Below are 115,343 nucleotides of genomic sequence, written 5' to 3' on the forward strand. Positions count from 1 at the left end.
TGATGAATTTGAAATCAACTGTCAGGAAAATATTTTTGTGGCTTAACTAACTGTCCAGAAAAGTGTGGCAGGATCAACCAGTCAAAGTAAAAGGGTAGACCTTGATATATGGTTCATCCGCAATGAAGTTCTAAAGAAGGATGTAGCCACTAAGCTTGATGTGACTCCTCAGAGGTTATCTCAAATACTGAATGGTAAATACACAAGACACTCAGTTTATAAAAAACTGTGCAATCTGGAACTGGATGATGAAGGTTTAAAACTGCCTGTTGATTTAATTCCCCTGCCAGCCAAAGCCCAAAAGACCGGGCCTAAAGCTAAGGACGGGGAAGTTTAATGCCTTATTCAAGTGCAATCCAAACGATGCCGCCCGATGCAAGTATTGAAATCGTACTAATCATCCTTTGCTGTCTTTTCGTTGCAGCTTTGATTGTTGGCGGTATTCTGTATTTTAAACATAAAAGAGAAGAATACGCTGTTAGCCTTCTCTCCACCAGTTTTTCCCGCAAACGCAAACGTTCTCCTCTTATCGAAAACGTATCCGTAGTCATGTCTGAAAAGATGAAGGATGAACTCCTGCGTGTTTCAGGCGGCCAGCAGTCCAAATACATTCGCGCTTCCGTGCGTCTGGCTCTCCCTGTGCTGAAAACTCACCCCAGCTTAATAGATATTCTGGAGAAGGAATAAGCGCAATGCTGAGTTTAACTTGTCTATTGCAATATTATCAACATGATAAACATATTTATTTGCCGAGTTTTATTTCTGGCCGGGAGTCGGGATTCATTCCGCTTTCCGGCGAGGAATAAAGCAAAACATAGCGGAGGTTTCCATGCTCATGAAAAGTTTATCGGGAGGTCGGTTATGCGCCGGATAGCTGTTTGTTTGTCAAAGGGGGGAGTCGGTAAAACAACAACCGCTGTGAATCTGGCTCATGGACTGGCGCGGCGGGGTAAATCCGTGGTGCTTGTGGATCTGGACACGCAGGGGCAGGTGAGTCGCTATTTCGGGCTTACCCCTGAATTTTGTCTGGCTGATGTGGTTCGCAATGTTCAGCTTAAAGATTGTTTGATACAGGCTCGGGAAAATTTGCAGGTTATAGCCGGGGGTGCGGATCTGGCTATTTTGAAGGAATGGATTTCAAACCGTTCCATGAAACGTGAGATGGCTCTTACAGAATTGCTTGAACCTCTTGAATCTATGAATTTTGATTATGTGATTTTTGATACATCGCCGGGTTGGGATGTGCTGAACGTAAACGTGTTCTTTTATGTAGATGAACTGCTGTGTCCTGTTTCGCTTATGGCCATGAGTCTGGATGGAGTTGCGGAGTTTGTTCAGAATCTTGAGCAGGTCCAGAAATACCGTCCGGATTTAATGATTGATTACATCGTCCCTACTTTTTTGGATCGTAGAGAGAAGCAGTGCGAAGAAGTGCATGATCTGCTTAAAAAGCACTTCGGAGATAAAGTGACCATGCCGATTCCTAAGAACGTCAGGGTGTCTGAATGTTTTGGTCACGCTAAGACTATTTATGAGTATGCTCCAAAATGTATAGGAGCCGGTATGTACGAAGAGCTGGCCTGTACGGTGGATGAATATGTCAGACGATAGAGAAAAGACTCCTGATCTTTTGGATACTGTTCTGGGCGGTCGAGGTGGCGGTACGCCGTCAGAGCGTCAAGACGACAAGGCGGTCAGTCGTCAGGACGTTAAACAGCTTGGACGTCGTGACGTCAAGACGTCAAAAGCTAAACCTTACAAATTGACTGTCTATGTAGATGAAGCAGTGAATGAAGATTTGGAGCTGATGCAGGTTAAGCTTAAGCGAACATTCGGAGTGGTGACTAAGTCCAAGTTAGTGGAAGGGGCTTTAAGGATTTGTCTGAAGGACATTGCGGCAAGTGGACTGGAAGCTCTTATAAGGGAGGATCATGACAAATAATCTTAACAGTAGGCGTAAGCGGCAGGCCATCACAAACAGACAGCTTCATGTTGTGCTGTCCATGGTTGGAACGGGGCTGGAGTTGATGGATGAGTCCTTTTGTAAATCCGCGCGCGGCCGTTCCTCTCTTGAGAAGATACATAAATGGTGTTTCGAGGCGCGGGACAGGCTTGATACTATTTCCAGTACCAGAGCGAACAAGGCTGTCAGCATGTCGTTCAGGCAGGTCAGGGATACTGTGGAAGTGATGTTTCCGGATGGTGAGTTCGGAGCTGAAGATTGGATGCACTACTGGCTGGCGGTTCATATGCTGGTTTGTGATGCGCTGATTACGAAGCTCCAGAAGGGCGGGAAAAAGCCGTGGCACTATTTGGAAATGTCGACTCTGTCTTTGATTAAGGATCTGGCCGGAGATAAAGAGCATGAATTGTATGAGTGTGGTGATGTTGCGGACACTGAGCCGTTGCTCGGAACCGTGGTCGGAATGGCATTAACCGATATCGTATGGAGTGAGTGATGAAAGGAAGTTATAATAAAAAGGCAATGGTTGATGATGTTGTGCTTGGTCCTTTGGCTGAATTTGAAAAGGAATATCCTCCCCTTATTCCCAGAGTTGAGGTTTCAGTGATCACTGCCGGACTCATCAAGCCCAAAACCATTGAGCATGATGAAGCCAAAAGGCAGGGGCCGCGAAAATTTTTGATGATTAACGGCAAGCGTTGTTATCCTGTCCGCTATTTTCTTGAATATCTTGAAAGAAAGGGCGTTCAAGTCGGTGAGATCAAGGCGTTTGGATGCTGAGTGTCTGTGTTGTCTTAAGTTGCATGGCTCTTTCTCTGAGTCCGTTGTTGCATAGATGGAGATAGCGGCGTGTGGTATTTATGTCATTGTGTCCCATTATGGTCATAAGCGAATAAATATCCATGCCGCGCTCCAGCAGGGAGGTTGCAAATTTATGGCGAAGGCCGTGAAAAGTTATTCTGAATCTTCGATCCGAGATTCCTTTATTAATGTTTGTCTTATCGCATATGTCAGTGAACATTCTGGTAATATGCCTCAAGTCGCGTTTGGCTTTGCCTCTGCCGGGGAAAACAAGGTCAACGCCGAATTCTTGAATGCGCTCTTGCAGAATCTGTTGAGCTGTGGGGTAGAGGATGCCAGCGTAGCTTTGGCGGGTTTTACCTTTGCTATCGAGAATAGTGACAGTCCAGCTTTCCTGATTAACTGTATATCCGCAGAGGCTGGCTATTTCGTTGCGCCGATATCCTTGATCCAACGTGCAGAGGATTACATCATGAAAATCAGGATGCTTTATTTTTGCATAGTTCAGAATCATATTTACTTCGGTGTCTGTGAGAACTCTCTGAATCTGGTTGTTCACTTTGGGCGGCTTGATTCCGCGCTGGTAGCGTTTGGACATACTGGCCGGATTGTATCCTTCGAAGATCATAATGTCGGGATTGTTATCAAAGAGCGGTGTGTTGGCCGCATAGTTGAACATGGATCTGATGAGAGTGAGGCATTGCATGACAGTGGCAGGGGCGAGAGGTTCATGATTAATAGGAGAACGTGGATTAGTCAGCAGAGTTTCTTTCAGCAGTTCGATATCTGCCTTAGTGATGTTAACAAGTTTTCTTCCCGAGTATTGCGGCAGAAGGTGCTTTCTCAGTCTATACTGATCAGCCTTCCAGGAACCGGGCTTATTTGTTTTGGCCCATTCGATATATCTATGAGCGATCTCATCAAACATAACTTCTGCCGGAGCGTTGGCTTGCGTTTCAGCTATTTTCTTTCTGGAACTGTCAGTGCGCATTTCCTCCAGAGTCTTCGGTCCTTCACCGATTTCGTTATTCTGCTTAATTTTCGCAAGGAGATCGGCAACGGAAGTTGTAGTCCATCCTTCAGAGGTCCAGCCGACGGCTTCCTCAATTTGTTTTCCTCCTTTATTTTTTCTGTATCTGATGACATAATATCTGTCAGGACGGCGACCCCACTTGCGAGTGGAATGCTCTCTGTATCTGATGCCGAGATAGCCTGTATTTACCCATTTCATAACTGCTCCTTGTTGTCCCTTGTCTGTCCCTCAATTTGCAATTCTATCGGGTACTACAGTAGGAGCGTTGTTTCAACAATATCTTTATATTTTAATGAGTTCGGGCGTGTATGGCATGTAGCAAGGTGGGGTTCTTTGGGATTTAGGATCCAGCGGTTAATCCGTGAGAGTTCGAGTCTCTCCTTTCGCACCAACCAGAATAAAAACAGCCCCTTAGATAGATGTCTAGTACATCACTCTTCGGGGCTTTTTTTGTGGGTTTCCGCCTTTATTTGCTGCTTTGCGTAGTAGATGGGGCTATTATTTACTGTTTAAGCTGGTCGTGATAAGCGGTATACACTTAGCTAATATTTTCAGGAGATACCACAATGCGATACGTCCTAACCGCCATTCTATTTTCATTTTTCAGTCTTTGTCTTGTTTCGCCCGTCTTGGCTGTGGAAGGTAATACTAAAAAATCGCAAGCTTTGCTCGAGTGCATACCGGCTTGTCCGGATTACAGCAAAAATATCAGTTGGGCATCAAAACCCGTGAATCCACAAAAATCAGTGGACGTTTTTTATGTGTATCCCACTATTTACCCCAAGACCTCCCCGAAAAATATGGATATTTTTGATAAAACATTGCGCTCAGATGTGCAGGGGTTACTCAAAGCACAGGCTGGTGTTTTTTCTGGTTCTGCTAATTTATTCGCTCCCTACTATCGTCAGGTGACTTTTGCCTGTCTTGATCCAAAGCAGGACATGATGCTTAATTCGTATTTCCGGATTGGAGCTGACGATGTGCATCGGGCTTTTGATTACTATCTAAATTTTCTGAATAATGGACGTCCCTTTATTCTGGCTGCACACAGTCAAGGTTCTGTGGTTATGCTCGACTTGATTCGAAGCAGGTTTAAAGATCCTAAACTGCAGAATGCGCTCGTTGCAGCTTATCTCATCGGTTATTCTGTTACGGATGAGGATTTGAAAAACTACCCGTGGATTAAGCCCGCTCAGAAGGCGGATGACACCGGCGTGGTCATCTCCTGGAATACCCAGGCCCCCGGCGCCACAGGTTCTCCGGTGCTGCGTCCCGGAGCTATTTGCATCAATCCATTGACTTGGACCACTGACGAAACTCCGGCTGATAAGAGCCTCAACTTGGGGGCCGTGTTCTTCGATGATTTCAAAGGTACAATTATACGGGAAGTTCCACATTACACTGGAGCACGTGTTGACAAGAAAATTGGCGCTTTGATCACCACTCCGCCGGAAAAAGTTGAGATTGGACATTTTCCCAAAGGCGTGTTGCATAAGTTTGATTATGCTTTCTGGTATCGAAATATTGAGAAAAATGTTCAGGATCGCATTAAGTCTTATTTCAAGAAGCAATAGTAGCTAATGTTGTCTAGGCGATGTTCTGAGATAGTAAATTAAAAATGGACCAGCCTTATTAAGGTTGGTCCATAATTTTTATCAAGTCATATTTTTTTTTATAGAAAGCGTTTGTAAGAGGTGTTGAGAACTTCTCCTAAACGCTTAGCCATATCAACGCTGATATTTCGTACGCCTCTTTCCATTTCAGAAATGCTGTTTCTATGAATTCCGACAGCTGTTGCAAGTTCAGCTTGAGTCATGTTTTCGCGGGTTCTGGCTCCGCGTAGAAGCTGAGCAGGAGTAGGTTCAGGAAAGGTTTCATCGAAAGGCAACAATTCATCGCTATCCTCATTTACTTCCGGTATTTCATATTGTGCAAGCCGCATGAATTGCTTGAGAGCGTCAGCTATATCTTCCGTATCTTTTCCCGGTTTTTTTGTTTTCGGTTTTATCATGGCTTAGTCATCCTTTATCTATAGGTTAAGATTTGTAAGTTATCTGATGTGGCTGATGGCTCGATAGCTTTAGTCTACCTGCCGTTGCGAAGGGGGAGCGTAATATTTTAGATAGTAAAAGAAGACATAATCAAATCTATATAAGATAAAAAAGTTTACGTGTCGGAAGCTTATTTATCAGCACAAATGTTATTAGATTGAAGTGTGATCGAATCAAAAATACTTGGATATTAATCGCTTTTGACAGGAAAAAAAGAAAGAGGATTCGCTTCAGCAAAACCAATGACTTAGCTGGACACCGGGGTGCAGATGGACAGAATTCTCCATCTCATGAAGCTTCTAGAAGTAATATAATGTCAAGCTGTATGGATTGCAACGGTTCTGTTGAATTTCTGCCTGATATGGAATAAACTAGTTACTGCTTAAGTAATGTTTCAGATGAGGCCGGCCTTTTTTACGTTTCATAAAATGATTTGTGGATTTCAACTTTTCTGTATATCCGTTACAAACAGATTTGATGATATATTTTTAAATTCACGCCAAATGAGGATATAATGCTCGATTTTGAACGCAAAAGTGTAGTTATGGTCACTTGTCCTAAAGGTTTCTCGCCTTATCTCGCGGAAGAAATTACGAAGATGGGTTTTAAGGTAAGAAACGAATTTTATGCCGGGGTTGAAACCAAGGCATCTCTTAATGAGTGTATGCGGCTCAACCTGTGGACTCGTTGCGGTCATAGAGTGTTGTACCAGCTTAAGAAATTTAAGGCTGCCACTCCTGATCAGATGTACGAAGAAGTTAAAGAAATGGAATGGGAAAGAATTCTTTCTCCGGACGATTATCTCACGATTACTTCATCAGTCATTACTGAAACTATTACAGATACACGGTTTGCCAACGTCAGAGTTAAAGACGCCATTGTTGACAAGGTGCGTGAAAAACTGGGCAGAAGACCTTCTTCCGGTCCCGAAATGACAGGAATTATCGTTTTTCTCCATTGGAGAGGCGACGACTGTACTATTTATCTTGATACTTCCGGCGTGCCTCTTTCCAAAAGAGGTTATAGGAAGCTTCCTCATAAAGCTCCTTTACAAGAAACACTGGCTGCAACTCTGGTTAAAGCTACAGGGTGGACCGGACGCGGAAACTTTATTTCACCTATGTGTGGTAGTGGTACTCTTGCAATTGAGGCCGCTCTTATTGCTCTTTCCGGTGCTCCAGGACTTATCCGCGACACATACGCTTTCATGAGACTGCCTGGTTACAATGAGGCGTATTGGGATAATTTGTGTATGGAGGCTGAAGATAGAGAACGTACTTCATTTGATGGAAAAATTATTGCAACTGATCTTGATCCTGAAGCTGTCGAGGCTGCTCGTAAAAATGCCCGTGCAGCAGGGGTTGAACATCACATAGAATTTGACGTTTGTGATTTCCGGGATACGGTCATACCGGAAGGTAAGGGCATTATTATTTTTAATCCGGAATACGGCGAAAGGATGGGTGCTTCTACTCTGCTTGAGAAGATTTATACAGCTATAGGCGATTTTTTGAAAAATAAATGTCAGGGCTATAAAGGCTATGTTTTTACTGGAAATTCAGATTTAGCCAAATGTATAGGCCTTAGAACTTCCCGCAGACTTCTTTTTTATAATGCTAAAATTGAATGTAGATTGCTCGAATATGAAGTTTTTGCCGGTAGCGGTAAACGAAAATATTAATTTGATTTTGTTTTCCAGTATGCTACTTAGATATTTACTTGTTGAACGGATATCTAAGTAGCATACAATATAATTGTTAAGGAGTTTGGTTATGCCTCGGATTCTCGTCGTTGATGATGATCCCATATCTCGTCAAATTCTTCGTGCAATGCTGGAGAAAGAAGGTCATGTTGTTTCGGAAGCAGAAGATGGCGTAAAAGCTCTTAATAATTACGATAAAAGCTCTATTGATCTTGTTATAACTGATATTTTTATGCCTGAAAAAGAAGGTGTGCAAACTGTAAGGGAACTTATCAAAGAAAACCCTGATGTTAAGATTATTGCAGTTTCAGGCGGAAGTTCTTCAGCAAATTATGATTCTTTGGATTGGATTAAGATGTTTGGTGTGAAGTATACCTTCACCAAACCGTTTGATTCAAAAGCAATTATATCGGCGATAGATGAATTGCTCACTGAATAATAATTCTGCACTAAATCTTATTAAAGCATTCAGTTGCATATTATTTAAACCTGCCGTATTTCTTCCTGACAAATCTTAGAAGAGTAGTATCTAAATGTCTGAACAAGAAAAAATACGGGTAAAATTGGAATTCGATGATGTTGGGTTATCGAGTACACTTTTTGGTGCTCAGAATTCAAATCTTGATGCAATTTCAAAACTTTCGGGCGTGCAGATTAATAGCAGGGGCAATTCGTTACATCTGATTGCGGACAGCCATGAGCTTATTGATCCAGTCGCGAAGTCTTTCAGTCAACTTTATTCAGTCCTTAAGTCCGGAAAGAAAGTTTTTCCGGAAGACGTGGAAGCTGCGTATAAAATTATATGCCGTAATCCCGCCGCGGACCTTGTAAAAATTTTCAGAGACGAACTGTTTTCAGTTTCTTCTAAAAAAACAATTTCTCCTCGCACACTTACTCAACGTGCTTATTTTTCTGCTATTCGCGAAAATGATATGGTTTTTTCCATTGGTCCGGCCGGTACTGGAAAGACATATCTTGCTGTTGCAATGGCTGTTTATGCCTATACTCGTAAAGAAGTTAAAAAGATTATTCTGACTAGGCCGGCTGTTGAAGCTGGAGAAAAGCTTGGCTTTCTGCCCGGTGATCTGGTGGATAAGGTCAATCCTTATATGCGTCCGCTTTATGATGCTCTTTATGATATGCTGGATTATGCAAAAGTTCAGGATATGATTGAAGAAAATATCATTGAAATAGCTCCTTTAGCCTTTATGCGCGGTAGAACGCTGAGTAACGCATTCGTTATTCTTGATGAAGCGCAGAACACCACTCCTGAACAGATGAAAATGTTTATTACCCGTCTTGGATTCGGTTCCAAGGCCGTTATTACCGGTGATATTACTCAAGTTGATTTGCCGGGAAATATTTCATCGGGTTTGGTTGTTGCCCGCAATATTCTCAAAAATGTTGAAGGGATCAGTTTTGTGAAATTTGAAGACACGGATGTTGTCAGGCATCCTCTTGTTTCAAAAATAGTAAAAGCCTATGATTCTTATGAATGCAGTGGCGGCAAAATATGACCTTATCATTGCTATATGAGTGTAGACCTGATTCTAATTTTCCGTTGAGCAAAAGAGAAGTGGCACATATGGCTGAACTTCTGCTTAACACCTTAAAGATAGACGGTTTCGACTTTGATTTAAAAATAACTGATGATTCGGCTATTGCCGTGATCAATCATGATTTTTTAGGTTGCGTCGGGCCTACCAATGTTTTGAGTTTTCCTTTTTCTGAAACGCCAGATATTACTAAAAATAAATATTTGGGTGAAATTGTTCTGTCTGTTGATACATTAGCTCGTGAGACAAGGCTTTACGGCCAAGTCCCCGAAGATCACCTTGTCAGACTTCTGGCTCATGCTTTGCTGCATTTGGCTGGATATGATCACGGGCAGGAGATGTATTCGCTTACAGATGTTGCCGTTGAGACAGTTGCTCCTATTTTCCGACAGCGAATAGTGGGTTGGCACTGATAGCGCGCCAGCCCGTTTGTATTAGTGAACTGAATTTTGATTCGGCTAATACTGTTTTTCGTTTATTTTTGTCTATTTAATGCTATCCGCTTAAATTTCACTATAAATTATGGTTTACAATAGCTGCTCTTATGAGCAATAATTTTTAGTTATTGTTTTTAGAGCTTATTCACATACTATTTGGAGTTTAAAAATGATCAGACATCTGCTTAAAATAAATGATGTTCCACGTTCAGAACTCGGCCAGCTCGTACTCAGGGCAAAAGAGCTTAAAGATAATAAAATCAGAAACAAAAGCCTTGAAGGTAAAACTGTTATTCTGATTTTTGAAAAAGCTTCTACAAGAACCAGAGTCTCCTTCGATGTTGCGATTGAGCAGCTCGGCGGTCATTCAATTTTTATGACTCCCGCTGAATCTCAGCTCGGAAGAAGTGAACCTCTTGAAGACACAGCACGCGTATTGTCCCGCTATGCGGATGCTCTTGTTGTGAGAACTTTTGAGCAGCAGAAGGTTCGTACTCTTTCAGAATATTCAACTATCCCGGTTATTAATGCTCTTACTGATAGATATCATCCCTGTCAGGTTTTGAGTGATATGTTGACTATTTACGAAAGAACTCCTGATCTTGAAAATGTCCATGTCGCATGGGTTGGCGATGGTAATAATATGGCGCATTCATGGATTAATGCAGCAATATATTTCCCTATTTATCTCACATTGTCGTTTCCTGAAGGGTATGAGCCGAATTCTGACGTTCTTGCCCGCGCTCTTGCTATGGGTGCGAAAATCAATATGAGCTATGATCCTATTGAAGCTGTTGAGGGTGCTAATTATGTTAACACCGATGTTTTTGCCTCAATGGGGCAGGAAGAGGAACAGGAAGAGCGTATGAAAGCTTTCCTTCCTTATCAGGTTAACGAAGAACTCCTTGCTCACGCAGCTCCTGATTGTAAAGTTATGCATTGTCTGCCTGCACACAGGGAAGAGGAAGTTACAGCCGATGTTCTTGATGGTCCTAGATCTATTATTTTTGATCAGGCTGAAAACAGATTGCATATGCAGAAAGCTATTTTGGAATGGGCAGTAAATGGAATTGAAGTTGACCTTGAAGCAGTTGAGAAAATTCTCGGACCTGTTCAAGTTCTTCCGAATGTTCATGCAATAGAATAAGAATTGGAAGGAATTAATAATGAGTAAAGTTGAAAAAGTTGTTTTGGCTTATTCCGGGGGTCTTGATACCTCAATTATATTGAAATGGATCAAGCAAGAATATGATTGTGAAGTTATAACTCTCACCGCTGATCTTGGTCAGGGAGAAGAGCTTGACGGAATCGAAGAGAAAGCGCTTTCAACTGGTGCCACCAAAGCATTTGTTGAAGATCTGCGTGAAGAATTTGCGCGTGATTTTATTTTCCCTTGTTTTCGTGCCGGAGCAATTTATGAAGGACGTTACCTTTTAGGTACAGCCATTGCCCGACCTTTGATTGCTAAAAGAATGGTTGAAATTGCTGAAAGCGAAGGCGCTCAGGCGGTTTCACATGGTGCTACTGGTAAAGGGAATGACCAGGTTCGGTTTGAACTTGGTGCAATGGGTATGAATCCCAGACTTAAAACAATTGCACCTTGGCGTGAATGGGATCTTAAATCCCGTACTGACCTTATTAAGTTTGCTGAGAAAAACGGAATAAATATTCCTGTTACTCGCCGCAAACCTTGGTCAATGGACGCTAACCTTCTTCATGTAAGTTTTGAAGGTTCCGAACTTGAAGATCCTTGGAATGCTCCATCTCCCGAATCATATAGATATTGTACCCCTATTGAACAGACTCCTGATGAACCAGAAATCATCACTATTGATTTCGAACGTGGGGATCCTGTCGCTATTAATGGTGTCAGTCATTCTCCTGCCGCTCTCGTTGAAAAACTCAATGAACTCGGTGGAAAGCATGGTATCGGAAGAGTTGATATGGTTGAAAACAGGTTTGTAGGAATGAAGTCTCGCGGTGTTTATGAAACTCCGGGTGGAACAATCATTCATATTGCTCATCGTGATCTTGAAGGTCTTTGTATGGACCGCGAAGTTATGCATCTTCGTGACAGCCTTATTCCTAAATATGCCGAAATGGTATACAACGGATACTGGTATGCGCCTGAACGTATAGCTCTTCAGGCTATGATTGATAAGACACAGGAAAAGATTACCGGAACAGTCAGAGTAAAACTCTACAAAGGTAATGTTATTCCGGAAGGACGTAAGTCTCCTTATTCTCTCTATCGTTCTGATCTCGCAACATTTGAAGAAGATGATGTATATGATCAGAAAGATGCTGAAGGCTTCATTAAGCTTATCGGTTTAAGATTGAAGGGTAAAACTGCTGAATCTGGAAGCAACTGGCTGAAAGACGGCGAAACCTGCGATAAATAGTTAAATAATATTGCTCAGGTGGATTCTTTCTGCCTGAGTTTTTTAATCCTGCCAGTGTCGAGTCATTTCAATTTTTTGGATTGATGTTTGATCCATGGCAGGATTTTTCTTTAGAGATTTTTAGTTATTAGTAAACATTGAGATTACGAGGTATTAATTATGGCTGAAGCAAAATTATGGGGCGGTAGATTTGCTCAAAAAACAGCTGCGTCAGTAGAAGACTACACACAGTCTGTCAGCTTTGATAAAACTCTTTATCGCGAAGACATCGAAGGTTCCAAAGCACATGCGTTGATGCTCGCAGAGCAGGGCGTATTGACCGCTCAGGAAGCCCAGACCTTAGTCAAAGGTTTGGATACCGTCCTCGAAGAAATTGAATCAGGCCAGTTTGAATGGAAAAAGGAGATGGAAGATCTCCATATGAATATTGAAAGCAGGCTGACTGAAATAGTCGGAGCTGTCGGTGGAAAACTTCATACAGGCCGCAGCCGCAATGATCAGGTTGCCCTTGATTTTCGTTTGTATGTTGTACGCAGCCTTGAAAAGTGGAAAACAGCACTTGAAAAGCTGATTTTTGTATTCACTGAAAAAGCTGAAGCTAATCGTGATGTTCTCCTTCCGGGATACACTCATCTACAACCAGCTCAACCTGTAAGTCTTGCTCATCATATGCTTGCTTATGCGTGGATGTTCAAAAGAGACCACAGCCGCGTATGTGACTGTATAAAAAGAGCGAATGTTTGTCCGCTCGGAGCTGCTGCTCTTGCTGGGACAACCTATCCTTTAAAACCGGCCTCTTCAGCTGAAAAGCTTGGTATGGATGATACGTTCCGCAACAGTCTGGATGCAGTTTCTGATCGTGATTTTGTATTAGAAGCTATTTTTACCGGCAGTCTTGTTATGACTCACCTTAGCAGAATATGTGAAGAGCTTATTATCTGGGCGAATCCATGTTTCGGTTTTATAAAATTGCCGGATGCTTTTTCGACCGGTTCATCCATAATGCCGCAAAAAAAGAATCCCGATGTCTGCGAGCTTATGCGCGGTAAAACAGGAAGAGTTTTCGGTGACTTAATGTCATTGCTTACTACCGTTAAAGGGCTTCCTCTTGCGTATAATAGGGACATGCAGGAAGACAAAGAACCTTTTTTTGATGCACATAAAACCGTTTATGCTTCTGTTTCCATAATGGGAGACATGATGGAAGCAATGGGCTTTAACGCTGAAAACATGGAAAAAGCGCTTAAAAAAGGTTTTTTAAATGCGACGGAGCTTGCAGATTATCTTGTAGGTAAGGGCATTCCTTTCCGTGAAGCTCATCACATCACTGGAGCGGCTGTCGCTTATGCTGAAAAAGCAGCTAAGGGTCTTGAAGATATGACGCTTGTTGAATTGAAGTCTTTTTCTGATAAAATAGAGGAAGATGTATTTGAAGTGCTTTCGTATGAAGCCGCAGTCAGGCGTAGGGTTTCACCCGGCGGAACAGGACCCGAATCTGTTAAATCTCAGATTTCGGAATTAAAGAGCTGGCTGAAATAAAAATTGTTTTATTTTTTTCGAATAGTTATAAAAAAGCTCTATTCAAATTGAATGGAGCTTTTTTATAACTTATCTGCATCAATTTTCTGGGCTGACTTAAAGTCTATAATATCTGTTTGTGCGATATGGTTAATGAGCCACTGTTCTAAAAAATCTATAATCTCGTTGCTGAGTTCAGCTTTTTTAAGCATGTGATCTATTTTAAATTGTTCTATTTTTTCAGTAAATTCTCTATGTTGCTCAAGATGCTTAGGAAAGCTGTCTAAATTGTATTTTTTTAGCAGGTTTTCTTCCGTTTCAAAGTGATATAGGCTGTATAAAAACAGCTCGTCTATGATGGTGTCTATTTCATCTTTGTCTAATAACGTTACGTGTTCACGGATTTTTTTTAGCAATTTAAAGAAGTTCTGATGTTGGCCGTCTACAATTCCAACGCCAGTGCATAAAGAGTTTTCATTTATATATTTGGAATCCATAAAAAGCTCCTTATCTGTGTGTGTTGAAAACAAATAATGATTACTGTTTTATATAAAAAACATGTTTATAAACTGACTGCAAGTGTATTATAAAAGAGGTGGCATGGAAGTAGAGGGAATGTTTGTTACTAGAATGGCGGAAGTGTATAGGAGTCGAACCTACCGACGAGGGTTAGCCCGTCCACTGGATTTGAAGTCCAGGCGCCACACCGGTGACGAAACACTTCCGTTCGTGAAGAAAATCAGCTACCAATTTTATAAGGTAAGGGCAAGCATTAATAATCTTTCCTATTCCCCTTGCCTTTTTTAGAATTAGTCTTATTAATACTGATTGAAACTAAACTAAGAACTGATTTTAGTCCGAATGCCGACAGTCTGCGTCTTGCAGGCAATAAGCCGGACAAATATGAAGGAGATGAATTTTGAACAGTTTTGCCAAGAATCTCTTGGTCTGGGTAACCATCATGTTGGTGATGATTGTTTTGTTCAATCTTTTTAACCAGCCTGTAGCTCCTCAGCTCAAGGTATCCTATACTGATTTTCTTATGAAAGTTGATCAGGGAGAAGTCATACAGGTCAAGATTCAGGGACATAAAATCAGTGGAGTAATGGTCGGAGACAAGCGCTTTGTTACCTACAGCCCAGATGATCCAAGTCTTGTTCCGAGTCTGATTAAAAATAAAATTGAAGTGGTCGCGGAGCCTGAAGAAGATGCTCCTTGGTATATGACCCTGTTTATTTCTTGGTTCCCTATGTTGTTATTGGTCGGTGTATGGATTTTCTTCATGCGTCAGATGCAAGGTGGAGGCGGCGGCGGAGGTCGTGGCGGAGCCATGTCTTTCGGGCGTTCCAAAGCTCGCATGCTTAATGAAGAAAGTGCTAAAGTAACATTTCAAGATGTTGCCGGCGTAGATGAAGCTAAAGAGGAACTCTCTGAAATAGTACAATTTTTAAGTGAACCTAAAAAGTTTACCCGTTTGGGTGGGCGTATTCCGAAAGGCGTGCTTCTCGTCGGTTCTCCGGGAACAGGTAAAACATTACTTGCCCGTGCTGTCGCCGGTGAAGCTGGTGTTCCTTTCTTTTCCATTTCCGGTTCAGATTTTGTTGAAATGTTTGTCGGTGTCGGTGCATCCCGTGTTCGTGATCTTTTTGCTCAGGGTAAAAAGAATGCACCTTGCTTGATTTTTATTGATGAAATCGATGCAGTCGGACGTCAGCGTGGAGCTGGTCTCGGCGGTGGACATGACGAACGCGAGCAGACTCTTAATCAGTTGCTCGTTGAGATGGATGGTTTTGAGTCTAACGAAGGCGTTATTCTTATTGCCGCTACCAACAGACCTGACGTTTTGGACCCCGCATTACTTAGACCCGGGCGTTTCGACAGACAGGTTGTTGTTCCGACTCCTGACGTAAGGGGCAGAGCTCATATTCTTAAGGTCCACACTCGCAAGACTCCTCTTGCAGAAGAAGTTGATCTTGATGTTATTGCTCGCGGAACACCCGGCTTTTCCGGTGCTGATCTTGAAAATCTTGTGAATGAAGCTGCATTGTACGCTGCTAAAAATAATCAAGATTACGTTAATATGATTGATTTTGAAGAAGCTAAAGACAAAGTCCTTATGGGCAGAGAACGCCGTAGTCTTATCCTTAACGATAAGGAAAAAGAAACTACTGCTTATCATGAAGCCGGACATGCTCTTGTGGCTAAACTTCTTGAAAATACTGATCCTGTGCATAAAGTTACGATTATTCCTCGAGGAAGAGCGCTTGGTGTAACACAGCAGCTTCCTGTTGATGATCGTCATAACTATTCTAAAAAATACCTTGAAGATACTCTGGTTATGCTGCTTGGCGGCCGTGTAGCAGAGGAGTTGATTCTTGATCAAATGACAACCGGTGCCAGCAACGATATTGAGCGCGCAACTAAGATGGCCCGCAGTATGGTTTGTCAATGGGGTATGAGTGAGAAGCTCGGACCTATGACCTTCGGTGAGACTAATGATCAGGTTTTCTTAGGCAAGGAATTCGGTCACGGCAAAGACTTCAGTGAAGACACATCGCGTCTTATAGATTCAGAAGTCAGAAGAATTATTGATACCGCTCAAGAGACTGCTAGGACTTTGCTGAGCGAGAAGAAAGAGTTTCTTCATAAGCTGGCTGAAGCATTGCTTGAGCGTGAAACTATCTCCGGTGATGAGATTGATATTCTTATGGACGGCGGCGTATTACCTCCGCTTGAAAAAATTAATTCTACCGTAAAGCCTTCAACCGGTGCAAAGGCATATGCCTCCACAGCAAAAACAGGATATACTCCTGTTCAAGAAACCGTTGAAGAAAAAGTTGAAGATGACACTGTAACTGATTCAAAAAATGATTCTGAAGAAGAAAAGAAAGATTTTTCTTTTGATGGATCAATTGACAGCGAAGAATCCGAAAATAAATCTGAAGAAGCGAAACCTTCTGAAGATAAAAAAGGCTCTGAGTAGTCGGAAGAGTGAAATGAATCGGACCTATACATGGACCATTAAAGGGGGCAGGGTTTTAGGCCCTGCCCCTTTTTTTATTGCCGGAATTGTGAATGTTACTCCTGATTCTTTTTATGACGGAGGCACAAACTACGATCCTCAGAAAGCTATTGCCAACGGAAGAATGTTAGCTGCGCAGGGGGCTGATATTTTAGATGTGGGTGGAGAAAGCACCAGACCCTTTGCAGAACCTGTTTCTGTGGAAGCAGAACTTCGCAGGGTTGTTCCTGTGATTGAGGAACTTGCCAAAGATCATGTTGTTTCAATTGATACGGTGAAGCATGAAGTTGCTTTGGCAGCAATCGAAGCTGGAGCTTCAATTGTAAACGATGTTTCAGCCTTTAGTTCAGATCCGGCTTTGCTTGAAATTGTAGCGGACAAGAAGCCCGGTTATGTGTTAATGCATAGTCAAGGTTCTCCTGAAAAGATGCAATTATCTCCACAATATGATGATGTGATTGAAGATGTTTTATCTTTTTTTAAAAAAAGTCTTGAAAAACTCTTAAAGGCTGGATTACCCGAAAAAAACATAGTAATTGATCCTGGCATAGGGTTTGGTAAAACTCTTGAGCATAATATTGCTATATTAAAGAATATTGACGTGTTGATGGATTTAGGTTTTCCGGTTTACATGGGACTTTCAAATAAGTCCTTATGGGGCAAGTTATTGGGGCTTGAAACGCACGAACGTCAAAATGCAACACAGGCAGCCACGGCCATTCTCGCTGCTCGCGGAGTGCCGATTCATCGGGTTCATGATGTTGCGTTGACTTTTCAAACCTTGAAGGTTGTTAAGGCGATTACTGAGGGTAGTTAATGTTTGAATTTTTAGGATTTCAGATTTCATGGAAGGAATTGCTGGATATCGGCCTCGTCGCGGTGGTCTATTTCTATGTGATTCTTTTGGTGCGCGGAACGCGTGCTGCTGCAATCATCTGGGGTTTATTTTTTATATTACTTGTTTATTACACTTCCGATGTTTTCGGTCTTTATACCCTCAACTGGCTTCTTACCAATTTTCTTAGTTCAATTTTTCTTATTATTATTATTTTATTCCAGCGGGATATCCGTAAAGGTCTAGCTCAGATGGGGGCCGGACGTTTTTGGCGTAAAAATGATTTTAAAATTGCAGTCATTGATGAAATCTGTTCAGCCATGGATTCTATGGCCCGACGTAAAATTGGTGCGCTTGTTGTTATTCAAAAGAATGTTCCTCTGGGGGATATTATTGAAAAAGGTGTCGAAGTAGATTCTAAAATAACTAAACAGCTTCTTATAAATATTTTTTGGCCTGACACTCCACTGCATGACGGGGCGGTTGTTATTAACTCAAACAGGATTGTTGCAGCTTCTTGCATTTTGCCTCTTGCACAGGTTCCTACTCAGCAGAGTTCAATAGGCACACGGCATAGAGCTGCTTTAGGGATCAGTGAAGAAACAGATGTTGTTGCAATCGTGGTTTCGGAGGAAAGAGGCTCTATCTCTGTTGCAATAGGCGGCAAGCTTACTACAAGTTTGGATATAGTCAGACTTAAACGTGTACTCAAAAATACTTTGAGTTAGTATTATGGTAAATGAGCGCTGGAAAATAGCCGTATTGGCATTGATGATGTCCATTTTGACATGGTATCTGGTAACAGGACGTGATCTTGTCGAAACTTGGGTTGAATTTCCTTTGGAAATTGTCAATCCTCCACAGGGTATGATTATACGTAGTGGTATGATTTCTAAAGTCTCGGCGCGAGTTAGGGGACCAAAGGGCTTAATTCGTAATCTTGATACTAAAAAAATGGCATATTCCCTTGATACCGGACAGCTGGTATTAGGCGCGAATCCAATTGCTATTGTTGCTGATAAGCTGGGACTCGGCAGTGCTTTGGAAGTCATAGAAATGAATCCTTCTACTATCAATCTTGATGTTGATATGTATGTGAAAAAGAAAGTTTCGGTAATTCCCACATGGAAGGGAAAACTGGATCGTGATTACACGTTGACAGAAAAATCATCTAATCCTTCAGAAGTCACTTTACGTGGACCGGCATCTATTCTTAAAAAGGTTGCTCAGGTTCGCACTCAGACTATAATGCTTGATACTGATTCTCCTCAGAATTGGAGGGGCGATATTCCTTTGAATCTTCCTGAGGAAGTTGAATCCAACCCTGGAATAGTTTCAGTTGCTTTGGATTTTAAAGTAAGAAGTGCAAAAATGTGGGTCAAAGTTCCACTGTACATACTTGGGCCTGAAGAAGTTGAATTCACTGCCAGCCAGAACTTTGTCAGGCTGTATGTGCAAGGGCCGAAGCCGTTCTTTAGAAAGAGCGGTTTTAGAAATGAAATTACCGCTTCGATAGATATTAATGGAACAATTCCAAATGGTAAAAACATCGTGCCTTATGATGTAAGCGTCCCTTCAGGGTGCATAGTAAGTAAGAAAAATCCTGAAGAAATAACTGTAACAATATCGAGACAGACACCAACTGATCATTAGCGTATGATTTTGTCTTTCTTGGGAGATCTTGGATGAGTAAACGTTTATTCGGAACTGACGGCCTGCGTGGTCAGGTTAATATTTTCCCGATGACACCTGATATTGCATTGAAACTAGGGCTTGCGTGCGGCCATTTTTTTAGAAATGGTAAGCAGCGTCACAAAGTTATTATCGGTAAAGATACAAGGCTTTCAGGGTATGTTTTTGAATCAGCTCTGACAGCAGGTCTTTGCGCCATGGGAATGGATGTTTTTCAGGTAGGGCCGATGCCTACTCCAGCCATATCTTTTCTGACACGTAACATGCGTGCGGATCTCGGAATTGTCATATCTGCTTCCCATAATCCATTTATGGATAATGGAATCAAGCTGTTTGATAAAAACGGTTTTAAATTACCTGACGAGCTTGAAGATCAAATTTCAGAAATGGTGCTTTCTGACAATCCTAACTGGGATTATCCTCAGTCTGAAAAGGTAGGCAGAGCTTTTAAGATTGAAGACGCCAGAGGCCGCTACATTGTTTACTTGAAATATAGTTTTCCGCAGGAAATGACTCTTAAAGGTATTAAACTTGTTCTTGATTGTGCCAATGGAGCTACTTATAGTCTTGGCAATATGTTTGAAGAACTTGGAGCTGAAGTCGTTACCATTGGTGATAAACCTAATGGTCTTAATATCAATGATAAATGTGGCTCATTATATCCCGAAGTAGTAGGACAAAGGGTTGTTGAAGAGAATGCAGATATCGGACTGGCCATTGATGGAGACGGTGATCGTCTGATCGTTGTCGATGAAAAAGGGCAGGTTCTTGACGGTGATCAGTTGATGGCAATGTGCGCTGCGGATCTTATGGAACGCGGAAAACTTGCTAAAAACATGCTTGTTGCAACCGTTATGAGTAATATGGCTCTTGAAAATTTCATGAAGGATCATGGCGGAACCCTTCTTAGAACTCCTGTCGGTGATCGTTACGTTATGGAAGCGATGCGGCGTGAAGGAGCAATTCTCGGAGGCGAACAGTCAGGTCATCTTATTTTTAGAGAATACAGTACCACCGGTGATGGATTGCTTGCGGCCCTTCAGTTATTACGTATACTCTGCGAAAAGAACAGGCCGCTATCTGAACTTTCCGGGTTGTTGAAATTGTACCCTCAAGCTTTGAAAAATGTGCATGTTAATCGTAAGGTCCCTTTTGAAGAGGTTCCTGCTGTGCAAGAAGCTCTGAAAAAAGTTGAAAAAGAACTCGGTGATAGAGGGCGTGTCCTCTTGCGTTATTCTGGAACAGAATCTGTAGCCAGAGTTATGGTTGAAGCAGAAGACAGTTCTAAGGTTGAACTTTATACTTCTGAACTTGCAGAAGTTTTAGAAAAGCATTTACGTTAAATTATTTGTTTGGTGTAAAAATATTACACTGAATATATTCAAGGAGTCCGATCAATGGTCATCAAAAAAGTTATTATTCCGGTTGCTGGTTGGGGCACAAGATCATTGCCTGCCACTAAAAATATTCCTAAGGAAATGCTCCCGATTTTCAGGAAGCCAGTTATACAGCATGTTGTTGAAGAAGCTATGACCAGCGGACTCACTGATGTTGTATTTATTACCAACCAGAATAAAAAAATCATCGAAGATCATTTTGATTATAACTTGAGCCTTGAAAACGTGCTTAAGCGGGCGGGTAAAACTGAGATTTTAGCTGAGTGCCGAAAAGTTGCTGAAATGGTTAATATTATTTCTGTTCGTCAGAAACAACAGCTTGGACTTGGACATGCCGTTCTTTGCGCTAAAGAAGTCTGCAAGAATGATCCGTTTGCCGTAATGGTTGGTGATGACCTTATGTTCGGTATGGAACCGGGTATTAAGCAGCTTATTGATGCCGCAAGAACTGAAAATATGGCTGTTGTCGGGGTTATCGAAGTCCCTGAAAATAAAGTCGATCGCTATGGTATTATTCAGGGTGAAGAATTTGCTCCTGGAATGTACAGAGTCCGCAGTCTTGTTGAAAAGCCTCCTGTCGGTCAAGCTCCGTCCCGATTGGCAATAGTTGGACGTTATGTCTTGCTGCCTGAGATTTTTGATCATCTTGAAAATCTTGAACCGGGTGTAGGCGGAGAAATTCAGCTTACCGATGCTTTGCAGTGCCTTGCTCAGGATAATAAGCTTTTGGCCGTGAAATTACGCGGGCAAAGATTTGACGCCGGCGACTGGGTTGATTATCTTACTGCGAATATTTATTTTGCTCTTCAGGACGAAGAGTTGCGTGATGATTTAGTAAAGAGATTGCGGGAGCTTTTGTCTTGTTCGTAAAAAAAACATCAGTTTTAATATTTGTCCTTGCCGTAAGCCTGCTTTGGTGCAGCGCGGCAAGGGCTTTTTTTCCGTCCGACACGGCTATAGATGAGGCATTGTATAAAAAATACGGTGCGTTAACCTCTTATGAGGCTGTTATTACTTTTCCCTCTGAGCCGGAAACAACGCTTACGATCCTTCGTGGGGATAATCATTGGAAGCAGACTTTTGAATGTAATACTGGCGGGAATGGAACTATTACCGCAAAGTCTGTCGGTCAATATTTTAAGACAGAAGCTCAGTGTCCTGTTGAAGGTAATCTTCCGTTTTCACTTTTACAGTTATGGATTCCAGATGATCCGACAAGTGAGTGGATAAGTCTCGGCGTGACCAATTCTTCAAGAAGTTACGGGTTTACCGATGATTCTCCAGCTTTTGTTTTCGGAGCAGAGCCGGGAGATGATTCTTCTCCGCAAGTCTTTTTTGATAATGAAAATTTCGCTCCTTTGAAGATTGTACTTGGTTCTTCAAAAGCAATTACCTTCGGCACATATACAAAATTTGCCGGTTTTATACTTCCTCATTCAGGTTCACTGATAGTTGAAGAAGAAACCGTTGATTTTAAAATTGAATGGCGTGGAGTTCGAAGAAAAATTTCTCCGGCTGTTTTTTCCGCCGCTGCGATTAAAAAAGATGCAGGTTGCGGTAAAGCAAGTGGTCATGTTTTTGATGTTTTGAAAAAATGTCTCAGCCTTAAACCGTAGTCGGAACAGAAATGTCTATACTCTGGCAGGCCTGCCTCGCCAGTCCGCCTTATTCAATTTATACTTATTCAGCGCCCGCAGATCTTCCTGAACTTCATGAAGGTCAGCGCGTGCTTGTTCCGCTTGGAAAATCAATCAGAGTTGCTTTTCTAATCGAAATACAGCCTATTCCTCCTGAAAATATTGAACTTAAATCAATAATTTGGCCTCTTGAAAAGAAGCCTCTTTTAAATTTAACTCATTTTCTTTTATATAGAAATATTGCTTCCAGACAATTGCAGCCACTTGGTAAAGTTTTAGAAAACGTTGTTCCTAAACGATTTAGAAGTGCTAAGTTGTCGTTCAAAATAGCTGACCGAGATTTCCCCACACGTTTGAAAAGCGTAGATCTCGCGCGCATGCCATTCGAATCCAGAATGAAACTTGTTCACATCTATAATGATGGAAGGATGAAAGTTTGTCTGCCGTCGTCTCTTGAAAAGGAAGAATATGTAAGTCTGACTATCGATCCTCCGTGGCCTGTCCGTCCTAATGCTGCACGTCAGTTGCAGGTTTTAGAGTATATTTATGAAAATGGACCTCGTGAAAAAGGTTTTTTAAAAATAGTTATGGGCGATTGGACGACAGGAGTTATCAATAAACTTCAGTCAGATTTGCTTTTGAAAGTGGGACCGCCTCCCGAAGAGGAACGTAATCCTGCTGAAAAATGTACGGTTACTTCTGCAGATTGGGCGTTTATTCCTACCGAACAGCAGAAGTCAGCTATTGAAGAGGTTGAATCAGCACTGGATAGTGACAAGCTTGAAGTTAAGCTTCTGCATGGAATAACCGGAAGCGGTAAAACGCTTGTGTATATGACTGCCGCTCGTAAATGTCTGGAACAGGGGCGTTCTGCTGTAGTTCTGGTACCCGAAATTGCACTTGCCTATTCTCTTTGGAATAGTATTTGTCCTTTATTTCCAGATGTAGAAAAATATTTGTATCACGGATATCAGACCCCTGTGCGCAAAGAGGCTATTTTCCGTGCTGTTTCTGGATCGCAGAATCCTGTTTTAATAATAGGCACAAGATCGTCGTTGTTCTTACCCGTTCAGAATCCCGGCTTGTTTATTGTGGATGAAGAGCATGACGAATCCTATAAACAGGAAGAGCGTCTTCCGTATCAAGCTAAAGAAGTTGCATATTTCCTTGCCCAAAAAACAAAAAGTTTATTGATATTAGGTTCGGCAACTCCAGATTTAAAGACTTTTTATGCAGCCCGGCAGGGCGCATTTAAGATGATCTCTATGGAGAGCCGGATTGGGAAAAGTGTGCTGCCGGAAGTGCGGGTTGTTGATACAAGTGCGATTAAGAATCCGGAACAACCATTCGCTTTGGAAACGGAAACGCGTTTAAAGGAAGTTGTGGAACGAGGCGAACAGGCTGTAATTATGCTTAATCGTCGCGGTTTTTCGCCTCTGATTTATTGCACGGATTGTGAAGAACCAATCAAATGTCCTCATTGTAATGTCAGCATGACATATCATAAAGGCCGAGAAAAACTTATCTGTCATTATTGCGGAAATGTTCATCGTTTTCCGCTTCCTTGTCCTATGTGTGGAGGCAGTCATCTACTCCCATTAGGTGGTGGAACAGAAAGACTTGAAGAGCAGGTCACAAAAGCTTTGCCGCCGGAAACTAAAATTTTACGAATGGATAGGGACAGTACTCGCAGACAGGAGCGACTCGAGGAGATTCTCAAGAGCTTTGCTAGGGGTGATGCTCAGGTTCTTGTTGGGACACAGATGCTGTCGAAAGGACATAACTTTCCCGGAGTCACTCTTGTTGTTGTTTCTGAGGGAGATCTCGGGCTTAATTTACCGGACTATAGATCTGCTGAGCGGACCTTTCAGCTGTTGGTTCAGGTCTCGGGCAGGGCGGGTAGAGGTGACAAACCCGGTGAAGTAATTATTCAAACTAGAAATCCTGAAAATCCGATTTGGAGCTCTGTTACTTCAGCTGATTACAATACTTTTTTTGAGCGGGAAATTGAGAAGAGACGAAAATTCAGATACCCACCGTTCACGAAATTAGCGTTGATCAGAATCAGTCATCCGCTTAATTGGGATGGGGAGGATTTGTGTCCTCCATTTTTTAATCAGACCAGAGAGGCGGCTACTAAAATCGGCCTGATGGCTATGGGGCCGGTTCCTGCACCGTTGTCTCAGCTTAAAGGGCGCAGGCGCTTTAATTGTCTGATTAAGTCGGAAGACTGGGTTAAAACCCGTGATCTGTATGCTGAAATGATGAGAAAGAATCCAGATAAGAAGAATATACGAATTACTCTCGATCTTGATCCCGTTAACATGCTTTAATTGTGGTCAGGGCTCAATATTAGTCTCATCAGTTATGCCGGGAAAATCTTCAAAAAAGGATGCTATTCCTGATTGATGAAAAAGCATCAGGGCTTCCGGTGAGATAGCCTTAATGAATAAATTTTGATCTGCGCATGTAAATATCCTGTTCAGATAAACTATTGATTCCAGCCCGTTGATTGATAGTGCCGTCGTTTTAGATAAATCCAGTCCAAGGTCTTTGTTTTTGTGAAGCATTTTTTTTCCCATTCTTCTAAGCTCGGGAACTATTCTGGAATTTAAGACCCCTGAAATTTTGATTATAGCCTGCTCCTTTTTGTCATCATAACTTATGGAGCTGGGTGCTGAACTTGAACATGATTCATCAATGCGCTTTAGTAAAAGAGCTTCTTGTTGGATCAGAATGAAAGATGAAATAATATTTCTAATCTTATCTTTAAATTTTGAGTTTTTTTCATCTTTTGGAGTGCAAATCAATAAACAATTGGGTATTTTTTTATAAATTTCAGGGATAAATTCTCTTAAATCATCAGGCGAAGCAGAGATTAAAATGATATCCGGCTTTAAACTGATGGCGCTGGAAATGATTGATTCTTTATGTTTTTCATCAAGACTGTCGGAAATTTTAAAGTTAGTAAATAAGTCCCATGAAAGAGGGACATAGCCATCGCGAACAAGAATATCAGTTTTTAATGCAGTGGTTGAAATATGAAGAAGACTAAGTCCATAATGCGCACAAATGAGCGCCACTTGTTCTGGAAATTCAAAATATTCCATGGGCATTTTAATGGTTCGCCCAATTTTTTCGGCCATTTTTGTTAAGGTAGAATCCGCCGCTAGAAACATGTCTGTTTCATCAAGTCTGTTAAGAGGGTTTCTACCATATTCTAAAAGCCACGGGGTGGATGCTGCAAAAATAAAATGCTTATTACCGGACGCAGCAAGTTCCCCTACAGCAACTAAAAGTTCATGGAAGTCCAGACTGTCAAAAGGGATTCCAAAAGCAACCCTGATTTGACGGGATTCAATGAAATTATTCATCCCAATTGATTCCTTTATCCCACTTTACCTTCCCTTTAACTTTTTTTTGTCTTCGCAGTAGAATATAGATAGCTCCAGTCCCGCCATCTTTGGGCTGTGCTGAGCAAAAAGCCAAAACAACACGGCGGAAAGGGTCGCGGGTAAGCCAGTCATGAATTTCTCTTTTGAGAACAGACAGACCTCCGGGAGAATTTTTGCCTTTGCCGGTAACAGCAAGTAAGCATCTGTGGCCTTGAAGAAATGATTCTCTAATGAAAAACATAAGGTTATCGAAAGCTTGCTCGGAAGTCATGCCGTGAAGGTCAATATGAGCTTCATGGTTGAAAGATCCCGCTTTCAGTTTTTGAAATATCTTTGAATCAATACCGCAAACATGTCCGAACATGAATTCTTCGGAATATTCGACGTCAAATTCTATATTTCCTGAAACCAGACTGCTTAAATATTCATTTCCATCATCTTGGGGAGATGGAACGGGAATTACCGGTTTAATTCGCTCAACTTTTACAGTTGAGTTATCCATCTTTTTCACTCCGGACATGGCATTTAAGAAAGCCATTTCCTCTTCAACCGGAGCTTCTTCCGGTTCTGTAATTGCTTCTGGTTCAGGTTTTTTCTTTAGTGATTCAAGAACCTTCCGAACAGACTTCGGTATCTTGAGATCTTCTTCTTTATCTTTATTATTGTCTTTGAATTTCATAGATTTTAAATCTGTAAACGATTTCATTCTGTTGTCAGCCATATTGTTTCTCCTGAAAAATTGAATGTTTAAATTAGTCATAATTTCAGGTTAAGTAAATCAATCTATGCCTAAAATATAAGTTTTTATTACTTCTAAACTTGACTTTTTTATTCTCGTGTCCATTTTTTGTTCATTGTGAAAAATATTTGAAGATTTTATTCTAATTAGATTTCATGTCTAAGTAATGTGATAAATATATCTTTTTAATATAAGTTCTCCAGTTGATTGTTATTGCGGGAAAAGCCTTTTTAATTCTGGACTTGAAAAGTTTATTTTATTAGCTCTTGAAAGCGTTTTTAATTTACTCAAATGATAATGCTTTTGACATTTCGCTTGTAAAGTGAGGGAACTCAATGCTTAAGATAGAAGACTTGCACGTCAAGATTGGCGACAAGGAGGTCATCACAGGCCTCAACTTACATATAAAAGAAGGGGAAACCTTTATCCTTTTCGGACCTAACGGATCTGGAAAGACTTCATTATTAATGACTCTTATGGGGTTCAGTAATTACGAAGTGACTAAAGGTAAAATTGTTTTCAAGGGCGAAGATATTACATACGCCCCCATTTATGAACGTGCCCGCCTCGGAGTAGGCATGTCATTTCAGCGTCCTCCCACCATCCATGGACTTAAAACCAGACATTTAGTTGAAATGTGTGGAAACGGTTCGAAAGTTGATGTTGAAAGGCTGGCTGAAAAAGTAAATATGAAAACTTTTCTTGACCGTGATATTAACTCCGGTTTTTCCGGCGGTGAAATAAAGCGGTCTGAGTTGCTCCAGTTGATGGCTCAAAACCCTGATATGCTTCTTTTTGATGAACCTGAATCCGGTGTTGATCTTGAAAACATGCACCTTATCGGTAAGATGGTCCGTACTCTCCTTGACGGCGAAATTCGCCCGGGAGTGGATCTTAGCATGAAAGAGCAGAAAGAAAGAGGCTCCAGAACTTGCGGACTTATTATCACGCATACCGGTCATATTCTCGACTATATTAACGCTGACCGTGGACAGGTCCTTTACAACGGACACCTCTGCTGTGAAGCCAGACCTCGCGACATTCTGGAACATATCCGTAAATATGGTTATCAAGAATGCGTTAAGTGCTTGAAGTAGAAGCATAAACTCCACGGAGGAACATTATGAAAAAAGTCGATCTCAATTTATATAAATTTGATGGCCTTGAACACGATGCCGTAGCTGATCTATCTACTTTAAATAATGAAGATAAAGAACAGTTACTCATGGCTGGTGTTGATGTAGATTCTGAAGAAACTAGTGGAACTTTTTTGCAAGTTGACCACTCAAATGTCCATTGTGATTCAACCAATAAAGACGTTGAAGTTATGGATATCAAAAAAGCTCTGGAAAAGTATGATGGTCTTCCAGATTATTATTTTAAGCTGATTGATCAAGATAAAGATGAATTTACAAAATCAGCCGCTGATAATCTTCACGGCGGATATTTCATACGCACTAAAAAAGGTGCAAAAATTAAAGCACCTGTACAATCATGTTTGTTCTTGAAGGCTGAGCAATCCGGTCAGAATATTCATAACATCATTGTTGTAGAAGAAGACTCAGAGATTCAGATTCTTACCGGTTGCGCTGCGGCACATAGCAAATTCACCGGAGCTCATTTCGGTATCTCTGAAATTTACGTGAAGAAAGGCGGCAAGCTAACCTTCACAATGGTTCATAACTGGGGCGAAAACGTCACAGTTCGTCCTAGAACAGCAGGGGTTGTTGAAGAGGGCGGAGTTTTTATTAATAATTACGTACTGCTCAAAAAAGTTAAAGATATGCAATCCTACCCGACCATTTATCTTAATGGTGAAGGAGCAGTTGCTCGTTTTAACTCTGTTTTGGTTGCACCTGAAGGTTCTCATCTTGATTCAGGTACCCGCATTATTCAGAATGCGCCAAATACAAGAGGCGAAATTATTTCCCGTACTATCACAACAGGTGGAACAATTATTTCCCGCGGCCATATTCAGGGGAATAATGCTCCGGCACGCGGTCATCTTGAGTGTCAGGGACTGCTTCTCGGTGGCGGGATAATTCACGCTGTTCCAGAGCTGGAAGCGACTGTGGAAGGCGTTGAGCTCTCTCATGAGGCTGCTGTAGGTAAAATTGCTCAGGAAGAGATTGAATACCTGATGGCACGCGGGATGGATGAGGACGAAGCGACTTCAACCATTGTGCGTGGGTTCCTGAATGTTGATGATATGAAGTTGCCTAAAAAACTTCAGATTGAAATTGACAAGCAGATTGCAGAACTTGATTCAAGTAACGCTATGTAATTTATCATTCAATATTGTTTTTATTAAAGTGTCTTTCCTTAGGGAGAGGCACTTTTTTTATGATTTAATAATCAAATTGGAAAATTCAACAAGAGCATGAATAGACAAGATCAAAAGTTTTCCATATAAAAATTAAACGTTATTCTAACTGCTTAAATTTATTGAAAAGTAAACATACTATTAGGAATTAAAATGCCCGGATATAGAGTACATATCAGCGGAGCGATTGTCGCTGGACTTTTGGTTCTTTTACTGTTGGTTAACATCGGAATGTATATTATTGATCCGCAGCAGGTTGCTATTTTGATAGTGCTGTGTGTTCTCGGCGCGCTTTTCCCTGATATTGATACAGATTCAAAGGGGAAACGGATTTTTTATTCGGGGATGCTGATTCTGTCGCTTGCGTTGATTTATTTTGAAGAATTTAGGTGGGCGGCATATCTTGGGGTTTTAGCCATACTGCCGGGGGTAAGCGCTCATCGCGGATGGACGCATACTTGGTGGGCTATGCTGTTAGTTCCCATGCCCATGCTGGTGTTACCTTATTATGTTTATGGTCAGCAGTTTCCAACTTTATTTCCATATTATGTTGCGTTTGTGACAGGATATTTCTCTCATCTGCTGCTGGATAAAGAGTTTTAAGCAAACTTATTGGAAGCTTTATTCTTCAATCAGGTCAATTAATTTTCCAAGAACGAGTGGAGTGTTGAATTTATTTAACACTCTTTCTCTACCCGCTTTACCCATTTTATTGCGTAATCCAGCATCTAAAATTAGTTTTTCAAGGGCAGATGCCAGCTGTGATGAATCTTTAGATGGAACAAGAATTCCGGTTTTACCGTTCTTTACTACTTCCGGATTGGAACTGATTTCAAAACCGACAACTGGTTTTTCAAGAGTCATGGCTTCAACAAGTGCGTAACCGAATCCTTCCCATAACGACGGCAGGCAGAATATATCTTGAGAAGCGTAGAACGACTTCATGTCTTCAATAAAACCTATAAAATCAACAACATCAGACACACCGCGTTTTGCGGAGTAGTCTTTAAGCTCCTTTTCCATTTCACCTTTTCCGGCGATTAGGATTCGGAAATTAAGCCCTTTCTTTTTAAGAATTACAGCTGCTTCAATCAGAAATTTTTGTCCTTTTTGGGCTGTCAGTCTCGCTGCATTACCAATGATTACTTCATCACCTAATCGAGTATAAATCCGTTCACTTGGCTGACTGTCAAACTCAGCCACATCGAAGCCGTTATGGATTAATCTGATTTTTGATTCGTCTATAAGATTCTTATTGTTGATAAGAACTGTGCGTTTGGTTTCAAGCGAATTAACGATTAAACGATCAACAACTTTTGAGAATATCTGTCTGTTGAGGAAACTGTTTTTGACAGAAACTGCAATTCCACGGCGATAAATAACCTTGGAAACACCTGCACATTTGGCTGCAAAACCACCGCTTTTAACGTCAGAGGGTAGGGCGGTGATAACCGTTTTTATGTCATTTTGCTGAAAAAAAGATTTAAGGCGTAGCATTATGGCTGGATTTAAAAACGAAAGATTGCCTATGGATTCACTGTGAAGAGTGATTCCCGGTTCGTTTTCTAATCTTTTTTTGAGTTCTGAGTTGTGATTTGTAACAACAAAAACTCGATATCCTTTGTCCCGCAGGAGCAGGGAAAAATGGTGATTCCATTTTTCCCCGCCGCCCCACGCTTTATTACTATTAAAAAAACAAACGTTTTGATTCACTATAATTTTATTCCGAGAGCGTCCGCTGTGAGCTGTGGAATTGATTCAAGGCTTGGGCAGACCGTGAAACCTGCTGAACGCATTTTTTCCAGTTTGCCTTGAACTCCGGTACCTTCCTGCAAAATTGCACCTGCATGACCGAGACGTTTCCCGGGAGGTGCGGTCTGCCCAGCAATAAAGGAAAGTACGGGTTTGTCAAACCCTGTTTTGATTACATAGTCAGCCAAATCCTGCTCAGCGGTTCCCCCGATTTCACCGAGAACCATGACAGCCTTGGTTTCATCGTGGTTACGCAGCATTTCGAACATATCGGCAAAAGTGGTTCCGATGTAAGAATCCCCACCGATTCCGACACTAAGTGATTGCCCGATTCCAACTTGGTTTAAGCGGTCGGCAACTTCATAGGTAAGGGTTCCGCTTCGAGAAAGGACAGCGACAGGTCCGGGTGAGAATGGTGTTGTCGGTAATATTCCTATTTTAGTCTGACCGGGAACGATCAGTCCGGGAGTATTGGGACCGACTACACGGGTTTTGCCGCCTTTTATCTGTTCAAGGACATTCAGCATTGAACTCTGAACAATGCCTTCAGTGATGCACACAACCCAGGGAATTTCACATGACGCAGCTTCCAGGATTGCATCGGTCGCAAGCTTGGGCGGCACGAAAATGATGCTCGCACCTATTTCGTGATGGAGTTGCGCTTCTTTTATGCTGTTATAAACCGGTACACCTAAAACTTCCTGACCGCCTTTAAACGGTGTTACTCCGGCAACAATGTTGCTTCCGTATTCGAGCATGAGCCGTGTGTGCAGACGTCCTTCCTGTCCGGTGATGCCCTGCACAAGTATGGGAGTGTCTTTGTCAATTTCAAAAATGCTTGAAGATTTGTATCCAACATCTACAGGTGTTGATTCCGGCATTGCTGAAATCGGTTCTGCAAATTCTATTACCGGAGCATTCGCTGGTTTAAGTGTCCGCAGAATTTCGACAGCTTCATTCATATTATGGGCACGATGCAGTTTGTCGCTGTTGAGATCTTTAAGGATTTTAAGCCCTATATCCGCGCTGTTGCCGGACATGCGGACCACTATAGGTTTTTCGGGTGCTTTTCCTCCAAGGGCGGCAACCAGTGCCTTGGCAACTAATTCGCAGGAAAGTATTCCTCCGAACAGGTTAATGAAAATTGCTTCAACCTGTTCATCCTTAAACAACAGCTCTAAAGCGGTTTCAATACGTTTTTGATCCGCTGCTCCGCCAAGGTCTAAAAAGTTGGCTGCCGGTAGCTTAGAGAAGTTGAGAGCATCCATTGATGCCATAGCGAGTCCTGCACCGTTGGCAATTAATCCTACCCATCCTTTTAGCGAAACAAAGCTCATTCCCGCATCACGGGCGATGTTTTCTTCACGGGTTGAATGCTCAGGCTGGTAAAAACGTTCGAAGGCCGGATTGATATCAACGATATTATCGTCCATTTCAATTTTACCATCGAGAGCGAGCAGTTTGCCGTATCCGGTTAAAGCCAGAGGATTGATTTCGGCAAGTAGTAAGCCGTAATCAATCATTGTTTTATATAAGTTGGTAACTATGGTATTGAAATCACCAAAAAGCTCTTTGGCCAGTCCGATGTGAAAAAATGCGGCTCTGATTTGATTCGGCTGCAATCCACCGGGTAGGCTTATTTCTTGGACCAGAAGGTTTTCAGGCCCCATATTTTCAATTTCAACACCGCCTTCACGTCCTACAGTCATTATAACTTTGCGGCGCTGTCTTGAAAGGGTGAGAGAAAGATAAAATTCTTGACGGATATCAACTGCCGGTTCTGCTCTGATAAAGGGAACTTTATTTCCTTTGATCTCCATTGATAAAATTTGACGAGCAGTTTTTTCATACTCTTCCCGTGAATCTACTTTTTGAATTCCACCAGCTTTACCACGTCCCCCGACCGGGACCTGTGCTTTTAGAATCCAAGGTAAAGGAAAGTAGGGTTCTAATGCGGGAAGATCTTTCAGGGTTATTTTGACACCTGTCGGAACAGGAATTCTGGCGGCCTCTTTAAGTAGTGTCTTGCTGAGATGTTCATTGAGCAGCATAATCCCTCCAGCACGGCTACGGTTATAACTTCAAGAGTTAATTTAAATTAATAATCTCAGGCAAAAGACATTAAAGCAGAATGAAGATGGTTAACAAAGTAAATCTGCTAGAATATCAATGAGTTTGCTCTGAAACATTTTTCAGATGAGACTAATGCCAATAGCGTATAATGCAAATATATGGCACTCTCAAGTTTAATTGATAAATACTATTCTGTTTTTTTTTACTAAACAGGTAACGATGTATATATTATGCAGGTTCAGGCCCTAATTAATTAATTTGTGATGATTAAATTTTATTGCGAAAAGAGTTCAAGGATAAAAAATGGCAGCTTTTAAAGATTTATCAAATGCACTGGCAGATGAAGTCTTAAACGACATGGCAGATAACTTTTTCGGGGCAAGAAAAGATATCGATGATGCCATTGAGTATTTTGAATCTTTGTCAAAACAGCTTTTTGAAAATGTGGATGAGATTTTTGAATCATGTGCTTTGCTTCAAAAAGTCTGTCTTGGTGAAGCTGGATATAAAGAGTTTTGGAATTTAGCCGGAATTAATCCTGAGTTTTATAATTTTCCTGAGCAGACAGAATGTTCTTCTTTTGATGACACACCTTCATTTTCACTGACAAATAAAAGTAAATATAATAAGTGGGTAAGCATTGCATATCATCAGCTTGCCCGTCGTATAGAAGCTTATATGAACGGATTAATTACTGATAATGAAGCGAATCACGGTCGTAAAATGAGATCCTTAAACCGCATGGATTTTTATCTTTTTGCTGAGGATATTAATCGTAAAATCGATAAGGTTAATAAAAATATATCACCTTCTGATGTACTTAAGTTTACAAAATCACTTGATCCGGAAACAGTAGTAAAAGAAAATATCACCGGATGTGTGGGGCCGGATTGTTCCGCCATAGACAGTCAAATGGCTTTTAAGCCTATTGTGATTGAAGAGCTGGGTTTACCGGAGTTTCCTGATTTACCTGACGGTAAACACACACCTCCTTTTATTCAGGATTTTTGTTCACAAATGTATTCAAAGAATAAGTCGCAAGTGAAAGAATTGTTAGAGCAATTACAAAAAAGCATTTAATTCAGGAGATTTCAGATGAAAAAAGTATTTATTCTATTTGTTTTCGCTCTGGCGATATCTTGCTTGTCCCTATCCGCTTTTGCAGAGTCTGAAATGGCTGTTCCTGATGTTAAATCAAAGCCGATAACTGTAAGTGATAAGGCTGAAAATCTTAATAAAAAAGAAGGTGTTGCTGTAATAGTAGAGCATTCTGGAGATGATGAAGTTGGTGGTACTCTGGCTTTAAAGTTAAAGGAAAACTTTAGGAAATCAATGTTGTTCCGATTAGCTGATAAAAAGCAAAAATCAGTAAGAATTAAAGTTGTTTCAAGTAGTGAATTTAGTGAACGTCCTGAAATAGGTTCGATTTATGCTGTGATCTGGACATTTGCAGCGAGTGAAGATGTCGTTCCATTTTATCTTGATAAACGCATAGGCACTGTGAATGCTTTAAACGTTGAAACTACTGCGGCTAAATTAATGAACACAACTGATAAAATTGCGACTCAATATAAATTTCTATTTGAATAGTCTTTCAATATTATCAGGTAGTAATCCCGGATGAAATCTTTTGAGCACGCAAACTTCTAAGCTTTTCTCCTGACTCTTTGCCTAAGTTTCGATCTTGTTCCGGTAGGCTGACTTTTAATATCTCAGCCAGATTGGTCATTGCGTTTGCCATTGTATCTTCATTTTTGTCTGCGCGGCAAAGATCTCTCATGTTTTTCACTAAATCATTCTTGTGGAGTTTTATAAGCAGATCTACTTTTGTGGCCGGCCGTAGCTCTTTATAGTTTCCTGCTTTCATATGCAGTTCTGCCGCTAACTCTCCGGCTTTTATATATTTGTTCGGAAGAAGCAGCCTCTTGCTGAGTTTAGATGTTAGGGTGATTCCTTTTATATCGTGTCCGTGGTGAGCCGGCAAAAGTTCTGTTGGAGTTAAAATTTTGCCGAGATCGTGACACATGGCCATCCAGCAGGTGATCGGATTTCCGGCTACTTTATCCATAATTTCGGAGATATGCCCCAGTACAGATTTGTCATGAAATTTCGGAGGTCCAGCGATGATTTCATCTGAACCGGAGAATTCAGTAAACCATGGTTCAAAGCAATTCGCGGCCTGAAGAGTTCTCACAAAATTGCCCGGTTTGTCACTTTTGAGGGCTTTAATTAATTCTACTCCTATTCTGTCAGGAGCTATGTTTGTCAGCCACCCTTTTTCAAAAGCTTCCCGCATGCCGGTGATCAGGTCCGGGTGAGCTGTAAAGTCTGGAAATCTGGCCAGAAATGTTGCGGCGCGAAAAACTCTTAACGGGTCTGATTTAAATGTTTCTGCGAATGCAGGCCGCAGTGTTTTAGAATATAAATCTTCGAGTCCGTTAGGGTGGGCATACAGTTCTCCATCCTCGTCCAGAGCGAAGCCGTTTATGGTGAAATCTCTTGCAGACAGGTCGAGATCTATTGTTTCTTCGACCGTTTGTCCTGTTATTCTGGGAAAGGAGAATTCAAATCCTTTCTGGAAAAATATTTCATAGGATTTGCCGACTGGCTTGGCATATGGGAATTCTTTTTTAAAGTCCTCAACAGAACCGGACGCAACTAAGAAATCAAAATCATTCGGTGTTTTTCCTAGGAGTAAGTCCCGGACTGAACCTCCGACCATTAAAATGGATAATGTTTTTTTCTTATTTTTCATATTGTTGTTTATTCTATTCTATATGTAATAAAAGATTAAGAAAACTTGCCAAAATCAATAGAGATGATATCTTATGGGGAATGAAAAACAAAATATTAATATTCATATTGTTGTTGGCAGGAGTTTTTCTCTTTTTTGCCTTTGATTTTGATAGGTTCTTAACCTTGGATTATTTGAAAAGTTCAAGGCAGGAATTTCAATCTTTTTATGAGCTGTATCCATTCGGTTCAATCTTTAGTTTTTTTGTTATTTACGTTGTCATTGTAGGGCTTAATTTGCCGGGGGCCGCCGTACTTGGTCTTGCCGGAGGAGCCCTTTTCGGTTTTACCGTTGGCGTGGTTACCATCTCTTTTGCCAGCTCTATAGGGGCGACAATTGCCTGTTTTTTTTCGCGCTATTTATTTCGGGACTATGTTCAGCGTAGGTTTGGAGATAAGCTGGAAAAAGTCAACAACGGAATAAAAAACGAAGGAGCATTCTATCTATTCACAATGCGCCTTATTCCGGCTATTCCTTTTGTTGTAATTAATCTCGTGATGGGACTTACTCCCATGAGACTCCGGACTTTTTATTGGGTCTCTCAGATCGGAATGCTGCCCGGAACAATGGTTTTTGTGAACGCCGGAAAGGAGCTTGGTAAAATTTCGTCTGTATCCGGTATTCTTCAACCTAGTTTAATAATTTCTTTTATTATATTAGGTCTGTTTCCACTTTTTGTCAGAAAAGCAGTTAGTTTCGCAAAAGAACGAAGTATTAATAAAATAACTTAATTTTAATAAGGATATTTATTAAAATATGGCTAGATCTCCCTTAACGTCTATAACGACAAAGACGTCTCCTACTATCCGGAATTATCATAAAGGTAAGGTTATTTTCCATGAAGGACAGGAAAGTAAAGTTGCTTATATGATTAAATCCGGTTCAGTTAATGTTTTTAAAAATATTGATAATAAAAAAACAGTATTAATGACTCTTCATCGTGGTGATATTTTTGGAGAAATGTCATTGCTTGCGAACGAAAAACGTTCTGTAAGTGTTGAGGCTGCAAGCTATTGTGAATTAGTTCCTTTGACTGAGGATATCATGAATAGGCTGCTTGATGCCTCTCCTGTAACTATTAAAAAAATAGTTGAATTGCTTGCTGAGCGGGTTTTACGTGTAGATAATGAAGCTGTTACTGTTGCCGAAGGTGGGCCGTTTCTTTCATTGGCTACAATATTAGACCTTGCTTACAAGGATTATGCGTATATTCCGCGAGATAAGAAGCGCGAAATAGAAAATTATGAGATGGGTCTTTCAGTAAAGTCTTTTACGGAAACAGTGAAAAGTCTCGCTGTGTTTTCTACAATAGAAATTGATTCTTTTCTCCATACAATTTTTAAATTTAGACTGATTGATATTAAATCGAAGCAAAGGAGCGGTAAAAGTGCTTTTGTTGAAAGATATATCAAGATACCAGATTTTAATGAATTTATGTCATCTTTAAGAAAATTGTATTCAGAGGTCAAAGAGCTTGGGGCTGATGTTGAATACAAGATGAATTTTATGACTTTTTCCGATCTTGCAGTCCGAACAGGAAGTCGACCTGAATTTATTTATAACAAAGTTATGAAAGAAGAGTTCCCTGAAAATTTATTGTTTTTTAATAGAGCAAAAGCAATAAACTGGAGTAAGGATAAAGAACCTGATTTTTTTAAAAAATTTAAACGGCCTAAAAAATCCTTGAATGAAATTGATAATGTTGATGATTTTGTTTTTATTGATAATCCTACGTTACAAATAGCGTTGAAAGATTTTAATTATTATAAAATATCTGTTCTTTATTCTGCTGCCGATGAACAAAATAAAAAGAAAATTGTGCTGAATATAAATAGAAAACAAGCTGGAATTCTTCAGTCTGAACCGCCTGCCGCTCGTGATGTAAGCGATTTAGAGGTTCTGGAGTGTTCAGATGAAGTGATAGATATTATTAAAAAATTAAAAGGGTTATAGAGTGAGTTCTTTAAAACCTAAAACGATAACTTTTTCAAAGGGTGATGTTATTTTCCGTGAAGGCGACATGGGAAATGTTGCCTATATTATTACCAAGGGTACTGTTAATATTGTTAAACAAATCCATGGTGTTAATAATGTTTTAGCAACACTTGGTTCGGGTGAAATTTTTGGAGAAATGGCTATAATATCAAAGAGTCCTCGAGTTGCCGGGGCGGAAGCTGAAACAAGTTGTACTTTGATGGTTTTAACTGCCAACCTGATTATGACCTTGCTTAAAAAGAGCCATCCAACTGTATTTCATCTCACTCGGGTACTGGCCTCAAGACTTGCTACCGCTAATAAAAATATAATTGAAAACAGAAGTGGCAATATCTGGATGACCATGTGCCGTCTTCTTGATCTTAAATTTAGAATATTTACGAATTCTCCGGAACAAGATAAAGAGGTTGGAGTTAATTATAAAGATTTTTGCTATGAACTTAGCAGCATAATAAATATTTCAGAATCAGAAATAGAAAGGATGATTACTGCTGCTTGTTCTTTTAATCTTATAACAAAAAGTAAAATGGTAAGCAGAGTTTATCTTGCTATCAATGATCCTGAACACTTTTTGGAAGTGACAGAAAGTTTGTCTAATGATGTTAATAAGTTCAGAGGGAAGATCTGTTACACCGAATACGTTGATATTCATGACTTTTCTAAGCTGTTCGATTCTCTTCCAGATCTGATTTATAAAAAAATAGGTGTTGGTGATTTTCCTGAAGATATTTGTGTCTTACACAAAGGCGCAACATACAAATGGGCTAAAAAGAAAGGAGATGAATATTTTCTGGAAACCAAACGTAAACGTAAGTCCATTGAAGAGTTAGAAAATGTTAATGATATCGTTTTTGTTGATATTGGAACTTTAAAGCAAATTTTCAGCAGGCTTGGTTATTATAAGCTGGGTATATTATTGGCAATTGCCGCAGAAGAAGGCAGAGACCGGATATTAGCAGCGATTTCTTCAAAGATTGCAAACGCTATTACTAAAGAATCAAAAGGTTTAGACGCTATTGATCAGAACGAAGCTGATGAAGTGGAAGAAGAATTACTTGATATGATCAGAGAAGTTAAATTAGGTAAAAAGGAATAGTTTTGAAATGGCGAAACATTTCTTATAGTAAGTTAAAAACAACAGTGTCAACTCTTGCCAAAAAACCTTAGTACATGAGATAATAAGCTATGATTAAAAGAATTACCATTATCAGCGGAAAAAAAGACAGTCCTATTCCTAAAGTAACTCCTGAGCAACTTTTTCAGGCTCACCCTCTTTGGGCAAGAGATATCGAGCACTTCAGTCCATGGAATAGTGAAGATGCTGAATATAGAACTTATTCCACTTGGTTATCCGGGGCTAGAGCCGGTAGACCTATAGCTATTTGTGGTTCCTGTATTTCAAGTATAGATGTCGCTTGGCGTCTTAATGCTCTTGAAGATCTGCCCGAATGGGGAAGTGTTCTGGCTGTTGAGCAGAATACAGGACGGGGCCAAGTCCGAAGAGAATGGATATCCCCTCCCGGTAATATTTATGGTACCATTAAATGGCCGTCTCTTCCTACTGGCGCTCCTGGAGAAGCCCGGCCTGTATGGACCAGAATTTTACCTCTTATCGTTGGTTATCTTGTCTGTGGTGCTCTTAAAGATATCGGAATTGAAACGCAGCTTAAATGGCCCAATGATATTCTGAAAGACGGCAAGAAAATCGGCGGAATTCTTATCGAAGAGCGTGGTTCAGTTATTATGGTCGGCATAGGTTTAAATACTGCGTCTGCTCCGCAAAGAGACAAGCTTCGTCCTGATCATGCTGTTACTGCTACAAAAATTAATACTGACGATATGCAGCTCGGACCTTTGGAAACTTGGATTCAGCTGATAGATTATTTTAAAAACCAGTTTGATGCGATTGTTTCAACACAGGATCCTGAAGATTTTCTCAAAACACTGGCTGATCAACTGGTTTGGTTCGGTGAAGAAGTAAGAATTGTGGATGGCCCGAAAGAAGTTTCAGTAGGACGCATATGTGGACTTTGTCCTGATGGCGGTCTTATTATTGAGAAGGATGGAGTTAAACATGAGGTTTATTCCGGAAGTGTAATGCCTATCTAGTTTTTATTATTATACCTCTGTTTTTTGGTTAAAATAGAGTGTATATATGAAAAAGTTACAATTTAAAAATATAATTCTTAAAATTAAACACCTTATATTAAGCGGAATTTTTAAATAATTATTTCGCAGGCACAATCTTTATCTAGTTGTGTAAGGAGTAAATGATGGCAGGTAAAACGGAAGAAACTGGTACTGCTAAAAAAGTAGAAACCGAAACTCCTAAGAAAAGTCAGGCTGTAAAACAACTTGAACAAAAGATGGTTTTAGCAGGTTCTGATATTGTAAAAATAGGAGAAGATGCGGAACTTTTAGTTGGCGGCAAAAACTATAATACTGCTCTGATCAGTCAGGTTGACGGTATTAGATCTCCGCAGTTCCGGGCAATTTCTTCTTTGGCTTTTCATCAATTACTGGATGAAACCAAGGTTCACGCAAGTGTTGTAAGGGCTGTTGTAGACAGTCAATATAATGCTGTTGATTGGAATAGTGAAAGCGTTAACAGTGATTCCGAATTTATACAGAATTTTGTTCGTTCGATTGCCTTTGTAATTAAAGAGGAAGCTCAAAAACATTCCGAAACTTTAATTCAACTAAGAACTTTCATTAATAACGTTGTTGAAGGATTTGCGACTTCTCCTGAAGGCATTGATCAATTGCGTAAAAGGTCTGTTCTGGTTCAAAGTGCGATCCTTTCAGTTGAGCTGCCTAAAGAAGTAGATGAAGCCGTCAAGTTCGCCTATTTATCTATTTGTAAAGATGCCGGGCTTGAGAATGAGCCTGTGGCTGTAAGATCCTCAGCAGCAGGGGAAGATAGCCGTAAAAAGGCTTTTGCCGGACTTCAGGATACTTACTTGAATATAGTCGGAGAAGATAATTGCTCTGAAGCTTATCATTGGGATTGTGCTTCCGCATACAACCTCCGCAGTATGACTTATCGTCGTGAAGCAATTCTTGATGCTGTAACGCTTGCTGAAAATACCGGAGATGCGTCTATCGCAGAAATAGCCAAGAAAGAATGGGCTATTGAGAACACATCTCTGTCGGTTTGCATTATGCGTATGATCAATCCTGTCATATCCGGAACAGCGTTCAGTGCTGATACTGCGACAGGGTGCCGTGGAACAGATCGAAAAGATCTTGTTTCCATTGATGCAAGTTACGGTCTCGGAGAAGCTGTTGTCGGCGGAATGGTTACTCCTGATAAATTTTATGTTTTCCAGCGTGATGACGGTTCTGAAGTCGTTGTTCGTAATATGGGAAACAAAGACAAAAAGATTGTTTACAGTGAGAAGGGCGGTACTAAAGTTGAAAAGGTTCAGCCTAATGAAATTTTCCGCTGGGCTTTATCACTTGCACAGGCTGAAGAAGTCGCCAAAGGTGTCCGCTCAATAAGTCATGCTTATGGTGGTATGATTATGGATACTGAATTCTGTCTCGACGCATCGGATCGTTTATGGTTTGTGCAGGCTCGCCCTGAAACTCGCTGGAATGAAGATTTTGAACAGCATCCGGATACAATCTTCATGCGCAGACTGGAAGTTGATCCCAAGGCTTTGGTTTCAGCAGAAGTTCTTCTCGAAGGTAACGGAGCTTCTCGCGGAGCCGGTCAGGGTACTGTTAAATATCTGCGTTCAGCCCTTGAGCTTAATAAGATTAACAAAGGTGATATTCTGGCCGCAGCTCGTACCGACCCGGACATGGTGCCGGGAATGCGTATTGCCGCGGGTATTATGGCTGATGTCGGTGGTGACACCAGTCATGCCGCGATTACTTCCCGTGAACTCGGAATTCCCGCAATCATCGGTATTCAGCGTCTTGAAATTCTTCGTTCACTTGATGGACAGGAAGTCACTGTCGACGGTTCCAGAGGTAAAGTTTATCGCGGACTGCTCCCGTTGCGTGAAGTTGGCGGTACAATTGATACCTCTAAGCTTCCTGCTACCAAGACCAAAGTCGGGCTTATCCTTGCTGACGTGGGTCAATCACTATTCCTTTCACGCCTCAGAGAAGTTCCTGATTTTGAAGTGGGCTTGCTGAGAGCTGAATTTATGCTTGGTAATGTAGGTGTCCATCCATTGGCCCTTGAAGCTTATGATAACGGAGCTCTTGATAAGTTAATTCAGGATAAACTTGATGAACTTGATGCAAGACTCACTGCTGTTATGAGATCTCAGCTTGATTCAGGTCTTATTTCTTTGAATATTAAGCTCAGGGAATATGTAGGGGCTCTTACCGGGCTTGCTGATGAAATGGATGCGCTTGCCAGCGGTGAAAATGCCAGAGGAACTGAAGAAGTTCTGGCAATGCATCGCAGGCTCAGAGAGCTTGATAAAAAATTAGATAATTATTTGATGCACGGCGCAGAAAGTCTTTATATTCTGAAGACTTCTGTTAAAATTGAAGAGCATGTTAAAGCTGTTTTAGGACTCCAGCACGGTGTTGAAGAAAACGCAGATTCACGCTTTATCTATAGACGTTCCGAGTCTTCTGATGAAATCTCAGAGATGTTGGAACAAGCTGTCAAGAATCCGATTGTTATTGAACTTAACGAAAAAATTAAAGCTTTACGTGAAGAAGTTGCTCGTAAGATGGGACTTAAGTCTGAAATGGACGAGGTTCGCACCTTAAGAAAGCGTATTTTTGAACTTCTCCAGTCTCGCGGACTGCGTTCAGGTAAAGAAAACTATATTCAGACCTTGTCGCAAGGACTTGCTTTGTTCTCGATGGCTTTTTACGGCAAAGACATCATTTACAGAACCACAGATTTTAAAACAAACGAATATCATAACCTGCTTGGCGGACTTCTTTTTGAAAACCATGAAGACAATCCGATGCTTGGATATCGTGGTGTTTCCAGAGATGTCCATGATTGGGAGCTTGAAGCTTTCAAACTGGCAAGAGGTGTTTTCGGTGGAAAGAATCTTCATCTGATGCTTCCTTTTGTTAGAACAATTGAAGAAGCCCGGAGTATGAAACGTTACCTTGCTCAGGTTCATCATCTTGAATCAGGAAAGGATGATTTGAAGCTTATCCTGATGGCGGAAATCCCAAGTAATGCAATTCTCAGTAAAGAGTTTATTAAAGAAGTTGATGGTTTCTCCATCGGCTCGAATGATATGACTCAGCTTGTTCTCGGAACAGACAGAGATAATTCCAGGTTGCAGCATATTTATGACGAAGAAGATCCTGCGGTAGTATGGGCGATTCTTTCGACTATCTTCACGGGGCAGAAATTCAGTAAGAAAATCGGTTTCTGCGGTCAGGGAGTCTCGAATAGTGTCATCCTGCGCGGGGTTGTTTGCATTGCCGGTATTGTTTCCGCATCTGTTGTGCCTGATACTTATCTTCAGACAAAGCTGGATATGGCTGCTGTAGAAGCTGAAAACATTAAGGTTAGCGAACTTGGTAAGTGGATAAATGCAAGACATTTTGAACGGCTCGCTAAGTTGATGGAAGGAAATGGATACGGTCATATTATTAAGAAATATAAAACTCCTGAAGATCTCGAAGATTGGTATGAAGGTGAAATAAGAAGACTTAATGAACAGCTTCGTGACAACATAGATACTCCTAAGGAAGATTTTTACAGACAGGAAATGAACGCTTTCCGCGGAACATTTCATAAACCTGTAATTTATTCCGCATGGAATTGGTCACAAACAGTCGAAGATGCAATGCATCATGCCGGGTTTGCTACTTTTGAAGAGCAGGAAGCGGCTCTGAAAAAACAGTATTCCAAGAAGTGGTAAAGTTATATTAATCAATTAGCAGGACTGATTCAGTTAAGTATCGGTCCTGCTAACTGATATTTGTATGTTCTTTGGGGTGTTAAGGAGCAAGCCTTGACAGAAAAGGTGGGCAAAGGCATATTTGCGACATAACAGGAGCCAAAATGTACCAGTCTAAATGGTTTATAAAAACAATTCTCATAGCAATCAGTCTGTCGATGCTTATCCTTTGCGGCTGCTCCATGAAGTCAGATAACTATGTTGGAAGTCAGGATTCTTATGGCTCAAGAGTTTCACGTAAACTCGGGCGGGGAATGACTAATATAATAACTGCTCCGATTGAAATTCCAAATCAGGCTGTTAATATGTCTGCAGAAAGTGATGTCCCTGCTGAGCAATTGGCTGGATATTTTGGCGGTTTCATAACAGGGTTTGCGTATGGTACCGGAAGGGTTGTTTCCGGGATGTATGATATTGTTACTTCTCCTTTTGGTGGGCCTGCCGGTCCTACAATGGATGAGGAATTTATTTCGTCCGAATTTGCTGATAAAGTTGATGAGCGTAACGATAGTTATATGGATATTTCCAACATAGCTATGGATTGATTTGTGTAGTTTTTAATTACTCAATTATTCTCTTGCTAGACAAAGTTATTTAAAAATTTAACCCTCCACAGGATTTTCCGTTGGAGGGTTTTTATTTGTATTTATTCCAAAGAGATGAAGGATTAATATGTTAAAGAATACGGCGCTTTTTATCGTATTGGTAATGTTTGCATCGGGCTGCGTTAGCAAACAGGGATTAAAAGAACAGATTGCTCAAGTCATAAAGGATAATCCGCAGATTGTTTTAGATGCTATGCGCGAAAATAATATTGAGCTTCTTACAATCGTAGAAAGCGGTATTGATTCGAGGAGCGAGTTGAATCGTAGAGAGAAATTTCAAGCTGAAATTGATAATCCTCTTAACCCTGTTATTTCTCCTGATAGAGCAAGCATTGGTAATCCTGAAGCCCTTGTTACCATTGTTGAATATTCCGATTTTCTTTGCCCTTATTGTAGTAAAGGTGCAAAAGTTGCGCGGGATCTTGTCGCCAGTAATCCCAATAAATACAGATTGATATATAAACATCTTCCTCTGCATGAGGAATCTAAAAAACTTGCGGCTGTTTATGAGGCCATTGCTCTTTTAGATAAAGAAAAAGCATTCAAATTTCATGATGTCGCGTTTGAAATGCAAAAAAGCCTGTATAACGATAGTAATGGAAAAATCTTAGGCAAGATTTTGCTCGATCTTGATATTGATCTTAATGAGTTAGAGAAGGTTTTGAAATCTAAAAAAATTGTTGAAAATCTTGCCGGAGACAAAGCAGAAGCCAAATCGTTTGGATTTGATGCAACTCCTACTTTTCTCGTCAATGGTGTATCAATTCGCGGCTATGTTCCTGCTGATAAATTCGAATCGATAATTGGGTTTATTTTGGAAAAAAGTCCCAAAAAAGAAGCTGATGATGGCGAAGTTTGTGAAGATTGTCTGAATAAAATGTAATTTTTGTAGAGAAATAAAATGAGAGATGTAACCAACATTGTTGACCCTCCAGAAGATTTGCATATTTGTTTCGGAGGGGGAGATTTTCGTAAAATCGGTCAAAAAATGATTACCCTTTGTAAGGATCAGTTAGAGCTTGCTCCGAATGAGAAAGTTTTGGATATTGGTTGCGGAGTTGGAAGACTTGCTTTCCCCTTGCTGGAATATTTGAATGAAAGTGGCAGGTACGAAGGTTTTGATACTTTTCCGGCCGGTGTTAAATGGTGTTCTGAAAACATTACTCCTGAATTTCCAAATTTTAATTTTCAACAAGTTGATATTTTTAATACAACCTATAATCCATACGCTCAGACGAAAGCCTCTGAATTCATTTTTCCCTATGGTGATAACACTTTTGACCTCGTGTTGTTGAATTCTGTTTTCACTCATATGATGCCTGATGATATCATTAATTATCTGTCTGAAATCGATAGAGTTTTAAATGATAAGGGTAGAGTGTTCGTGACATTTTTTCTGATCAATAAAGAGTCTCTTGAATTGATGAATCTAGGAAAAAGTGTTCATGATTTCCATAAGTTCGGAGTTTTTTATACCGCAGATCCCAAAGAGCCGATGGACGCTGTAGGGTATGATGAGCAGTTCGTATTTAATCTATTTGAGAAGCATAATTTTAAAATTAAAGAAGTCATGTACGGAAATTGGAGTGGCATAAAATCTGGCAATCATCAGGATATTGTGCTGCTTACACGATGATTATTTTTTGCCATGAACTTTTCTGTTTATAAGGTGAGCTGACACTCCGCCTCCGAATCCGTTATCTATATTTACAACGCTTACGCCAGGCACACAGCTATTCAGCATGGAGAGCAGTGTTGTCATTCCTCCAAGGTTTGCGCCATATCCTACGCTTGTCGGCACAGCGATAACCGGAGCTGAAACCAGCCCGCCCACTACCGTTACAAGCGCTCCTTCCATTCCTGCGACAACAACAATAGCGTTGGCGTTGCGTAATGTATCAAGGTACGGGAAAAGTCTGTGAATTCCCGCAGCTCCGACATCGTATATCCGTTCAACACGATTGCCCATAAGTTCTGCAGTGACTGCGGCTTCTTCTGCAACTCTGATGTCCGAGGTTCCGCCGGTTACAATTGCTATACCTTCAAGTTTATCCTGTTCAACTATATTGACTGCGATGATAGACGCATCCTTATAGTAATTTGCTTCAGGAAGTTCTTTCAATATAAGTTGAGCTTGATCATTTGAAACTCTGGTAAAAATGCACAGACCTGTCATTTTTGCAGCGGCTTTGCATATGGATTGTAAATGTTCGGGGATTTTGCCCGGGCAAAAGATTACTTCTTCAACTCCGCATCTAAGCCCGCGATGAGTATCAAGCTTTGCACAACCTAAATCTTTATAAGGAAGCTGTGAAATTGTTTCCAGAATTTCAGAATCATCTATCTGACCATTTTTATAAAGTTGAAGCAGCTTAATCAGCTCAATCTCGCTCATTAGAATCCTTTATGGGTAAGAAGCACTGTCGCTTAACTTCTTCTGAAATTATGCGTGGAGACAATCCGGTTTGTTTTGAAATTTCTATTAAATCATCAAACTCAGGTTTTCTACTGATCAAATGTTGATCAAATGTAGATATTTTAATTCTTATTGGATATTTTGTGTCGTTTATTTCAACTTTGTATTTATCAACTTTTCGTTCCGCCATAAATCTATCAACTGCACGGGTGCGAACTCCGATAGAACCGGTTTGCTGCATTAGCTTGCAGCTCATTTCTCTTTCTTCTCCCGGGACGCATAGAACTGAAACGAGGTGTGCCGGGCGGTTCTTCTTGCCTGTTGCGGGTGTGATGTAGGCATCGAGAGCGCCAGCGTCAAGCATCTCGTTTAGTGCGTGTCCTAAAATTTCTCCGCTTGCATCATCAATCAAAGTTTCAAGTAAAATTGCTTGTTCAATGTTTTCGCAGGATGAAATGTTTTCAATAATTCTTATGATATTAGGAGATGATTCTAATTCCGCATTTCCGGCTCCCTGTCCTGTTTTGAGAGGGGTGGACGTTGGATAAATTTTTATAAAGTCATCTACGATACAGGCGAGCAGAGCAACTCCAGTCGGGGTGGCAAGTTCAAATTTTTCAGTTGAAGAAGCTATTGGAATTGCTCTTTTGCATAAAATTTCCAAAGTAGCAGGCGCCGGAGAAGGAATTTTTCCGTGATCCATCGAAATAATACCATTGCCGACAGCAACAGGCAGGCATGAAATTTGTCCGTCCATAAATTCGTACTTATCCAAAAGCCACAGAACTCCGGCAATATCTATAACTGTATCAACAGAACCTACTTCGTGCAGATGATAATGCCCTTCGTGAACCGCCGATTCGGCCTCTGCAAGTACGGATATGACCTCGAGTCCTTTATCTATAACTGTCGGACTCATTTCCATGAAATTGGAGATGTTTTTGAAAGCTCTTGCAAGATCTTCTGCTGACGCGAAGCGCTCACCTTTGAGTCCTATGTCCATTTTAATAGCCCCGATTCCCATGGAAGTGGTGTGGAGGGCTTTAATGGACGCTGTGCAATGAGTTAGTTCGCAAACAGCTTTACTCAGTAGAGGAAGGCATTCCTGATCTCCTGTAAGGTCAAGTAGAGCGGATAAGAGCATGTCTCCGGCAACTCCGGCCATTCTTGGATCAATTAATAAAGATTTCATTTTTAGCCCTCAGCAACTGACTGGTAAATCAGTAGAGTTAAAAATTAAAAAGCAGGGTTTTTATGCCAGCGATATGCTGTTTCAATGATTTCACGAAGATCACCATATCGCGGTTTCCAGTTTAGCAGTTTGTGTGCTTTAGAGCTGTCGGCAACTAATCTTGGAGAGTCTCCGTCTCGTTTTGGTTCAAATTCGTATGGAATTTTTCTGCCAATGACATCTCCCGCTGTGTTTATTACATCCAGAACACTAAAGCCGTTTCCGTTACCCAGATTGAAAGAGTGTGCTCCCTGCGATGTTTCGAGAAATTTTAAAGCAGCAAGGTGAGCTTCGCATAAATCCTGAATATGAATATAATCTCTCACGCAGGTTCCATCTGGAGTCGGGTAATCGTTGCCATATATTTTGAGTTTGCGGCCCTGATCAATGCTGCTTAGCAATATGTTGGGAATGAGATGTGTTTCCGGGCGATGAGCTTCACCTATGAGTGCATCGGGGTGAGCCCCGGCAGCATTGAAGTATCTGAAACTTACGGAGTTTAAATCATACGCTTTGGCATAATCTTCAAGTATTTCTTCCGTGTATAGTTTTGTTCTGCCATATGGGTTAAGCGGAGCAAGTGGGTGGTTTTCGGTAATTAGGTCCATAACAGGCTCACCGTAAACTGCGGCTGATGATGAAAAGACAAATTTATCTACACCATTATTACGCATGGCCTGCAATAAATTTAAAGTTCCAGTGACGTTGTTATCATAATATTGAAAGGGGTGTTTAACGGAGTCGCTAACTACAATCAGGCCGGAAAAATGGAATACAGCATTAAATTTTTTTGAGCTTAAAGCTTTTTCAAGATCAGCCTGGTTTCGCAAATCACCCTGTATAAAATCGCCCCATTTTAGAGCTTTGGAGTATCCTGTAGAAAGGTTGTCAAATACTGTGACTTCGTGACCGTGATCACTCAGCATTCTAGACATATGTGACCCGATATATCCGGCTCCGCCGCATACCAACAGGGATAGTTTGTTTTTATTGTTATCCATTACGTTTCCGTGAGTTTGTAATTATTAATGCATGTTATCTTTTTGATTATTTAATAAATATTAGAATTTGTCGAGTACGTCTGGATTAAATATATTTAAAATAATAGGGGTGAAGTTTCAAAATAATAAAAAGCTTAACTTAGATTAGGTCAAATAGTAATCTTTGTTTAATTGCTATGGATTATTTGATATGATGATGGTTCTTGGTCACCTATAAAAGAGGATGATAAATTGTTAAAAAAAATAATGCTGTTTATTTTTATGATTTTGATAACATCAAGCGGACATGCTGTTGCTTCGAACGATAGAGTCGTTTTCTATCCTTCCGGTGCGGATATTTCAAGATTGATTCATGCTGATATAACAGCAGGGAATAATGTTGATAGCTTTGGGCGGACTGTAACATTTATTCTGCCGGGGCAGGCTCTGCCGGATACATTTTCAATTACACCTGTAACGAAAGAGGTCGTAATTAATGATGTTTCTTGGACTCGGGATGATTTGACCCTGTCTCCTGCGGCTGTCGATCTTGGAAAAAAAATTGATTTGCTTAAATCAAAATTGATGGCAGTAAAAGCTCAAATTAAAGCTGTTGAAGGTGGTATTCTTTTTTGGAATGAAAGAGGTAAAATTCAACAAACTAAAGTCGGTGAAGTTGATAAGATTGCTGATCTAGTCGTTTCAAATCTTACAAGGTTATATAATCAATCTGTAAAATTAGAATCACAAAGTAAGGATATTTCATCTCTGATAAATGAGTTGAATAGAAAGATTAAGGAAATTTCCGGGCCGGGCAAAAGTCGCTGGATTGTTAAAGTATCAGTGGCTGCAAGCGGTAATAAAAGTGCAGATTTCAAAATTAATTACATGCTTCGAAATTGCGGATGGAGACCTAAATATAAGCTTGACGGGTATCCTGACCAGAAGAAAGTTGAGTTCTCATTTGATGCTGAAATATGGCAGTCCAGCGGAATGGATTTCAAGAATTTTAATGTAGCACTTGCAACAGTTAAAGAACGTTCCAGAATTTATCCCCCTGAATTACGTCGTTGGAAGATAGCTCCGAAGCGTCCAGATATGCCGGAACCGGCTAAGTATGCACGTTCAATGAAGGTTATGGAATCATCTGTTCAAATGAATGATGCTGTAGCTGCAAATGCACCTTTACAAATTAAAAAATCAACTTATTCAATATGGGAACTTGGCACTAAGACTATCGTTGCCGGACCTGCGCGAAAGTATGCAATTTCAAATGAAAGCTGGGATGCTGAGTATTCTTTCCTGTCGCGACCTTCGGCGACTCCTGATGTTTTTGTTTCTGCTAAAATGAAACTCATTGACGCAAAAGATTTCCCCACAGGGCAGGCATTGGTATTAATGGAAGGAGCTATGATAGGGAAAATGAAATTTTCCTTTTTTGGTAAGGATAAAACATTATTCTTCGGGGCTGATCCTTTGCTTAAGGCAGAACGCAAAACTCTTGAGAAGTATTCAGGAGAAAAAGGAGTGTTTGGATCAAAGCAGACATATAATTGGAAGTATCTAATAACCTTGTCTAATTCCAGAAAAAATCCGGTTATGATAAAAGTTCAGGAACCGGCTCCATTTACCGGTGATAAGCGGATCAAGCTAAGTGATTCGGCTGAGCCTAAAGCTGTCGTCAAAGATAATAATTTTGAGTGGGATATAACTGTTCCAGCGAGCCAAAAGGCAGAAGTTCAATACGGTGTAGACTTGAATGCGCCAGAGGATATGATAATTGATTTTGGACTTGGCAGATAAAATAAAAAACCCGTTTCGCTAGAAACGGGTTTTTTATTAAACAAATTGAAAATTAGAAATTGTAACCGAGACTTAGACCTACAATGTGTGTAAGTCCGTTTGCGGTTTTAGTGTCAAGAACTCCGGTTCCCGGTCTGGCTGCGATTGTGCGGTCTTTCATCCAGAGGTACATGTAAGAGACATCAACAACAAAGTTGTCAAATTTATACCCTAAACCGGTAGATACTATCTGGCGATCATTTGAAGGCAGCATGTAATCTTCATATCCTTCGCGGATAGGGCTCTGATCATAAACATAACCGACTCTAAGAGCTAGATCTTCGATTGGGAGATATTCAACACCAAACTGGAATCTCCAGACATCTTCCCATTTTTTTTCAGCAATATAATTCTTTATGCCAATAGAATTAGTCTTTGCAAAGTCGTAGCTAATATCACTGTAAGCACTCCATTCAGAGTAAATAGCATCAGCTTCAAAGCTAAGGTTTGTAAGTGGTTTGTATTCTAAACCGAATGAAAATGTATTTGGTGTATTCATTGACATTGTAATGTCATTGTCATTGAACCTTGTTGCAGTGCTAATTCCTGTAGGAACATTGTAGCTTGCAGATCCTGTCGCGTGATGAATCATTTTGCTGCGGTATGAAAAGCCGATAGCCCACTGATCATTTGGTGTAACTCGTATGCCGGCGTTGAAGCCGGGTGTTATATTGTCGACTATGATGCGCTGATCAACGTCGGTTGCGGTATTTTTTGTGCCTGTGGGGTCAAATTTTTTACGAAGGTCAGCCCTTACGTACATAAGTTCAAAACCAGCAGCTATAGAAATATATTTGTTAATTTTATAAGCCATATTCGGATTAACAGAAAAACTGTTTATCTCGGTGTCATATGAAGAGTATCTTCCGCTCCAGTCTTCGTCGAAAGAAGTGCCGAGACCGTAACGTGAAAATGAGCCGACACCAAACCAAAGGCTGTCGTTAACCTGATGAGTAAAGTAAGCATGTGGTGGAACGAATACTTTTTTGTTGATGCTTTCTTTTTTGCTATTACCATTATAGCTGGTAGTCACATCATTTGAAGGTGCAATTGTTGAAATTCCGGCTAGTACCTGAGTTCCTAGAAGCTGCGTAATACCTGCAGGGTTCCATGCTAGGGCAGAAGGATCATCTGCTTTGGCAACCATTGCTCCCCCAAGAGCATTGCCTCGTGCACTCCATTCGTACAATGCAAATCCTGCTGCTTCAGCTTTAGTACATATGCTGGAAGACAGCATTAGTCCTATCATAATCAGTAGTACACTTACGCATACTGTAAATTTGTTCTTCATACAAACTCCTTAAAGCGAAATACATACAACTTATCAAGTAAGTTATATAATGATATCATCATTCTCCATAGTTTAAGCGGTTATTTAACTATCTTGGTTGATAATATATGTAAAGAAAATTAAATGTATCTACTGTTTATATTAAGTGTTCACTAGTATAATGTATTTATTATACATGTGTGTATGTTTATTAGTTGCAGTGTGCTGCTTAATAGTTTGCGTTAAACTAATTTTATAATAATATTTTGCTGTGTTTTGTTATAAAAAAAGGCAGCCGGATGGGCTGCCTTTTAAGAAGTTATTCTTAGGAATGTTATTTTATAAAGTAAGCAAGATATTCTTGATTCCCTTTTGGTCCTTTAATGCTTGAAGGAACAAGTCCTTTAAGTATTAAATGAAGCTCAGAAGCTGCAAAATTAACGATCATATCTACAGCCTGCTGTCTGAGGGATTCATCACGCACTATTCCTTTGTCTGTTTGTCCCGGACCAACTTCGAATTGAGGTTTAATCAGGCAAACAATTTCTCCGGTATTTTTTAAAAAACGCACCAGAGCAGGAAGTACTTTTGTTAAAGAAATGAAAGAAACATCACAAACAACAAGATCGACTTCTTCGGGAATAAGATCTTTTTCAGCATGTCGTAAATTGACTCTTTCCAAGTTAATTACGCGTTCATCCTTCTGAAGTTTCCAGTGCAGTTGTCCGTAACCAACATCAGCTGCATAGACTTTAAGCGCCCCGAATTGAAGCATGCAGTCTGTGAATCCGCCTGTTGAGGCTCCTGCGTCAAGAGCGACTTTACCTTTTGGATCAAGTCCTAGTTCTTCTATGGCCGTCAGCAGTTTATATCCGCCTCGGCTGACAAATCTATCTTTGTCCTTCACAACAATTTCTAAATCGGGGTCGAGCTGCATCCCTGGTTTTGTTATGGGCAGCTTTTGGCCGTTTTGAAGAAAGTGAGCTTGTCCCGCCATGATCATCCGTTTAGCCTGCTCGCGACTTTCAGAAAGTCCCTGAGAGAAAAGCATTTGATCTGCACGTTCCTTTTTAGCCACTTATTTTTTCTCCAGACCAAGCATAGCTACGACATTGCCGGCAGCTTTTGAGATGTAATCAGCTTCTGACATAGAATCTTTCAACTTAGCTTCAATAACAAGTTCAGGAGAATTTGATTTGGATGAATCAGGTGTAACTTCGTATTCGGCTGGGAAAGTGTTTTGATAGTACATGTCTTGAAATCCGACAAACTTGAGCTGATGAGCAGTAGAATCAAGTATAGCTGATTCATTTTCATTGATAAGTCCAAGCTCTTTAGCTCTGATGAGACCGGCAAGACATTCTCCGCCCTGAGTACAAGCAATGTGACCATTTGCATTGGCTAGAAGCATACTGTCCATAATGAGCTGTTCGGAGACCTGAACAACCTGAAAGGATGTTTTGCCACCGATAGCTTCATATTTATCTGCAAAGTATTTTACTCTCGGAAATGAAACGGGGTTACCTATCATTGCGGCCTGTGCAACTGAAGGCTGTACAGTGACAGGTTTGTATTCACGTTCTTTTGGATCATCAACAGAGTAGTAGCGGTAGACAGGGTCTGCATGTGCAGACTGAACACCAAAAATTCGAGGTAACTCTTTAATAATATCGAGGTCATAAAGTTTCAGGAAACCGGCCATAATGGCTGTGACATTTCCGGCATTACCGATTGGGACAAAAATACATTTGTCTTTCAGATCCCAGTCATACCATTGAGCAACCTCAAAGGCGTACGATTCCTGACCAAGAATTCTCCATGAATTCTTGGAGTTGAGCAGGGCGACTCTGTAATTGTCTGCCAGATGTTCAACGACTTTCATACAGTCATCAAAAACTCCGGGAACTTCGAGAACTTTCGCGCCGCTTCCAAGGGGCTGAGCAAGCTGCTGGGGAGTAACTTTACCTTCTGGAAGAATAACTACGGATTTAACAGGGCCGCCAATATATGAGGCATAAAGAGCTGCTGCGGCGGAAGTGTCACCTGTTGAAGCACAGACTGTGAGAATTTCGTCCCAATTGTTTTTCGCGAGAAGGGCATTGATATAGCTGAAAGCACAAGCCATCCCTCTATCTTTGAAAGATGCGCTCGGATTTTGACCGTCATTTTTATAAGCGGTTTTAATCCCGACAATTTTATTTAAATTTGTATTTGAAGCGACAATAGGAGTGTTCCCTTCACCGAGAAATAAAATATCTTTTTCTTCGATAACTGGAGCGAACAGCTCATAGAATCTAAAAATACCCCGGAGGCTGTCTTTTTTTGTAGCTGTACGGGCATCAAATAAGTCACGCCATTCCTGACCGCTGGTTTTCTTTAATTCGTCAAATGTGAGATCTTGAAGAATGAAAACAGAGCCGCATTTGGGGCAGGTGTAATATAATTCGTCGATTCCGTAATGCTGTCCACAACCGAGACAGTGATATTCCATCTTTCCCCTGTATTCAGGGAATGTGTTAGCTTGAGACATAAATTCCTCCGCGAAGTTTCATAAAAAGCGGTAAATATTAAGAAGGCCAGATTTTAGGGATGCTCATGGTGAACATCCACACACCGAGACTGACCTTGATTGCCAACCCGAATGCTTTGCCCCAGAAGGCACCCCATGCGGAGTGCTGGGCTTCAGCAAAAGATCTGCCGTGTGAAAGCTCAAGAACAAGGCAACCTCCGAATGACCCCAGGAGGGCCCCGGGAAGTGCTCCGAGTCCAAAGAAAAAAGGTGCTCCTAATATTGCACCGGCTATTGCGCCGATGAATGCACCCAAGCTGCCTCTACCGGTAGCTCCGTATTTCTTTCCACCGAAGTACTGTGCTGCAAATTCTAAAATTTCACCGATAAGCGCGATTACAGCTAAAATCGAAATGAAGTTCCAGCTCATTGTCTCAGGCAGAAATATTTTCCAACCTATGACAAAAGCGAGTAGAATCCAGTTCGCAGGCAGTCCAAATATATGCAGAGCTAAAGAGCAAAGCATTAGCAGAATCACCAGCACTGCCAAGGCTGTAATCATTTTCTAATTCTCAACTTCTCTGAGGTCTATAACTCTTTGAGCTTTACCTTCAGATTTAGGGATAGAATTGCGCTGAACTAGTTCTACTCTTGGTGTAACAAGAATTTCATCTCTCAGCTTGGCGGCAATACGTTTCTGTAATCCTTGCAATACTCTCATATCTTCAACAAAAAATTGATCTTTAATTTCAACTTTAACTTTAATCTGGTCAATAAACCCTTCTCTGAAGAGTTCAATGACATAGTTTTGTCCGACTTCAGGCATCGCCATAACTATTTTTTCGATTTGCATGGGGTAAATATTAACACCCTTGATGATGAGCATGTCATCGGCGCGACCGACAATTCTGTCAATGCGTCGAGAGGTTCTACCGCATTTGCACTGACCGGGAACGAAACGGGTCAAGTCTCTGGTTCTGTAGCGAATGATAGGCATGCCTTCGCGAGTAAGCGTTGTCATTACCAGTTCGCCGATTTCGCCTTCAGCAACATGTTCCCCGGTTTCAGGGTTAATAATTTCAGCGATATATGAGTCTTCCCACACGTGCATCCCTTTTTGTTCGGTACACTCGAAAGCAACACCCGGGCCGTTCATTTCAGAGAGGCCGTAAGAATTGTAAGCTTTAATGTGCAGGAGTTCTTCAATCTTTTGTCTGGTGTGTTCTGTGTGAGGCTCGGCTCCGATAAGAGCAATTTTCCACGGCATTTCTGCGGGATCGTATCCTTCTTCTCTAACTTTGCCGGCAAAATAGAGAGCAAAGGAGGGGATAATATGCAGGGCGGTAACATTAAAATCGCGGATAAGTTTAATCTGTCGTTTGGTGTTGCCTGCTCCTGCCGGAACGGTCAAACAACCAAGACGTTCAGAACCGTAATGAATTCCGAGACCACCGGTGAAAAGTCCATAACCTGACATATTTTGCAGAACGTCAGACCGTCTCACTCCAACTGCGTACATCGAGCGGGCCATAAGGTCAGCCCAGGTATCAAGGTCTTTTTGAGTATAAAAAACAGCAGTGGGCGTTCCGGTTGTTCCGGAGGAAGCATGAAGACGAACAAATTCATCAAGAGGTTTTGTAAGCAGTCCGTATGGATATTGAGAACGAAGGTCGTCTTTTGTGGTAAAAGGTAACCTTTTTATATCATCAACAGTTTTAATGATGGAGGAATCGATGTTATTTTTTTTGAAAGATTCACGGTAATACGGAGATTTAGCGGCTTGCTCGATGGTTTTCCTTAGTCTTTCGGCTTGGAGTTTTTCCAATTCACTTCTATCGAGCACTTCCGCTTTATCGAAATACATTTTATTTCTCCCGCTAATTGTTTTTCAGTGATTCTCGTCTTTTGTAATAGCTTCGATTAATCATCGCCATACTCAGACGGATAAGGCTCTGCAGCAAGGTTTTCGAAGGCTGTATAGTTGCCGAAAAAGGCTAACTCTACAATACCGGTAGGACCGTTACGTTGCTTACCGATAATAACTTCGGCCTTGTTGTTAATAGGCTTGTCTTCTTTTTTGTTATAAAAATCTTCACGATAGAGGAATAGGATAATATCAGCATCCTGTTCAATCGCACCTGATTCACGTAAGTCAGACATCATAGGTCTTTTGTCTGTACGTTCTTCAACTTTGCGGTTCAGCTGAGACAGTGCAAGAACTGGTATTTTCAATTCTTTGGCTAACGCTTTTAATGATCGTGAAATATCAGAAATTTCTTGCTCACGTGAGTCAGTACGCGCACTGGAACGCATGAGCTGGAGGTAATCCACCATTACCAGACCCAGATTGTGCTGTGATTTTAGCCTTCTGCATCTGGCTCTTAATTCCATAGTGGAAAGAGATGGAGTATCATCAATAAATATAGGTGCTTCTGTCAAGTCCTGAGCAGCTTCATAAAGCTTTGCCCAGTCCTCATCATCAAGTTGTCCTGTTCTGAGTCTGGAAAGATCTACTTTTCCATGGCAGGCAAGCATCCTTGTCATAAGCTGCCCCATAGCCATTTCAAGGGAGAATACAGCTGTAGGGACTCCGCTGTGAAGAGCTGCGCGCATAGCGACGTTCAACGCAAAAGCGGTTTTACCCATACTTGGGCGTCCGGCAATAATGACAAGTTCAGAGTTTTGAAGTCCTGCCGTCATTTCATCAAATTTGGTGTATGTAGTCGGGATGCCGGTTACTAGAGATTTTTGTTCAACTCTAATTTCAAGTTCTTTGAAAACTTCTTTTATAAGCTCTTTACTGCTTTTAATGGTGGTAGTTTTTTTGGCGTCTGTAATTTCAAAGATTGCTTGTTCTGAATGATCAAGCAGTTCTTTAACGTTCTGTGCTTCAAAGCTATCGGTGATGATTGAAGCTGCAGCATCAATCAGGCTTCGCTGGATCTTTTTTTCAGCTACAATTTCGGCATGATGGAGTGCATTTGCCGCACTTATAACAGAATTAGCAAGGTCGGCCAGGTAAACAGGGCCACCGACAGTATCAATTTTACCGGTACTGGTAAGGTACTCGTTGACGGTGACAATATCTATAGGAGCGTTTTTGGCATACAGAGCTTCGAAAGCTTTGAAAATTTCATGATGGGAAGGAGAGTAAAAATCGTCAGAATGAACGATGTCAACGAGATCGTTGAATATAGAGTTGCTTAAAAAAACTCCGCCCAACACAGCCTGTTCTGCTTCCAGATTGTGAGGTGGTACTTTCCGTAAAAGATCAGACGGAGCATCTGATGATGCTCCGTCTGAATTGTAATTAGAGCCGGGCTTACGCCTCTTCTGCTTCTGATTCTGCAGTTTCTTCTTCTTCCATCATCTGACCGGGTTTAGCAACGGTCAGTTTAATTTCACCGCGAACTTCGGGGTGAAGTTTAACTTCGATAGTGAAAGTTCCCAGTGAACGAATAGGATCAGACAACAGAATTTTTCTGCGGTCGAGATCAAATCCCTGTTCAGCAAGAGCTTCAGCAACGTTTGCTGCGGTAACGGAACCGTAAAGTTTGTCACCTTCACCAACACGAACTTCGACTTTGACTTCGACTTCTGCAAGTCTGTCTCTAAGTCCTTCAGCCTGTGTACGAAGATTATCAGCCTGTTCCTGAAGCTTTCTTTTTTCAAGCTCGAACTGCTTGAGATTAGCTGCAGAAGCTGGCATAGCAAAGCCCTGAGGAATCAAATAGTTGCGACCGTAACCGGCTTTAACTGAAACGATATCTCCAAGACGTCCAAGAGAGTCTATATCGGCACGTAAAATAAGTTTCATATCATCGTCCCCCTAGAAGCTCTTTTTCTTAACATCAGTGCTATGCACAGTTGTATAAAGCATGAGAGCCATCTGCCTGGAACGTTTGATTTCAGTAGTAAGGCGGCGCTGATGTTTTGCACAAGTACCAGTAATTCTGCGGGCAATAATTTTGCCGCGCTCGGTAACAAAGTCCTTAAGAATGTCAGGACGTTTATAATCGAGAGGAAGAGCTTTATCTGCGCAGAAACGACAGAACTTCCTTTTTGGTGTGAATTTTTTCTTGAATGCCATGATTATGCTTCCTCCTGTACCAATGCTTTATCTTCAAGTTTAACTGTAACAAACTTGAAAATTCCGTCAGTGATACGAATATTGCGTTCGAGTTCTGCAACCAATGGTGCTGGCGCATTGAAAACTACACGAACGTAGTACCCACGGGACTGATTCTGGACAGGGTAAGCCAACTGGCGAGATCCCCAATCGTCTACTTCTTCTAGCTTGCCGCCTTCACGTTCGATGATGGCAACAACTCCTTCAACGATGTCCTTGCGGCTGTCGCTCGCAAGCTCGGGGCTTAAAAGCAAGAGTGCTTCGTACTTTCTGAGCATTAAAAAAACCTCCTTATGGTCTATGGCCCTTTCCTTAATATTAGGGCAAGGCGAAAGAAAGGATGACTAGTCCCTTTCTGAGCTTCTGTCAAGTTTTGAGCATTTATAATAAAATATAAAACTGGAAACGATACTACCGATTCCAGCTTTATATTTACATTTTGTTTTAAAAAAATTAAATTCCCATGATGTTATAGCCGCAGTCAACGAAGAGAACTTCGCCTGTAACTCCGCTGGATAAATCAGAGGCTAAATATGTTGCTGTTTTTCCAACTTCTTCGGTAGTTACATTCTTATGAAGAGGAGCACGTTCCTCGATATGAGAAAAAATACTCTTGAAGCCGGAAATACCGGAGGAAGCCAATGTTTTAATTGGTCCGGCGCTTAAAGCATTTACTCTGACCCCTTTGTGTCCCATATCGCATGCAAGGTAGCGAACGCTGGCTTCAAGAGCTGCTTTTGCTACACCCATTACGTTATAGTTGGTAATGACTTTAGAAGAACCGAGGTAAGTCATAGCCATAACAGATGAACCGGGATTCATGATGGGTTCAAAGGCGTTACATAGCGTGACAAGTGAGTATGCTGAAACGTCAAGCGCAAGGTGAAAACCGTCACGTGATGTTTCGATGTAACGTTTTTTCAAGTCATCGCGATTTGCAAAAGCAACAGAGTGGACTAGGATATCAACGTCTCCCCACTGTTCTTTTACAAATTCAGCTGATTTAGCTACGTCATCATCATTGCTAACATCACAAGGGAATATAAATTCTCCGCCAAGTTCTTCACTGATAGGCTCAACGCGTTTTTTTATCGCATCATTAACATAACTGAAAGCAAGTTTTGCACCTTGCTTTTTGAATTGTTCAGCAATTCCATAGGCAATACTTTTTTCATTTGCCACGCCGAAAATAAGAGCTTTTTTTCCTTCCAGCAGCATTAATTACTCCTTGTAGATAAAAGATATAAATCTGCAGACAGGGCAGTAAAACCAATGACGTAATCGGGAATAAAGTGTTTATTCCTACGTCAGTTTTGATAGTTGTTAAGCTTCTGTCGAATTAAATTATTAATTATAAGTTTTTAAGCATCAAGTTCAGAACTGGTCAAGAGCTTAAACGCTTCAAGATACTTTTCGCGTGTTTTTGACGCAATATTTTCCGGAATTTCAGGAGCAGGAGGCTGCTTATTGAAATTGATATCTGTCAGCCAGTCACGCAGGAACTGTTTATCGAAGCTCGGCTGAGACTGTCCAGCTTTATAACCTTCAACGGGCCAAAATCTTGAAGAATCAGGAGTAAGAACTTCATCAATTATAATGAGTTCGTCACCTATAAGACCGAATTCAAATTTTGTATCAGCTATGATTATGCCGCGTTTCCGAGCATAATCTCTAGCACGGTGATAGATTGACAGAGTTACATCTTGAACTTTTTCAAGCAAATCGCTGCCGAGCATTTCCATTGCTTTATCAACTGTGATGTTTTCATCATGTTCACCTAAGTCTGCTTTTGTAGACGGAGTGAACAGTGGATGTTCAAGCATATCTGATTCTTTGAGTCCTTCAGGAAGAGCATGGCCGGACACTTTTCCAGTGGCGAGATAATCTTTCCATCCGGAACCTGTGATGTAGCCGCGAACAATACATTCAATCGGAAGTGGTTTAGCTCTTTTTACTAAAACACTTCGTCCTTGAAGTTGATCTTTGTATTTATGCAGAACTTCAGGATAGTTATCAACATTTGAAGCAATAAGGTGATTAGGAATAATATCCTTGCACATTTCCATCCAGAATAAAGTAATCTGGTTTAGGATTTTACCCTTATCTTCAATGGGGTTAGGCATAATTACGTCATATGCGGATATTCTGTCGGTCGTAATGATCAGCAGAGTTTCAGCATCAACTTCATAAATATCACGTACTTTCCCTCTGGAGAGAAGTTTCAGTTCTTTGATATCTGTTTCAATGAGATGGTTTTTAGACATTTGAGTTACCTCTTATTTGTAGCGAGATTCAATGGAACGGGCATGAGCTTCAAGCCCTTCAAGTCTAGCCAATCTGGCAATTTTTGCGCCGTGTCTGGAAATATAATTCTGATCGGTATAAATCAGACTGGATTTTTTACAAAAAGTTTCAACGGAAAGAGCAGATGAAAATCTGGCTGTACCAACTGTGGGTAATACATGATTTGGTCCGGCAAAGTAATCACCAATAGGTTCAGGGGTGTGATGTCCCATGAAAATTGCACCGGCATGTTTAATGAGTCCTATTGCACCCCAAGGATCTTCAAATGCCAGTTCAAGATGTTCAGGAGCCATGTTATTTACGAAATTTATTCCGGTATTTCTGTCCGGAACTTCAACGATAGCTCCCCATGAATTAAGTGATTGAAGAGCTATTTCGCCTCTAGGCAGTTTTTTTGCCTGTGTTCTTAGTTCTTCTTTAACTTTACTACCTAGGTTTTTATCCCATGTTATCAAAATAGATGCGGCTAGAGGATCATGTTCTGCCTGAGAAAGCATATCCGCGGCAATCCAAACAGGATCAGCTGTGTCATCGGCAAGTATTGCGATTTCACTTGGTCCGGCGATCATGTCGATTCCAACTTCTCCGACGAGCTGTCCTTTGGCTGTTGCAACAAAAATATTGCCCGGTCCGGCAATCACGTCGCAAGGCTTAATGGTTTGTGTTCCATATGCAAGAGCGCCGATGGCCCATGCTGACCCACTTGCGTAAATTTCGTTTATTCCGAGTTCTTGAGCTGTAGCCAGAATGTATGGATTCAGTGTTCCGTCTTTTCTCGGAGGAGAAATAACCGCTATCTGTTTAACTCCGGCAACCTGTGCAGGAACTGCATTCATAATCATGCTGGAGATAAGGGGTGTTTCACCGCCTTGACCACCGGGAACGTATAAACCTACCCGGTCTACAGGCCTTACCAACTGACCGAGAATTGTTCCGTCTTTGTCAGTTGTCCACCATGACTGTTGGACTTGTCTGCGATGGAAATTTTTTACATTGCGGATTGATTCTTCAATTATCTCGAGATCTTCACTTTTTACTTCTGTATATGCAACGCTTCGATTGTCTTCAGAAACTTTGAGCATATCCTGATTGAATCCGGGACAGTCGAATTTTTGAGTATATTTAATTAAAGCCTGATCGCCTTCTGATTTAACAGCTTCAAGTATTTCTCTGACGATTCCGTCTACTTTTTGATCAGGGTTTTTGCGTAAGTCCAGCCATTTTTTAACTTCAGGCCACGAGTCTTGGCCTGAGTATTCTATGTCCTTGCAAGGCATTGAAATATCCTTAACTTGAAGAGTGTGAATAGGTGTTTGTTTTTACCGAAAAGTACTAATTCTGATGTAATTATTCATTATCTTAATGCGATTCAAAAGTCGAGCATAATAGAATGGCGAGTATATAACAATAAAAAAGGGCCGGAAGATAACTTCCGGCCCCGGTGTCAGGACTAATTGTTGGAAAGGGTCTAAGAATTCTTAGAATTCGTAAACAAGGCCAACTGCGAACTTAAGTGCTGGATCATCTTTACCTGCACGAGCTACGCCGTCTGTGCCTTTGTAATTTTCCCATGTTCCTTTATCAAGGTTCATGTCGATGTAACCGAATTCAACGATAGCAGCCAGTTCGTCGTAGATCTGGTAGTTAGTGTTGAAGTCAATTTCGAAAGCACTATCTTTTGTTGTCAAGAAGCGACCGTCAGCTGCAATGCTAGTCAGTCCAGCTGCGCCAGCATTTTTGATGAGGTCCTTGTCGTTAGTACCTTTGATGTACAAGAAGTGAACGTCATGAGTCAGTTTGTCGAGGAAAGAGATTCCTTCGAAAGAAAGACCTGCTGTCCAGAAACCCTGCTGCTGAGCATTGTCAAGGTCAGAGGAAAACAAAGCAGATCCACCGAAGTAGTAAGTACCGAAAGCGAAGTCATTTTCAATTGTTGGAAGACGTTCGGAACCGTTATCAGTTTTGTCATCTTCACCAGTGGTGTAAGCGAAAACAAACTTAGGTTTTACGAAGTCAAATCCTGTGTAAGCAAGAGACATGTCTGCACCAAAACCGGAACGGTCATTGGCTTTGATGTCGCCATCAACGCTACCATAAACAAGGTCAGCCTTGAATACGATAGGATCAAACATGGTAAGAGCGAAAGAAGTACCAGCCCACCATGCAGTTATGTTTTTAGTAAAAGCAGTTACCACAGGAGCGGTAAGACCAGCTCCAGCATCATTACCAATAGCAGCATTTCTACCTAGAAGGCCATATGCGAAATATGGAGTAGCTTCAAGGCCATCAATGGTGATTGGAAGAGCTGCGTAGAATACATCAAACTCGTCCTGCCAGTTGCTTGCTGTTGTAGGGGTCACAGCTGCGTCAATATCATTGTTGTCTCTGTAGCGAAGGAATGCTGCTGCTATACCAATCTGGTCTGTGATAGGAGACTGGATGATGATCTGATCGCCGTCAGTACCAGCAAGAACCATATTACCTGCTGCTGCGCCAGGTAGGTCAAGATTTGTTCTACCAGCTGTTACGAGTACTTCTGTTTCTGGAAAACGGTACTGAAGAAAAGCACGTTTTACAGAAAGTTCATTACCACCTAAAGTGGAACCACTGTTAGCACCATTTGTACCAAAGCGAGTTTTGTACTGTAAGTACAATTCACCCATCAAGTTTTCGTTTGCAATGAAACGGAACTGTGTACGAGCACGGAAGTAGAAGTTTAAGTCATCTTCCTGATCACCATTATGTTTAGCAGAGAGGAAATCACTGTTATCCATAATATTAGCCTGAACCTGGATTTTACCTTTAGCTTCCAGGTCTACCGCAGAAGCGGTACCAGCCATTCCGAGCACCAAAGTGGCGAGGATGGCGAGAGTTACCAAACGTTTCATAATTGTATTCCTTCTTTTGCTGAATGAATGAAGTTAATGCACAATTGCCTGACACCTACCTTCAGGAACAGTTCTATCGCTTCACAAAACTAATGGCAAGACTAAAATTACATTTTTTTGACTAAAGTTAAAATTTTTTTACCGTACAAAATTTTATACTATTTAAAGCTCTGCAAAAAATAGAAAATTTCTAGACATTTAATATAGAGCTGTTAGTCCTTTATTGACAAGGGTCTTGGCTGTGGATAGTTCTGAATAAGGGTTTTAAGAGGAAGTATAAAAAATTATACAGGGCTGGTGAATATGGAGTTTGAGTTTATAAGTGTCGATTATCCGACATCTCCCGGTGTGTATCTGATGAAAGATTCCACTAGTCTTATTATATATGTAGGGAAAGCTCGAAATTTACGTAAACGTCTTGCTTCCTACTTTCGTTCAGTTCAAAAACATACTCCCAAAACTAAAATTTTGGTTTCAAAGATAGCGTCCATTGATATTCTTGTTACTGCTACAGAAAAGGAGGCTCTCCTTTTGGAGGCAAGCCTGATCAAGAAGCATAGGCCACGTTACAATGTGGTTTTGCGGGATGATAAGCAATACGTTCTTTTTCAGCTTGATAAACGTTCCGAGTATCCCCGTTTACGTTTAACCAGAAAAGTCGTGCGTGACGGATCTGTTTATTTCGGTCCATATACTTCCAGTTTTTTCGCGCGGGAAACATGGAAAATTCTTGGCAAAGTGTTTCAACTTCGCAAATGTTCTGATTCTGCTTTTAAAAATAGAGTCAGGCCTTGTTTGTATTATGACATCGGGCAGTGTTTAGGGCCTTGTGTTAATTTTGTTCCGAGAGTTCAATACATGGAGCTGGTTAAAAAAGTTGAAATGCTTCTATCCGGTAAAGCAGGTGACCTGATTACAGATTTACGGCATGAAATGGAGAAGGCTTCTTTGGAACTTGCTTATGAACAGGCGGCCAAAGTTCGTGACCAGATTACGGCAATCAGTAAAACAATCGAAAAACAGGCAGTTGTCCTTAATGATAGAGCTGATATTGATGTAATCGCCCTTGCTGAATCTTCACGGGGAATAGGGCTGGGGTTGCTTTTTATTAGACAGGGACGTTTGCTGGATAAAAAAGATTTTTTTTGGCCCGGGTTGAGCCTCGAAGATGGCGATGAAATTTTACACAGTTTTATTTCGCAGTTCTATTCTTCCACAAAATTTATTCCACCCAAAATTTTAGTGCCGTTTGAATTTGATATGTATAGCGCCTCAGAAATTCTTACCGAACGTAGCAAGTCTGTGGTGCGTATTTCCACTCCTCAAACAAGTGAGGAAAAACGGTTACTTGATATTGCCCGGAAAAATGCATCTATAGGTGCAAAAGAAAAAAGTAATGAGGATATTCTGGATATTCTAGCAGCGAAATTAAATCTTCCTGCTCCGCCTCAGCGTATTGAATGCATTGATGCTTCTCATCTTGGCGGTGAAGGAATGCGTGTCGGAATGGTTGTTTACGAGCAGGGTAAACCTGAAAAGTCACAATACCGGGCCTACACATTTCCGGAGCTTGAGCATTCATCAGATGACTATGCCGCTCTTTATCATTGGGTTTTAAAACGGATTGAATCCGGTGCGCCATGGGCTGATCTTATTTTGATTGATGGTGGTAAAGGACAGCTTTCATCGGTTGAAAAAGCTTTTTCTGAGAATTGGCAGGACTCTGCGCCTATTCCGGCTCTGGCTTCAATAGCAAAAGGTCCAACCAGAAAGGCTGGAGAACTTGAAGATAGAATCTTTACACCCGGACGAAAAAATCATCTGCCCTTAAAAGGCGGTAGTCCGGCTTTATTGTATTTACAAAGATTGCGAGATGAAGCTCATAGGTTTGTAATTGGAAAACAGCGAAAATCCCGCAAGAAAAAAGCACTGCAAAGCGAAGTGCTGAGTTTGCCGGGGATCGGTCCCAAAACAGCGCGGTTGCTTTGGGACCAATATGGTTCTGTTCAAAAAATGAAAGGAGCAACAGCTGAGGAACTTTCAAAAGTTCCGGGAATCGGCAAGGTCCGTGCAAAGCAAATTTATAATTCTTTTAAGGATCTTGAATAAAAATTAAGTAAGTTGGCTTTGTTCATATTTAATAATTAAAAGGTTCCTAAGCCGCCGGAGGCATGTTTTATTAAGCTTTAATTTCTGTCTCTTCACCTAAAACAATTTCTATAACTTTGCATTCAGGCGCAGTTTTGGCTGTTTCTGCTACAAAATTTGATGTATTCTGCTCTAAAATTGAGAAAGTTCCCCAGTGCATAGGTATTGCGTAACGACATCCGAGTAATTTGCAGGCATATGCTGCATCTTTGGAATCCATTGTGAACCATCCACCGGTGGGGAGTACTGCAACATCAATGTCATTCATTTTTCCGAATAGTTCCATACTTGAGAATAGTCCGGTATCTCCAGCGAAATAAACGCAGAAATCATCATCGTATGTTAAAATGTATCCAGCCGGGGCACCTTCGGTTGATGAGTGCATGGCTTGAACCATTTTAATTTTTACGCCTGCAACTTCAACTGTTCCACCAATATTCATACCGATGATTTTATCTGCACTTACCCCTTGCGCGATCATGCTTTCTACAAAATCGAAGATGCAGACGAGGGTCGCACCTGTGGCGCAACAGATTTCAGCAGCCTGTCCGACATGATCCCCGTGATCATGGGTGACCAGAACAACATCAGCCGCTGTGATTGAATTCCATGAAACCGGAGCTTTCGGATTACCTTCGAAAAAAGGATCAATAATTATTGTTTTATCGCCGGATTTGATCTTGAAATTTGAATGTCCGTTCCATGTAAAAAAATGATTCATAATTATCTCCGTGAATTTTGATCCCAACGTTTATATAAATTGTGCGGAAGGTTAAGTTGTTCAAGAATTCTTCCAGCCATGTGAGCTGCAAGATCATTAATACTTTCAGGGCTGTGATAAAAACCGGGAGAAGCCGGCATTACGGTTCCTCCCGCTAAAGTGACAGTTTCCATATTTCTGATATGTATCAAATTTAACGGTGTTTCGCGTGTAACCATAATCAGTTTGCGGCGTTCTTTTAGGGAAACGTCAGCAGCTCTGTGAATTAAATTAGACCCCAGTCCTTGTGCCACTGCCGCTAAGGACGCCATTGAACAGGGGCATATGATCATGCCGTCATGCTTCCATGAACCGCTGGCAGGCGGGGCTGATATAAGGTTTTGCGGGTACACGAAATCAGCGTGATCAGTAAGGTTGTCGGGGTTAAAGTCTGTCTCAAGTTCCATCACTTTAAGTGAAGCATCAGATAGAATAAGATGTAGCTCGACATCTTCCATTTTTCCTAGCTCATGGGCTAGAATTACAGAATAAATTGTTCCGCTTGCTCCGGTAACAGCAAGGATAATTCTTTTTTTGTCCATAGTTAGGGGCCTAAATCCTTCCATATTGTGTCTTTTTTGATCTTGTTTTGTTGATATAATTGATTGTTGATTGAAAAGCAGTTTGAAACTCTTTTGTAATTAAATAAACTACAACAGGGTGCAGGCGTTGACAAGACTTGCCTGTGAAGGTTTATTTTATTTCAATAATTATTTTATATATTCCTAATTTCTTGAGTTTTGAACTGTCATATGAGAGTAGAAACAAATCTTAACCCGATACTTGAAGAAAGTACGTATACAATTTTTACCCGACGGAGATAATGCAATGGTAACTCTTGGAACAGCCGGAACAAGTTCTGCCCGTAAAATGATGCTTCTAGGCGGCGGAGAGCTTGGCAAAGAAGTAGTAATCGAAGCACAGCGTTTAGGTGTAGAGGTTATTGTCGTAGACAGATATGAGAATACTCCTGCTATGCAGGTTGCACATCGCAGCTATGTTATCTCTATGCTCGATGCCGCGGAATTGCGCAGAGTTGTTGAAACAGAGAAACCTGACTTCATCGTGCCGGAGATTGAAGCCATTGCAACAGAGACTCTTTTAGAACTTGAAAGTGAAGGGTTCACAGTTATCCCGACCGCCAGAGCAGCCAGACTGACTATGGACCGTGAAGGTATTCGTAGACTAGCCGCTGAAGAGGTCGGTTTGAAGACTTCTCCGTATAAATTTGCAGACACTAAAGAAGAATATCTCGCTGCTGTTAAAGAAATCGGCATTCCCTGCGTAATTAAGCCTGTTATGAGTTCATCAGGAAAAGGGCAGAGTACTGTTAAAACCGAAAACGATATTGATCATTCATGGGAATATTCTCAGTCGGGCGGCAGAACCGGTGAAGGGCGTATTATCGTAGAAAAGTTCGTTGAATTTGATTATGAAATTACTTTGCTGACCGTTCGTCATAAAGGCGGAACTTCTTACTGCGCTCCAATTGGACACAGGCAGGAAGACGGTGATTACCGTGAATCATGGCAGCCACAGCCTATGACTGAAACCGCCCTTAAGAAAGCTGAAGAATACGCTTTCAAAATTACTGACGCTCTTGGCGGCAGAGGCATTTTCGGAGTGGAGCTTTTTATTAAAGGTGAAGAAATTTATTTCAGCGAAGTTTCACCTCGTCCTCACGATACAGGCCTTGTAACGGTTATATCTCAGGATCTCAGTGAGTTTGCTTTACATGTGCGCGCAATACTTGGCCTGCCTGTTCCTGCGATTCGTCAGTACGGTCCAGCCGCTTCAAGTGTTATTCTTTCAAACGGTAAGTCAACTTCACCTTCTTTTGCGAATATTGATAAAGCTCTTGAAGAGCCTGACACAAAGGTTTTGATTTTCGGGAAAGGTGAATGCAACGGTGTTCGTCGTCTCGGCGTTGCCTTGGCTTTGGGAAAAGATGTGGAAGACGCCAAAGAACGCGCGATTAAAGCATCTTCAGCTGTTGAAGTTTCTTACTAAAAAGATAGATATATTGAACTGTTGAATTGAAAGTTGAGTGGATGTTTTTTTTAAATAGTCTCTTTACAAATGAACAAGATAGATGAGCAGCCTCTTGCGTATTATATAATATGTAAGAGGCTGCTCTTTTTGAATATTATTTTAGCTTTGTTGATATTGACAAGTCCGTTCTAAAAGAGGCATTTGTTTTCCCTTAGTTGCTTAAAAAGGTAAATTAATAATGAGTAATCACTTTTTATAAGTAGAAAATGATTACTTTCTACTTTTTCCTTAGGATCAGTTCTTTATCAATCTAATGTGTTTATGAAAATTTGAATAAAATTATTAGCTTTGAATTTATTAAGTAAATAGGCCGGCCGTTTGTTTACTTAATTTTTTTAGAAAGGATAAGTTGTTATGAAACATGAAGCTAACGGTTGGGCTTTAGCCCCTCTTGCCTTATTTCTAGTGATATTTCTCGGAACAGGTTTCTCCCTTACTATGAACGGAGCAAACATGGCGTTCTATCAGCTCTCCGCCACTGTTGCGATTCTTCCGGCCATTGCATGGGCTATTTGGATGGGAAAGGGTAAGATAAAGGAAAAGATAAATGTTTTCTTAAGTGGTTCTGGAGAATCCGGTATCATTACAATGTGTATGATTTATCTGCTGGCTGGTGGATTTGCCTCGGTGGCAAAGTCTATCGGCGGAGTTGAATCTACTGTTAACCTTGGTTTGTCGATTGTTCCGGCTTCAATGGTTCTTCCCGGTTTGTTTATTATTGCGGCATTCATTGCAACTGCTATGGGAACTTCAATGGGAACCATTGCAGCGATTGCTCCGATTGCTGTCGGGGTTGCAGGCAAAACCGACATTTCTTCAGCTTTGCTTATGGGAGCGGTTGTCGGTGGTGCAATGTTCGGAGACAATCTATCCATGATTTCTGATACGACTATTGCAGCCACCCGTACTCAGGGTTGTGAGATGGGCGATAAATTCAAAATGAATTTTCTGATTGCGATTCCTGCGGCGCTCGTTACGGTAATCATATTATATATAGTAGGTGAAGGCGGTCAGGTCTTGCATGAAGGAACATACAGTCTGCTTAAGGTTCTGCCATATTTAATTATTCTTGTGATGGCAGTTATCGGAGTTAATGTGTTTATTGTTCTTGGTTCAGGGATTGTATTTACGGGAATTGTCGGCTTACTCTCTATGGCTGATTTCAGTATTCTCAAGTTTTCACAGGATATTTATACCGGTTTTACCGGAATGCAAGAGATCTTAGTTCTTTCTCTGTTAATTGGCGGACTTGGTGAATTGATCAAGTATCATGGTGGAATTACTTATATTATCAATTTTATCGGCAAGTTGACTCGCGGCACCAAATCGACTCGAGCAGGTGAGTTTAGTATTGGTGCGTTGTCGGTTTTTTCTGATTTATGTACTGCAAATAATACTGTAGCCATCATTTTGACTGGCGGAATGGCTAAAGAAATTGCAAAGAGTCACAACGTTGATCCTCGTCGCAGTGCCAGTCTTTTGGATATTTTTTCCTGTGTTATTCAGGGTTTGATTCCTTACGGAGCGCAAATTCTGCTTGCAGGTTCTATCTCACAGCTGTCACCGCTCGAAATTATTGGAAACATGTATTATTGTTATATACTGGCATTTGTCGCGGTAATCAGCATTATCACCGGATTTCCACGGGCTAAGCGATAACCTTAATTTAAATGTGTTTATCACCCCCGTAGCTCTTTTGAGTTGCGGGGGGTTTCTTTTTTGAGCTGAACACTTTTTCAAAAAAACTTCCACAAACCGCTAAACTGATGATAACTAGAGAGTATCTATATTGCTCTAGCATTGTAATTAATTTTATTTAGAAAAGGAGCTTTATTCACAAACAAGGTTAAACTTGTTTAAGGAGGTTTATATGACAAAAGTTTGCTCTCGCCGTAGTTTTTTTCTTAAATTAATTTTCGCAATTTCTGTGCTCGTCGTTTTGCTGGGTTTTGTGTTGAAACCTGTTCCTGCTTTTTCGCGAACTTTGAAAGTGATGGTAGTTCCGGATAGAAGCCAATCTCAGATGCAACCTGCCATTTTTTATGCGTTTAAAACTTCTACGCATCGATCAATGGTTGAAAAAAAACTGGATATGAAGTTTACAATTTTCAATCCTTATTTAACGAAAGAGGTTACAGGCCGTCAAAAGGCGATTCTCATAAATTTGGAAGCCGGACGCGATTCTGTCGTTAAGGCGAAAAATAAACTCAAAAAAGGCGAAAAACTTTTTGATGTAATTATGGCTGGCATAAAAGCTGATCCAAAATCACCGCTAGCTAAAGCTCATGCTGAAATTTCTGATATGATGAAGGATTATTGTCTGTTGGTTGTAGAATCTACGGGACTAACTGTTTTACATCCTATTTTTTATAATCCTGAAGTGAAGAAGCTTGAAGTCGGGTATGCAGTAAGTGAAGATGTAAACGATACCCTTTATGGTTTATTCTTCATTGATGCGGCCTTGAATCAGAAAAAGCCGATTTATGGAACCTGTCATGGCGCTCAATTAGGATATTTGTACGCTGGCGGAGGATTGATCAGACTTTTCCCACCTGAAACAGATTGGAAAGTTAAACCCTTATATGCGCGTAACAATCCTTATGGCGGACCAACCGAAGTGTGGACCATTGATCAAATGTTGAACTCACGTAACCTTGAAGATCGCACTGAATATTCTATGATTAAATATCCTTTGCCTGAAATGTTTGGCAAAGGCGGAGCAGTTGGTAAAGCATATGTTAATAAGGACTTGAATCACACTCTGGGAATGACCGAGCCAGTGCCTGTAATTGATGATTTTTCGGTAATTTCTTTTCATCCGCTTAGTTTGAAGAAGGGGGAAGCCGATTCTTATGAAATTAAGGGCGCTGTTCCCGACTATCCGCAGGTGAAGGATGCTAATCGGGAAGTTTTTAATAAGGCTCTCAGGCGGGGAGTGATTGTTGATCTGTTTAAGTACAAGACGTTGCTGGGATTTCAGTATCATCCGCAATATACTTATGATTATTTACAAACTTCAGCTATTTTTGATTATTTAGTTAAGCAGGCCGCTGAGTATAAAAGTGAATAGTAAGTAATTAGTGTTTATCTTTTTATTTTGGGCCAGCCTCGTTTGAGGCTGGCCTTTTTTTGTGAATGTTGGGCATATTTTTTAATGTTGTTTGATAATACAAAATTATCTCTTTTTACGTCATTCTCTGGCAAATATTGTCGCATGTATATTTTATCCTATTGTTAGTTGAAGTGGTGAATTCACTCAAAATAATGATTTTGAGTGAATTTGTTTGTTAACCATAATGATAGGATTTTTTATGAACACTCAGAATGATTACATTTTATAAAGAAAGAGAAGAGCGGACTTAACTCCTGCATTAAAAATGTATGGTGAAAAGGATTCGCCAGAAATGCAACTCGATAACATGTGGGAAGTCGTCTCTCGTTCATCTGGAGCAAAGTTACAGGTTATGGAACCGGATTTTTCGGACTTTTCAGCTTCGGATCGTATGTATTCTTCCATGATGAAGCCGGAGGTGAAGACTCAATGGGATCAGAAGAACCGTGAGTGGACGCAACTAAAGGAAAGGTTTCAATTGATTAAGCGTCATGCTCATGCTCGGTTTATGTTTGAAAATCCTAATCTGAAATTGGCGCGGGACTTGGCCGAAACAGATTACGGAAAAGAACTGATTGCCGATTTTGGGCAGAGACGAAATCAGAATGTGCGGCAACAGCAGGATTCAGCTTCTCAGCAAATACAACTCCAAACCGGAACAGGGGCGGATCTTCATGATGAATTTGAACGTGACGGGGTAGATTATAATCCAGACGATAGTATTCAAGTTATTCCTTTTGTCGTACCCGGAGCAAAAGCTCCTTATGCTGTATTGGTAACCGCTCGTGATGATGACGGTAGAATTATTGAGAAGCAGCTTAATCTAGGGGATAGTTACCATAATGTTCAATATGAATATGACGCTGGTGGTAGGTTGAGTCGCGTTATTAGCGAAGGCAAGGTTCTCGAGCATTATCAATATGGTAAAAATGGTGAACGGGTTACATCCGAAACTGTTAATACAGGGTTTCGTCAATATAAGTACGATAAAGATTTAAGACTCATTCAAGCTTGTAATGTCACGTATGTATATAATCGTTATGGTAGTTTGTCTGAAAAGAAGGACAGAGGGCTGGTTACGAAGTATGAATATTTTCCAAAAGGCCAGATTTCTAAAGTTTTTTTGCCAGATGGACGCAAAATTGAGTATCACTGCGATTTACGTGGTGTTCGTGTCGCTAAGTCTATTAATGGTAAGATCGTAGAGAAATATTTTTGGAAGGATTTTACTACATTGGATTCTGTTATAGATGGTAGTGGAAAGAACCGACTCTTTTTTAGTCGTGATAAAAAAAATGGTCAGTTTGTTGTGACCATCAATAGCGTCGTCTACTACCTTGCCTCGGATCAGGTCGGCTCTGTTTATATGTTTGCAGACAAAGACGGAAATGAGCTAAAGAAGATCATATTTGATTCATTTGGTAATAAGTTTGTCGATACCCGTGAGTGTGTTGAGATTCCGCTAGGCTTCGCTGGTGGATTATTTGATAAAGATACAGGCCTTATTCATTTCGGATTTCGTGAGTATGATCCAGAGATTGGACGTTTCACAGCACAAGACCCTTTGGGGTTTGGTGGCGGGGATGTAGATGTTTATGGGTATTGTTTGGATGATCCGATTAATGCCGTGGACTCATCTGGGTTAATGGGATCATTTGGTGGTTTTTTTAGAGAAAGGCATGATCTCAAAACATATTATGTTTGGAAGGCTAATGAAGTTGCTTGTGATGCTTGCACAAAGAAAAACGGTGAAATTTCAGAAACTCCAACAATGGTACGTCCACATCCTAATTGTAAGTGTCGTCAAGTTAAATGCGAAGAATGGACTGAGTATTCTGATTGGGAATTTATAAAAGAAATAAAAACAATCAGTTATAAAGTTTATTCACAATTTAATTCTTTTACTGGAATTTATGGGACTGCAAATTGGCAGAAATATTATATTGCAGAAGAAAAAAGAGTCAAGATTAAGGTTCGACAACTTGATGGTAAAAAAGAGTTCATATCGGAAACAGCAGAATATGGAAAAAATCGTAAAAGCGAAGTTAAATCTACGTGGGCAAAAAGAGTCTTTACTGGGCGTGATATTGAGAACGGTGATATGGGGTATTCTACTAATCCGTGGACTGGCGAGACCTTATGGTTTCCTCTTAATTAGTTTTATATTGATTTCTTCTACAGTCCTTTCTGCATGCCAACATAAGAAAGAAATGGATACTACCCTTTTCTTAGGTCCACCATTAGGGGAAACAATCCTTTTAGAAGATGGCGAGGGGGCTGTTACGAGGCGAACTTGCACAGCGATATCAGAAGAAGGGGTTTATTCTATTGAAGAAAGAACACGTTTTTTGACTGGCAACGTAACGGAAGAGAATATAGCTAAAAATAAACTCTCTGAGAAAGTTGTACGTATTATAAGAGGGGAAGAAGATCTCGTTAATAACTATACGTTGCAAGCTAAAGATGGTAAAATTATTCTTCATAATACAACTTTTGATAAGACTGACATCATGCTTGATTTTACAAGTAGAAAATGGGTTATCTATGGTCGATCCACTCATGGTAAGATTAAAATGGAGTGCCGAATTGTAAGGGAAAAAGAAGATTTTATACGTGGTAAAAAACGTAAGCTTATATATGTAGAAATGTATAGTAAGCTTAATAATGAGCCTTTTGTGGATGCTTATACTATAGCTTCAGGTTTAGGCATTATTTATAGTGAATCAGTTTCATACGGTAAGACTTTTGTTTTATATTCTTTAAAGGATAAATGATTTGTGTTCGTGGGCTGGTTTTTTTCTTTAGTGTAGTGTTCTAATTTTTATCATAAGAAGATGTGGCCGGGTAATTTTAAATCCCGGTATCTTGCTTCAAATACAGAAAGCCCGTCTACACTAAGTGCAGACGGGCTTTCATGTGGAGTGCTACGGATCTTAACGATCTGTTGCAATTTTAGACTGTAACTCGGTTACTTGATTCCATCCGGATGACATGAGGAAGCTGTACATCCGGTCATTTCTGGATCATTTCCGAATTCTTTAATGTGACAGGATACGCATGAAGGGCGTTTTTCGTTGTTACGCTTTATATGCATTGCCTTAAAGTAAGACTTGTAACCTTTTGCCGGGACTGGTTCAAAATTGTTGTGGCAAGTTGCACAACTTGTTGGAACCTTGGATTTTCTAAGAGCATGGTGACAATCAACACATTCATAATTTTCATGACTTGAGTGATTGAACGCAACTCCGAGATCGTCTTTGCTGTTACCTTTGATGAAATTAATCATAATTTCATCTTCAGGAGCTTCAAAACCCGCTTTGTCGTCAGCGTTAGCCGCGATAGTTAAAACCGTCATGCCTATACAGAGCAGGCACACGATAAATAAGTTTTTCATTTTATTTCCTTTTTGTGTGTCTGTTTAGGCTTTATTCTTTTTGCCGAGAGCCGCTGTCAAAAATCCGCGGCGCGAGCTTTTTGTCGGAGCAGGGCCGTTAGCCATTAAAGTATTACGCTGATCTGCTGAAGCCAGAAGATTTTCGTGATAGCTATCCGGTGCTGATTCGCACAGGTAGATAACGCGGACATCTTCAGGATCAGCAAGGTAAGCTTTCGGCTTAGTTTTTTTGACTTCTGCCAGACGTTTATTTGCAAGATCGAGCATTTCTTCACGGTCACCAAAATTCATGGTGCCGGTAGGACAGCTCTGTACGCAGGCGGGAAGCATTCCCATCTGAACGCGGTCTATGCACATGTCACATTTATTCCAAATACCTGTTTCAGGGTCTTGGCGTGGAACATTGTAAGGACAGAGTTCCCAGCTTTCAACTTTTCCGACTTTGGTTTTGGCTTTGTCAGTCATGATAACTGCGCCGGTTTCCGGGTCCTGAACAACTCCGCCGGGAGCATACATGTTAACCGTGTATTTACAAGGCGGCTCAATGCAATGTCTGCACTGTTCTGGGAAGAAGAACCAGTTCAGTTTATTTTTGTCGTCTTCCACTTCATTAAAGCGCACGAGACGAAGGGTTTTAGAAGATAGATCCTGCGGGTTTTGGTGAGACCCCATATTGCGGGTCTTTTCAGCAGGGAGTTTTTTCCACTGCTTACATGCCACCTGGCAACCGCGGCAGGCGGTACAAAGGGTGAGGTCTACAAAAAAACTTTTACCATTCATTATTTGTCACCCTCCTTCCACTTGCGCAGATTAACCATAAAGGCTTTATATTCAGGAATACCAGTATTCGGATCACCAACATTCGGAGTAACAATATTAGCAGAGTCACCACCGTTGAGAGGTGCTACCCAGCCGTAATGCCAAGGCATTCCGACCATATGAACTTGTTGCCCCTGAATCAGGTAAGGGCTGATTCGTTTAGTAACGATTGCAATTGCCCAGAGTGAACCACGAACACTTTCTATGGTAACTTTTTCGCCATTTTCGATTCCGCGGAGTTCAGCCAGTTCGGGACTGATTTCTACAAACATCTGCGGTTCCGCTTCAACCAACCATGACTGCCAACGGGTCATTGAACCTGTCTGCCAATGTTCGGTCACACGATAAGTGGTTCCGACAAATGGGTAGCGTGGATCACAAACAGCTTTTTCTTCGCTCTTAACCTGTATAGCGGTCGGGCTGTGCAAGCGTTTTGAGAATGGGTGATCTGAGACCGGACATTCGAGCGGTTCATAATATTCAGGCAATGGTCCATCTGCGCGACCGGGACCGAATAGCTGACCGAAGCCGTTTTTACGCATAATGAATGGGTGTTTGGTTCCGGGCTTCCATCCGCCATCAGGAACATCACCGACCCATTTGCTTCCGTTCCATGCAATAACAGCTTTATCCGGATTCCAAGGGTTACCCTGATTATCTACAGAAGCGCGGTTATAGAGAATACGGCGGTTAACAGGCCAACACCATGTCCAGTTCGGGAACAATCCGATCTTTGCCTGCTCTTTGGTCTGAGTAGCATCATGACGTTCAGATTTGTTCACGTCATCGGATACTGAGTTACAATACAGCCAGTTACCGGAAGTAGTGGAACCGTCATCCTGCAAGTAAGCAAAGCTTGGAACCTGCTGACCTTTTTTAAAGGTTTTACCCTTTACGACAGTATCTCTTGTGAACCAGCCGTTAGCAAGTTTCGCTGTCTGCTGAGCGCTGAATTCGTAATGTCCTTTTTCGTTCTTTTCACACATATTATTAAAGCTGAGATGTGTGATCGGTTCAGGATATGCGCCGCCTTCAGTTTCATAAAGATGAGCAAGCTCTTCCCAGATTTCATGGAAGTAGTGACCGTCAGTCTTTACATCACCGAATGTGTCAGGGCCTTGATAGCGCCACTGCATCCAACGACCGGAGTTGGAAACTGATCCTTCTTTTTCGATTGCGGAAGCGCAAGGAATAAAGAAAGTTTCAGTTTTGACTTTTTTAGGATCCATGTCCGGACCTTTCCAGAAGTCACTTGTTTCACAACGGAAGAGGTTGACGTTGACCATCCAGTCTAGTTTGGTGAGAGCTTTACGAGTTTTGACTGAGTCAGGACTTGAGCAAGCTGGGTTCATACCCCATATAAGACCACCGGTGAATCCACCTTCGTACATTCTGTCGATTAGTGGAATCCATGAGTAAACACTGGCTTTGTGCGAATCAAGACGTGGAAGATAATTATAAGATTCCGCCGGAGTATCATCAGAATACATAGCCTTCAGAAGACTGGCGGAATATTTTGGATAATGCTGCCACCAGTTGGCACTTTCAGGGTCGGTGCTGACTGGAGTATATGTCTTATTGTACTGATCGAGAGTATCTTGACCTGCGAGCGGAGTTTTAAGATATCCGGGAAGGATATGGTAAAGCAGTGCATAGTCTGTTGAACCCTGAACGTTACACTCACCGCGAAGTGCGTTAACACCACCGCCGGCAATACCGATGTTACCGAGCATGAGCTGAATCATTGCCATGGAACGAATGTTCTGAACCCCAACTGAATGCTGAGTCCAACCCATTGCGTACATGATTGTTCCGGCTTTGCCTTTTACTCCGGTCGCTGTGTATGTCTTGTAAAGCAGTTCCAAATCTTCGGTGGAAACACCGGATATGGAGGATACTTTTTCAGGAGTATAACGTGCGTAATGCTTTTTAAGAATCTGAAATACACATTGAGGATCTTTCAGGCTCTTATCTTGTTTTGGAATACCCTTGTCGTCCAGCTCAAAAGCCCATTTGGACTTGTCATATGAGTTAGTTTCAGGATCGAATCCACTGAATAAGCCGTCTTTGAATCCGTAATCTTTACCAACAATAAAAGAGGCGTTGGTATAGTTGATCATGTATTCTTGGAAGTACTTTTTATTCTTGATAATGTAATTGATCATGCCGCCGAGGACAGCAATATCAGTACCTGAGCGTAAAGCAATATATGCATCAGATCTAGCTGATGTACGTGTGAAGCGTGGGTCGACATGAATAATCTTGCCGCCGCGCTGCTGTGCTTTTACAGCCCACTTAAAGGAAATAGGATGGTTTTCGGCAGCGTTACTGCCCATTATCAAAATACAATCACTGTTTTGTAAATCATTCCAGTGATTTGTCATCGCACCGCGCCCGAACGACTCTACCAGAGCCGCAACTGTTGCGCTGTGTCAGATCCTTGCCTGATGTTCAACATAGACCAGACCTAAAGAACGCATGAAGCTGTGCATTGCATAACATTCTTCATTGTCCAGCGCAGCTGAACCAAGAGAAGCGATTCCCATGGTACGGTTGACAGTCTGACCTTTATCGTTCTTTTCCTGAAAAGATTTGTCGCGGGAATCTTTGATAAGACGGGCAATGCGTTTTTTACAGAAGTCCCAGTCTTTTTCTACGAATTCTTCGGCGAAAGGAGCGCGATACAGAAATTTTCCGGGACGGTCCGGGTTTTCTGTCATTTGAATTGAGCTTGCGCCCTTGGCACAGAGAGCGCCTTCATTGATAGGATGATCTGGGTTACCTTCAACGTTGACCGCACGTTTGGTCTCGAGGGAGGTGTTTACTAACAGACCACAACCGACTGAACAGAAAGCACAGACTGAAGTTGTTTGCTTGGTCCATTTCGGATCAAGAGCTTTGGCCCGATCAACTGCCGGAGCCGCAAATGCCTTACTGAGTCCGCCGAATGCGGGCGCTGCAGCAAGCCCGGCGGCTGCAACAGTAGTAAGTTTCACAAAATCTCTACGATTAATTCTCATCATCGCTCCTTAAAATTTTGTTTGAGTTATCTTCCGCGAATTTCTCGCCCAAGAGTCAAAAGCAAATCGTATCCGGATAAACCGGCAAAAACAGGGCTGTCTGCAATGTCCCCAAACACTGGAGGTAATGAAGAATATGAAGAGTAACATATACTCATTTCCTCGGCAGCAGCAGCGCAAGTTTCCAGAGAAATGCCAAGACCATTAAAGGGCAATTGAAACGCCATGACCTCAATTGATTTGTTAGAACCATTCAGAATTTTCATGAATTCATTCATCTCTGATCAGATCTATTAAGGTTAAGAGTTATTAAGTCTTCAATTGTCATTTAAAAACTGTACAGTTAGCAAAAAGTTAATAATTATAGCTCGTTCAAGAAAAATTAATGATATTCAAATACAAATAATGAATTCATCTAAACTCAAACTATACACATAGATAAGAATTTAAAAAAAAAACTTGCTTGTTGTGCGACTGACACAACTGCAAGTTTTGATTATTAAGAGTATAGCACAGGATGCTATTTTATAAGTAGCCAGTATTTAACGTTTTATCTCTTTAAATGTAGTGAAAAAGGTGTGAAGTGTATAAATTTGTAAATAAAATCAAAAGAGAGTAAAAATGTCTTTATTTTACGTAACATGCTCATATTGTTGTATAATATGCTGAAAAGAGAGGTTCTTTTCTTATTATTTCATTTTCGACATAATAAGATTAAATCATATATATGTAGTTTTATTTTCTACACAAATTAATGAAGAAGCTCCCGCAAATATAAATATTTACGGGAGCTTTGATGAAGATTTAAAACCGTCTGGTTATCGGCTAATCAAATTTCTTGCGCGCTGTTCCTTCTTTATAGAAGGGCAGTTCACCTTTCATAGCTTTCAGGTCAGCTCGTGCTCCTTTGACAAGAAATTCTGTGGACTCTGCAGCATCTGCTTGAACATAAGCAAGAGCAATTGAATATCTCAGCGTGGGTGAGAACGAGCCACTTGTGACAACTCCGATTTCTTTACCGTTGAGCAGAACTTTGTCTCCATGACGAGCTGAACGACGGCTTTTGATAGTTAAAGGAATTAATATCTCTTTAACATCTGTGAATGCATCGTCGGCTAATACAAAGGAATAACCGCCTTCGCGAGGATTGTGCTTTGTATCCAAATCCTGGCCGTATAGTGGATATCCAAGTTCAAGGCGTAAAGTATCACGAGCGCCGAGTCCTATAGGTTCAACTTTATCGTCAGCAATCAATTTTTCCCAAAGTGTAATAGCTTTGTCGGAAGGGAGATAGAATTCATATCCCAGTTCTCCGGTATAACCCGTACGGCTGATTATTAGTTTATAGCCGTCAAATTCAGTCTGCTCAAAATTAAAATATTTAAGATGTTTGAAATCTCTACCGAGTACTTTTTCCAGAACTTCAAGAGCGAGAGGACCTTGTAAATCTATTTTGGCAGTTTCGTAAGATACATTTTCGAAATTAATACCGTCTGGGAGATGACTGTCGATCCAGTTAAAGTCATTTTCTTCGCATGCTCCGTTAATAACGAGCATGTAAGAATCTTCGGCAAGGCAGTAGATAATCAAATCATCAAGCACACCGCCTTCATCGTTAGGCAAAAAACCATAGCGACATTTACCGGGGGCGAGTGTATCCAGATTTTGCGTAACCAATTTATTAAGTGCGTCTTTGGTTCCTTTTCCGGAGATTAAGAATTCACCCATATGACTGATATCAAAGATACCTGCTTTTTCGCGGGTATGTTTGTGCTCAATAATAATACCTTCATATTGAACAGGCATTTCAAAGCCGGCGAACGGAACCAGTTTAGCTCCATTTTCGCGATGCCATTCAGTAAGAGGGGTCGTGCGTAAAGATGACAAATTATCCTCCGATTCAAAACTGATAGTTTATTTATATAGGCTGAAAAAACAGTCTATGTGTTTTTATGTATGAAATTAAAACATTCCGCTTACAGCTGCACCATCTTCATATTTGGTACGGCTTTTACGAATTGATTTAAATTCATCTAAAAGCACAACAAGGCGTCCATAATATTTTTTTACTTTAAGTCCATATTCGGTAAGCTCTTCATCCTGGCGGCAAATATAATTGCGTCTAAGATAAGGATCATTTAATACCCTTTCGCCAATACTGAGCGTGGTCGCTACAAGTTTGTCGAAATAGTTAACTATTTCAAATTTAAGATCATTCATAATTCCGGTCATTTCTTGAAGCATTTCCAAGTAGGAAATTTTTTTGCCACGGAACATTCTATCTTTAAGATCTTCAAGTATTTTCAGTTTTCTAGCCTGCTGGATGTAACTATATTTGGACCAAACCTCTTGATACAGATCAGAAAGGTCATTGAACGGTTCATAGTTGTCTGGCGCAAGCAGGTAACTGTCCAATACTTTAACGACACCTGAATAAAACTCTTCTGAATAACCTACAATTCTGCGTTGGTGCTTAGAAAGCCATGCGAAAAGAAATTTTAAACGCCGTTCATGAGTTTCAGTATCCTGAATGAGTTCATTTCGCTTATAAACGATATTTCCCGCGTATTCACCACGTACAATATCGTTAAGCAGCAAAGTCATGCTACTGGCATCTTTGATTATATTAAAGCGTGTTGAACATTCACCCGTCAAAGGGTGGATAACTTCTTGTTTGTAAACAGACAGGGCACGATCTTCACGAACGTTTTCCATATTAAATTTGTGCTGACGGTATCTTACTTTTAAAATAACCACACGTTTTTTTACATCAACAAGAAATCCGCCTTTTTTTAGCTCGGCTAAAGTTTCTTTGTTGTCGCGGCTGACTTGTACCAGAGCTATTTTTTCAACTCGTGGATAATGTTTTGCTTTTGGATGCGAGAATAGAGATGTTATGGTTCTATCAGATTGTCCGAGAACCCTTACCATGAATTTTTCACTCATTCTAAAAAGACGGCGGGCGAAAAGAGCTGAGGAAGTTCTTCGCTCAGATACGATTGGAAAACCGTGTAATTCCATTAAAAATGTATAAACAAAAAGCCTGTTTAATTCGTAGAGACGGTTGTCGCCGGGTTTAAATTTACCGATTTTAATTCCGAATCTTTTAAGTTCAGTATCTAAATCTGAAGGCAGTGATCCGAACACACCTGAAAGATAAAATTTTCCGGACTCATCCTGTGCCATAACATGAGCGCGTTCAATTTCAAGAAGGTGCGGAAGGATTTTTCCGTAAGTTTCAATGTCGGAAATGTCAGCGGATCCGTATTCGCTTAGAAAATCTTTGTGGGATCTTTTAGGAAGTCTGCTTTCGAATGTTTCAATATTGCTTTTGAGAATCGAATTAAAAAGAGGGCACGATTTCGAGTCTTTCGAATTTTTGTTAAGAGCCGGGCTGTGCAATATGTCAAATTGGAAAATTTCTTGAAAAAAATTAATCGGGCGTTCAAGCGCAACCATACTGAAGCCTGGCAATTTTTTATATTCATATAAATCTACTTCAAAAGAAGGAAGTAATTCTCGTGCGTCAACAAGGGGATAGGATTCTAGTTGTTCGAAATAAGGGCGCAGAAGGCAGTTTTTTATGTGAACATGGTCAAGGTAAAGTCTAAGCCCATCAAGTGACTTAAGGTCATAGAGTTCACCTTCATTGCGGGCTGTCGCTTCGGGGTTTTCCCCCATATATTTGGAAAAAGCTTTCTGCCACATAAATAAACCCTGCAAAGATCGAAGGTTTGAAAACTTAATCCGTACCGATTTTAAATCGTATTTTTAATCATTAAAAAAGGAAACGAAATCTTTATAAATATACTTATGGCATTATGAATATATCGAACTGTAATGAATTACAATGAATTTTTTCTAGATTTTGTATAGAAATTAGATTTAGGAAAACCTATGCTTATTGACCGCCATGATTCTTTCAAATAAGAATAGATCGGATTTGATTTAAAAACAAAATAATGTATTAGAAAGTTATATAAAGGATTGAATACTGTGAGATCTGATAAATGTAATAATGTAGAGGAAGAGGCTTTTAAATGTCCGTGTACTTATACAGGATGCTCCAGGCACGGTATTTGTTGCGAATGTTTGCATTATCATCGCGGAAAGGATCAGTTGCCAGCGTGTTATTTTACAGCTGAACAAGAAAAAACTTATAATAGAAATATAGATTTTTTTATCGAATGCAGGGATAAATAGACAATGCCTAGAAATGAAATTTTGATAAATATTCTTAGCATTGTCTGCAATGTCTTTGAAGCACATACCGTTGTTTTATATTTGCCTGACGGACAGCATGGATATAGTCTTTCGAATTTTTTCAGTCTTGGAGACGATGTAAAACCTATCGGAAGTCCGCTACAGATAAAAAGTCTGTCTGGAATAGTTCTTAGTAAAAGTGAACCGCTATTTATAAATAATATGGATAGAAAAGGCGCGACTCCGCTTGGTTATTACGATTCAAAGGAAGACGGACGAATTAAAGCTTTCATGGGGACTCCGCTTGATAAAGCTCTCGGAGTTATCTGTTTGGACAGCAAGCGGACATATTCATTCAGTACTAAAGATTTAAAAATTCTTTCTCAATTCGGTAAAATGATTACATCGATACTTACTTGTATCAGTTCTGCAGATGCCGAAGGGAAAAAAAATGAATACTTTTTGACCTTGAAACTGCTTCATGACCTTCGTAAAAGACAGCCTAAATGGGATGCTTTTCTTGATAATCTTTTAGACATAACGGCTGCAGCAAGTGGTTATTCTTATGTTTTTCTGACTGTTATCGACCAAAGAGGAACCTCCTTTTATGTAGAAGGGGAGAATAAGGCTATACTCCAAAAAGGCGACTCTAAGTCTATTGCTTTTCCACTTGGAAGCGGTCTTGTCGGCTGGGTTTACAAAAATCAGGAATCTATTTTCATTGACGAAAACAGTCAGGGGCAGGCATGCTCAGGTGTGCTTGGGGCCAGTGCAGCTACTCAGGAATTTTTAAGTGTAATTTGTCTTCCGCTTGTTTTTCAGAAGAAAACAAGAGGGGTTTTAGTTCTTGCGAATAATGAACCTTTAAAGATATCTGAAGATCTGAAAGATTTTTTGTTTATGGTTTCTGAATATTTGACGCAATTTCTCGAGAATCTTTTTTTAAAGAGCAGACTTGCGGAAGCAAGGACAGCTTTGCAGAAGGTAACCCCTGCAAAGAGTAACCCGGTTCTGATAAATGATAATTAACCCCTTCACGTAAGAGGCTATAATATATGTTATGGGCTAGATTAATGAGCTTTCTGGGTAAAGATCTTGCCATGGACCTTGGTACCGCTAATACTTTGCTTTACACTCCTAAAGACGGAATTGTTCTAAATGAACCGTCCGTTGTTGCTCTTGATGCTCGTGATGAGTCAGTTATTGCCGTGGGCAAAGAAGCCAAAGAGTATCTTGGAAGAACTCCGGATAAAATTAAAGCTATTCGCCCGATGAAAGACGGGGTTATTGCTGATTTTGAAGTTACCAAAAAAATGATTTCTTTCTTTATTCAGAAAGTTATCAGTAAGCGTAATCTTGTTAAGCCAAAGATAATTATTTGTGTTCCTACCGGAATTACTCAAGTTGAAAAACGTGCAGTTATTGAATCGGGACAACAGGCCGGAGCTCGTGAAGTTCGTTTGATTGAAGAGCCTATGGCTGCTGCTATCGGAGCCGGGCTTAACATTCATGATCCGGAAGGTAATATGGTTGTTGATATCGGTGGCGGAACGACTGAAGTTGCCGTTATTACGCTGTCTTCCATCGCTCACAGCCAGTCCGTACGGGTTGCGGGTGACGAAATGAATTTAGCTATTATGCGTTATGTTCAAGATGAATTTAAATTGTTAATCGGTGAAAATACTGCGGAACGAGCTAAAATAACTATCGGTTCTGCTATTGAATTGCCGGAAATTTTGACAATGACAATTTCAGGTAGAAATTTAATAGACGGAAAGCCTAAAGCTATTGAAATTACTGATGCCCATATTAGGGAAGCAATCGCTGATCCGGTTGCCGCGATTGTCAGATCTGTTCGGGTTGCTCTTGAAAATACTCAGCCTGAACTTGTTAGCGATATTGCCACAAACGGACTGCTTTTGGCTGGAGGGGGCGCACTTTTAAAGGGACTTGATATCCTGATAAACCGTGAAACTTCTCTTAAGGTTATTATTGATAGCGATCCACTGACCACGGTTGTCAGAGGAACCGGTTTAAGCCTCCAAAGAGATAAAGGCTTTGAAAAAGTCTATATTAATTAAATTTTATACCCCAATTTTATTATATGAATTCTATCCTTAAAAAAGCATCCTGTGTTGTTCTTGAAGCTGGTAATATTATCAAAGAAGGGTGGAAAAAACCTAAAAACATAAAGCACAAAGGCCGTATTGATCTTGTTACTGAGACTGATTTGGCGGTAGAGCTTTTTCTTAAAGAAGAGCTTTCAAAAATACTTCCGGGATCTTCTTTTTTAGCAGAAGAAACCGCTGGAAATGCTGAGCTTGTTGACCGGACATGGATAATTGATCCGCTTGATGGAACAACTAATTTTGCTCATGGATTACCCATGGTTGCAACTTCTGTTGCTTTATGGATTGATAATTCTATAGCTCTCGGGATAATTAACCTGCCGATTTTGAATGAAATTTTTACGACAATTAAAGGTGGCGGGGCTTTTATGAATGGTGAGACTATTCATGTTTCAGATTGTGCGAGCATGGAAGATTCTCTCATAGCAACAGGTTTTCCGTACGCCATAGAAGACCATGTCGACTTCATTACTAAAGCTTTGAATAAAGTTCTTATGAATACTCAGGGAGTACGCAGGCCGGGAGCTGCCGCTTTGGATCTGGCATATCTGGCATGCGGTAGATATGATGGTTTTTATGAAAATGCGCTGAGACCGTGGGATACAGCAGCCGGATGGCTGCTTGTTGAAGAGGCTGGCGGAACAGTCTCAGATTATAATAACGGTGAGTTCAATCTTTTTTCACCCGGTATTCTTGCCACCAATTCCAAGCTTCATGATTCGCTTGGAAATATTTTGAGATCTTGTTTATAGCTCCGTGCTATTTCATCTTATATAACAATCCTATATCATTTAGATAAACCAGTGTTGGAGCGAGAAGTTCACGGCATTCTTTAAGTAACCAGTCCAGTTCACTTATAGAGTAGAAGTAGCCAGAATCCACCTCGTCTGAATTGGGAGCCGAGACTGTATTTATTTTATCTAAAACAAAGATTGTTATAAATTCGTATCCAGTTTCAGAAGAAGCTTTCAGCTCTGTAATGTCTCTTATATTAGTGTTCTGTATTCTAAGCTTAGAGTTTAAGACCCTGAAAGCTGCATCTTTAACCGATTCTTTTGCATAGACATGTCCACTGGCTGAAACATCCCATCGACCAGGGTATTGTTTCTTTTCGGTACTTCTTTTTTGTAAGTATAGTTTCCCGTTGCTATCATACAAAAGAACAATCACCGATCTATGTTTCAATGACTGTCTATGAACTTCAACTAGGTCCATATTCGCAAAAGGACGATTTAAAATGTCGACGACTTCGACATGGTTTATTTTATTTTTCACTTTTTTAGGATTACTATTTGTTTTATATATTGTGTGTTCTTCCAATTCACCCAAATTGCGTGTAAAAGAATCAAGTTCACGTTATTTATGAACTTCACCTTCTAGTCCTGTTTTACTGACAGATAGTTTACAATATGAAAAGCACAGAAGTCACTACTTGTGACCAAATGATAGTCGAACTGGGGCTGGAATCTCTTAGTGAGCTCAGAAAACTTGAATGCGTTTGTTTCGATTACCATTGGACTGAGGAGCAATTCCGACTGGGACTTGAACGAAGAGCCTTCTATGTTCTTGGATATTTATTTGAAGGTATTCTTGTCGGTTATCTGGCGTATTCAATGGTTCTTGATGAAATGGAAGTTTTAAATTTAGGAGTTCATCCTGATTTTAGAAAACGCGGGATCGGTAGAGAATTAATGCTGGCGTTGCTAGAACAATGTCGCAAAACAGATGTTGTTAAAGGTCTTCTTGATGTCAAAGAATCAAATATTCCTGCTATATCCCTTTATGAAAGTTTAGGTTTTAAGCAGGTTGGAGTTCGCAAAAAATATTATCCGGATACGAATGAAGATGCGCTTCTTTATGATCTGGAGTTGTAATTTTTGCTTAACTGTATAATATAACTTTACAAAATGCGGAGTGACTATGCGCTTCATTAACGAACTCGACATTGCCGGTAAAAAAGTTCTTCTGAGAGTGGATTTTAATGTTCCCCTTGATGGTGAAACAATTACCGATGACAATCGTATTAAAGCCGGAGTTCCGACTATTAAGTATGCTCTGGAAAAAGGAGCTGCGGTAATCATAATGGCTCACCTTGGTAAGCCTAAAGGTAAACGAGTTGCCAAATACAGCCTTAAACCTGTTGCTAAGCGTCTGTCGGAATATCTTGGAATAGATGTTCCCCTTGCTCCTGATTGTATTGGATCAGAAGTCGAAAAAATGGCTGCAGATCTTAAGCCCGGTCAGGTTTTGATGCTTGAGAATTTACGTTTCCATCCTGAGGAGCAGGGAAAGACTCCAGAAGAAAGAGGCGATTTCGGTGCAAAGCTGGCTGCTCTTGCGGATGTATATGTTAATGACGCTTTCGGGGTTGCTCATCGACCCAATTCTTCGGTTGTGGATGTTCCCTATCATTCTAAGAAATGTTGTGCCGGATTTCTTTTGAAGCTGGAATGGGAAAATCTTGGTGAAGCTCTCAAAGATCCTAAGAAGCCTTATATTGCTATTTCCGGTGGCGCAAAAGTTTCGACGAAGCTGGGTATTCTCAATAATCTGATTGGTAAAGTTGATCATTTTATTATCGGTGGTGCTATGGCTAACACATTCCTTCTTGCACAAGGTAAGAATGTAGGTAAATCTCTGGTCGAAGACGGGCTTGTTGATATAGCCCGTGATATTATGACCAAGGCTGCTGCTTCCGGTACAGATCTTCATCTTCCCGAAGATTTTGTGTGGGGCAGAAATATTGACGAAGCTTCCGGTGTTTGTGATGCTGACCACGTTCCTGATGACGGAATGCTTCTTGATATCGGCCCGGTTAGTATTCAAAAATTTTGTGATGTTATTTCAGAAGCCAAGACAATCGTCTGGAACGGTCCGATGGGACTTTTCGAGAAGCCTGCTTTTGCTGAAGGGTCAATGAAAGTCTGTAAGGCTATGGCTGAATCTGACGGCACTACCATCGTTGGAGGAGGGGATACCGATGCAGTTGTACACAAGGCTGGACTGCAAGACGACTTCACCTTCATATCCACAGGAGGCGGTTCTTTCCTTGAGTTTTTAGAAGGAAAAGAGCTTCCCGCCTTCAAAGCCTTGAAGGAGAATCTGGATAAATGAAAAAATTGATGGCCGCTAACTGGAAGATGTATAAAACCCGTGCAGAAGCGAAAGCTACCGCAGAGGATTTTATTTCACGAATTGACGGTAAATTGCCTAGTGACAGAGACGTTCTCATTGCAGCTCCGTTTACAGCTCTCGAAAGTGTCGGGTCTGTGCTTGCCGGAAGGGCTGACTGTCATCTATGTGCGGAAAATATGTATCCTGCCGAGGAAGGGGCCTTTACCGGAGAAATATCACCGGAAATGCTTAAAGATGTCGGATGCGGATTTTCTCTTGCAGGACATTCCGAGCGCAGGCATGTATTAGGAGAGTCGAGCGAATTTGTTGGTAAAAAAGTGGCGTTCGGTTTAAAATCCGGACTTTCGATGATTCTCTGCATCGGTGAAACCATCGAACAGAGAAAGGCTGGAAAAGTTCAGCAGGTAATTGATGAGCAACTTGAAGTCGGATTGTCTGAAATTCCTGCAAATTTTTCTCCTGATTCCATAGTAATTGCCTATGAACCTGTGTGGGCAATTGGAACTGGAGAAGTAGCCGGAATTGATGAAATCGTCGAAGCTCATGGATTTGTTAGAAAAAAGCTAAAAAATATTTTTCCTGAAAAAGCTAATGAAATCAGGATATTATATGGTGGAAGTGTTAAACCGGCCAACTGCGCGCAAATAATATCCCTTGACAATGTCGACGGTGTATTGGTAGGAGGCGCGAGCTTGGACGGCGAAAGTTTCAGCCAGATTGCTCTGGCATAAAAATACGCCTTAATCCGGGTTAAAAAAAAAGGAAAAAAACGCTTTGCAAACGCTAGTAATTACAGTACACATTATCGCCTGCATCTTCCTGATTATCTTTGTTCTTTTACAGAGCGGAAAGGAAGATATGGGGGTTATATTCGGTGGAGGAAGTGGCTCTGTTTTCGGTAGTACCGGAGCAGGCGGCGTTCTAGTTAAAATTACCTCTTTTCTCGCAGCGGTTTTTTTGATTACATCGCTTAGTTACAATTACCTTGCCGGTAACAAGGTTTCAGATGATTCCATAATGCTGCAAGGCGACGGAATTGTTACCCCAATGCCTGAAGTCGACAAGCCAGTGGTTACTTTTGAAAAACCAGAAGCTGCTAAGACTGAAGAAACAAAATAGTTAGTTAAAAGATCTTTGATAATATAGGTTCAGATTTTTCAGAGCCGAGGTGGTGGAATTGGTAGACACGCTAGCTTGAGGGGCTAGTGGAAGAAATTCCGTGGGGGTTCGAGTCCCCCCCTCGGCACCATCTGAAAAATATATATAGACTGAGAAGTCTAAATATTCTGAACGGTTATTTGCAAAAACATCTTGCAAATAAATTCAAAACTCGGTAGACCCTCATTTACCGAAACGGTTGCAGACATCATATCCCTCTAAGTCGGATCGTTCTTTGAATTATTCACCTCTTGCCGAGGTGGTGGAATTGGTAGACACGCTAGCTTGAGGGGCTAGTGGAAGAGATTCCGTGGGGGTTCGAGTCCCCCCCTCGGCACCATGAGTGCATAAAGCCGTAACTTGTAAAAGTTACGGCTTTTTTGTGTTTTGTTTAGGGAACTAATAATCTTCGATATTCTGGCTAATTATTAACAAAAACATCTTGTAGATAAATTAAAAATTAGGTAGTAACTTTCTTGTCGAAACGGTTGCAGACATCATATCCCTCTAAGTCGGATCGTTCTTTGAATTATTCACCTCTTGCCGAGGTGGTGGAATTGGTAGACACGCTAGCTTGAGGGGCTAGTGGAAGAGATTCCGTGGGGGTTCGAGTCCCCCCCTCGGCACCATGAGTGCATAAAGCCGTAACTTGTAAAAGTTACGGCTTTTTTGTGTTTGAATTTAAAGTGACTTTTGTTGAAACTTAATAGTTATACAATTTAAGGCTTGATGTAAGCAAATCCTGCATCTTGTAGTCGGCAAATTTCAATAACTCCCGTTGATACTATTTCGCAGATATCCAGCATGTTTTCTGGTTTATATTTAAGCTTGTTGAGAGAATTGTTACATATACAAAATCGAACGCCGTTCGAATGAAGTTTTTTTATTTTAGGATAATTTTCGCCGCAGAATTCTTTTCGGAAAAAACGGACAGATTCACCATTTGCAACCAGATGAATTTTTGAAGAAATAGCAGAAGGGTCTTTTAATAAATTTTCAATATTTACAAGAGCCATTTTTAAAATTTGATCATCATCCCAATCTATATGAAAAACAACTTTATAGCTCATTGGCAACCTCTCCTATAAAAACGTAGAGAATGTCCGAAAAATGAACAATTATTCATAGACATCAGTACTTGCTACTAATACAATTTTGATGGTTTTAAGTATATAATATTTATCTGAGGAGATAGAAATGAAAGATATCAAAAAGAGTGTAGATTATATTTTTCACGGACTTGAAGCGCTGGACATTCTGCTTTGCTCAAAGGAAGCTGAAAATCTGAATGTTCGTAATATTGTAGGGCTTTTGCATCCGCTTATTGAAGACGCTAAAAGACGTGCTCACACAGAAGTTTCCGCCATTAGTCAGAACAAAGAATAATGATTTTAATTTCTTAAGGATTTTGTGGTTATGGATTTGAGAAAGATTGTTTTGTCAGAATTGAATTCTTTGGTTGAGTTGTATAAGCACCTTCATGCTAATCCAGAACTTTCTGGACAGGAAAAAGAAACTTCATGTGTTTTGGCTGATCAGCTTGAAAATTGCGAAATTGATGTCACGCGTAATATCGGTGGATTTGGAATTGTCGGAACTCTTGAAAATGGAGACGGCCCGACGGTTATGATCCGCACTGATATGGATGCACTCCCTGTTACCGAAAATTCAGGGGCAGAATATGCCAGCATTGTTCAGGCTGTAGACGGCTCTGGCAATTCTGTAGGCGTTATGCATGCGTGCGGGCATGATCTTCATATGGCTGCCTTTGTCGGAACTGCAAAAACTTTATCAAAACTAAAAGATAGTTGGAGCGGCAGGATTCTGTTTGTCGGGCAGCCGGCAGAAGAACCAATGTCCGGAGCCAGAGCCATGATAGATGATGGCTTATTTCAAAAATTCGGACGGCCCGACTATTGTATCGGAACGCATGTTCGCCCGAAAGTTAAAGCAGGAACAATAGCTGTCAGGCCCGGTCCGGTGATGGCAGGAGTTTTTCAACTTAAAATTTTAGTTCGCGGGATAGGCGGGCATGGATCAGCTCCGCATGAAACGCGTGATCCTGTTGTGCTGGCAGCTCGAATCATTTCATCGATTCAAACAATAGTCAGCAGGGAGTTGAATCCTCTTACTCCGGCAGTTGTTACAATAGGTTCTATTCATGGTGGAACAAGGTCTAATATTATTCCTGAAAAAGTTGTTATGGAATTAACAGCCAGATTTTTTGATTCTGAAACACGTGATCATATTTTGCGGTCAATTAAGCGTATCTGCCGTAACGAAGCCTTAACAATGGATTTTCCTGAAAATATTTTCCCTGTTATTACGATGGAAAAGGATGATGAGCTTCCGGCAACAATTAATGATAATGATTTGTCGGCAATAGTAAAAGACGCTGTAGAAGAGCACTTGGGTAAAGATCATTTTGTTGAAGCTGATATGGTTATGGGTAGTGAAGATTTTGCGCTATACAGAACGTCAGCTTCGATCGAAATCCCTTGCTGTATGTTTTTTACCGGCGTGACTAGTTCCTCTGATATGGAATTATATGAAACACAATCAATTAATCCGCCGAATCTTCATAACAGTGGATTTCTTCCTCAATATGAAGAAAGCATTCTCGCTGCGGTTATAACAATGACTGCTACAGTATTAAATTATCAAACCAGCTCTAAACCGCGCTTATAAAAATAGGCTGTGAGGTTAACCTCACAGCCTATTTTTATAAACTTTCAATAAATGTTGTTAATCAACTCTATAATGACACCCGAGACTTTTTTTGTTTTTAATCGCAGCAGCTGTAACAGAAAGAGCTGCCTGACAGCCGTGAAATAAATCAACAATAGGTCTACTGATCGGCGTTCTTTTGTAAAATGATCTTAAATCTCTGTTGAGATTTTGCAGATCGTACATTGCACGACTGAGACGGGCAGTAGATCTTGTTATTCCTACATAGTTCCACATAATACTGCGAATCAACATCCAGTCTTGAGCAATCAAAGCCGGATCTTCATTTTCATTTGTACCGGAGTTTTCCCAATTAGGAATTGCGTTCATCAATTTCTTGCTAATTGCTGTTTTCTTAGAAATCTTTGACGCCATATCCTTACCGGAGGTATATCCCCAGAACATTCCTTCGAGCAGTGAGGTTGAAGCTAGTCTATTTCCGCCATGAACGCCTGTACAGGAGCATTCTCCAACACTATAAAGTCTGTCCAGAGTTGTTCTTCCTTTTTCATCCACAAGAATTCCTCCGCAGTAGTAATGGGCGGCAGGAACAACCGGAATAGGTGTCTTTGTGATATCGGTACCGGCTTCAGCGCAAGTTCCATAAATTGTGGGGAATCTTTCTTTTAAATCATGTTTCACAAAGTTTGCGGCATCAAGGTAGACGCATTCTTCTCCCGTTCTAAGCATCTCTTCCTGAATTGAACGAGTTACGATGTCACGCGGGGCAAGATCTGCTCTTGGGTCGTAGCGTGGCATAAACGCTTCACCGTAACAGTTTACTAATTTTGCTCCTTCACCGCGAACGGCTTCAGATATCAGGAATCGGCGGCTCGCTCTTGAGCGTGTACCCTGATAAAAAGCAGTAGGGTGAAATTGTACCATTTCTGAATTTATAATTCTGACTTTCGCACGTGAAGCCATAGCCACTCCGGACCCGATAGATCCGGTAGAATTCGTAGTATGCAAATAAATCTGACCGAGTCCACCTGTTGCTAATACAGTAAAATCAGCCAGTATAGTTTCAACAGCATCTATGGATTCATTATAGACATATGCTCCGAGACATTTATTGCTGAGGCAATATTTAAACTCGGTTCCTCTCGCGTGATGATGATTTGTCAAAAGGTCAACAGCTGTTCGCTGAGTACAGACGGTGATATTAGGATGATCTGCTACAGCTTTTGAAAGAACTTCCATGATGGAATGTCCGGTATGATCCGCACAGTAGAGTATGCGGGGCACGGTGTGTCCACCTTCACGAGTCAGGCTGTAGTCACCATTTTCATCGCAGGCAAAAGGAACAGGATATTTTTCCAGAAGCAGATGTTTCAGCGCTTCCGGACCCTCTTTCGTTAAGGTACGGATGGCCTTTATATTGTTATAATCCCATCCGGCTGTTCTGATATCTTTTTCAAGAATTTTAGGAGAATCTCCCGGACCGGTATAAACAATGCCACCTTGGGCCAGTCTGGTGTTACCTGTGAAAAGGTCGTCTCCCTGAGTTAACAGTGTTACCTCGACACCTTTTTCCGCTACGGTTAAAGCTGATATACAGCCGGATATTCCTGCTCCGATAATTAAAACATCAGTTTTCATTCGGTTGTCTTGCATGCAATTTATCTCAATTGACGGTTGCCATTAAGGTTTCCGGCTAAAGGTTAATTACTTTTGAATCAAGCACAGACCTTAAGCATCCTTTCAAGGGCAACTTTGGCGGGAATTCTTATATTGTCTGATACGTCTTCAAATTCGGCACTTTCAAGGTTCTGGAGAAGTTCGGCAAGTTTTTGTTCAGTTATCTTAGCCATGTTGCTACAAAAACTTACACTTAAAGGAAGGATGTTTTTATCAGGGAACTGTTTAGCCAGCCTATTTACTAAATTGGTTTCAGTACCAATAATAATAGTCGAACCGACTGGAGCTTCAGTGACATATTTAATAAGATAAGACGTCGAACCATCTCCGTCAGCCGCCGCAACTATTTCAGGCGGGCATTCAGGGTGTACGACAACCTTTGCTCCCGGATATTTTTTACGGAGATTTTCTATTTGAGAAATCTTGAATTTTTGATGGATAGCACAAAGTCCGGGCCAAATTAAAAGCTGTTTGTCCAGAGTTTCTTCAACATTAAGCTTTTCACCTTTCTTGCGGATATTAAGAATTAATCTTTTATTTTCTGGAATGCCGAGTTTGTCAGCTGTGTTGAGTGCGAGGTTTTTATCGGGAAGGAAAAGAACTCCGTCTCCTCTTTCGAGTGCCCATTTCAGCATTTTTTCGGCATTTGCAGAAGTGCAGACAGATCCGCCATGTTTACCGCAAACAGCTTTTACTGCGGCAGGGGTGTTGACGTAAGCCAATGGAATTATCTTTCTGCCGCTTTCTTCAAGAATTTTTGTCAAAACAGTATCAACCAACTCGGCAGGGGCCATGTTGGCCATGACGCATCCAGCTGAAGGGTCCGGTATATATACTTTTTGATTAGCTTTACGGACGATGGCCGCAGATTCAGCCATAAAATGCACACCGCAAAAAACAATGTATTCGGCTTTAAGCTTATCAATCTGACGAGCGAGTTCCAGTGAATCTCCTTTTAAATCAGTGTGTCTGATTATTTCATCAGCCTGATAATGGTGCCCAAGAATGGCCAGCTTACTTCCGTATTTTGCTTTTATGTCACTGATAATTTTGGAATACATTTTAATAAATCCTAGATTGAATATATTTGCATGCTCATGTCTGAACACTTTGCAGAATGTGTGATTCTTCCCACGGAAATATAGTCAGGGCCGGCTTCTGCAAGATGTGCAATTGTTTCAAGAGTCACGTTTCCGCTGATTTCTGTTTCTATTGAATCAGGAACCGTTGCTATCGAAGCTTTTGCTTCTTCAAAAGTCATATTGTCGAGCATTATACGCTCAACTTTACAAGCTATCGCTTCATCAACTTCCTGCTGATTTCGGCATTCTACTTCTATGGGCGGGCAGGGTTCATATTTGCTACGAAGCTTTTCAACTGCGAGCGTAATAGATCCGGCTCTATCAATATGATTATCTTTTAACATCAGCATTTCAACAAGATTTAGACGATGATTTTGAGCTCCGCCTACAAGAACAGCATATTTTTCAGGGTAGCGAAGTCCTGGAATAGTTTTTCTTGTGTCCAGCAAAATTGTTTCACTATGATCAAGTGCTTTAACATACTTATTGGTAAGAGTCGCTATTCCGGATAGATGGGAGAGAAAATTAAGCATAACTCTTTCTGCTTTCAGGAGTATTGCGGCTGGACCTTGAATGGCAGCTATAAGTGTTCCGGCTGAAATTCTGTCGCCTTCATCAACATTTAAATGAACTTTGCAAACGTTATCTTTGTCTGCAAATTCAAGAATAAGGGGAATAAGTGGTAATCCGGCAACAATAGTTTCTTCTTTTGCAATGATCTGAGCATTTGCCAGATCTTCAGGTTCGAATAATCCCTGTGAAGTCAGGTCCGGCCCATCTTCACTCAAAGCTATTCTAATTGTTGCTAAAAGGAACATTTTTGATTCAGCCTGAAAGAATGTATCGAATTTATTGTCAGTCATATTGTACCTGTTAATATTTTGTAACATAAAGTTTAAGAACTATTAGCAATTTTTGGTATCCGTTTTTTCTAATGGGCACAAGGGCTGAGAAGGATTTCACAAAGTGTTATTAGAATTGTTACAGTCTAAGAAATTTTGACCTTTAGTTGTATTTAAGTTAGTTGGAGCGCAATGAAAAGGGCAAAAGGAATACCTGAACCACTCAGGCAATGGCAAGAAAGCGGAAAAGGACTTGTTGGTGAAGTTGACCAACGGGTTATTGATGCTATGCATCCTGCGGATGCTGCTGACCATATCGAAGAATTAGGGCTGGATGAACAGGTAAAGTTCATCAAACAGCTTCCAATTCGTGATGCCGCTGATTCTATTGCCGAGATGGAAAAATATGACCAGCGAGAACTGATCGAAAAGCTTAATTTAGGAATGGCTGCGCGTATTTTGGAGTTTATGTCTCCGGATGATGCGACTGATATTCTTGAAGGGCTTGATGATGATTTGCGCGAGAGTTTGTTGCGTCAAATAAAAGCTGAAGACAGAGAAGAAATTTCGACTCTGCTCACCTTTGATCCTGAAACGGCCGGTGGTGTTATGAACACCGAGGTTGCAATTCTTCTTGAAGATCTGACTGTTGATCAGGCAATTGCATCCATCAGGGCAGAGGTTGAAGATAAAAGCATTCCTTATTACGCGTATCTTGTTGACCGCAGAAACCATTTGACCGGTGCGGTTTCCTTGCGCGACCTTCTTATTTCCCGTCCCGGAAAAAAATTAAAAGAATTAATTCATAATCAGCATTTGATTTCCGTTACTTATGAAGTGGACAAAGAAGAAGTTGCCAGACTTATAGGCCATTATAATTTTCTTGCGATGCCTGTCACAGATTTTGAGCATAGACTGCTGGGAGTTGTTACCGTTGATGATGTTATTGACATTATTAATGAAGAAGCCAGTGAAGATATGCAGTCAATGGTTGGTGCGGGTACTGACGAAACAACGGATTCTCCGTGGACTTATTCTGTTAAAAAGAGACTTCCTTGGCTTGTTATAAATGTTGCTAATTCAGCTATTTCAGCTTGGGTAGTTCATTTATTTGAGGCTAATATCGCCAAGATGGCTATTTTAGCGGTTCTGATGCCGATTGTTGCAAATCAGGCAGGTAATACCGGGCAGCAGGCTCTTGCTGTTATGATCAGACAATTTGCAACGGAAAAATTTGATCGCAAAAAATCTTGGAACGCAGTTTTTCGTGAACTCAAGATCGGACTTGCTAATGGTGTCTGTATAGCTTTTCTCGTTCTTATGGCTGTTTATATGCTGACTGACAATTCAGCTCTTGCAATGGTAATGTCCGGGGCTTTGTTTATTGATATGCTTATGGGGGCTGTGGTCGGCGGAGCTATTCCGATTATTCTAAAAGAATTTGGTCGTGATCCGGCGCAGGCTTCTTCAATATTCTTAACAACGATTACAGACAGTTTAGGATTTCTTTCCTTGCTTGGTCTGGCCGGGATATTTTTATTGTAAAAACAGCATGAATTTTTTTGTTTTTATGTTGCTAAATGAAAAGCCCTTCTACCTGATGGTAGAAGGGCTTTATAATTCAATCTGGTATAAACCGGATTATACAAGCTGAGCCATGAGAGTTTCTTTAATAGAATCAATAGAACCTTCGCCGTTGAGTTCAATGTATTTGAAGCCGGCTTTAGGAGCGAGATCTTTATAGAAGTATGCTGCTGCAATGGTACCAGTCTTGTCATCGTAGTAAATGTCATGACGTTTGCTGATTGCTTCTTCGTCCTGATCATCAGCGCGCTCGGTAAGAGCTCCGCCACATACGCGACATTTGTCTCCATCAGGCTTGATAGCGTCGATGAATTTGTTGTTAGGGTGGTTAGGATCATTTTCGCAAAGGCGACGACCCATGATGCGGTTTTTAGCAGTTTCACGAGGAAGAAGGATTTCGATAACGTAATCAAGTTTTACGCCGTCTTTTTCAAGAGCTTCCCAAAGTTTCTGAGCCTGAACGATAGAACGGGGGAAGCCGTCAAGCAACCAGCCGTTTTCATCGGAAGACTGAAGAACGTCGAGTACCATAGGAATGGTGATGTCGTCAGGTACGAGTTCGCCTTTTTCAATGAATGCCTTAGCTTTCATTCCAAGTTCAGTTCCGCCACCGATATGTTTACGGAAGATAGCACCTGATTCGATATGATCAAGATCAAATTTTTTCTTAGCAAGAGCGCCCTGAGTTCCTTTACCACTACCGTTAGGTCCGAAAATAAGAATATTCATTGTAGTCCTCCTAATGAATTAGTAACAAATTTCACAAGGTTTAAACCCTGCCGCTTTCGCTGTCAATATCTCTGGGAAATTTTGAACACTATACCTTTTCTTGTAATTGTCGCTGTTTTTCCAGCTGGAAATTGGAATACTGATCCTGTTTTCCGGGCAGAGTAGGCATTATCAAGGAGAGTTATTGAATCGGCAAGGGCATGCCCTTTACCAAGTTTTTCTATGATTTTTTTAAAAAGGCGACATCTTAAGGCTGGATGGCTTTTATTTAACAGTGAGCAAGGTGCTAGCCATTCTCCGCCATCAAGTTGTTCCAGCTTTTTTAAACTTTTTGTTATTTCACTATTCCAGTAATCCTGATCCTGATCGGCCTGACTTTTTAGTCTGGCAATGCTGGTACCGAAACTTGGATTTTCATTGTGCAGCAATGGAATTATGTGATTACGAATTCGGTTTCTGGTCCATTTATCCGAAAAATTGCTTTTGTCTTCCCGCCATGGGCAATCGATGCTTTTTAGAAACTCTTCAAGTTGCAGTTTATTCGTCGTAAGCAGAGGTCTAAGAAGCTTTCTGTTAGGATCATAGGCATCCATCCCGCCAAGAGCAGGCCAGCCCGCTCCGCGGATAAGGCGCATTACTACGTCTTCACAGAGATCTCCAAGATGATGAGCCAGAACTAAAAATGAAGTGTCAAATTTCTTCATGCATTCGTTGAAGAAATTATACCGTAAAATCCTACCTGCTTCTTCAAGACCGATTGATTTGGTAACAGCATAATCGTTAACCTTTTCAGATTTACATGCACATTGAACACCTAAATCCGAGCATAATTTTTCAACAAAATCAAGATCTTGACAGGATTCTTCTCTAAGGTTGTGATCCATATGAGCGCAGAAAACCCTGCCACCCGATTTACGGGCCAGCAGGGTTGATATAATCAGAAGGGCGGTAGAGTCTATTCCACCTGAAACCGCTATGAGCAATTTTTGCGAAGCAAAGTTTGTGCCTGATTTAAGATTACCGAATTTTTCGATATCAAGGCATAACCGTGCATACTCTGAGTCCAGTTCTTGTATTGATAAAGGTAATTTCACTAGTAATGTTTCCGAAGACTTAGGAAGCTATTACTACAGAGAAATTTCAAGATCGTTAATGAAATTATCAAGATAATCGAGCATGTGGTTACGCTGGTCAGTCGTCGCGTAACAGACACAGGAACAACGCAGTTTGTTGCGTGCGCGAACCAGAAGTTCAAGTTTAAGACCATCTTCAAGTACTTCTAACGCCATGAAGTACGGACCGCATTCGTTGATGTGTTCTTTTTGTTCGGTCTGTAATAGATCCTCAGGAACTGGAATGTAATAAATTCCTTCTAATCCACCGGTAAATTCAAGGTCAGTAAGAGCCTTGGAAATCTTTTTTAAGTCTTCTTCGTATATATCTTCAAGCAGGTAATTTCTCATTTTTGATATCCTTAAACTTTAATCTTTTTGTTTCTTGCGCCTACAGTGTGCATCCGGTGGAATAGTATCATTATCAAGGTTGAACATGCGTCTGGCTAAATCAACAAACTTTTCTGCGGCGCCTTCTTCTTCTGTTCTGCGTTTGAGAAAAGAAACGGGTTCATGAAGCAGCTTTTTACCGATAGACAGAGCCATTGTTTCAATGGCTTCTTGTGTTTCAATATCAATTTTACCAAGTCTTTTTAAAGTCTTGGCTAACTCTTTTCTGGCAACACCTTCACTGCGGTCAAAAAGGTCAACAATGGTTGGTTGCAAATCAAGTGAGTTTATCCAGTTACCGAACGAAAGTGTTTCTGATTCGACAATGGAGTTTGCTTTTACAGCTTCATCTTCACGTTGCGCCATGTTTTCTTCAACCACGTCTTTAAGATCATCGATATCGTAAAGATATACGTTATCAAGACCATTGACATCGGGGTCGATGTCACGCGGAACGGCAATATCAATAAAGAACATAGGACGGAATTTGCGCTGTTTAATAACCTTTTTCATGTCCTTGGCTTTAATGACAGCATGCGGCGCTCCTGTGGAGCTTATAATGATGTCAGTGTCGCTTAGGCAATCGTAAAGGGCTTCAAAAGGTATGGCTTTGCCGTTCATAGTTTTTGCCAGTTCTTCAGCTCTGGAAAAAGTTCTGTTGGCGATACGAATCGTTTCAACACCGCTGTTTAGTAAATGTGTTGCAGCCAGTTCAGCCATTTCACCAGCCCCGATGAGCAGGGCTTTTTGCCCTTTAAGTTCACCGAAAATTTTCTTGGCAAGTTCAACCGCAGCATAACTTATTGATACTGCGTTTGAAGCAATCGAAGTTTCTGAGCGTACTCTTTTAGCAACAAAAAAAGACTTATGCAGCATCCTGTTAATAATGACTCTGGCGGCTCCGGCTTCAACAGCTTTTCGATATGAATCTTTAAGCTGACCGAGAATTTGAGGTTCGCCGACGATCATTGAATCAAGGCTGCTGGCTACTCTGAACAAGTGGTTAACTGCTTTAAGATTTTTATGACAATAAGTATTGGGTTCGAGATCTACTTTTGAACCGCCACATTTGTCAGCCCAGTATGAGAGGATTTCATTTTCAGTGAATTCTTCTGAACATACGACAATAATTTCAACTCTATTACAGGTGGAAAGCGCCATGACTTCGCGAATTCCCATATCAAGGAGTCCTTTTTCGAACTCTTCAATATTGGTCAGGGCGTAACGTTCACGGACATCTACTCCTGCAGATTTGTGGTTGAGGCCTATAAGGTAAATATTTTGGTCCATAAATCAGACTTTAAAGCTGTGGTGAGTAGGGATAAAGAAATTAATTCCCCATAAGGATATCATGGTGATGACAAATACAATGATCACCAGAATTGCCGGTTTTCTGCCTCTCCAGCCAACAACGGTGCGTTGATGAAAAAGAAATGCAAATAAAAACCAGACCAATAACGTTACAATTTCCTTCGGATCCCACGAGAACATTTTGGTAAAGGTTCCTCGTGCCCATAGAAAACCGGCTGCAAGTCCCAGCGTATAAAGAGGGAAGCCGATCATTATGGCCCAATGATTCACTCTGTCGAAGGTGTTTAAAGAAGGCATTTCTTTACCTAGAGAGGTAAGATTTGCTTTCGTTTTGATTTTGTTGTTCAGGTATATGAAAGCAACTCCGGCTCCTGCGGCCATTGCCATCAGAGCTATGCTCACAAAAATAGTTCCGATATGAAGGCCTATAAAAAGACCTGCCAGATGGGCGGGGAGTGTTACTTTCAGACTTTGCGCGGCAAGAGATGCAATGAACAGCAAAAGAGCCAGAGGTGAAGCTGTCAATGCAAAGAAAGTATTTCTTACTTTCCACCAAAGAGCGAAATAAACAAGAATGAAGCTCCATCCCAGCAGACTGAAATAAAAGAAACCGCCTGTGAGTACTGTTGATTTATACAGCGTTACAGCAAGCAATAGATCGAGAGAATGCAAAGCAAATCCGCCGATAGCGCAGAGATTACCTAGCTTACCCATTACCTGATTGTTTTTCAGGGTTCCTGCGATAAAAAAGGTCATGCCCATCAAATAAAGGGCTATGATCACGTATTGAAAAAACTCAAACAAAGTCATCAGTTAACTCCGGGATGTGGGGAACAAGTTCTTCCGGCAGGATTTCAGCCAATAATTCATGAACCCGGCTTATGTTTCCTGCTTCCAGTTCATCTAAAATCGGAGACGCAACAAGATGCCTGAACAAAGCGGTGTTTTCGCTTGTTTCCTTGCCAAGGTCAAGGACCAGAGGCCGCAATCTACCCATTAAAGTAAGAAATTTTGCGTAATGATCACCAAAAATGTTTTGTAGATCACGACGAATTTTTTTTGTAAATGCCGGACTGTTACCGCCTGTAGAGACAGTAAGTGTAAGATCTCCCTGTCTTATTACCGACGGAACAATGAAGTTGCTGCCCTCAGGATAATCAGCAATATTGCAGAGGATATTTTTTTGCTGACAAAGATCAGCAATGTGTCTGTTTACAACCGGATTGCTGGTGCAGGCAAAGACTACAAATTTTCCATCTAAATCAGAAGGGGTAAATGCACGTTTTTTAAAAAACACACGGGTATTATCTCCGATGCTCCGTATTTCCGGAGAAGGATCACAGGTATCAATCACCCATATTTCAGCTGGATGGCAATATAATAGGGATTTCAGCTTGCGAAGGCCGACTTCTCCGGCTCCGACAAGCAGACATTTCTGATTTTCCACTTTGAGAGAAATAGGATAGTACGTCATAGAGTTTGGGTATAGCAAAAGGGTACCCTCATTGTAAAATGACAAAGCACAGATAAACAGATATATTTTTGCCAGAAGAATTCTGCAACAAATGGAATTTATTATGAAACGAGTTCTTATTGTGCAACTTACAAGGTTTGGAGACCTTGTTCAGACCAAAAGACTTATTCTTACTCTTGCAAAGCGAGGCTTTGAAGTTCACCTATGCGTAGACCGCTCGCTCAAAGATTTAGCAAATATTATATATCCTGATTGTGTTGTCCATGCGTTGATTGCACATGGAACAGGAATTTCTGACAATGGTATGACTTCAGTTTTACCTTTTAATTTTAAGCTTTTCCAGACACTTAAAAGCATTAATTTTGATCAGATCTATAATTTAAATTTTTCACCGATGAACTATATGTTGTCTTCACTTTTTGATCCTCGAAAAGTCGTGGGGCATAAGCGGGTTAACGGGCAGGATATAAAAGACCCGTGGCTTGATATGGCTTTCCGGTTTTCAACAGAAAGACGTAATAATATCAATATCGTAGATTATTGGACAGCATTAAGTCCAGATATGATTCCGTCTTCACAAGTTAATCCGGTTGCTGCTTCGAAGGGAGGGGGAATCGGGGTAGTCATGGCTGGTAGGGAATCACGGCGCTCACTTCCGTTTGATGTATTTGCTCCGTTAATTCTGTCGGCAAGATCAGTAAACAAAAATAAAAATATATTTTTATTAGGTAGCAGTTCTGAAAAAAAAGCCGGAGAGAAACTGCTTAGTAAATTTCCTTCATCCATCGCTAAGGATACCGTTAATCTTGCTGGAAAAACAGATTGGAAAGAATTGATCGAAACTGTTTCAAAGCTTGATCTGCTGATGACGCCGGATACAGGAACCATGCATTTGGCAGCTCATCTGGGAACTCCTGTACTTGGATTCTTTCTTTCTTCTGCATGGTGCTGTGAGACCGGGCCTTACGGAAAAGGGCATACAATAATTCAAGCCGACTTTGATTGTTCTCCGTGTGTTGAATCTCAGCCATGCTATAATAATTTGAAGTGTCTTGAACCTTTTAAAGAGTCAAACATGGCCAGATTTATCGCGACACGTAAGGCTGAGCATTTGCCACAGGGATTATCTGTTTTTGAATCTAAATGCGATTTTTTAGGAACTGAATACGTTTTAAAAGCAGGGCACGACACGTCTAAAGAACGTCGAGAGAGAATAAGGCGTTTTATCGGTTGTTATCTCGGCCTACTTGATCTCGGTGAATATGGACCTTTTCCTGAACTTGCGGAAAAGTTTTATAAAGAAAAAGACTGGATAACAAGATCGAGGTTATTAAGTTGAAAGAAAAAAATATGAATTCAAATAAAATTCTTCGAATACTTGTTGTGTTGCCGCTTTACGGTGGATCTTTGCCTGTCGGGAGGTTCTGTGTTGCAGCTCTCAAAGAGATGGGACATCTGGTCGAAACTTTTGAAGCACCTGAATTTTATGACGCATACAATGCGCTCGACAATCTCAAGGTTACGTCTGACAGACATCAATATTTGCAGAATAGTTTTCTACAGGTGTTATCTCAGGCAGTATTAGCCAAAACTGAAACATTTGAACCGGACATGGTCCTGTCAATGGCTCAGGCTCCGCTTACTCATCAGGCATTAAAACGGCTTCGTCGCGATAAAGTTGTAACCGCCATGTGGTTTGTTGAAGATTTTCGACTGTTTACCTATTGGCAGAGTTTTGCACCTTTTTATGATGTTTTTGCTGTTATTCAGAAAGAACATTTTTTTGACAAGCTTAAAGAAATAGGCGTCGAAAATACCCTCTATCTTCCTTTGGCTGCGCATCCTGAATTTCATAAGCCGCTTGATGTTAATTCAATAGATACTCGTAAATATGGCGCAGATGTGTCTTTTATGGGAGCAGGGTATCCTAATAGACGCATGGCTTTCCGGAAACTTATCCATCACGGGCTCAAAATTTGGGGTTCTGAATGGGACGGAGATCATGTTCTTGATAAGTATATTCAGCTTGATGGACGCAGGGTTTCTTCTGAAGAATGTGTAAAAATTTTTAATGCAACAAAGATTAATTTAAACCTCCATTCATCAATTAATGCCGATGAATTTGTCAGTGGAGGAGATTTTATTAATCCACGTACATTTGAGCTTGCAGCTTGCGGTGCTTTTCAATTGGTGGATCGTAGAAAACTTATGTCCGAAGCGTTTTCCGATGGTGAACTGGCTTATTTTGACAGTCTTGAAGATCTTGATAATAAAATCGGTTATTTTCTGCACCATCCTGAAGAAAGAGAATCATATGCTGAAAGAGGGCGAAAAAGAGTTCTTGCAGATCATACGTATGTTATCAGAATGCAGACGTTAATTGATTTTACAAGTAAAGTTGTTTCAGGATGGCCTAAAGAGAGATCTTCTGATAATATTTTCGGACAGGATTTTCCTGAAGATCTAAAAAATAATGTCTTAAAATTAATTGAAAAGTTAGGATTGCCTATAGATGTGAGTTTTGAAGATCTTGTCAGTGCCGTGCGAATGCAGCAAGGTGAGTTAAGCCCTCTTGATACGGCTATTTTGTTTTTAGATGAATGGAAAAAAATATACAAAAGATAATTAATATATTACTTTTTTAAAATAGCACGTTTCTTACCGTAATTAATGGCTTAAAAGAATGTAAAAACGATTACATTAAAATTTTAGAGAGAATAATTTATGGCAGGACTTTTTTCAAATAGCGGCTTCAGCGGAGGTATAAAAATTACCACCCTAGAGTTTACTCAACTCAGAGATATCATATATGAATTGTTTGGTATTTTTCTAAATGATAATAGAAAATATCTTATGGAGAACAGATTTTCTGCGCGTATTACAGAATTAAAGCTAAAGAGTTTTAAAGAATACATTGATTATTTAAAATACGATAGAAATAAAAATTTAGAATTAAATAAACTTGCTGATCTTATTACAACAAATGAAACAAGTTTTTTTAGAGATAATCCTCAGCTTACGGCATTTACTAATGAATCTCTAATGGAAGTTCTTGAGGCTAAACGTAAAACGGGACGTAGAGAGCTTAGAATTTGGTCAGCAGGGTGCTCATCAGGCGAAGAGCCATATACCTTATCTATAATTATTCACGAAATATTAAAAACAGAACTTCCCAAGTGGCGTATACAAATTACAGCCAGTGATATTTCATCAAGTGTTATCGCACAGGCTAAAAAGGGTGAGTATACAAAGTATGCCTTAAAAACGACGAATGCTGCTATTGCCAAAAAATATTTCACAGAAAAGGACGCCGGATTTTTTCAAGTCAAACCTGAAATTAAACGTTTGGTACGGTTTGATAAAATCAATTTAAATGACCCAGTTGCTCTAAAAAAAGTGCCTAAATCTGATATTATTTTTTGTAGAAACGTGATAATTTATTTCGATAAAGAGATGAAAAAAAGAGTGCTTAGGGCTTTTTATGATAATTTAGTAGATGATGGACATTTATATGTCGGACATTCTGAATCTTTACATACGATAACAAATACCTTCAAAGCCAAACATCACACGGGTGCAATTTCTTACAGAAAGGTATAAATCTGGCTTTAACTTAATTTATGAGGTGTTGAGATGCGTAGTGTAGGCATTGATGATCTTGAACCAGGTATGATTTTGGCTAATGATTTGCTTCATTCCGGAAGAATGTTGCTTCCAGCCGGATCAGTTGTAACAAGCAGTAATATTACTTTTTTTCAACGGCAAGGCATTGAAAATATTTCAGTTTTAAGTTCACCTCCAGTTGAACCGGATGAAGAAACTCTTAATAAAACTTTTCGATATGTTCGTGACTATTTTATGTTTGTAAATCACGATCAGCCGGCCATGATAAAGATGTTTGATATTTCCGTATATAGAACCGCCACTAAATTGATGGAAGGCTGGACTCTTCCTTCCCCTGAGGAGCAGACAGTTACTGAACTTGATGATATGAGAGATCTTTTCTTTCGTGACGAAGGTAAAGTCGAAGATGTTGTTGATGCTGAAATTAAAATTGCTTCTTTTCCAGATATTTTTTTCAAGGTAAAAAAGGTTGTTGATGATCCAACCGCCTCCGCTCAGGAAATTGCTGCGGTTGTCGGACTTGATGTAGCTATTTCCACTCAGTTGTTAAAGCTCGTCAACAGTCCTCTTTATGGATTTCCTTCCGAAATTAATTCACTCGTCCGCGCTGTTGCGCTTGTAGGCAGCAGAGAACTTTGTACTCTTGCCCTCGGGCTTTCAACTATAAGCTATTTTAAAGATATTCCGCCCGAACTTATAGATATGCGTTCCTTCTGGATGCACTCTTTATCATGTGGTATATTTTCTAAAATACTTGCTGAAAAGGTTAAAGGTGTTGTTCCTGAAGTTATGTTTACTGCGGGACTTCTTCATGATGTCGGGCGACTTATTGTTTTTAAAAAAATGCCGTGCAGTTCTATTCAGGCAATGCTTTATGCACGTGAAAATTTTATTCCACTAGTTGAAGCAGAGGATATGACTCTTGGGTTCAATCACACAAACGTTGCTAAGGATATGCTTGGCAAATGGAAATTCCCAAATGAATTAACTGATGCTATAAGCAATCATCATTCCCCGCATAATGCAGACTCTAAAGTACAAGCAGCAATTCTTCAGGTTGCCGACAATTTGGCGAATGCCATAGGAATTGCAGATGGTGGGATGTACGTTCTTCCGGGAATTGAGGAAGGAGCTTGGGAATTGCTTGGAATTGATGCGGAGAGCTTAACTTCGATCGTAGAAGATTATGACCGTCAAATCGAAGAACTTTTTCAAGCCTTTTTCACTTAAAAACTAATCGTTTTCACTACAGCAGTCATTGTTGGAACAAGGTAAATCAATTGTGACTATTGTTCCTTTGTTTTTTCCTTCGCTTTCTATGAAGAGTTTTCCTTGATGTTCAAAAACTATTTTTTTAACAAGTGAAAGTCCCATGCCTACGCCTTTCGCTTTTGTTGAATAAAACGGATCAAGAACATAAGGCAGATATCGGGATTCAATTCCTAATCCGTGATCAATTATTTTAATTGATATAACATCACCTTTTTTGAAAATTTTAATTGCAACATCCGTTGAAAGCTCTGGCGTAAAGTTGCTGGCATTCAACAAAAGTTCAACAATTGCTGAAAGAAATAAGTCTCTGTCCACGTTTAGGAAAGGAATATTGTTTTCCAGCTTTACGTTTATATTTTCGCCAATTTCAGATAAAATTTCATTCGTTTTTTCAATTGCTTGTTTAATTAAAAGCTCAATTTTAACTTCAGATGGATTAGCTTTAGGAATAGTCGAATAATTTTTTACAGCCGTAACCAACCCTTCTAATTTTTCTGCTTCTTCTGAAATGGCCTTAATTTCTCTATTCAGAGGATCGTCTTTGGGAAGTTTTTTAGAAATCAAATTTGCGAGACCGCCAATGACGATGGTGGGATTTAAAACTTGATGAGCAACAGCTTGTGCAAGACTATCAAGTCCGGCAATTCGCTCTTTTTGCAATTCAACATTTCTAGACAACATTTGCCGTTCTCTTTCTTCCGCTTGATAAAAATCAGTAACATCCTCAAAAAGGAAAACCATTCCCAATGTTTTTCCCTCATCGGTGAGAAAAGAAGATGTTATTGATAATTTTTTAGTACATTTTTCCTTTTTTATACTAAATGCTACACTATGTTTTCGGCCTACTCCTTGCTCCGTGATAGCATCAATAATAACTTGATTAAATTCAATATTATGAGTGTCGTCGGTGATAAAAAGTTCTCCCCAACCACATCCAAGATGTTCTTCAATATTTAACCCAAGTATTTCACATGCCGAATTATTTAGAAAAATAATTTTTCCTTTTTGGGAAATAACCATTAATCCAACACTAAGACTAGCAAGAATATTTTCAATAACCATTTTTTGTAACGAGGACATAGTCTTATCCTGATATGGGGTTTATTTTTAATAATACACGCCACATCAAAGACTAGCAATAAATAAGCGAACTAAGGAGGTAACTTATTTTTTGATTCGACCGGATGGTGGATTAATTCGTGGATGAGCAGATCTTTTCTGTCCTTTCAGCCAAGCATTAAGGCGCGGTTCTTCGCCTTGATCTTTAGATTGATAAAAAGAGCGATCTGAAAGTTCGGGCGGCAGATAATCCTGTTCGACCCATGCTTTAGGATAAGAGTGAGGGTATTTGTAGTTGCGTCCATAGCCCCATTCTTTTTGAAGCGCCGAAGTTGCGTTTCTTAGATGAAGAGGAACGGGAAGCATTCCATTTTGCCTGATTTCCTGTTTGATTGTATGGTAGGCCGCATAGGTGGTATTACTTTTGGGAGCAAGAGCAAGATACACCACTGTTTCTGAGAGGGGAATAAAACCTTCAGGCATACCAATAAATTCAACAGCTTGCTGACATGAAACCGCCAAAGTAAGAGCATAAGGATCGGCAAGTCCTATGTCTTCACCTGCTGAAATGATTAGTCTGCGAGTAACAAATTTAGGATCTTCACCACTTTCAAGTAAGCATCCCAAATAATAGAGAGCCGCATCAGGATCACTTCCACGTATTGATTTAATCATCGCAGAAGCTAGCTCATAATGAGAATCTCCGTCACGATCACCGCGAATAATTGTTTCAGGCAGAATAGTTCTAAGTTTTTCAGGTTCTCTTTTTTCTTCAGGTAACTGGGAGGTATATTCGAGTAAATTAAGAAGAGCGCGACCGTCTCCACCTGCCATTGAAGAAATAAGATTCAAACTTTCATCTTTCAGTTTAAAATCCAGCTCTTCAGTTGCGCGTTTGGCAATATCCGCTAAATCAATTTTGGTCAGTGCACGAAGTCTTAGAACATGAAGCCGGGATAAAAGTTGTTTTGTAATACTGAAAGATGGGTTTTCAGTCGTTGTTGCAAGTAGAGTTATTTCTCCGGATTCAAGAAGGGGAAGGAAAAAATCCTGCTGTGCTTTAGAGAAACGGTGAAGTTCATCAAGGATAAGAATATCCATTCCGGATAATTGTTTTCTAAGCGCAGCAATTCCAGCTTCCGGCGCACTGACGCGCATGTAATGTCGCCCTGTTGATTGCGCAAGAAGCATTGCCAAAGTAGATTTTCCGCATCCCGGAGGACCAAAAAGCAACAGACTCGGTAATCTTTTTGACCTTTCAAAGGCTTCAATACGCTCACGGAGATGAATTTGTCCGACGAATTGAGATAGACTGGTAGGGCGTATACGATCCGCAAGGGGCTGGTTATCAGTTAACTCAAGCTTCACTTGGTACTCTCCGTTGGCAAGAAAATTTAGAGGGATTGTTTTTGTTTTTCAAGGTATCCAGCTCCAAGACAAAGGAGAGCCGCAGTTTCCCATCGTAAAATACTATCTCCGAGACTGCATTTTTTAAATCCGTTGTTCAACAACAGTTCGGCTTCATGCGGACTGAATCCGCCTTCTGGGCCTATTACTGCCAGAGTTGATTCTTCTGCAAAAACACCATAGTCGGGCACAGCTTCTTTTTCAGCTTTTTCCCATAAAATAATTTTATTAGAGAACTCTTTGGATTTTTCAATCAGATTTTCAATAGATCCGGGCACTGTTTCAAGTTTTGGCAGCCAAACATTTCCGCATTGTTTCGCTGCGGCAATATTTTTATCATGCCAGGTCTCTTTAGGAACTTCAGGAACCTTGCCCTGACTGAATTCGCCCTGAAAAAAAATAAGACCACGAGCTTGAAGTTCAACACTTTTTTCAAGCAGCCAATTTCTTCTGTTTGATTTATTCCAGCCGATCGCAAGAGTTAGTCCACGCGAATCGTTCTGAACACTTTCGCTTACAAGTTGTAAGGTTGCGCGGCTTTTAGAAATTTCATCGACTGTAAAAATTCCATCTCTACCCAGTCCATCAAAAAGACGCACAGTATCACCTTCGCGTGTACGAAGAACTTTGCACATATGGCGGGCTTCGCTACCTTCAAGAACAAAAGGGGCAATCCAATTTTCGGGGGAGATATAAAATGAATTTAGGCGGGACATTATATTTTAAACGACCTGTAAAAAATTGCGGACCGGATTGATCCGGTCCGCAATAAAATTAAGATTCAAGATTAAGAAGATCTTCGTATGTCTCTCTTCTGCGTGCAACAATAATATCATCTCCATCAACAATAACTTCAGCGGCTCTGAGGCGAGAGTTGTAGTTTGATGACATCGTAAATCCATAGGCACCGGCAGAGTATACGGCGAGAAGTTCTCCCTGTTTAACTTCAGGAAGCTCACGATCCCGGGCAATAAAATCACCTGATTCACAAATAGGACCGACGACATCAACTTCAACTTTAGGACGTTCGTTTTTCACAACTTCAGAGATGTTGTGAAAAGACTGATAAAGTGAAGGGCGGATGAGGTCATTCATTCCTGCGTCTACGATAAGGAAATTCTTTGTAGGCGTACTTTTGGTATAAATAACTTCTGTCACCAGTATTCCGGCGTTTCCGGCGATAACTCTTCCAGGCTCGAGAATAACTTTTATTTTTTGACCTTCGAGAGCTTTTGTTAAAGCTTCACCGAATTCTTTAGGGTGGGGAGGCTGTTCGTCATCATAAGTGATTCCGAGTCCGCCACCAAGGTCAAGATGTTCAATCTCAATACCCATACTGGAAAGTTTTTCTTTAAATGCCAACAACTTACTGAGAGCTTCAAGGAAAGGATCGATACTTGTGAGTTGTGATCCGATATGGCAATCCATGCCGATAGGCTCGATGTTGGACAGTTCTTTAGCGGTTTTGTAGGCGGTAAGAGCTGTATCCATATCAAGGCCGAATTTATTCTTTTTCATTCCGGTAGAAATGTAAGGATGTGTTTGCGGATCAACGTCTGGGTTGATACGGAAACTGACTCGGGCGGTCTTGTTCATGGATGTTGCAACTTCATTGATTCTGTGAAGTTCAGCTACGGACTCGACATTGAACATTAAAATATCTGCTTTAAGAGCTTCAGCAATTTCATATGCTTTTTTACCGACACCGGAATAAACAATACGGTTTGCAGGAACTCCGGCTTTAAGCGCTCTGAATAGTTCACCGCCGGAAACAATATCCATTCCAGCACCCATCTCAGCTAATAGTTTGAGCACACTCAAATTAGAATTAGCTTTGACAGAGTAGCAGGTGAGATGATCCAAACCGTTAAACGCTGAATCAAACGCTTCAAAATGTCTACGGAATGTTGCAGCCGAATAGACATAAAGCGGGGTTCCGTATTCTTTAGCCAGTTCAGAAATATTTACGTTTTCTGCGAAAAGTTCATTATTCTTAAATTCAAAATGATGCATTTGGGAAGAACTCCATTCTCTAAATTAGGGTGTGACTATATATACGTCAGAAATGACAATTCCAAGAGCTTCATAAACATTTCGTCCGACAACTCTGTAGCGATAGCTTTTCTCTGGATCAAGTCCGCATTCACTGAAGACGAAAGTAGAACCGTCTGACTGGATGCCTTCTGATCCGGGGATGAATTGTTTACGAATAGCAGGGAAGAAAGGACAGGTTGGACAACCTTCTCCAGGCCCACTGCCGTCAGCTTGAAATTGAAGACTCAGATTGTCTACATTTTTAAATGCTCCGTCAACCTTAACAACAATCTTAAGGCATTCTCCGGTCCGGCGTCCGGTAACGGATGTAAAGGTGAAAGTATCTTCACTTTTTTGCGGCGCAGGCCACATTTTTACACCGCAGCCAGTTACAGCGAGCAGGGTAACCACTAAAAGAGTGAGCACTAAACATTTTTTAAAAGAAAGATTTTTCATCAATTATCTCCCAATGATTTTTTCCACTGATTCAGTAGAGTAATGGCTTCTATCGGTGACAGTCCATTTATATCAAGATGACGAAGTTCTTTAATTATTTCGTGATCTTCAGGTGGAATATCATTTTTATCATTATTAGAGCCGGAACAAATCATTCCCGGCAGGATGCTTTGTACAATAGTCTTCCGTTCCGCCGGGTGCAAGTTGCTATCTTGTGATTTTTCTTCAAGATTCGCAAGAATTTCTCTTGCACGCAGTACAACAGGTCTAGGAACTCCTGCAAGTTTCGCGACTTCAATACCGTAACTTTTATCAGCAGGTCCGGGCACTAGGCGCCGTAAAAAAAGGATATCTCCTTTCCATTCTCTGACAGCAATATTGAAATTTCTAAGTCCGTCAATAACACCTTCAAGAGAAGTCAGCTCATGATAATGCGTTGCAAAGAGTGTGCGAATTCCACCCCGGGCTCTTCGTGAAAGTTCTTCTACAACAGCCCAAGCTAGAGCAAGCCCGTCAAAAGTGCTTGTTCCGCGTCCTATTTCATCAAGAATAACAAGACTGCGCATTGTTGCCTGTCGTAAAATGCGGGAAGTTTCCATCATTTCAACCATGAAAGTGGATTGTCCCTGCGCCAGATTGTCCGAAGCTCCGACCCTTGAAAAAACCCGGTCTATAAGCCCGATTCGGCCACTTGAAGCAGGGATGTAAGAGCCCATTTGAGCCATTATGCCCATCAGCGCAATTTGTCTTAACACAGTAGATTTACCAGCCATGTTTGGTCCGGTAATCAGCAGAATGCGGCGTTTTTCATCTATTGTCAGGTTGTTAGGGATATAATTGGCAGATCCCTGAACAGCTTCAACCACAGGATGGCGGCCTTCTTCAATAATTACTTCCATGCCTGTATGAACTTCAGGACATACCCAGCGATTTGAACGGGCAGCTTCGGCTAAACCCTGCCAGAAATCTATTGCGGCAATGGCATCTGCCATAAACATAAACCGACTGCGATTTTCGGCGACTTCATCCCGTATAGCTTGAAAAAGATTATATTCAAGCTTCTTACGCTGTTCAAAAGCTGAAATTAGTTTTTCCTCAAGTTCTTTTAATTGAGGAGAAATATATCTTTCACAATTTACCAGAGTCTGACGGCGTTCAAAATAATCAGGTACCTGACCTTTGAAAGCTTTTGATATCTCAAAATAATATCCGAAAACTTTATTGTACCCGATTTTAAGTTTTGGCAGATCACAGCTTTCTTTTTCATGCTGGAGAAGTTCAGCAAGCTTAGCTTCTCCATGCTCGGTAAGCTCAATAAATTCATCAAGTTCAGCATTGTAGCCAAGTTTGAAAAGTCCGCCTTCTGTAATGACCGGAGGAGGGGAGTCAACCATTGCTTTTTCTAAAAGGTCAGCAACATCCGACATTGAATCCCATTTTGATACAATGGTTTTCAGTACCGGAGCAATCGCTATAGAGTGACTTTCTTCCGATGCTTGAATAGATTGACGAAGTTCTTCCTGTATCGGAGGCAAAGTTTTAAGACTCTGCCTGAGACTTATAAAATCTTTTGGATTAGCTCTACCGAGAACAACACGCGTGGAGAGGCGTTCCAGATCATAAACAGTATCCAGAAGCTTACGAATTGATGTTCGCAGTGAATCATTACCGTGGAAAAAAGTTACCGCTTTTTGATTATGTTCAATAGGTGATAAATCACGCCAAGGCTGTTTTAAACGAGTTGAAAGAAGCCTGCCACCCATTGGTGTTATTGTTTTATCTATAACAGCTAAAAGAGTTCCTTTTCCTTTTTTGCCGTCAAGGCGTTTGAATAATTCAAGATTTCTTTCTGTAACCTCATCCAGAATCATATATTTAGATAAATTGAGAGGTTTAAATTCGCCTAAATGATTAAGCTCCTGCATTTGCGTCTGACGAAGGTAAGCAACCAATGCTCCGCAAGCTTGAGTCAGTTGCGGTTTATCTTCGAGGTCAAGTGATTCAAGATCTGCTACTTTTTGGACTTCTAAAATATTATCACGAGCTGTTTTTAAATTAAAATATCCGGCAGACGGAGCAGGAGTTATACGGGCATCTATCTCACCATATTGATGAGGGACAGCTTTTCCCTGTTGAAGAATAAGTTCTCGAGGACCTACTTTTATAACCCACTGCCATAGATCTGTTTCAGTTTTGCTCTGAATACCGCTCCATTGACCTGTCGAAAAATCTATCCATGCGAGACCTCCCGCAGACTTGGTTTCGTCCCAGATAAGTGCTGCAAGAAAATTATTTGATTTTGCATTTAGCGTAGAATCTTCAACAACCGTTCCAGGAGTATAAACTCTTGTTACAGCTCTTTTAACTAAACCTTTTGCCTGTTTTGGATCTTCAATTTGATCACATAACGCAATCTTGAAACCTTTTTCAAGAAGGCGGGAAAGATATGTTTTTACAGCGTGATGCGGAACACCGCACATAGGAGTTTTTATTTCTGAATTTGGGTTTCGACAGGTAAGAGATATCTGTAGTTCACGAGCGGCAATTTCTGCATCTTCAAAAAAAAGCTCGTAAAAATCTCCCATCCTATAAAAAAGGAGTGCGTCAGGATGGTCCTCCTTAATCTGGAGGTACTGTTCGAACATCGGGGTGAGTTTCTGTTTGCTCACAATATTATCGCGTAGGGGCTTATTGGTTCAGTTCTTTGCGGAACGTTATTGAATGCCAACTGCGGCATCGGGGGCAGACAAAGAAAATTTTGTCGCGTTTAAAACCGCAACTTGAACAGGTGAATCGTTTAATTTTGTGAGCAATGTTCACAAAAAAATCCAGCTGATTTTTAAATGATGAAGTTAATTGCTGCTGATCTTGAGCAAGATTAAAAAGTTCAAGTCTGGCTAACCAGAAATTTTGGTTAAGCATTAACGTCTTTTCAAGCCAGATACTGGCTTCTTCATGCTTTTTGCAAAGCTGGAGAAGTCTTGCTCCATAATAATGCATGCTGACATCAGGGTCTGATGTCTCGATTTCTTCAACCATTACTTGATAGAAAGAATGACTCTTCTCAGAACTGGAGACAGGAACACTGTTTGGAGTATCTCCAAAAATTGAAGATTCTGCAAGAAGTCCTTCAACAAGTACAAATCGTAAATGTGTGGGAACTTTTTGAAGAGCTTCGCGAAATTTTTTTCTGAATTTATCAAGTGATCCATCTTTTTTGAGCTGGGCTAAAATTAAGAGCCATGATTCTGTGGAACTTGGATAAATGTGTAATGCTTTTTTGAGAATGTTTTGAGCTGTACTTTCATCGCCGTAGCTGAATTCATCTTCGGCGCATCTGGCTAAATAATGAGCTTCCTGAACAGGGTGTGCAAGCTTTGAATAATAAGATGCAGCTTTTTCAAATTCTCTGCTGCCGGCAGCAAGAACCGCAAGTTCTGTTAGAATTTCAGGAGAATCTCCTTCAATTTTACGAGCTTTTTCA

The 115,343-nt window shown here is 40.7% G+C and carries 106 protein-coding genes and 4 tRNA genes (1 of these 110 running past the window's edge); 59 read left to right on the forward strand and 51 right to left on the reverse strand.

The features are described 5' to 3' along the window. Window positions 1-64: 64 nt before the first annotated feature. The 6 genes from JEY82_RS08890 to JEY82_RS08915 all read left to right on the forward strand — a co-directional run bounded on the left by JEY82_RS08890 (window position 65) and on the right by JEY82_RS08915 (window position 2,743). Complete coding sequence (locus JEY82_RS08890; RefSeq protein WP_304085071.1) at window positions 65-337, forward strand: hypothetical protein; 273 nt, start codon at window positions 65-67, stop codon at window positions 335-337. After that, complete coding sequence (locus tag JEY82_RS08895) at window positions 337-687, forward strand: hypothetical protein (RefSeq protein WP_304085072.1); 351 nt, start codon at window positions 337-339, stop codon at window positions 685-687. Before JEY82_RS08890 ends, JEY82_RS08895 begins: the two co-directional genes overlap by 1 nt. Window positions 688-861: 174 nt before the next feature. Next, window positions 862-1,611, forward strand: coding sequence for a ParA family protein (locus JEY82_RS08900; RefSeq protein WP_304085073.1), 750 nt, complete (start codon window positions 862-864; stop codon window positions 1,609-1,611). After that, window positions 1,598-1,942: a hypothetical protein gene (locus JEY82_RS08905; protein WP_304085074.1), complete on the forward strand. Its 345-nt coding sequence runs from the start codon at window positions 1,598-1,600 to the stop codon at window positions 1,940-1,942. Before JEY82_RS08900 ends, JEY82_RS08905 begins: the two co-directional genes overlap by 14 nt. Then, window positions 1,932-2,459, forward strand: coding sequence for a hypothetical protein (locus JEY82_RS08910; protein ID WP_304085075.1), 528 nt, complete (start codon window positions 1,932-1,934; stop codon window positions 2,457-2,459). The genes JEY82_RS08905 and JEY82_RS08910 overlap by 11 nt, the downstream gene beginning before the upstream one ends. Next, entirely contained in the window at window positions 2,459-2,743 is a 285-nt protein-coding gene (locus tag JEY82_RS08915) for a hypothetical protein (protein WP_304085076.1), read from the forward strand. The genes JEY82_RS08910 and JEY82_RS08915 overlap by 1 nt, the downstream gene beginning before the upstream one ends. On the opposite strand, the gene JEY82_RS08920 is transcribed toward JEY82_RS08915, so the two are convergent. Continuing rightward, on the reverse strand, window positions 2,724-3,995 hold the full coding sequence (locus JEY82_RS08920; RefSeq protein WP_304085077.1) for a tyrosine-type recombinase/integrase: 1,272 nt from the start codon (window positions 3,993-3,995) through the stop codon (window positions 2,724-2,726). The genes JEY82_RS08915 and JEY82_RS08920 overlap by 20 nt on opposite strands. A gap of 368 nt (window positions 3,996-4,363) precedes the next feature. Here JEY82_RS08920 and JEY82_RS08925 point away from each other — a divergent pair, with 368 nt between their 5' ends. After that, window positions 4,364-5,371, forward strand: a complete 1,008-nt coding sequence (locus JEY82_RS08925) for a DUF3089 domain-containing protein (RefSeq protein ID WP_304085078.1) — start codon at window positions 4,364-4,366, stop codon at window positions 5,369-5,371. 98 nt (window positions 5,372-5,469) lie between these two features. Here the strand turns inward: JEY82_RS08925 and JEY82_RS08930 are convergent, their stop codons facing one another. Continuing rightward, window positions 5,470-5,808 carry a helix-turn-helix domain-containing protein gene (locus JEY82_RS08930; RefSeq protein ID WP_304085079.1) on the reverse strand — a complete coding sequence of 113 codons (339 nt, stop codon included), beginning with the start codon at window positions 5,806-5,808 and terminating at the stop codon, window positions 5,470-5,472. A 554-nt stretch (window positions 5,809-6,362) separates the two neighbouring features. Here JEY82_RS08930 and JEY82_RS08935 point away from each other — a divergent pair. The 7 genes from JEY82_RS08935 to argH all read left to right on the forward strand — a co-directional run bounded on the left by JEY82_RS08935 (window position 6,363) and on the right by argH (window position 13,484). Further along, window positions 6,363-7,529: a class I SAM-dependent RNA methyltransferase gene (locus tag JEY82_RS08935; protein WP_304085080.1), complete on the forward strand. Its 1,167-nt coding sequence runs from the start codon at window positions 6,363-6,365 to the stop codon at window positions 7,527-7,529. A gap of 91 nt (window positions 7,530-7,620) precedes the next feature. Continuing rightward, the gene (locus JEY82_RS08940; protein WP_304085081.1) at window positions 7,621-7,989 is read left to right on the forward strand and encodes a response regulator; all 369 of its coding nucleotides are present in this window, start codon (window positions 7,621-7,623) and stop codon (window positions 7,987-7,989) included. Between the two features lie 94 nt (window positions 7,990-8,083). After that, a complete protein-coding gene (locus JEY82_RS08945; protein ID WP_304085082.1) occupies window positions 8,084-9,067 on the forward strand; it encodes a PhoH family protein in 984 nt (327 codons plus the stop codon). Beyond that, window positions 9,064-9,519 (forward strand): rRNA maturation RNase YbeY, encoded by a 456-nt coding sequence (gene ybeY, locus JEY82_RS08950; protein WP_304085083.1) that lies wholly within the window; start codon window positions 9,064-9,066, stop codon window positions 9,517-9,519. Before JEY82_RS08945 ends, ybeY begins: the two co-directional genes overlap by 4 nt. A 193-nt stretch (window positions 9,520-9,712) precedes the next feature. Then, window positions 9,713-10,690 carry an ornithine carbamoyltransferase gene (gene argF / locus JEY82_RS08955; RefSeq protein ID WP_304085084.1) on the forward strand — a complete coding sequence of 326 codons (978 nt, stop codon included), beginning with the start codon at window positions 9,713-9,715 and terminating at the stop codon, window positions 10,688-10,690. Between the two features lie 19 nt (window positions 10,691-10,709). After that, a complete protein-coding gene (locus tag JEY82_RS08960; RefSeq protein WP_304085085.1) occupies window positions 10,710-11,945 on the forward strand; it encodes an argininosuccinate synthase in 1,236 nt (411 codons plus the stop codon). 159 nt (window positions 11,946-12,104) lie between these two features. Then, the gene (argH, locus tag JEY82_RS08965) at window positions 12,105-13,484 is read left to right on the forward strand and encodes an argininosuccinate lyase (protein ID WP_304085086.1); all 1,380 of its coding nucleotides are present in this window, start codon (window positions 12,105-12,107) and stop codon (window positions 13,482-13,484) included. Between the two features lie 62 nt (window positions 13,485-13,546). Here argH and JEY82_RS08970 read toward each other — a convergent pair whose 3' ends face one another. Next, a complete protein-coding gene (locus JEY82_RS08970; protein ID WP_304085087.1) occupies window positions 13,547-13,960 on the reverse strand; it encodes a bacteriohemerythrin in 414 nt (137 codons plus the stop codon). Window positions 13,961-14,094: 134 nt separating this feature from the next. Then, window positions 14,095-14,188, reverse strand: a tRNA-Sec gene (locus tag JEY82_RS08975). A 194-nt stretch (window positions 14,189-14,382) separates the two neighbouring features. On the opposite strand from JEY82_RS08975, the gene ftsH reads away from it, so the two are divergent. From ftsH to priA, 8 genes are read left to right on the forward strand one after another with little or no spacing between them, the layout of a single operon-like run. Further along, entirely contained in the window at window positions 14,383-16,446 is a 2,064-nt protein-coding gene (gene ftsH / locus JEY82_RS08980; RefSeq protein ID WP_304085088.1) for an ATP-dependent zinc metalloprotease FtsH, read from the forward strand. 13 nt (window positions 16,447-16,459) lie between these two features. Then, window positions 16,460-17,302 (forward strand): dihydropteroate synthase, encoded by an 843-nt coding sequence (folP, locus tag JEY82_RS08985; RefSeq protein ID WP_304085089.1) that lies wholly within the window; start codon window positions 16,460-16,462, stop codon window positions 17,300-17,302. After that, window positions 17,302-18,048: a diadenylate cyclase CdaA gene (gene cdaA, locus JEY82_RS08990; RefSeq protein ID WP_304085090.1), complete on the forward strand. Its 747-nt coding sequence runs from the start codon at window positions 17,302-17,304 to the stop codon at window positions 18,046-18,048. The genes folP and cdaA overlap by 1 nt, the downstream gene beginning before the upstream one ends. A gap of 4 nt (window positions 18,049-18,052) precedes the next feature. Then, window positions 18,053-18,973 carry a YbbR-like domain-containing protein gene (locus JEY82_RS08995; RefSeq protein WP_304085091.1) on the forward strand — a complete coding sequence of 307 codons (921 nt, stop codon included), beginning with the start codon at window positions 18,053-18,055 and terminating at the stop codon, window positions 18,971-18,973. Window positions 18,974-19,005: 32 nt separating this feature from the next. Next, window positions 19,006-20,355 (forward strand): phosphoglucosamine mutase, encoded by a 1,350-nt coding sequence (gene glmM / locus JEY82_RS09000; protein ID WP_304085092.1) that lies wholly within the window; start codon window positions 19,006-19,008, stop codon window positions 20,353-20,355. A 54-nt stretch (window positions 20,356-20,409) separates the two neighbouring features. Next, window positions 20,410-21,279: a UTP--glucose-1-phosphate uridylyltransferase GalU gene (galU, locus tag JEY82_RS09005; RefSeq protein ID WP_304085093.1), complete on the forward strand. Its 870-nt coding sequence runs from the start codon at window positions 20,410-20,412 to the stop codon at window positions 21,277-21,279. Then, window positions 21,270-22,025 (forward strand): hypothetical protein, encoded by a 756-nt coding sequence (locus tag JEY82_RS09010; RefSeq protein WP_304085094.1) that lies wholly within the window; start codon window positions 21,270-21,272, stop codon window positions 22,023-22,025. The genes galU and JEY82_RS09010 overlap by 10 nt, the downstream gene beginning before the upstream one ends. Window positions 22,026-22,036: 11 nt before the next feature. Beyond that, complete coding sequence (gene priA, locus JEY82_RS09015) at window positions 22,037-24,379, forward strand: primosomal protein N' (RefSeq protein WP_304085095.1); 2,343 nt, start codon at window positions 22,037-22,039, stop codon at window positions 24,377-24,379. Between the two features lie 6 nt (window positions 24,380-24,385). Here priA and JEY82_RS09020 read toward each other — a convergent pair whose 3' ends face one another. Both JEY82_RS09020 and JEY82_RS09025 read right to left on the reverse strand, forming a co-directional pair. Continuing rightward, window positions 24,386-25,420 carry an STAS domain-containing protein gene (locus JEY82_RS09020; RefSeq protein ID WP_304085096.1) on the reverse strand — a complete coding sequence of 345 codons (1,035 nt, stop codon included), beginning with the start codon at window positions 25,418-25,420 and terminating at the stop codon, window positions 24,386-24,388. Then, complete coding sequence (locus JEY82_RS09025; RefSeq protein ID WP_304085097.1) at window positions 25,413-26,162, reverse strand: Smr/MutS family protein; 750 nt, start codon at window positions 26,160-26,162, stop codon at window positions 25,413-25,415. Before JEY82_RS09025 ends, JEY82_RS09020 begins: the two co-directional genes overlap by 8 nt. A 353-nt stretch (window positions 26,163-26,515) precedes the next feature. Here JEY82_RS09025 and JEY82_RS09030 point away from each other — a divergent pair, with 353 nt between their 5' ends. From JEY82_RS09030 to JEY82_RS09040, 3 genes are all read left to right on the forward strand, one after another. Further along, complete coding sequence (locus JEY82_RS09030) at window positions 26,516-27,277, forward strand: ABC transporter ATP-binding protein (protein ID WP_304085098.1); 762 nt, start codon at window positions 26,516-26,518, stop codon at window positions 27,275-27,277. Between the two features lie 26 nt (window positions 27,278-27,303). Beyond that, window positions 27,304-28,464 carry a SufD family Fe-S cluster assembly protein gene (locus tag JEY82_RS09035; RefSeq protein ID WP_092161301.1) on the forward strand — a complete coding sequence of 387 codons (1,161 nt, stop codon included), beginning with the start codon at window positions 27,304-27,306 and terminating at the stop codon, window positions 28,462-28,464. A gap of 192 nt (window positions 28,465-28,656) precedes the next feature. Next, window positions 28,657-29,106, forward strand: coding sequence for a metal-dependent hydrolase (locus tag JEY82_RS09040; RefSeq protein WP_304085099.1), 450 nt, complete (start codon window positions 28,657-28,659; stop codon window positions 29,104-29,106). Between the two features lie 18 nt (window positions 29,107-29,124). Here the strand turns inward: JEY82_RS09040 and JEY82_RS09045 are convergent, their stop codons facing one another. Beyond that, window positions 29,125-30,216, reverse strand: a complete 1,092-nt coding sequence (locus JEY82_RS09045) for a glycosyltransferase (RefSeq protein WP_304085100.1) — start codon at window positions 30,214-30,216, stop codon at window positions 29,125-29,127. Beyond that, the gene (gene sucD, locus JEY82_RS09050; RefSeq protein ID WP_304085101.1) at window positions 30,216-32,306 is read right to left on the reverse strand and encodes a succinate--CoA ligase subunit alpha; all 2,091 of its coding nucleotides are present in this window, start codon (window positions 32,304-32,306) and stop codon (window positions 30,216-30,218) included. Before sucD ends, JEY82_RS09045 begins: the two co-directional genes overlap by 1 nt. Before the next feature lie 325 nt (window positions 32,307-32,631). On the opposite strand from sucD, the gene JEY82_RS09055 reads away from it, so the two are divergent. Continuing rightward, window positions 32,632-33,408 (forward strand): hypothetical protein, encoded by a 777-nt coding sequence (locus JEY82_RS09055; protein ID WP_304085102.1) that lies wholly within the window; start codon window positions 32,632-32,634, stop codon window positions 33,406-33,408. Between the two features lie 15 nt (window positions 33,409-33,423). Then, window positions 33,424-33,918, forward strand: coding sequence for a hypothetical protein (locus JEY82_RS09060; RefSeq protein WP_304085103.1), 495 nt, complete (start codon window positions 33,424-33,426; stop codon window positions 33,916-33,918). Between the two features lie 13 nt (window positions 33,919-33,931). Here the strand turns inward: JEY82_RS09060 and JEY82_RS09065 are convergent, their stop codons facing one another. After that, window positions 33,932-35,083, reverse strand: a complete 1,152-nt coding sequence (locus JEY82_RS09065) for an HD domain-containing protein (RefSeq protein ID WP_304085104.1) — start codon at window positions 35,081-35,083, stop codon at window positions 33,932-33,934. A gap of 80 nt (window positions 35,084-35,163) precedes the next feature. On the opposite strand from JEY82_RS09065, the gene JEY82_RS09070 reads away from it, so the two are divergent. From JEY82_RS09070 to JEY82_RS09105, 8 genes are all read left to right on the forward strand, one after another. After that, complete coding sequence (locus JEY82_RS09070; protein WP_304085105.1) at window positions 35,164-35,853, forward strand: TVP38/TMEM64 family protein; 690 nt, start codon at window positions 35,164-35,166, stop codon at window positions 35,851-35,853. Window positions 35,854-35,878: 25 nt separating this feature from the next. Continuing rightward, on the forward strand, window positions 35,879-37,075 hold the full coding sequence (locus tag JEY82_RS09075) for a Crp/Fnr family transcriptional regulator (RefSeq protein ID WP_304085106.1): 1,197 nt from the start codon (window positions 35,879-35,881) through the stop codon (window positions 37,073-37,075). A gap of 1 nt (window position 37,076) precedes the next feature. Continuing rightward, entirely contained in the window at window positions 37,077-38,213 is a 1,137-nt protein-coding gene (locus JEY82_RS09080; protein WP_304085107.1) for a Crp/Fnr family transcriptional regulator, read from the forward strand. 89 nt (window positions 38,214-38,302) lie between these two features. Next, window positions 38,303-39,226, forward strand: coding sequence for a biotin--[acetyl-CoA-carboxylase] ligase (locus tag JEY82_RS09085; protein ID WP_304085108.1), 924 nt, complete (start codon window positions 38,303-38,305; stop codon window positions 39,224-39,226). 164 nt (window positions 39,227-39,390) lie between these two features. Beyond that, a complete protein-coding gene (locus JEY82_RS09090; protein ID WP_304085109.1) occupies window positions 39,391-42,975 on the forward strand; it encodes a PEP/pyruvate-binding domain-containing protein in 3,585 nt (1,194 codons plus the stop codon). A gap of 143 nt (window positions 42,976-43,118) precedes the next feature. Beyond that, window positions 43,119-43,559 (forward strand): exosortase system-associated protein, TIGR04073 family, encoded by a 441-nt coding sequence (locus JEY82_RS09095; RefSeq protein ID WP_304085110.1) that lies wholly within the window; start codon window positions 43,119-43,121, stop codon window positions 43,557-43,559. A 127-nt stretch (window positions 43,560-43,686) separates the two neighbouring features. After that, on the forward strand, window positions 43,687-44,502 hold the full coding sequence (locus tag JEY82_RS09100) for a thioredoxin domain-containing protein (RefSeq protein ID WP_304085111.1): 816 nt from the start codon (window positions 43,687-43,689) through the stop codon (window positions 44,500-44,502). 18 nt (window positions 44,503-44,520) lie between these two features. Further along, window positions 44,521-45,255 (forward strand): class I SAM-dependent methyltransferase, encoded by a 735-nt coding sequence (locus JEY82_RS09105; protein WP_304085112.1) that lies wholly within the window; start codon window positions 44,521-44,523, stop codon window positions 45,253-45,255. On the opposite strand, the gene larB is transcribed toward JEY82_RS09105, so the two are convergent. From larB to galE, 3 genes are read right to left on the reverse strand one after another with little or no spacing between them, the layout of a single operon-like run. Next, entirely contained in the window at window positions 45,256-46,014 is a 759-nt protein-coding gene (gene larB, locus JEY82_RS09110) for a nickel pincer cofactor biosynthesis protein LarB (protein ID WP_304085113.1), read from the reverse strand. Beyond that, entirely contained in the window at window positions 46,001-47,227 is a 1,227-nt protein-coding gene (gene larC, locus JEY82_RS09115) for a nickel pincer cofactor biosynthesis protein LarC (protein WP_304085114.1), read from the reverse strand. Before larC ends, larB begins: the two co-directional genes overlap by 14 nt. Before the next feature lie 44 nt (window positions 47,228-47,271). After that, entirely contained in the window at window positions 47,272-48,267 is a 996-nt protein-coding gene (galE, locus tag JEY82_RS09120) for a UDP-glucose 4-epimerase GalE (protein ID WP_304085115.1), read from the reverse strand. A gap of 231 nt (window positions 48,268-48,498) precedes the next feature. Here galE and JEY82_RS09125 point away from each other — a divergent pair, with 231 nt between their 5' ends. Next, window positions 48,499-50,049 (forward strand): DUF4139 domain-containing protein, encoded by a 1,551-nt coding sequence (locus JEY82_RS09125; protein ID WP_304085116.1) that lies wholly within the window; start codon window positions 48,499-48,501, stop codon window positions 50,047-50,049. Between the two features lie 52 nt (window positions 50,050-50,101). Here JEY82_RS09125 and JEY82_RS09130 read toward each other — a convergent pair whose 3' ends face one another. The 13 genes from JEY82_RS09130 to JEY82_RS09190 form a co-directional block, all read right to left on the reverse strand. Then, window positions 50,102-51,379: an OmpP1/FadL family transporter gene (locus tag JEY82_RS09130; RefSeq protein WP_304085117.1), complete on the reverse strand. Its 1,278-nt coding sequence runs from the start codon at window positions 51,377-51,379 to the stop codon at window positions 50,102-50,104. A 313-nt stretch (window positions 51,380-51,692) separates the two neighbouring features. Then, window positions 51,693-52,436 carry a TlyA family RNA methyltransferase gene (locus tag JEY82_RS09135; protein ID WP_304085118.1) on the reverse strand — a complete coding sequence of 248 codons (744 nt, stop codon included), beginning with the start codon at window positions 52,434-52,436 and terminating at the stop codon, window positions 51,693-51,695. Continuing rightward, on the reverse strand, window positions 52,437-53,888 hold the full coding sequence (gene thrC, locus JEY82_RS09140) for a threonine synthase (protein WP_304085119.1): 1,452 nt from the start codon (window positions 53,886-53,888) through the stop codon (window positions 52,437-52,439). Between the two features lie 37 nt (window positions 53,889-53,925). Further along, window positions 53,926-54,429, reverse strand: a complete 504-nt coding sequence (locus JEY82_RS09145) for a DUF456 domain-containing protein (RefSeq protein WP_304085120.1) — start codon at window positions 54,427-54,429, stop codon at window positions 53,926-53,928. A gap of 3 nt (window positions 54,430-54,432) precedes the next feature. Then, window positions 54,433-55,731 (reverse strand): phenylacetate--CoA ligase family protein, encoded by a 1,299-nt coding sequence (locus JEY82_RS09150; RefSeq protein WP_304085121.1) that lies wholly within the window; start codon window positions 55,729-55,731, stop codon window positions 54,433-54,435. Window positions 55,732-55,787: 56 nt separating this feature from the next. Next, complete coding sequence (dnaB, locus tag JEY82_RS09155; protein WP_092161349.1) at window positions 55,788-57,218, reverse strand: replicative DNA helicase; 1,431 nt, start codon at window positions 57,216-57,218, stop codon at window positions 55,788-55,790. Then, window positions 57,190-57,684: a 50S ribosomal protein L9 gene (rplI, locus tag JEY82_RS09160; protein ID WP_304085122.1), complete on the reverse strand. Its 495-nt coding sequence runs from the start codon at window positions 57,682-57,684 to the stop codon at window positions 57,190-57,192. Before rplI ends, dnaB begins: the two co-directional genes overlap by 29 nt. Window positions 57,685-57,696: 12 nt before the next feature. Further along, window positions 57,697-57,957 carry a 30S ribosomal protein S18 gene (rpsR, locus tag JEY82_RS09165; protein ID WP_092161352.1) on the reverse strand — a complete coding sequence of 87 codons (261 nt, stop codon included), beginning with the start codon at window positions 57,955-57,957 and terminating at the stop codon, window positions 57,697-57,699. A 2-nt stretch (window positions 57,958-57,959) separates the two neighbouring features. Then, the gene (gene rpsF / locus JEY82_RS09170) at window positions 57,960-58,274 is read right to left on the reverse strand and encodes a 30S ribosomal protein S6 (protein WP_092161353.1); all 315 of its coding nucleotides are present in this window, start codon (window positions 58,272-58,274) and stop codon (window positions 57,960-57,962) included. A gap of 175 nt (window positions 58,275-58,449) precedes the next feature. After that, a complete protein-coding gene (locus tag JEY82_RS09175; protein WP_304085123.1) occupies window positions 58,450-59,214 on the reverse strand; it encodes an enoyl-ACP reductase in 765 nt (254 codons plus the stop codon). Window positions 59,215-59,357: 143 nt separating this feature from the next. Continuing rightward, entirely contained in the window at window positions 59,358-60,260 is a 903-nt protein-coding gene (locus tag JEY82_RS09180; protein WP_304085124.1) for a phosphoribosylaminoimidazolesuccinocarboxamide synthase, read from the reverse strand. A 12-nt stretch (window positions 60,261-60,272) separates the two neighbouring features. Continuing rightward, the gene (gene hisD / locus JEY82_RS09185) at window positions 60,273-61,577 is read right to left on the reverse strand and encodes a histidinol dehydrogenase (protein ID WP_304085125.1); all 1,305 of its coding nucleotides are present in this window, start codon (window positions 61,575-61,577) and stop codon (window positions 60,273-60,275) included. A 201-nt stretch (window positions 61,578-61,778) separates the two neighbouring features. Then, window positions 61,779-63,188 carry an outer membrane homotrimeric porin gene (locus tag JEY82_RS09190; protein ID WP_304085126.1) on the reverse strand — a complete coding sequence of 470 codons (1,410 nt, stop codon included), beginning with the start codon at window positions 63,186-63,188 and terminating at the stop codon, window positions 61,779-61,781. A gap of 303 nt (window positions 63,189-63,491) precedes the next feature. Here JEY82_RS09190 and uvrC point away from each other — a divergent pair, with 303 nt between their 5' ends. Next, entirely contained in the window at window positions 63,492-65,297 is a 1,806-nt protein-coding gene (uvrC, locus tag JEY82_RS09195) for an excinuclease ABC subunit UvrC (RefSeq protein WP_304085127.1), read from the forward strand. 70 nt (window positions 65,298-65,367) lie between these two features. Here the strand turns inward: uvrC and JEY82_RS09200 are convergent, their stop codons facing one another. Further along, window positions 65,368-66,057: a metal-dependent hydrolase gene (locus tag JEY82_RS09200; RefSeq protein WP_304085128.1), complete on the reverse strand. Its 690-nt coding sequence runs from the start codon at window positions 66,055-66,057 to the stop codon at window positions 65,368-65,370. Between the two features lie 2 nt (window positions 66,058-66,059). Then, window positions 66,060-66,638, reverse strand: coding sequence for a UbiX family flavin prenyltransferase (locus JEY82_RS09205; protein ID WP_304085129.1), 579 nt, complete (start codon window positions 66,636-66,638; stop codon window positions 66,060-66,062). Window positions 66,639-66,924: 286 nt separating this feature from the next. On the opposite strand from JEY82_RS09205, the gene purT reads away from it, so the two are divergent. The 5 genes from purT to JEY82_RS09230 all read left to right on the forward strand — a co-directional run bounded on the left by purT (window position 66,925) and on the right by JEY82_RS09230 (window position 74,034). Then, a complete protein-coding gene (purT, locus tag JEY82_RS09210; protein ID WP_304085130.1) occupies window positions 66,925-68,106 on the forward strand; it encodes a formate-dependent phosphoribosylglycinamide formyltransferase in 1,182 nt (393 codons plus the stop codon). A 396-nt stretch (window positions 68,107-68,502) separates the two neighbouring features. Further along, window positions 68,503-69,807: a Na+/H+ antiporter NhaC family protein gene (locus JEY82_RS09215; protein WP_304085131.1), complete on the forward strand. Its 1,305-nt coding sequence runs from the start codon at window positions 68,503-68,505 to the stop codon at window positions 69,805-69,807. 211 nt (window positions 69,808-70,018) lie between these two features. Beyond that, complete coding sequence (locus JEY82_RS09220) at window positions 70,019-71,218, forward strand: hypothetical protein (RefSeq protein ID WP_304085132.1); 1,200 nt, start codon at window positions 70,019-70,021, stop codon at window positions 71,216-71,218. Window positions 71,219-71,552: 334 nt separating this feature from the next. Further along, window positions 71,553-73,418: an RHS repeat domain-containing protein gene (locus JEY82_RS09225; RefSeq protein WP_304085133.1), complete on the forward strand. Its 1,866-nt coding sequence runs from the start codon at window positions 71,553-71,555 to the stop codon at window positions 73,416-73,418. Between the two features lie 52 nt (window positions 73,419-73,470). Continuing rightward, window positions 73,471-74,034 carry a hypothetical protein gene (locus tag JEY82_RS09230; protein WP_304085134.1) on the forward strand — a complete coding sequence of 188 codons (564 nt, stop codon included), beginning with the start codon at window positions 73,471-73,473 and terminating at the stop codon, window positions 74,032-74,034. Window positions 74,035-74,228: 194 nt separating this feature from the next. On the opposite strand, the gene JEY82_RS09235 is transcribed toward JEY82_RS09230, so the two are convergent. From JEY82_RS09235 to JEY82_RS09260, 6 genes are all read right to left on the reverse strand, one after another. Further along, window positions 74,229-74,654: a cytochrome c3 family protein gene (locus JEY82_RS09235; protein ID WP_304085135.1), complete on the reverse strand. Its 426-nt coding sequence runs from the start codon at window positions 74,652-74,654 to the stop codon at window positions 74,229-74,231. A 24-nt stretch (window positions 74,655-74,678) separates the two neighbouring features. Further along, window positions 74,679-75,434 carry a 4Fe-4S dicluster domain-containing protein gene (locus JEY82_RS09240; protein ID WP_304085136.1) on the reverse strand — a complete coding sequence of 252 codons (756 nt, stop codon included), beginning with the start codon at window positions 75,432-75,434 and terminating at the stop codon, window positions 74,679-74,681. Beyond that, window positions 75,434-78,493 carry a formate dehydrogenase-N subunit alpha gene (gene fdnG, locus JEY82_RS09245; RefSeq protein ID WP_304085137.1) on the reverse strand — a complete coding sequence of 1,020 codons (3,060 nt, stop codon included), beginning with the start codon at window positions 78,491-78,493 and terminating at the stop codon, window positions 75,434-75,436. Before fdnG ends, JEY82_RS09240 begins: the two co-directional genes overlap by 1 nt. 26 nt (window positions 78,494-78,519) lie before the next feature. Beyond that, window positions 78,520-78,759 carry a hypothetical protein gene (locus JEY82_RS09250; protein WP_139167353.1) on the reverse strand — a complete coding sequence of 80 codons (240 nt, stop codon included), beginning with the start codon at window positions 78,757-78,759 and terminating at the stop codon, window positions 78,520-78,522. Window positions 78,760-79,318: 559 nt separating this feature from the next. Continuing rightward, the gene (gene gcvT / locus JEY82_RS09255; RefSeq protein WP_304085138.1) at window positions 79,319-80,380 is read right to left on the reverse strand and encodes a glycine cleavage system aminomethyltransferase GcvT; all 1,062 of its coding nucleotides are present in this window, start codon (window positions 80,378-80,380) and stop codon (window positions 79,319-79,321) included. A gap of 75 nt (window positions 80,381-80,455) precedes the next feature. Further along, window positions 80,456-82,201, reverse strand: a complete 1,746-nt coding sequence (locus JEY82_RS09260) for a hypothetical protein (RefSeq protein ID WP_304085139.1) — start codon at window positions 82,199-82,201, stop codon at window positions 80,456-80,458. Between the two features lie 498 nt (window positions 82,202-82,699). On the opposite strand from JEY82_RS09260, the gene JEY82_RS09265 reads away from it, so the two are divergent. From JEY82_RS09265 to JEY82_RS09275, 3 genes are read left to right on the forward strand one after another with little or no spacing between them, the layout of a single operon-like run. Then, entirely contained in the window at window positions 82,700-83,725 is a 1,026-nt protein-coding gene (locus JEY82_RS09265) for a GAF domain-containing protein (RefSeq protein ID WP_304085140.1), read from the forward strand. A 26-nt stretch (window positions 83,726-83,751) separates the two neighbouring features. Next, window positions 83,752-84,777, forward strand: coding sequence for a rod shape-determining protein (locus JEY82_RS09270; protein WP_092161379.1), 1,026 nt, complete (start codon window positions 83,752-83,754; stop codon window positions 84,775-84,777). A gap of 23 nt (window positions 84,778-84,800) precedes the next feature. Then, the gene (locus JEY82_RS09275; RefSeq protein WP_304085141.1) at window positions 84,801-85,577 is read left to right on the forward strand and encodes an inositol monophosphatase family protein; all 777 of its coding nucleotides are present in this window, start codon (window positions 84,801-84,803) and stop codon (window positions 85,575-85,577) included. A gap of 7 nt (window positions 85,578-85,584) precedes the next feature. Here the strand turns inward: JEY82_RS09275 and JEY82_RS09280 are convergent, their stop codons facing one another. Then, window positions 85,585-86,040 carry an NUDIX domain-containing protein gene (locus JEY82_RS09280; RefSeq protein ID WP_304085236.1) on the reverse strand — a complete coding sequence of 152 codons (456 nt, stop codon included), beginning with the start codon at window positions 86,038-86,040 and terminating at the stop codon, window positions 85,585-85,587. A gap of 194 nt (window positions 86,041-86,234) precedes the next feature. Here JEY82_RS09280 and rimI point away from each other — a divergent pair, with 194 nt between their 5' ends. The 7 genes from rimI (at window position 86,235) to JEY82_RS09315 (ending at window position 89,747) form a co-directional block, all read left to right on the forward strand. Continuing rightward, window positions 86,235-86,699: a ribosomal protein S18-alanine N-acetyltransferase gene (gene rimI / locus JEY82_RS09285; protein WP_304085142.1), complete on the forward strand. Its 465-nt coding sequence runs from the start codon at window positions 86,235-86,237 to the stop codon at window positions 86,697-86,699. Window positions 86,700-86,745: 46 nt separating this feature from the next. Beyond that, window positions 86,746-87,939, forward strand: coding sequence for a phosphoglycerate kinase (gene pgk, locus JEY82_RS09290; RefSeq protein WP_304085143.1), 1,194 nt, complete (start codon window positions 86,746-86,748; stop codon window positions 87,937-87,939). After that, entirely contained in the window at window positions 87,936-88,691 is a 756-nt protein-coding gene (gene tpiA, locus JEY82_RS09295; protein WP_304085144.1) for a triose-phosphate isomerase, read from the forward strand. Before pgk ends, tpiA begins: the two co-directional genes overlap by 4 nt. Before the next feature lie 43 nt (window positions 88,692-88,734). Beyond that, on the forward strand, window positions 88,735-89,079 hold the full coding sequence (gene secG, locus JEY82_RS09300) for a preprotein translocase subunit SecG (RefSeq protein ID WP_092161387.1): 345 nt from the start codon (window positions 88,735-88,737) through the stop codon (window positions 89,077-89,079). A gap of 43 nt (window positions 89,080-89,122) precedes the next feature. Beyond that, window positions 89,123-89,209, forward strand: a tRNA-Leu gene (locus JEY82_RS09305). A gap of 162 nt (window positions 89,210-89,371) precedes the next feature. Then, a tRNA-Leu gene (locus JEY82_RS09310) sits at window positions 89,372-89,458 on the forward strand. A 202-nt stretch (window positions 89,459-89,660) separates the two neighbouring features. Beyond that, window positions 89,661-89,747 (forward strand) — tRNA-Leu (locus JEY82_RS09315). A gap of 90 nt (window positions 89,748-89,837) precedes the next feature. On the opposite strand, the gene JEY82_RS09320 is transcribed toward JEY82_RS09315, so the two are convergent. After that, window positions 89,838-90,188, reverse strand: coding sequence for a DsrE family protein (locus tag JEY82_RS09320; RefSeq protein ID WP_304085145.1), 351 nt, complete (start codon window positions 90,186-90,188; stop codon window positions 89,838-89,840). Between the two features lie 127 nt (window positions 90,189-90,315). On the opposite strand from JEY82_RS09320, the gene JEY82_RS09325 reads away from it, so the two are divergent. Then, the gene (locus JEY82_RS09325) at window positions 90,316-90,504 is read left to right on the forward strand and encodes a hypothetical protein (RefSeq protein ID WP_092161391.1); all 189 of its coding nucleotides are present in this window, start codon (window positions 90,316-90,318) and stop codon (window positions 90,502-90,504) included. Between the two features lie 30 nt (window positions 90,505-90,534). After that, a complete protein-coding gene (locus JEY82_RS09330; protein WP_304085146.1) occupies window positions 90,535-91,806 on the forward strand; it encodes a M20 family metallopeptidase in 1,272 nt (423 codons plus the stop codon). A 57-nt stretch (window positions 91,807-91,863) separates the two neighbouring features. Here JEY82_RS09330 and nadB read toward each other — a convergent pair whose 3' ends face one another. The 3 genes from nadB to nadC form a co-directional block, all read right to left on the reverse strand. Continuing rightward, window positions 91,864-93,459, reverse strand: a complete 1,596-nt coding sequence (nadB, locus tag JEY82_RS09335; protein WP_304085147.1) for an L-aspartate oxidase — start codon at window positions 93,457-93,459, stop codon at window positions 91,864-91,866. A 62-nt stretch (window positions 93,460-93,521) separates the two neighbouring features. Beyond that, a complete protein-coding gene (gene nadA, locus JEY82_RS09340) occupies window positions 93,522-94,544 on the reverse strand; it encodes a quinolinate synthase NadA (RefSeq protein ID WP_304085148.1) in 1,023 nt (340 codons plus the stop codon). 11 nt (window positions 94,545-94,555) lie between these two features. Then, window positions 94,556-95,428, reverse strand: coding sequence for a carboxylating nicotinate-nucleotide diphosphorylase (gene nadC / locus JEY82_RS09345; RefSeq protein WP_092161671.1), 873 nt, complete (start codon window positions 95,426-95,428; stop codon window positions 94,556-94,558). Between the two features lie 171 nt (window positions 95,429-95,599). Here nadC and mgtE point away from each other — a divergent pair, with 171 nt between their 5' ends. Further along, window positions 95,600-96,952, forward strand: coding sequence for a magnesium transporter (gene mgtE, locus JEY82_RS09350; protein ID WP_304085149.1), 1,353 nt, complete (start codon window positions 95,600-95,602; stop codon window positions 96,950-96,952). 96 nt (window positions 96,953-97,048) lie between these two features. Here the strand turns inward: mgtE and JEY82_RS09355 are convergent, their stop codons facing one another. From JEY82_RS09355 to JEY82_RS09380, 6 genes are all read right to left on the reverse strand, one after another. Continuing rightward, window positions 97,049-97,720, reverse strand: coding sequence for an adenylate kinase (locus JEY82_RS09355; protein WP_304085150.1), 672 nt, complete (start codon window positions 97,718-97,720; stop codon window positions 97,049-97,051). A gap of 62 nt (window positions 97,721-97,782) precedes the next feature. Next, a complete protein-coding gene (gene tilS, locus JEY82_RS09360; protein WP_304085151.1) occupies window positions 97,783-98,814 on the reverse strand; it encodes a tRNA lysidine(34) synthetase TilS in 1,032 nt (343 codons plus the stop codon). Between the two features lie 33 nt (window positions 98,815-98,847). Next, window positions 98,848-99,183 carry a hypothetical protein gene (locus JEY82_RS09365; RefSeq protein ID WP_304085152.1) on the reverse strand — a complete coding sequence of 112 codons (336 nt, stop codon included), beginning with the start codon at window positions 99,181-99,183 and terminating at the stop codon, window positions 98,848-98,850. 18 nt (window positions 99,184-99,201) lie between these two features. Continuing rightward, a complete protein-coding gene (hemA, locus tag JEY82_RS09370) occupies window positions 99,202-100,512 on the reverse strand; it encodes a glutamyl-tRNA reductase (RefSeq protein ID WP_304085153.1) in 1,311 nt (436 codons plus the stop codon). Window positions 100,513-100,515: 3 nt separating this feature from the next. Next, window positions 100,516-101,343, reverse strand: coding sequence for an inner membrane protein YpjD (locus tag JEY82_RS09375; RefSeq protein ID WP_092161409.1), 828 nt, complete (start codon window positions 101,341-101,343; stop codon window positions 100,516-100,518). Then, window positions 101,330-102,025 carry a bifunctional precorrin-2 dehydrogenase/sirohydrochlorin ferrochelatase gene (locus JEY82_RS09380; protein WP_369681157.1) on the reverse strand — a complete coding sequence of 232 codons (696 nt, stop codon included), beginning with the start codon at window positions 102,023-102,025 and terminating at the stop codon, window positions 101,330-101,332. Before JEY82_RS09380 ends, JEY82_RS09375 begins: the two co-directional genes overlap by 14 nt. A gap of 85 nt (window positions 102,026-102,110) precedes the next feature. On the opposite strand from JEY82_RS09380, the gene JEY82_RS09385 reads away from it, so the two are divergent. The 4 genes from JEY82_RS09385 (at window position 102,111) to JEY82_RS09400 (ending at window position 106,861) form a co-directional block, all read left to right on the forward strand. Further along, window positions 102,111-103,346, forward strand: a complete 1,236-nt coding sequence (locus JEY82_RS09385) for a glycosyltransferase family 9 protein (protein WP_304085154.1) — start codon at window positions 102,111-102,113, stop codon at window positions 103,344-103,346. An 11-nt stretch (window positions 103,347-103,357) separates the two neighbouring features. Continuing rightward, the gene (locus JEY82_RS09390; protein ID WP_304085155.1) at window positions 103,358-104,632 is read left to right on the forward strand and encodes a glycosyltransferase; all 1,275 of its coding nucleotides are present in this window, start codon (window positions 103,358-103,360) and stop codon (window positions 104,630-104,632) included. Window positions 104,633-104,731: 99 nt separating this feature from the next. After that, window positions 104,732-105,607, forward strand: coding sequence for a protein-glutamate O-methyltransferase CheR (locus JEY82_RS09395; protein ID WP_304085156.1), 876 nt, complete (start codon window positions 104,732-104,734; stop codon window positions 105,605-105,607). A gap of 33 nt (window positions 105,608-105,640) precedes the next feature. Beyond that, the gene (locus JEY82_RS09400; protein WP_304085157.1) at window positions 105,641-106,861 is read left to right on the forward strand and encodes an HDOD domain-containing protein; all 1,221 of its coding nucleotides are present in this window, start codon (window positions 105,641-105,643) and stop codon (window positions 106,859-106,861) included. A 3-nt stretch (window positions 106,862-106,864) separates the two neighbouring features. Here the strand turns inward: JEY82_RS09400 and JEY82_RS09405 are convergent, their stop codons facing one another. The 7 genes from JEY82_RS09405 to JEY82_RS09435 all read right to left on the reverse strand — a co-directional run. Next, window positions 106,865-107,983: a PAS domain-containing sensor histidine kinase gene (locus tag JEY82_RS09405; RefSeq protein WP_304085158.1), complete on the reverse strand. Its 1,119-nt coding sequence runs from the start codon at window positions 107,981-107,983 to the stop codon at window positions 106,865-106,867. An 84-nt stretch (window positions 107,984-108,067) separates the two neighbouring features. Next, window positions 108,068-109,330: a replication-associated recombination protein A gene (locus JEY82_RS09410; RefSeq protein ID WP_304085159.1), complete on the reverse strand. Its 1,263-nt coding sequence runs from the start codon at window positions 109,328-109,330 to the stop codon at window positions 108,068-108,070. Window positions 109,331-109,356: 26 nt separating this feature from the next. Further along, window positions 109,357-110,085: a 16S rRNA (uracil(1498)-N(3))-methyltransferase gene (locus tag JEY82_RS09415; RefSeq protein WP_304085160.1), complete on the reverse strand. Its 729-nt coding sequence runs from the start codon at window positions 110,083-110,085 to the stop codon at window positions 109,357-109,359. Window positions 110,086-110,143: 58 nt separating this feature from the next. Beyond that, window positions 110,144-111,382: a diaminopimelate decarboxylase gene (lysA, locus tag JEY82_RS09420; protein WP_304085161.1), complete on the reverse strand. Its 1,239-nt coding sequence runs from the start codon at window positions 111,380-111,382 to the stop codon at window positions 110,144-110,146. Between the two features lie 24 nt (window positions 111,383-111,406). Further along, window positions 111,407-111,859 carry a hypothetical protein gene (locus tag JEY82_RS09425; RefSeq protein WP_304085162.1) on the reverse strand — a complete coding sequence of 151 codons (453 nt, stop codon included), beginning with the start codon at window positions 111,857-111,859 and terminating at the stop codon, window positions 111,407-111,409. Further along, entirely contained in the window at window positions 111,859-114,504 is a 2,646-nt protein-coding gene (gene mutS, locus JEY82_RS09430) for a DNA mismatch repair protein MutS (RefSeq protein ID WP_304085238.1), read from the reverse strand. The genes JEY82_RS09425 and mutS overlap by 1 nt, the downstream gene beginning before the upstream one ends. 43 nt (window positions 114,505-114,547) lie before the next feature. Further along, window positions 114,548-115,343: the 3' portion of a lipopolysaccharide assembly protein LapB gene (locus JEY82_RS09435; protein ID WP_304085163.1), read on the reverse strand. The gene runs 344 nt beyond the window's last position; only the last 796 of its 1,140 coding nucleotides appear in the window; its start codon lies beyond the right edge, outside the window; the stop codon is at window positions 114,548-114,550.

This window comes from Maridesulfovibrio ferrireducens (assembly GCF_016342405.1).
Lineage (GTDB): Bacteria > Desulfobacterota > Desulfovibrionia > Desulfovibrionales > Desulfovibrionaceae > Maridesulfovibrio > Maridesulfovibrio ferrireducens_A.

What these genes read in the sequence shown, in the direction of transcription:
- JEY82_RS09100 (WP_304085111.1), top strand. Translation starts at nt 43,687, where the DNA reads ATGTTAAAGAATACGGCGCTTTTTATCGTATTGGTAATGTTTGCATCG.
- JEY82_RS09215 (WP_304085131.1), top strand. Translation starts at nt 68,503, where the DNA reads ATGAAACATGAAGCTAACGGTTGGGCTTTAGCCCCTCTTGCCTTATTT.
- JEY82_RS09330 (WP_304085146.1), top strand. Translation starts at nt 90,535, where the DNA reads ATGGATTTGAGAAAGATTGTTTTGTCAGAATTGAATTCTTTGGTTGAG.
- purT (WP_304085130.1), top strand. Translation starts at nt 66,925, where the DNA reads ATGGTAACTCTTGGAACAGCCGGAACAAGTTCTGCCCGTAAAATGATG.
- JEY82_RS08905 (WP_304085074.1), top strand. Translation starts at nt 1,598, where the DNA reads ATGTCAGACGATAGAGAAAAGACTCCTGATCTTTTGGATACTGTTCTG.
- JEY82_RS09035 (WP_092161301.1), top strand. Translation starts at nt 27,304, where the DNA reads ATGAAAAAAGTCGATCTCAATTTATATAAATTTGATGGCCTTGAACAC.
- galE (WP_304085115.1), bottom strand. Translation starts at nt 48,267, where the DNA reads ATGGATAACAATAAAAACAAACTATCCCTGTTGGTATGCGGCGGAGCC.
- argH (WP_304085086.1), top strand. Translation starts at nt 12,105, where the DNA reads ATGGCTGAAGCAAAATTATGGGGCGGTAGATTTGCTCAAAAAACAGCT.
- JEY82_RS09020 (WP_304085096.1), bottom strand. Translation starts at nt 25,420, where the DNA reads ATGAATAATTTCATTGAATCCCGTCAAATCAGGGTTGCTTTTGGAATC.
- hemA (WP_304085153.1), bottom strand. Translation starts at nt 100,512, where the DNA reads ATGGACCAAAATATTTACCTTATAGGCCTCAACCACAAATCTGCAGGA.
- JEY82_RS08915 (WP_304085076.1), top strand. Translation starts at nt 2,459, where the DNA reads ATGAAAGGAAGTTATAATAAAAAGGCAATGGTTGATGATGTTGTGCTT.
- thrC (WP_304085119.1), bottom strand. Translation starts at nt 53,888, where the DNA reads ATGTCTCAAGCTAACACATTCCCTGAATACAGGGGAAAGATGGAATAT.
- JEY82_RS09205 (WP_304085129.1), bottom strand. Translation starts at nt 66,638, where the DNA reads ATGGACAAAAAAAGAATTATCCTTGCTGTTACCGGAGCAAGCGGAACA.
- JEY82_RS09065 (WP_304085104.1), bottom strand. Translation starts at nt 35,083, where the DNA reads ATGAAAAATAAGAAAAAAACATTATCCATTTTAATGGTCGGAGGTTCA.
- JEY82_RS09220 (WP_304085132.1), top strand. Translation starts at nt 70,019, where the DNA reads ATGACAAAAGTTTGCTCTCGCCGTAGTTTTTTTCTTAAATTAATTTTC.
- JEY82_RS09095 (WP_304085110.1), top strand. Translation starts at nt 43,119, where the DNA reads ATGTACCAGTCTAAATGGTTTATAAAAACAATTCTCATAGCAATCAGT.
- JEY82_RS09280 (WP_304085236.1), bottom strand. Translation starts at nt 86,040, where the DNA reads ATGGACCTAGTTGAAGTTCATAGACAGTCATTGAAACATAGATCGGTG.
- priA (WP_304085095.1), top strand. Translation starts at nt 22,037, where the DNA reads ATGTCTATACTCTGGCAGGCCTGCCTCGCCAGTCCGCCTTATTCAATT.
- rimI (WP_304085142.1), top strand. Translation starts at nt 86,235, where the DNA reads ATGAAAAGCACAGAAGTCACTACTTGTGACCAAATGATAGTCGAACTG.
- JEY82_RS09390 (WP_304085155.1), top strand. Translation starts at nt 103,358, where the DNA reads ATGAATTCAAATAAAATTCTTCGAATACTTGTTGTGTTGCCGCTTTAC.
- JEY82_RS09025 (WP_304085097.1), bottom strand. Translation starts at nt 26,162, where the DNA reads ATGGCTGACAACAGAATGAAATCGTTTACAGATTTAAAATCTATGAAA.
- JEY82_RS09150 (WP_304085121.1), bottom strand. Translation starts at nt 55,731, where the DNA reads ATGTATTTCGATAAAGCGGAAGTGCTCGATAGAAGTGAATTGGAAAAA.
- pgk (WP_304085143.1), top strand. Translation starts at nt 86,746, where the DNA reads ATGCGCTTCATTAACGAACTCGACATTGCCGGTAAAAAAGTTCTTCTG.
- galU (WP_304085093.1), top strand. Translation starts at nt 20,410, where the DNA reads ATGGTCATCAAAAAAGTTATTATTCCGGTTGCTGGTTGGGGCACAAGA.
- JEY82_RS09055 (WP_304085102.1), top strand. Translation starts at nt 32,632, where the DNA reads ATGGCAGCTTTTAAAGATTTATCAAATGCACTGGCAGATGAAGTCTTA.
- JEY82_RS08900 (WP_304085073.1), top strand. Translation starts at nt 862, where the DNA reads ATGCGCCGGATAGCTGTTTGTTTGTCAAAGGGGGGAGTCGGTAAAACA.
- JEY82_RS09270 (WP_092161379.1), top strand. Translation starts at nt 83,752, where the DNA reads ATGTTATGGGCTAGATTAATGAGCTTTCTGGGTAAAGATCTTGCCATG.
- glmM (WP_304085092.1), top strand. Translation starts at nt 19,006, where the DNA reads ATGAGTAAACGTTTATTCGGAACTGACGGCCTGCGTGGTCAGGTTAAT.
- JEY82_RS08895 (WP_304085072.1), top strand. Translation starts at nt 337, where the DNA reads ATGCCTTATTCAAGTGCAATCCAAACGATGCCGCCCGATGCAAGTATT.
- JEY82_RS09060 (WP_304085103.1), top strand. Translation starts at nt 33,424, where the DNA reads ATGAAAAAAGTATTTATTCTATTTGTTTTCGCTCTGGCGATATCTTGC.
- larC (WP_304085114.1), bottom strand. Translation starts at nt 47,227, where the DNA reads ATGAAATCTTTATTAATTGATCCAAGAATGGCCGGAGTTGCCGGAGAC.
- tpiA (WP_304085144.1), top strand. Translation starts at nt 87,936, where the DNA reads ATGAAAAAATTGATGGCCGCTAACTGGAAGATGTATAAAACCCGTGCA.
- JEY82_RS09405 (WP_304085158.1), bottom strand. Translation starts at nt 107,983, where the DNA reads ATGTCCTCGTTACAAAAAATGGTTATTGAAAATATTCTTGCTAGTCTT.
- mgtE (WP_304085149.1), top strand. Translation starts at nt 95,600, where the DNA reads ATGAAAAGGGCAAAAGGAATACCTGAACCACTCAGGCAATGGCAAGAA.
- JEY82_RS09225 (WP_304085133.1), top strand. Translation starts at nt 71,553, where the DNA reads ATGCAACTCGATAACATGTGGGAAGTCGTCTCTCGTTCATCTGGAGCA.
- JEY82_RS08940 (WP_304085081.1), top strand. Translation starts at nt 7,621, where the DNA reads ATGCCTCGGATTCTCGTCGTTGATGATGATCCCATATCTCGTCAAATT.
- JEY82_RS09260 (WP_304085139.1), bottom strand. Translation starts at nt 82,201, where the DNA reads ATGTGGCAGAAAGCTTTTTCCAAATATATGGGGGAAAACCCCGAAGCG.
- JEY82_RS08910 (WP_304085075.1), top strand. Translation starts at nt 1,932, where the DNA reads ATGACAAATAATCTTAACAGTAGGCGTAAGCGGCAGGCCATCACAAAC.
- folP (WP_304085089.1), top strand. Translation starts at nt 16,460, where the DNA reads ATGAATCGGACCTATACATGGACCATTAAAGGGGGCAGGGTTTTAGGC.
- nadC (WP_092161671.1), bottom strand. Translation starts at nt 95,428, where the DNA reads ATGACTGACAATAAATTCGATACATTCTTTCAGGCTGAATCAAAAATG.
- JEY82_RS09090 (WP_304085109.1), top strand. Translation starts at nt 39,391, where the DNA reads ATGGCAGGTAAAACGGAAGAAACTGGTACTGCTAAAAAAGTAGAAACC.
- sucD (WP_304085101.1), bottom strand. Translation starts at nt 32,306, where the DNA reads ATGCTGCTCAATGAACATCTCAGCAAGACACTACTTAAAGAGGCCGCC.
- JEY82_RS08995 (WP_304085091.1), top strand. Translation starts at nt 18,053, where the DNA reads ATGGTAAATGAGCGCTGGAAAATAGCCGTATTGGCATTGATGATGTCC.
- JEY82_RS08920 (WP_304085077.1), bottom strand. Translation starts at nt 3,995, where the DNA reads ATGAAATGGGTAAATACAGGCTATCTCGGCATCAGATACAGAGAGCAT.
- rpsF (WP_092161353.1), bottom strand. Translation starts at nt 58,274, where the DNA reads ATGCTCAGAAAGTACGAAGCACTCTTGCTTTTAAGCCCCGAGCTTGCG.
- JEY82_RS08960 (WP_304085085.1), top strand. Translation starts at nt 10,710, where the DNA reads ATGAGTAAAGTTGAAAAAGTTGTTTTGGCTTATTCCGGGGGTCTTGAT.
- uvrC (WP_304085127.1), top strand. Translation starts at nt 63,492, where the DNA reads ATGGAGTTTGAGTTTATAAGTGTCGATTATCCGACATCTCCCGGTGTG.
- larB (WP_304085113.1), bottom strand. Translation starts at nt 46,014, where the DNA reads ATGAGCGAGATTGAGCTGATTAAGCTGCTTCAACTTTATAAAAATGGT.
- JEY82_RS09355 (WP_304085150.1), bottom strand. Translation starts at nt 97,720, where the DNA reads ATGAATATTCTTATTTTCGGACCTAACGGTAGTGGTAAAGGAACTCAG.
- JEY82_RS09130 (WP_304085117.1), bottom strand. Translation starts at nt 51,379, where the DNA reads ATGAAGAACAAATTTACAGTATGCGTAAGTGTACTACTGATTATGATA.
- argF (WP_304085084.1), top strand. Translation starts at nt 9,713, where the DNA reads ATGATCAGACATCTGCTTAAAATAAATGATGTTCCACGTTCAGAACTC.
- JEY82_RS09265 (WP_304085140.1), top strand. Translation starts at nt 82,700, where the DNA reads ATGCCTAGAAATGAAATTTTGATAAATATTCTTAGCATTGTCTGCAAT.
- hisD (WP_304085125.1), bottom strand. Translation starts at nt 61,577, where the DNA reads ATGCCTTGCAAGGACATAGAATACTCAGGCCAAGACTCGTGGCCTGAA.
- JEY82_RS09200 (WP_304085128.1), bottom strand. Translation starts at nt 66,057, where the DNA reads ATGAATCATTTTTTTACATGGAACGGACATTCAAATTTCAAGATCAAA.
- JEY82_RS08945 (WP_304085082.1), top strand. Translation starts at nt 8,084, where the DNA reads ATGTCTGAACAAGAAAAAATACGGGTAAAATTGGAATTCGATGATGTT.
- rpsR (WP_092161352.1), bottom strand. Translation starts at nt 57,957, where the DNA reads ATGGCATTCAAGAAAAAATTCACACCAAAAAGGAAGTTCTGTCGTTTC.
- JEY82_RS09175 (WP_304085123.1), bottom strand. Translation starts at nt 59,214, where the DNA reads ATGCTGCTGGAAGGAAAAAAAGCTCTTATTTTCGGCGTGGCAAATGAA.
- JEY82_RS09105 (WP_304085112.1), top strand. Translation starts at nt 44,521, where the DNA reads ATGAGAGATGTAACCAACATTGTTGACCCTCCAGAAGATTTGCATATT.
- JEY82_RS09275 (WP_304085141.1), top strand. Translation starts at nt 84,801, where the DNA reads ATGAATTCTATCCTTAAAAAAGCATCCTGTGTTGTTCTTGAAGCTGGT.
- JEY82_RS08925 (WP_304085078.1), top strand. Translation starts at nt 4,364, where the DNA reads ATGCGATACGTCCTAACCGCCATTCTATTTTCATTTTTCAGTCTTTGT.
- JEY82_RS09190 (WP_304085126.1), bottom strand. Translation starts at nt 63,188, where the DNA reads ATGAAACGTTTGGTAACTCTCGCCATCCTCGCCACTTTGGTGCTCGGA.
- JEY82_RS09415 (WP_304085160.1), bottom strand. Translation starts at nt 110,085, where the DNA reads ATGTCCCGCCTAAATTCATTTTATATCTCCCCCGAAAATTGGATTGCC.
- JEY82_RS08935 (WP_304085080.1), top strand. Translation starts at nt 6,363, where the DNA reads ATGCTCGATTTTGAACGCAAAAGTGTAGTTATGGTCACTTGTCCTAAA.
- JEY82_RS08930 (WP_304085079.1), bottom strand. Translation starts at nt 5,808, where the DNA reads ATGATAAAACCGAAAACAAAAAAACCGGGAAAAGATACGGAAGATATA.
- JEY82_RS09180 (WP_304085124.1), bottom strand. Translation starts at nt 60,260, where the DNA reads ATGTCTAAAAACCATCTCATTGAAACAGATATCAAAGAACTGAAACTT.
- mutS (WP_304085238.1), bottom strand. Translation starts at nt 114,504, where the DNA reads ATGTTCGAACAGTACCTCCAGATTAAGGAGGACCATCCTGACGCACTC.
- JEY82_RS09395 (WP_304085156.1), top strand. Translation starts at nt 104,732, where the DNA reads ATGGCAGGACTTTTTTCAAATAGCGGCTTCAGCGGAGGTATAAAAATT.
- JEY82_RS09385 (WP_304085154.1), top strand. Translation starts at nt 102,111, where the DNA reads ATGAAACGAGTTCTTATTGTGCAACTTACAAGGTTTGGAGACCTTGTT.
- JEY82_RS09250 (WP_139167353.1), bottom strand. Translation starts at nt 78,759, where the DNA reads ATGAAAATTCTGAATGGTTCTAACAAATCAATTGAGGTCATGGCGTTT.
- JEY82_RS09375 (WP_092161409.1), bottom strand. Translation starts at nt 101,343, where the DNA reads ATGACTTTGTTTGAGTTTTTTCAATACGTGATCATAGCCCTTTATTTG.
- rplI (WP_304085122.1), bottom strand. Translation starts at nt 57,684, where the DNA reads ATGAAACTTATTTTACGTGCCGATATAGACTCTCTTGGACGTCTTGGA.
- cdaA (WP_304085090.1), top strand. Translation starts at nt 17,302, where the DNA reads ATGTTTGAATTTTTAGGATTTCAGATTTCATGGAAGGAATTGCTGGAT.
- JEY82_RS09235 (WP_304085135.1), bottom strand. Translation starts at nt 74,654, where the DNA reads ATGAAAAACTTATTTATCGTGTGCCTGCTCTGTATAGGCATGACGGTT.
- lysA (WP_304085161.1), bottom strand. Translation starts at nt 111,382, where the DNA reads ATGCATCATTTTGAATTTAAGAATAATGAACTTTTCGCAGAAAACGTA.
- JEY82_RS09240 (WP_304085136.1), bottom strand. Translation starts at nt 75,434, where the DNA reads ATGAATGGTAAAAGTTTTTTTGTAGACCTCACCCTTTGTACCGCCTGC.
- JEY82_RS09425 (WP_304085162.1), bottom strand. Translation starts at nt 111,859, where the DNA reads ATGAAAAATCTTTCTTTTAAAAAATGTTTAGTGCTCACTCTTTTAGTG.
- nadB (WP_304085147.1), bottom strand. Translation starts at nt 93,459, where the DNA reads ATGCAAGACAACCGAATGAAAACTGATGTTTTAATTATCGGAGCAGGA.
- JEY82_RS09145 (WP_304085120.1), bottom strand. Translation starts at nt 54,429, where the DNA reads ATGATTACAGCCTTGGCAGTGCTGGTGATTCTGCTAATGCTTTGCTCT.
- ybeY (WP_304085083.1), top strand. Translation starts at nt 9,064, where the DNA reads ATGACCTTATCATTGCTATATGAGTGTAGACCTGATTCTAATTTTCCG.
- JEY82_RS09325 (WP_092161391.1), top strand. Translation starts at nt 90,316, where the DNA reads ATGAAAGATATCAAAAAGAGTGTAGATTATATTTTTCACGGACTTGAA.
- JEY82_RS09085 (WP_304085108.1), top strand. Translation starts at nt 38,303, where the DNA reads ATGATTAAAAGAATTACCATTATCAGCGGAAAAAAAGACAGTCCTATT.
- JEY82_RS08970 (WP_304085087.1), bottom strand. Translation starts at nt 13,960, where the DNA reads ATGGATTCCAAATATATAAATGAAAACTCTTTATGCACTGGCGTTGGA.
- JEY82_RS09070 (WP_304085105.1), top strand. Translation starts at nt 35,164, where the DNA reads ATGAAAAACAAAATATTAATATTCATATTGTTGTTGGCAGGAGTTTTT.
- JEY82_RS09400 (WP_304085157.1), top strand. Translation starts at nt 105,641, where the DNA reads ATGCGTAGTGTAGGCATTGATGATCTTGAACCAGGTATGATTTTGGCT.
- nadA (WP_304085148.1), bottom strand. Translation starts at nt 94,544, where the DNA reads ATGTATTCCAAAATTATCAGTGACATAAAAGCAAAATACGGAAGTAAG.
- JEY82_RS09320 (WP_304085145.1), bottom strand. Translation starts at nt 90,188, where the DNA reads ATGAGCTATAAAGTTGTTTTTCATATAGATTGGGATGATGATCAAATT.
- JEY82_RS09365 (WP_304085152.1), bottom strand. Translation starts at nt 99,183, where the DNA reads ATGAGAAATTACCTGCTTGAAGATATATACGAAGAAGACTTAAAAAAG.
- JEY82_RS09230 (WP_304085134.1), top strand. Translation starts at nt 73,471, where the DNA reads ATGGATACTACCCTTTTCTTAGGTCCACCATTAGGGGAAACAATCCTT.
- JEY82_RS09075 (WP_304085106.1), top strand. Translation starts at nt 35,879, where the DNA reads ATGGCTAGATCTCCCTTAACGTCTATAACGACAAAGACGTCTCCTACT.
- JEY82_RS09030 (WP_304085098.1), top strand. Translation starts at nt 26,516, where the DNA reads ATGCTTAAGATAGAAGACTTGCACGTCAAGATTGGCGACAAGGAGGTC.
- JEY82_RS09040 (WP_304085099.1), top strand. Translation starts at nt 28,657, where the DNA reads ATGCCCGGATATAGAGTACATATCAGCGGAGCGATTGTCGCTGGACTT.